Source organism: Rothia mucilaginosa, from assembly GCF_901875305.1.
Classification (GTDB): Bacteria; Actinomycetota; Actinomycetes; order Actinomycetales; family Micrococcaceae; genus Rothia.
This window is the reverse complement of sequence record NZ_CABFLY010000006.1, coordinates 57,672-173,014: the sequence shown is the minus strand read 5'-3', so window position 1 is coordinate 173,014 and position 115,343 is coordinate 57,672. Positions and strand designations below refer to the sequence as shown.

Here is a 115,343-nt window from a genome sequence, read left to right as displayed (position 1 = left end):
AACAGGCTAAGCACGAGTCCAACAAAGCGCTCATCGAGGCGTTGGAGCGGCGTATCAACGACTTGGAGGTTCATCTGCGAGATGAGACCGGAGCGCGCCGTGCACTGGAGAAGGAAGTGCGTCAGAGGGAGGAGGCCGCGCATGCGACGGCCGACCGGGCGCGCATGGTCATGAGCGTCGCGGTGGCGCATATTAACCGCCTGAATGGGCATATTGTGTCTGGGTCGCCTCCTCCTCCTCCTCCGTTACCTACCGAGGTTGCGGATTGGGTTTCTGCGGAGTTGTGGACATCAAAGCTGCGGCCAGACGCCACTGAAAACAAGTGAAAATTAGGTGAGGACGGGGAGACCTATCAGATTGGTCGCCCCGCCCTTTATTGAAGGAGGTAATGATGAAATATGTTGTCGACGTTGTAGAGACTGCTACATCTGCACCTGAATCTCAGCCGCCGGTGCCTGCCGTGGCTACTCACCGCACTGTGAACGTGGTGGATGCTGGCGCAGACCCGACCGGCGCCACAGACTCTACCGCGGCGATTAACGGCGCGATTCGCCGTGTGCATGAGGCTGGTGGCGGCACCGTGCATCTGCCTGCTGGTGCGTACCGCGTGTCCGCGCCGTTCATTGAGCTGCTGGGCGGCGTGCACCTGCAGGGTGCTGGTCGTGAGTCGACTGTGATTTTCGCAGACACTGGGGCTGGTTCGGAGCAGAAGACGGCGATTATTCATGCTGGCACCTGGCTCACCCCGCGTATCGGCAAGGACAATCTGTTGATGGGTGTCTCGGATTTGTGGATCAAGAGCTCCCATCCTCGCCCGTCGCACGTTTCGTCGGCGACTCCGCGCCCTGGTCAGGATGGCATGCACCCGAATATCGGCGGCATCCTCTTGCATACCGAGCTGGGGGATAACCCGGCAGAGCCTGACGCCGCTCACCGTATCGAGAATGTCCTCATCTGGGACGTCGCTTTCGGCGTAGCAGTCCTCGGCCTGGATGACCAGGGATGCCAGCTGCGAAATATCCGTGTCCGCCGAACTCTGGGTGCTGGCGTGGTGATTGGCAAGTCGCCGGAGCACATCACCTCTGTGACGGCTGGTCGCCGTGAAATTGGTGCGGCGGACAATATCCTCGACGCTGTCGACGTATCAGGGGCCAACATCGCCGGCGGCACGTCGGCAGGCTTCGAGGTTTACGCGACTAATACCACGCTGATTGGCTGCAAGGCCTGGTATAACCGCCGCTCCATCGGTGGTGTGGAGGGTAAGACCGGGAGTATCTGGGACACCTCTAATATGCACCGTTTCACTGCCGCCGGCGCTGGCTTCTTCGTCCGTGGTGGCCGCAACATGCTCGCCTCGTGCACTGCTCAGGAGAATGGCGGCCATGGCGTGGTTCTCGTCGGCCATTCCTCGCAGGTCACCGGGTGCCGCAGTGCTTCCAGCTCCTGGCACGACTGCGTAGATGGTGAGGCTAAGCCTTCCGAGGCTGCGGACTTCTTCGTTACGAATTGGGCGCACCACCTCATCCTGAGCTCGAACATTGCGCAGGCGGAGTACAAGGGCAAAACGCCCCGCTACGGCTTCGCAATCGAGAAGTGGGCTCACGACATCAGCGGCACCTCAAACATGACCGTCGACATCCCCACCCCTCACCGCGCCACCGACATGGGCGTGGCTGTGAAGCTGGAAATCAATACTGACACTATCGGAAAGTAGGGAAACATGCTCCTCCTCGAGCCCGACAGCAAGCTCGTGACCGAACTGGCTCCGAGCCCCAACCACGATGACGGATATTACACCCGCAAGAGTCCCTGGGTCGTCCTCCATACTATGGAAACTCCCGAGAATTCTACCGTCGCCCGTAACATCGCGACCGGCTGGTTCTCCCGCACCGAGGCTCAGACCTCCGCACACTACGTCGTCGGCGACACTGAAATCTTCCAGTGCGTGAACGAGGGCGATTATGCCTGGGCCGCTATGCCCACTGGCAACGCCCACGGCATCCACATCGAGATGGCCGGCCGCGCCTCACAGAGCCGCAACGAGTGGTTCGACGACTACTCGCGATCCCTGCTGGAGCTGGTCGCCGCCCTCACCGCAGACATCTGCGCACGCCACGGCATCCCTGTACGCATCCTCACCGACGCACAGCTCGCCGCTGGCGAGAAGGGTATCACCTCTCACGCCGCAATCAGTCGCGTCTTCCGAGAATCTGACCACACGGACCCCGGCTACGGCTTCCCCTACGACTACTTCATCGAACGAGTCCAGGCCCACCGTAACGGCACCGCCAACATCGCTAACGGCGCGCCGCCGGCACCGGCCCCGCAGCAGGCAGCCCCCGCACAGCCGGCAGGCCCCACCCCGCTCCCGAACGGCGTCTGGTACAACGCCCGCGGTTGGTTCACTGCTGACCGACGGTTGGAGGTATCTGCTGACACCGAGGTAGATTCGGTGGCGTTGGGATACTACACCGCTGGCAGCGGCTTCAACTTCGACGGGTATGTCGCGAACAACGGCTACGTGTGGTTGTCCTACGTTTCATGGGGTGGCGCTCGTCGATATGTTGCTGTTGGCCCTAACGACGGCCGCGAGGACACCACCTGGGGCACCGGATTCTAATAACCAAAAGGAGAAAATAAAATTATGACCGCACAGAAGCTCGCATCCCTCCGCGCAGCAATCTACGGCGTCGCCGCCACCATTGGCGCAATCTTCGTCACCAACGGCATCATCACCGGCGAACAGCTCGCAACCTACCTGCCGCTCATCCCCGCCGTATTCGCACTTGTAGTGGCTATCCTGAACGTCCGCCCGCACGCAGAGCCTATCGACATCGACGCACTCGCTAACGCTGTAGTCACGCAGGCAGTGAGTATCATGCCTGCGCCTGCTGCACCGGCTAACCCGAACGGCGACCACTACGACCCGACGGCTAGCGAGCAGCTCAGCAAGTATCTGCTCGACAAGCCCTCTGCACCCGCCGCACCGGAAAAGTAGACTAGCTGATAAGCCCCTTCAGTACCTGAGAAATCAGGTGCTGAAGGGGCTTATTTTTTGTGCCCTCGTACCTCTGTAATAGGAGGACATAATGAGGACACAATCAACCGATATTAGGGGTGTTCGCCTGGTGTAGCCTGGGGCGTATTCCCCAGAAAATCAAGGCGACACAGCCGCCTACGGTCGGTTAATGTGAACCCTTAGAAGTCCCAGTCCTCATCCTCGGTGTTCACGGCCTTACCAATCACGTAGGAAGAGCCGGAACCCGAGAAGAAGTCGTGGTTCTCGTCAGCATTCGGAGACAGCGCCGAGAGGATAGCCGGCGAAACGTTGGTCACGGTAGCCGGGAACATTGCCTCGTAGCCCAGGTTCATCAGAGCCTTGTTGGCGTTGTAGTGCAGGAACTTCTTCACGTCCTCGCTCCAGCCCACACCGTCATACAGGGAGTGGGTGTACGCGATTTCGTTCTCGTACAGTTCGTACAGCAGGTTGAAGGTGTACTCCTTCAGCTCTGCCTGGCGCTCCGGGGTCTCCTTGGCCAGGCCGCGCTGGAACTTGTAGCCGATGTAGTAGCCATGCACAGCCTCGTCACGAATAATCAGACGAATCAGGTCAGCGGTGTTGGTCAGCTTCGCGTGCGAGGACCAGTACATGGGCAGGTAGAAGCCCGAGTAGAACAGGAAGGACTCCAGCAGGGTCGAAGCGACCTTCTTCTTCAACGGGTCGTCACCGGTGTAGTAAGCCAAAATAATCTTGGCCTTCTTCTGCAAGTGTTCGTTCTCAGAAGCCCAGCGGAACGCCTCGTCAATCTCCTTGGTAGAGGCGAGGGTCGAGAAGATCGAGGAGTACGACTTCGCGTGCACGGACTCCATGAACGCGATGTTGGTGTACACGGCCTCCTCGTGTGCAGTCACCGCATCGGGCAGCAGGGAGACGGCGCCGACGGTGCCCTGGATGGTGTCCAGCAGGGTCAGGCCGGTGAAGACGCGCATGGTCAGCTGCTTTTCTTCGGCGGTCAGGGTCTTCCAGGAGGGCACGTCGTTGCTCAGCGGCACCTTCTCCGGCAGCCAGAAGTTACCGGTCAGACGGTCCCAAACCTCGAGGTCCTTCTCGTCCTCAATACGGTTCCAGTTGATAGCTTCGACCACGTGGTCGACGAGCTTCACCTTTTCGCTCATTAGTATTTCTCCGATTCTTAGGGGCGGTCACGGCGCACACGTACCCGTGCTACCGCGCAGGCGGTTTGCGTGTTTACCGTAACCGCCCCTTCCAGTCTTTAGTTATAGTGTGCCAGCTCAAGCTGAATGCATCACAGCATTCGGGCCTAGAGCATGCAGGATACGCAGCCTTCAACCTCGGTACCCTCAAGAGCCATCTGACGCAGACGGATGTAGTAGATGGTCTTGATGCCCTTACGCCATGCATAAATCTGGGCACGGTTAATATCGCGGGTGGTGGCGGTATCACGGAAGAAGAGGGTCAGCGACAGGCCCTGGTCCACGTGCTGGGTTGCCACGGCGTAGGTGTCGATGATCTTCTCGTAACCAATTTCGTAGGAGTCCTGGTAGTACTCCAGGTTGTCGTTGGTCATGTACGGTGCCGGGTAGTAGACGCGGCCGAGCTTGCCTTCCTTGCGGATCTCAATCTTCGAGGCAATCGGGTGAATCGAAGAGGTCGAACCGTTGATGTAGGAAATCGAGCCGGTCGGCGGAACAGCCTGCAGGTTCTGGTTGTACATGCCGTGCTGTGCGACGTCCGCTGCCAGCTGGATCCACTCCTCGCGGGTGGGGATGTGGTGCTTGGCGAACAGCTCGCGGGTGCGCTCGGTCTGCGGCGCCCATTCCTTCTCGATGTACTTGGCAAAGAACTCACCGGATGCGTACTTCGAGTTCTCGAAGCCCTCGAAACGCTCACCGCGCTCCTTAGCGAGCAACATGGAGGTGCGGATTGCGTGATAGGCCACGGTGTAGAAGTACATGTTGGTGAAGTCCAGCGCCTCTTCGGAGCCGTAGAAGACGTGCTCGCGTGCCAGGTAGCCGTGCAGGTTCATCTGGCCCAGGCCCACGGCGTGGCTCATCTTGTTGCCACGCTCGATGGACGGCACGGAGCGGATGTCGGACTGGTCCGAGACGGAGGTCAGCGCACGGATTGCGGTCTCCACGGTCTTACCGAAGTCGTCGCCGTCCATGGTGAGGGCGATGTTCAGCGAACCGAGGTTGCAGGAGATGTCCTTACCGACGGTCTCGTAGCCGAGGTCGGCATGGTAGGTGGAGGCCTCAGAAACCTGCAGAATCTCGGAGCAGAGGTTCGACATGATGACCTTACCGGCGATGGGGTTCGCGCGGTTGACGGTGTCCTCGAACATCACGTACGGGTAGCCAGACTCGAACTGAATCTCCGCGATGGTCTGGAAGAACTCACGAGCGTTAATCTTGGTCTTGGTGATGCGTGCATCATCGACCATCTCGTAGTACTTCTCGGTGACGTTAATGTCAGAGAAGGGCACGCCGTAGATGCGTTCCACATCGTACGGGGAGAAGAGGTACATGTCCTCGTTCTTCTTGGCCAGCTCGAAGGTGATATCAGGGATGACGACGCCCAGGGAGAGGGTCTTGATGCGGATTTTCTCGTCGGCGTTCTCACGCTTGGTGTCCAGGAAGGCGTAGATGTCGGGGTGGTGCGCGTGCAGATACACGGCACCGGCACCCTGACGTGCGCCGAGCTGGTTTGCGTAGGAGAAGGCGTCCTCCAGCAGCTTCATGACGGGGATAACGCCCGAAGACTGGTTCTCAATCTTCTTGATGGGCGCACCGGATTCGCGCAGGTTGGTCAGGGCGAATGCCACGCCGCCGCCGCGCTTGGAGAGCTGCAGGGCCGAGTTGATGGAGCGGCCGATGGACTCCATGTTGTCTTCCATGCGCAGCAGGAAGCAGGAGACCAGCTCGCCACGCTGCTTCTTGCCCGCGTTGAGGAAAGTCGGGGTAGCCGGCTGGAAGCGGCCCGAGATGATCTCATCCACAATTTCCTCGGCCAGCTTCTCGTTACCTTCTGCCAGTAGCAGTGCCACCATGCAGACGCGGTCCTCGAAACGCTCCAGGTAGCGCTGACCGTCGAAGGTCTTGAGCGCGTAGGAGGTGTAGAACTTGAAGGCACCCAGGAAGGTAGGGAAGCGGAACTTCACGGCGTAGGCACGCTTGAACAGGTTCTTGATGAACTGGAAGTTGTACTTCTCGAAGAGTTCCGGCTCGTAGTACTGGTTCTCGATTAGGTACTCAATCTTCTCTTCCAGGTCGTGGAAGAACACGGTGTTGTTGTTGACGTGCTGCAGGAAGTACTGACGTGCTGCCTGGCGGTCGGCGTCGAACTGAATCTTGCCGTTCTCATCGTAGAGGTTCAGCAGAGCGTTCAGCTCGTGGTAGCTCATCCCCCGGAACTTCTCGGGTACGGTGTTGCCGGTGTGGCTCGCACCGAGAGTTTCTAGTGCTGAGGGCAGTTTTGCGTCCAAAATGCTTCCAATCCTTCGTTGACTTTTTCTACATCTGCTTCGGTACCCATGAGCTCAAACTTGAAGAGCACGGGCACATTGCACTTCTTCGCGACGATATCTGCCGCGATACCGAAGAGCGGGCCAAAGTTAGTGTTGCCGGATCCAATCACACCGAGCATGTTCGCGCGGTTCTGATCCACGTTCAGGAACTTTACCACCTGCGGGGGAACATTGCCTGCGCCTTCGGGCTTGCCATAGGTGGGGACGATCAGCACGAAGGGCTCATCGAGCACCAGGGTGTCTTCGCCGGTGCGCAGGGGCAGGCGGAGACGGCGAGCATGAAGCTTCTCCACGAACTTGTGGGTGTTGCCAGAGATGGAGGAGAAATACACGACGAGCGGCGCGGATGCGTCCGTCAGGACCTCGGTCGCTCGACCCTCAGAGGAATTACGCGCATCCATAAGAATCTTGCGGATTTCTGCGTGTTCATCTGCGGGGTTGGGCGTGAGGACGGTACTCAACGTGAGCTCCTTACTTCGTATGTGCCGATATGGCTGTGTGACGCCGATTCCGTTGATGGGGGTTTCGGCTGGATTTACGCTTCCAGGGCGTTGATCTTATCGGGGCGGAAACCGGACCAGTGCTCCTCGCCTGCAATGACGACGGGTGCCTGCAGGTAGCCGAGGGACTTAACCATTTCAAGGGCCTGAGCGTCTTCGGTGATATCAACCTTGATGTAGCTGATACCCTTCGCGTCGAGGGCGCGGTAGGTCATGTTGCACTGAACGCACTGGGGCTTGGTGTACACGGTCACTACCATGAGAGTGCCTCTTACTTTCTCCCGCTCAGGCGGGTGTATCTTGTGAATGCTTCTGGCGTGTTTTCCTAGAGGCTCCACCGTCGTACCTCTACTCTGCCGGGGCGGTACAGCCCGTCGTGCAGGGGCTTGATAACTGCCTCGCGGTTCTTCGGGGCGGGCCCCTGAGGGGCCTCAGCGGTGGAACCGAGTATTAATACTACATCTAGTGCCAATAGATTTCTGCACCACAAGATGATGTGGTGTGGGGGTCGTGTTTCGTTCGATAAACCCACAGTTGAACCCACTTCATGGGGTGCTTCGACAGCTTATCCACATCCACCCCTGGGCGGAATCCGCCGGATTTTCGGGGGCCTCGCGGGGTTATCCACAGGTGGGGTTTAAGTGGGGCGCTATTTTGAACGCCCCTCCCCACTCGTTTCTTAAGGTGCTTTTAACCTCTATGGCATTTTAAGACATCGGAGGCCGTATTCCTCGGGCTTGATTTAAGGGAAGGTTTCATACTCGCCCATCATGACGCGGAACGACAGGGCTTTAAAGACGAACAGGTTTTCTTAATAGGGGCTAAACCTGAGGGCTGACCGCGGTGAAGGTGTGTGATTAAAGCTGTACAAAAGATTTTTAACTCTCCAGGAGCCGCCGGTGTGTCGTTGGTTTAAGTTGGTTAATCCTTAAACACCCCACAATCTAACGGATAAACCGGAATCTACAGGACGAATTTGGGGCACTCTCACCGCAACCTCACACACCACACACCACGAAGACTACAAAGGCCGACCACCCGCACTGGGGGTGGTCGGCCTTCAACGGCATCTATCCATATATGGGGTACACAGGGGCGCAGAAGCGCCTCGGTGAGAACGTCTAGAAGTCAATTAGCCCCAGATGACGTAGCTTCTTGCTGAGCGTCACGCCATCTGTAGCCTCAATCCACAGGGGCGAGCGCATCATCTGCTCGGCGCGGTGGTCGCTCCACACGCGACCCGAGGAGAGCACGGACTCCCCCACCGTCAGGTTGCGAATCACGATGGCCGCCACGTTGTCCGGGTAGCGTACCGCGAAGCCGTTGTAGATGTACGGGTCGCGTTGCCCGTCGTCACCAACCAGAATCCACTTCATCTGCGGGAACTCTTCAACCAGGCGCTGCAGGGAATCCACTTTATGCTTGGTGCCGGACCGGAACCAGCGGTCGGGGGTCGGCCCCCAGTCGGTGAGGAGGAATGTGCCGCGCGGGTAGCCGTTACGGCTCAGGAATCGGCGCAGGGTCGGGGTGATGTTCCACGCGCCGGTAGACAGGTACATGAACGGTGCGCTCGGCTCGCTACGGCGAATACGGTCGGTCATGACGGCCATTCCGGGGGTTGGGATGCGCGCGTGTTCGTCAAGCACGAAGGAGTTCCAGGCGGCCACTAGGGGACGCGGCAGCATGGTCACCATCACGGTGTCGTCGACATCCATGATGACGCCCAGTTTCTGCGACTCCGGCACGATATAAACGCTGGTAGCTACGGCACGCGACCCGGGCACGTACATGATGACCTCATGCATGCCGGGTTCCAGGTCAATGGTGAGCTTCACGTCGAGCACGCCGCCGCGGTCGGTGTACGCCTCGTACTTGGTGCCGCCGATAACGATGGTGACCGGTGCATCCGACATGGCGATTGCGGTGAAGGCGCGCCAGCCTCGCATGGGGTTGGCGGTGTCTTGGGTACCTTCAACAACCTGGAGGAGCCGTTCAAGATCGACTGTGTTGTAGAGGGCTCGGGCAATGATACGCACCCAGCCCGGGTTCCCTTCGGAGGCAACTCGCCCGTACCCTTCGCTGGGGACGAGAATCGGTTCGCGGCCGGCGGCGATAGCGCGCTTTTCACGCCATCGGTGCAGGCGGTCGGCTACGCGGTAACCGATGTTAACCGCCTCGTCAGCGGCGTCATTGACTAGGTTGCGCAATTCGTTATCCCCTCAGACTCTTACCCCACTAGTGTAACTGAGCCTGTCCTCCGGCGCGCTGAGCCTAGCGTACCGATACCTTTAAATACGCGGGTGAGGACGGGCTGTCACTGTGATATGCGCATTATTTGGGGTGGCGGGGCCGTTCAAGTTCTTCCGGAACCCGTGCGGGCGTTATCCTGGAAGATATGATCCACTCACAGCCTAACCGCCGACTTTTTGTGCTCGGCACCGCTATGCTTCCGCTCATCGCAGCCTGCTCGAAGAAGTCGGGCAACGACTACGACAGCACGAGCGGCAACTTTACTCCCTACCAGGCCGGTAGCGAGAGCCCCACCGCTACTCCTCGGCCTGCCGCCACGAATTCACCGACCCAGTCCGTCACCGGCAACCCGATTGATAAGCCGCGTGAGTGGCCGGGCGTAGGTAACGCTCTTATGGGTGAAGGAAAGTATATTGCGTGGACGGTTGATGATGGCGCCAGCCCCGAGGCGATTCGCGGCTACGCTGAGTTCTCTAAGCGCACGAATACGCGTCTGACTTTCTTTATTAACGCCTCGTACGTGGGTTTTAAGGATAATGTTGACGCGCTCCGCCCGCTGGTTCAGAGCGGTCAGATTCAGATTGCGAACCACACGTACAACCACGCCGACCTGACTACCCTGGATGCCGATGGTGTGAAGGCTGAGTTGCAGCGCAACGAGGACGAGATTATGAGTATCTTCGGTGTCTCGTCGAAGCCGTACTTTCGCCCGCCGTATGGCCGTTACAACGAGGCCGTGCTGAAGGCTGCCGGTGAGATTGGTTTTACCCGCCCGGTCATGTGGAACGGCACGACCGGCGACGAGGCAAAGACTAGCGCCCGTGTGATTTACATGCGTTCGCTACGCTACATGCTTCCGCAACAGATTATTCTGGGCCACCTGAACTATGAGACGATCGTTCCGATTCTGGATAAGCTCAAGGGTCTGTTGGATGAGCGCGGTTTGACCCCGGTTACGATTCATGACTACTACGGTGACGCTTCGGAGGAGGAGATTAAGGCTGCGGCCCCCAGCCCGACTGCAACCCCCGAGCCGAGTGAGACTCCTTCTGCGGATGCAACGAGCGCGGCTCCCACACCGACCCCTACTCCCACGCCGACTCCTCGGTACGAGGATGAGGTAGCCGCTACCAAGGCCCCCTCGCAGCCGGCCGCTACCACGCGCGCATCCCAGCCGGCTCAGCCGCAGCCTGCGGCCACGCGTCCGGCCGCTACTTCGGCCCCTGCCGCGGCCAACCGCTAGGCCGATTCTGGTCGGGTTGGGTCGCGAGATACGCTCGACTTTCAGGCTGTGACATGCGCGAAGCCCTCTCTCTCCCCGAGCGGGAGGGAGGGGGCTTCGCCGTGCCCGGCTTTGCCGATTCTCTCTCCCCCGATTCGATGAACGACGGAGCTCGCCGAACAGCGGGCGGGTCGTGCAGGAATAAACGGGGCGGTCGGTACGTTGGGTGAGCGTAGAGTGGCGGCGACTGCCGCATCCGAACGAGAGAGGAATAGATAGATGCGTATTGATATTTGGTCCGATATTGTGTGCCCCTTCTGCTACGTGGGCAAGCGTAACCTGGAGCTGGCGCTCGCCGAGTTTGAGCACCGTGACGAGGTTGAGGTGGTGTGGCATAGTTTTGAGCTGGACCCGTCGGCTACGGAGAATCCTGCCGTTTCGCTGCCCGAGCTGATTGCCGGTAAGTATCAGATGTCGCTGGAGCAGGCGATTGCGAGCCAGGAGTCGTTGGCGGAGCGCGCCCGCGAGGTGGGTTTGGATTTCAACTGGCGGCAGGCGCGGTACGGTAACACGTTTGATGCGCACCGCGTGATTCACTATGCGGCGGAGCAGGGTTTGGCTTCGGCGGCGCAGGAAGCGTTTAAGAAGGCGTACTTTACGCAGGGCCGTTCGGTGCAGGATCACGAGTCGATTCTGGATATTGCTTCTGAGATTGGCCTGGATACTGCCGAGGTTGAGGCCGTGTTGAAGAGTGACCGTTACGCGGCGGATGTGCGTGCTGATGAGCAGTTGGCGCGCCAGCTGGGTATTACCGGTGTGCCGTTCTTCTTGATTGAGTCGAAGTGGGCGGTGAGCGGTGCCCAGCCCGCGAAGATGCTGGTGCAGGCGCTGCGTCAGGTGTGGGAGGAGACTCACCGCGTTGAGTTTTTGAACCCGCTGGCGGGCATTTCGGGTGAGGCTGCGGGTGCCAATGCTGCGGAGGCGGGCCCGTCCTGCGATGTGAACGGCAACTGCTCCTAGAACTGCTGAGAGGTGCGCGGCGGGGGGCTACTCCCCTAGTTCCCCCATCTAGTGCAGACACCCTAATAGAGCGAAGCCCCCTTGTGCCGGTCCTTGCGTGAACCGGGCGCGAGGGGGCTTTGGCGTGCCAGATTGGCGTTTCTTCCCTTGTCGGAACGTTTGAGGGGCTCAATATTGTCTGCGGGTGGGATTGTTTTCCTTTACACTGGAGTGTGTGTTCTACGGTGAACACGCTTATCCACTCACTTTTCAAGGAATATTGTGTTGAAAATTCACGCCGCAACCGCTGGTGTTCTTGCGGGTGCTCTGCTGCTGACTGGTTGCTCTTCGTCTGTTCGCGTTCCGAAGTCTGTGCCGTCTGCGTCTTCGTCGGCTTCTGCTTCGGTTAGCCCCTCGGTTTCAGCTACTCCTAGTTCTTCTCCGAGTGCGTCTGCGACTCCTTCGGAGTCTCCTACCCCGACGGAGACTCCATCGCCGATTCCTCCGGCTGAGGCTCCCACCCAGGCGCCGGCTACTGAGGCACCTTCTGTTGCTGCACCGGCTGCTCCGGTTTCTGAGGCGCCCGCGCAGCAGGCCCCGGCTCAGGAAGCTCCTGCGCAGCAGGCTCCGGTAGCTACGGAGGCGCCCGCGCAGGCTCCGGCGGCTGAGGCTCCTGCTCAGCAACAGGCTCCGGCTCAGCCTGTTCAGCAGGCTCCGGCGCAGTCGAGTGTTTATTACGAAACATGCGCTGATGCTCGTGCGGCTGGTGCGGCGCCCCTGCATCGTGGCGAGCCGGGTTACCGCCCTGGTCTAGATAAAGACGGTGACGGCGTGGCGTGCGAGCCGAAGAAGAAGCACTAAGCTTCTACCCCCAGGTATAGCGAAGCCCCCTCGTACTATTTCTAGTACGAGGGGGCTTCGCCGTGCCCGGAAGGCTCACGTCAGTTGGCGTGAACTCAACCGGGGCTGGGACAAGTAAGCTTAGCCGGTCGGCACTACGGCGACCTAACCGTAATAGTCGCGAATCGTAACAGTCGTGAGCCCCATACGGTCCATCAGGCCCCTAATCTCATCCATCACCGAAATCACCCCGGGGTAATTCAGGTGACCAATAATGATGCGCTGCGCATCCACGTACTCCTTCGCAAAACGAAGCACCTCCTGCGAGGGAATATTCGAAGAATCAGCCAAGGAGCCATACCACAGCACCGGGCGAGTGAAACCGCACGAGGCCGCAGCCGCCAGCACGCGCGCATCATAATACCCGTACGGAGGGCGGAAATACGGCTTCGACGACACCCCAAAAAGCCGCTGAATCTCCTCGTCGTTGCGCGTCAGCTCCCGAACGATCTGCTCATCGCTGAGTTTGGTCAGCGCGGCGTGACTATACGTGTGGTTCGCAATCTGCAACTGCCCGCTCTTCACCAGCGGAAGCAACAGCTCGCGGTGCTGCTCAAAAGAGGGGTACTGGCCATTAATAAAGAACGTGAGGCGCGTGCCGGTGCGGCGAGCAAACTCGGCATACGCGCGCACCACATCAGGGTTGGCGCCGTCATCAACCGTCCAGGCGACATACTTGCCCTCACCAACAAGCCCCGTCTGCGGCCCATCCCAGGGGCGAGGCGTCGGCACAGGGTTACCGGGAGCCTGCGTGCTACCAGAACTCGGCGCGGCGGAAGGAGTAGCGCTCGCGGAACCACTCGGCGCGACAGAAGCAGAGGCATTGGGGCTACCGGAAGCGGTAGGGCTACCCGTCGCGCCTGCGTTGACACCGGTCGTCGAAGAGCAGGAGGTGAGAGCAAGACCCAGAGAGCCCAAGCCCAAGGCGCCCAAGCTGAGGAGTACGCCGCGGCGGGAGGCCACGGAATGATAAATCATGGTGTTTCTATGATCCCGATGCGCCTCGAACGACATCGGGTTTTGAGCGGTGTTCATACTCTCAGTGTAAAATAGCAACCCCTCCGAGCATCTAACAAGTCAAAAGATTACGTCAAAACACTTCAGTGAAGAAGCCACCCATATCTCATACATCAACTTTTTTCCTGAAGCCCCCACTCCACCACAAAGCCCCCTATACGCCTCAGCGCAAGGGGGCTTCACAACACAACTCAGGTGACCGCGGCACAGCACACAGGCCACGCGACAGCTAGCGAGGCTGGTAGGTGCGAGCACGCTCCGCACGCGCACGGCGCACCTCAGCATCCCGAAGAACCGGAACCAGAAGACGCACCAGCTGCTTAATTCCGCGCATCACCAGCTCAATCCACAACGCCGCAGACAGCACGCCCGCAGCACGCGGGTGACGGCGACGCACCCACCTCAACGACAGCAACGAAAACACAAAATACGCCGGGTACAGGAGAGCCTCACGAAAACGGAGAGCCTGCCGAACAACGGGATTCTGAGAAAGCTTCTTCATACCACCAGTATATCCAGCCAAACGGCACAGCCACACCGAGGCACCGGCTACGCCCCGGACTCACCCACCAGCTCAGCCGAAGGATTAGCCGATGCACCACCCGCAGGCAAAGACACCACAGAACTACCCGCCGGCTCCATCACAGCGCCCTCCCCCACCAGCTGAGAAGGAGCGGACCCCTCGGGACCCGACAGAATCGTCACGTTCATGCGGCGTAGCGCATCCGTATCAGTAATCGTGTCATCGTTATCAATCAGGTACACCCGGTAGCCGTCAGCAGTCAGGCGGCGCATCAGCTCCAAGAGCATATTCTGCGCCACCTCATCCACCGCGTACACGCGCGTCACATCCAGCGCGACCTTCGAACCCTCCATCGGGGCGTCCACAATCTCGCGAATCACGCGCTCCACACCCGCGAAGCGAATGCGGCCCTGCAGCTGAATCAGGCGCATGGCCTCGGGGCCGGAACCAATCTGGTAGTCCGCGCGCAAGGCCGAGCGCGCCACCGTCGGCACGTTCATCACGTGCATGCCCATGTCTTCAGAGAACTTCTCGAAGAGCTCCACACCGCGCACGCTATTACCGTGCCCGTCCAGGCGCGGAGAAAACGTCGCCACACCCAACTGGCCCGGAACCGCACCGATAATGCCGCCGCCCACGCCGCTCTTCGCCGGAACACCCACCTGGGTCGCCCAGTCACCCGCGGAGTTGTACATGCCGCACGTGAACATGACGCTCAACACCTGACGCACCACACCCTTCGGAACCACCTGCTCCCCCGTCACCGGGTGCACACCGTAGTTCGCGAGAGTCGCAGCCATCAGAGCCAAGTCCTTCACCGTAACCATGAGCGAGCACTGGCGCGTGTACCCCTGCACCGACACCTCCGGATCACCCGTCAAGATGCCGTGGCCGCGCAGCATGTGCGCAATAGCGTAGTTGCGGTGCGCGTGCTCCAACTCAGACTCGTACACGCGCTCATTCACCGACAGCCGACGGCCCGCAAAAGCCGACAGGCCCGAAATAACGCGCTCCATACGCTCACCCTGCGTAGCCCCCGGAGGACCCACCAGCGAGTGAGTGGTAATCGCACCAGCGTTAATCATCGGGTTCAACGGCTTACCCGAGCCGTCCTCCAGCGACAGCTCATTGAAGGGCTCGCCCGAGGGCTCAACGCCAACCTTCGCCAGCACGTCATCAAAACCGCGATCAGCCAGAGCCAACGCATACACGAAAGGCTTAGAAATCGACTGAATCGTGAACTCCACGTCGCTATCACCCGCAACGTACTGCTCACCATCAACCATCACGATGGACGTAGCCAGGCGATCCGGATTAACAGCCGCCAGCTCGGGAATATAGTTCGCCAGCTCCCCAGAAGTATCGGAGGCGACCGCCGCCAAGGAGTCAACAAGATACGTGGCGATAGGTGAATGCATGGTCTCCTCCGTGATGCTGATTCAGTGTTCGGGGCACGTTCCCGGATGCATCAGAGAACCCGGACATACCCCACCTACGAGTGTATCTTTTGCCGCCAAAAGCTACCAACTACCGCCCCCAATGACAGCCGAGTGGACAGCCCAGCACGGTACAGATCAAAACACGGAGCTACGCACAACAACAAGCACAAACCCGGTGCCGGGAACGTACCCCCCCCCCGGCTAGGGGTGGCGAACCGACTGCGGCTCCTGACCACCCAGCTCAGCGGTCTCCAACTGGAAGGTCGAATGCTCCACCGACACCTCAAAATGGTGAGCCACGCACGAACGGATACGGTCCAAAATCGCCACCGCAGAACCGTCCCGGAAACAAGAATCTGCCACCACCACGTGCGCGGTCACCACCGGCAGGCCCGTCGCCACCATCGAGGCGTGCACATCGTGCACCTCCACCACGCCGTCAACACTCAAGATATGCTCGCGCATCGCATCCAAGTCCAGCCCATCCGGGGTGAACTCCATGAGCACCGCCGTCGTCTGCTTCATCAAACGTACCGCACGCGGCACAATCAGTGCCGCAATAAACAGACCGGCCAAAGCATCCGCCCGATAGAAACCGGTCAACCAAATCACCACAGCCGCCACAATCACGCCCAGCGAACCCAGGGCATCATTGAGCACCTCCAGGAATGCGGCACGCATATTGAAGTTCGCATTTCGGCCCGAAGCCAGCACCACAATGCCAACAACATTCGCCACCAAACCGACCACACCAAAAACCAGCAACTCAGCACCAGGCACCTCAGGAGCCGCAAACAGACGATGCACGCCCTCCACCGCAGCATAAATACCCACCGCTAGCAGGAGCACCGACTGCCCCAGAGCCGCCAGCACCTCAATACGGCGGAAACCCCACGTATGGCGCGAGGTCGCCGGACGCGTCATGAGCGAAGCCGCGGTGAGCGCCACCAGCAGACCGGAGGCATCCGTAATAGCGTGCGCCGTATCCGTCAGCAGGGCCAAGCTACCCGTCACCAGCGAGCCAACCGCCTGCGCCAACACAATAATGACCGCCAGGCTAAAGGCAACCAGAAGACGCGGACGCATCGAAGCGGCATCCTCCGGACTCGGAACGTGCGAATGATTGTGATGATGACCGTCGTGGTGAGCGTGTGCGTACTCTCCCATGAACCTCTCCTTGAGATGTGGCTGGTGTGAGATGACCAGCGTGGGAAGACCGGCATAAGCCGGCAGGCGACGCAAACAACTGAGAGTCCGTCGCCTCCAGAACGAAACCACGATGCAAAAAGTCTAGAGATAGCAAAATCGCCCGATTCATACGAAACGGGCGATTGGCACCTCAACCGAGGTTTCCGTGGAGATAAGGGGACTCGAACCCCTGACCCCCTGCATGCCATGCAGGTGCGCTACCAGCTGCGCCATATCCCCATATTCTGTTACGTTCCTCAAGGGGGCAACATGAATATATTACACACTCCTCAGAGGGCGATGCAAATCAAGAACAGCTCAAATTCAAAAAAATTCAAAAATTTCAGGAGCCCCAAACTGCCCCACCCACGGCACATAAAACACCGCAAATACAATGAGGCGAACACAGCGAGGGGTGAGCCCACGCCCCGCATGTGCACCACATGCAAGGCACCGAACCCACCCTTCACGCAAACGCTACGGAGGCGCAACTCAGAGCGTCACGCCCCACGGTGCAGTCCGAAAATCTAAACCTCGTCCTGCGCCGGGATGATGCGTGCGGCCTCCTCCTCGGACTCAGCCTCGATGTCGAAGGGAGCCTCGTTCTCCACACCCAGCTCGATGCGCGGGGCCTGGGCCCACAGGCGATCCAGGGCGTAGAACTCGCGGTCCTCCTCATGCTGAACGTGAACCACAATATCGCCGAAGTCCAGCAGAATCCAACGACCCGAGGAACGACCCTCACGGCGTACAGGCTTCAGACCAGCCTGCTCACGCAGGGCGTCCTCAACCTCGTCAGCCACGGCGTTCACCAGGCGCTCATTATGAGCCGAAACCACCAGGAAACCGTCAATCAGACCCATGGCGTCGGCAGCATCCACAGCGAACAGGTTCGTTCCCTGCTTCTCCTCCGCCGCACGGGCGGCAATGCGCAGAGCCTCAACCGAGGACTGTGCAGCAGTCATGTTTTCCTTTCTTGCCGGTCATTCCCACCGGCAGCACCCCGCGGGGCGTATTCTCACGGCCTACTTCGGGCCAAAAATCATAATCAAGCCAACAACAACCAGGGCCAGCAACAGAACAATCCACAGCCAGGCCAGAGAAGTCTTCTGAGCCGGCTTCAGCACCTCATGCTCCGACTGGTTCTCGGCAACCTTCTCAGCGAAAGACTTTTCAGATTCCTTCTTCTGAGCGCTACTATCCGCACGCTCCACCGAAGCCACCGGGGCGCTCTTAGACTTGGCAGACTCATCCGCCGCGAGCTCAGCCAGCGCCACCGAATCCTCAGGATCCTGGCGGTCCACCATGCGCTGCAGCAACTCCTCCACCTCATCCGGGCTCAGAGCCACGGTCGGATCGCCATCCACCGAATCCACGGTGTCACCAGAAACCGAGCCGTCCAGAACGCTCAAGTCAAGGCCCTGCGCGTTCACAGCGCTCACACGGGTGGGCAAGTTGGAGGATGCACCCTCATCCTTCTGCACCTCGGAAGCCTCGGACTCCTGAGCATCCTGAGACTCGGAAGATTCCTCATCCTCAACCGCTACAGAAGCGTAGTCGACAACACGCTCGTCAACCTTCGGCTCGTCGCGCACGAGGTACTCGTGCATCTTCGGCTCAGGCTCCTCCTCCTTGACCACGGTAATCACCGGGATCGAAGAGGTCAGCGGGCTATCCACCGCCGAGGGATTAGTGGCATCCACACGGTTCTTTGCAATCTCCTCGGGACGCAGAATACGCAAGCTACTGGTCAGAGGAGCCGGCTCATGCAGCTTCTCCTCATCATTCGCCTCAGTCTCAATCTTGCCCTGGGCCGCCAACGCCGCAAAACGACGCTGAACCGCCAGAACCTGCGGATCAATCGCGCCAGCATTCACCACGGAACCCATATTATCTACAGGCTTCGGGTTCTCCCCGCGGCGGTGCGCACGCAGGTACTCGGCAACTTCCTCACGGTAACGGGCGAGACGGCGCGGACCCATCACCTTGGTCGGCGGCGGCACCTCAATGCCGTCTTCAGTCACGTACGTCTCGTAGAGGTACGCTTCGTCCTCGCTATAGGGCTTCGAACCCGCAGCTTCACTCATGTGTTCCCCCATTATTCGTCGATTCGGGTGACTGCTCCGCCTCATCCTTCACACGAGGCAGACCGTCACGGTAGGCCGTCAAAGCGTCCTTCTTATACAGCCCATACTTCGCAATATACTGCACCACACCATCGGGTACCAGGTACCAGATGGGAGCATCCTCAGCCGCACGACGGCGAATATCGGTCGAAGAAATCGCCATCGCAGGAATCTTCAGCGTCGTAATATGACGCCCCTCCGCAAGAGGAGGATCCAGCGTATGATCGGGGCGGGTCACTCCCACGAACGTCGCAAGATCCCACAGCTTATGGGCATTGCGCCAGGTCATAATCTGGCTGATGGCGTCCGCCCCGGTAATGAAGAACAGGTCAGCATCGGGGCGCAGGCTACGCAGCTCGTTAAGCGTATCAAAGGTGTACGTGGCGCCGCCACGGTCAATATCAATACGGCTCACCGTAAAACGCGGGTTCGACGCCGTCGCAATCACCGTCATCAGATAGCGATGCTCGGCATCACTCACGTGCCGCTCCCCCACCTTCTGCCAGGGCTGACCGGTCGGAACAAAAACAACCTCATCCAAATCAAACACCGCGGCAACCTCACTGGCCGCCACCAGGTGCCCGTGATGAATCGGGTCAAACGTTCCACCCATCACGCCCAAACGCACCCGTCCAGGAACGCGAGGGGGAATTGACTCGAAACTCGGAGCATCGAAATCAAACTGAATAGGCTGATCACTCACAGAAGCCGTCCTTGCTGGGGACAGAGACCGCACCGGAAAACAACGCGCCCACCGGTGAGGATACGGGTAAATACACGGATGCGCGCACCAGCCGACAGACCAACTCGGGACGCCGGATGCACGTGCATACACCCATCTATGCTACCGTCTCGATGCTAAAAACAACGAAATGACGGGGGTGAGCTAAGCCGCGGGTGGAACACCCGAGACCTGACTCACCCCCACCATCACAATGTGGACTGTGCCTTAGTCCTCGTCCTCGATGCTGAGCATGTCGATGCTCTCGTCGACCTTGCCTTCCTTGAGCTTCTTGCGGTACTCCACAGACTCGGTCCAGACGCCAGCCACGCGCTCGGACTCCAGCTCGGCACGAGCCGCAGCCTTCGCATCCATGCGTTCCTTGTACTCCACACGCTTCTGAGCGCGGGTCGGGCGGATAATCTCCTCCAGGCGAGCGTCGGTACCGCGCGGCGAAGAGAGCAACTCGGCGCCGCCAACCATAGTCGGCTCCCAGTCGAAAATCACAGAGTTGTCGCTCTCGCCAATCACCACGGCGTCGCCCGCGCGGGCACCGGCCTTAAACAGCTCGTCCTCAACACCCAGGCGGGCCAGACGGTCCGCCAGGTAGCCGACCGCCTCGTCATTGTTGAAGTCGGTCTGCTGGATCCAACGCTCAGGCTTCTCACCAATCACGCGGAACAGCGGCTCCAGGTTGCGCTCCTCGCGACGAATCACGAACTCCTGCTTCTTCTTATTGCGGAAGCCCTTCGGGCGAATCACGGGGGTCTCGACGGTCACACGCGCAGCCTCCTTCTCAGCGGCAGCGCGGGCGGCACGGTCCTCCTCCACGAGCTTTGCCATCGCGAAGATGAGAGGCTTCAAACCCTCATGCGAGGCAGTCGAAATCTCGAAGACCTTAAAGCCCATCTCCTCGAACTCGGGGCGCACAAACTCGGCCAGCTCACGAGCCTCAGGCACGTCAATTTTGTTCAACACCACAATCTGCGGACGCTCGTGCAACGGCACGGTCACGCCCGCGGTCGGGTCGACCTCGTAGTTCTGCAGCTCGCCGCGAATCACCTCGAAGTCGCTAATCGGGTCACGGCCGGGTTCCAGAGTCGCGCAGTCAATCACATGCACGAGCGCCGAGGAGCGCTCCACGTGACGCAGGAAGCGGTGGCCCAGGCCACGCCCCTCCGAGGCGCCCTCAATCAGACCCGGCACGTCGGCCACCGTGTAGCGCACATCGCCCGCCTGAACCACGCCCAGGTTCGGGATTAGGGTCGTAAACGGGTAATCCGCAATCTTCGGGCGTGCCGCGGAGATAGCGGCAATCAACGAGGACTTACCCGCCGAGGGGTAACCCACCAAGGCCACATCCGCGATGGACTTAAGCTCCAGCACAATATCGGCCTCTTCACCGGGGGTGCCCAACAGCGCGAAGCCGGGGGCCTTACGCTTCGTCGAAGCCAACGCGGCGTTACCCAGTCCGCCCATACCGCCGCGCGCGGCGATGTACTCGTCACCAACGTGCAACAGGTCGGCCAGCACATTGCCCTCGCGGTCCTTCACCACGGTGCCCTGCGGCACGGTCAGAACCAAGTCCTCACCGTTGAAGCCGTGGTGCATGTCGCCACGACCAATATCGCCATTCGGGGCGTGCTGGTGCGGGCTGTGATGGTACTCCAGCAGGGTCGTGGTCTGGTTATCAACGCGCAGAACCACCGCGCCACCGTTACCACCGTTACCACCGTTCGGGCCGCCCAGCGGCTTAAACTTCTCACGTCGCACGGAGACGCAGCCGTTGCCTCCGCGACCGCCGGAAACATGCAAGACCACGCGGTCCACGAATTCCGCCACGGGTTCTCCTATCTTGGAAAGTCTTCTCTTCGCCGACGCCTCAACGCCCAATGGGCGGATGCGTCAACAGGCGCAGCCGGGTTGGGGCGCGCCTCCTCGCGAGGACCAGCGCACGGCGTGCGGGTCACTCGCAGAACGGGAGTTATAGCGAGAGGGGGTAGACTCGCGCCTACCCCCTCTGCCCTAGCGGTGAGTATTACTCAGCTGCAGCCAGGATGTTAACGACCTTGCGGCCCTTGCGGGTACCGAACTCGACGGTGCCTGCTGCCAGAGCGAACAGGGTGTCGTCGCCACCGCGGCCAACGTTCAGGCCGGGGTGGAAGTGGGTGCCGCGCTGACGAACGATAATCTCGCCTGCGTTGACGGACTGGCCGCCGTAGCGCTTAACACCGAGGTACTGGGGGTTCGAGTCACGACCGTTACGGGTGGAGCTTGCGCCCTTCTTGTGTGCCATTCTGTATTCCTACCTTAGGGTTGAATTCCGGTTCGCTTCGATTACGCGTTGATAGCGGTAATCTTGACGGTGGTCAGCTCAGCGCGGAAGCCCTGACGCTTCTTGTAACCGGTCTTGTTCTTGTACTTCTGAATAACGATCTTCGGACCGCGCAGGTCCTCGACCTTCTCAGCAACAACCTTGGCGGAAGCCAGGGACTTTGCGTCAGCGGTGACCTTGTCACCGTCGACGAGCAGCAGCACGGGCAGCTCGATGGTGCTGCCGGGCTCGCCTGCAACACGGTCAAGGGTAACGAGGTCGCCGACGGAAACCTTCTCCTGGCGGCCGCCAGCGCGTACAATCGCGTATGCCACTATGGGACTCACTTTTCTCGACAACTTGCTTCTTGGATCTCACTCGAATGAGCAGCCTGCGCTTTCATTACTGTGCGCCCTCCCCGCCGGTCGGATAACCGCGAAAGGAGGAACGGCCCGTGCGTTCCGACGGGATTGCCCGCCGGAGCCACCACGCGAGGCTCACCGGTGGTGTCTCTCTCCCGCACGTTCCAACCTCAGCCGAATACTCGACCGAGCCAAAGACGATGCGGGTGGGAGCGGTGTCTCCCGCTGGCCCTGCGTCGATAGGGCTTCACTGAGATAAACACCAGTCCTTAAGAATACGGCATGAAGGACGGGCCGCGCAATAGAGCTACCTCACCGAAATATGCGGATGCGGCGTGATGTTCCTCAACCACACCCCGGTGCGCTCCCCCAGCATGTTCCCGGCAGACTCCCCACGTACCCTCCCCCGATGCGCTTTCCCCCGGCAGGCAGACCGGCGGACGCAAAATGGCGATGGCTAAACGGAAAAGGCCCCGGCGGCGTGGATTCCTCCACCCCGTCGGGGCCTTTTCATTATCTGCTACTACGCGCGAACCGCAGGGCTAATCGTCCTTACCCAGGCGCTTGATGTCGGCAGCAGCCACACCGATGCCAAGCATCGTCGGAGCCGAAGCCTCCTCGATGGCCGGGGCCACATCCGCCACGGAAGCGGAAGCCACCACAGAACCGTGAGCGCTCTCGGCAGTATCGACGGTCACGACCTTCGAACCCACGCCGGCGCTCGAAGCGGCACGGCGGGTGCGGCGCTTGCGCGGGGCCGGAGCAGACGGCGCAACCGATGCGGGCTGGGCCGGCTTCTGCTCCGCCTTCTCCTGCTTCGGTTCAGCAGGCTCAACCGAAGGAGCACCAATCACACCGGTCACGGCCGGGCGGGTGCCCTGCTCACGCTGACCGTTCTGATCAGCCGACTCGGCGGCGCGGCGTGCACGGCGACGCGACGCGCGGGGAGTCTCGCGGACATCCTCAATACGAAGGTCCTCACGCTCAGCACGCTTCGACTCGGAACGTTCGGTGTGCTCCGCACGCTCGGAACGGCGCTTGGAGGAACGCTCCTCACGACCCGGGCGAGAAGATTCACCCTCAGGACGGGCGATACGGCCAGCCTTCTGCGAGGCACGAGCCTTCGCCTCACCCGCACGAATCGCCTCAAAACGATCCGAAGAACGGCTAAAGCGCGGGTCGAGCTCGGGATCAACATGGTGATCCATCACGCCGGAATCCGAACCCTCCACCGCTGCAATCGCGGTATCGTCCAACTCATGACGCTTCTCGGAGCGGTTCTGACGAGAACGACCCGAACGGGAGTTCTTCTCCTCACGCTGAGGCTTTTCCTCGCTCTTCTCCTGGGCGGCCGCTTCCTCTTCCACACGGTCGAAAGCGCTAGCCAGCTGCTCCAGGGAGAAGCCACCCTGCTCACCTGCCCATTGGCCATCGGTTACCTCAGAGACCTTCTGCTCGCGTTCAGCAACCTCGGCGTGAGCCTGCTCGCTCGCCTCTGCGATACCCTGAATCTCCTGCTCCAGCGAGAGCTCAGCGGTCTCGGCGCGGCGCGAACGCTTGCGGCGCTTACGCTTCTTGCGGGTCGAGGTGGTCTCCTCCGAGCCCTCCTCGTTCTGGACAGAAGCTGCGGCCACGGCGGCCATCGCATTGCGACGCTCGGCCTTCTTCGACTCCAGCGCGTCCTGCTTCTGCTGGTCACGCGAATCCTCACGGGAGGCCGAACGGGCACGCTTACGCTCGTTACGGTCGTGGCGATGAATGAAGTCGGAGGCGCCACCACTACGGCCACTCAGCGGCTGATCGTGAACAATCAGACCGCGGCCAGCGCAATGCTCGCAAGGCTCCGAGAAGACCTCAAGCAGGCCGGTGCCCAGGCGCTTGCGGGTCATCTGAACCAGACCCAGCGAAGTCACCTCGGTCACCTGATGCTTGGTGCGGTCGCGGCCCAGGCACTCAATCAGTCGGCGCAACACCAGGTCACGGTTCGACTCGAGCACCATGTCGATGAAGTCAATCACGATGATGCCGCCGATATCGCGCAGACGCAGCTGACGCACAATCTCCTCAGCCGCCTCCAGGTTGTTCTTGGTGACGGTCTCTTCAAGGTTGCCGCCGCTACCGGTGAACTTACCGGTGTTCACGTCCACCACGGTCATGGCCTCGGTGCGGTCAATCACGAGCGAGCCACCCGAGGGCAGGTAGACCTTGCGGTCCAGAGCCTTAGCCAACTGCTCGTTAATGCGGTAGTGATCGAAAAGGTCCTCCTCGCCGTCCCACTTCTGCAAGCGCGAAACCAGGTCGGGTGCCACGTAGGTCACGTAGGCTTCGATGGAATCCCAGGCATCCTGACCCTGAACGATCATCGCGGTGAAGTCCTCGTTGAAGACGTCACGCACGGTCTTAATCATCAGGTCAGGCTCCTGATAGAGCATCTCCGGAGCCAGCACCTTGCGGGAGTTAGCCTTCTCCTGAATCTCTTCCCACTGCGCGCGCAGACGGTTAATGTCGTGGGTCAGCTCCTCCTCGGAGGCACCCTCAGCCGCGGTGCGCACAATCACGCCGGCACCCTCGGGCAGCTTGTCCTTCAGAATCTTCTTCAGACGCGCACGCTCGGTGTCGGGCAACTTGCGAGAAATACCGGTCATTGAACCGCCCGGCACGTACACCAGGAAGCGGCCCGGCAGAGAAACCTGGCTGGTCAGACGGGCACCCTTGTGGCCAATCGGGTCCTTGGTGACCTGCACCAGCACCGAATCGCCCGGCTTCAGAGCATTCTCAATCTTGCGGGGCACGCCGTCCAAACCGGTGACGTCCCAGTTAACCTCGCCCGCGTAAAGCACAGCGTTACGGCCACGTCCAATATCGACGAAGGCAGCCTCCATAGACGGTAGGACGTTCTGCACCTTACCCAGGTACACGTTACCAATCAGGGAATCCTGCTGAGTCTTCGACACGAAGTGCTCAGCCAGCACGCCATCTTCGAGCACACCAATCTGAATACGGCTATCCTTCTGACGGACCACCATCTGACGGTCCACGGACTCGCGGCGCGCCAGGAATTCAGCCTCGGTCACGATGTGACGGCGGCGACCCAGGGAACGGGATTCGCGGCGACGCACACGCTTAGCTTCCAGACGGGTCGAGCCACGCACGCCGGTCACGGTATCGGATGCGTGAGAGTCAGCCAGGCGCGGTGCGCGCACCTTGGTGACGGTCTCAACATCGTCTTCGACACCGCCTTCAATCTCGATGTCCTCGGTACCGCGGCGACGGCGACGGCGACGGTGACTGGTCACCTCAGCCTCTGCGGCTGCCTCCTCGCGACGGCGCTCCATGCGGTCCTTGCGCTTCTGCTCTTCAGCGGCGGCGCGGCGAGCTTCACGCTCGAGCTTGGCTGCCACTGCGAGCTCACTCAGCTCCTCGGGCTCGGGGGCCACGAACAGCGGCATTGCGCCCATGGGGGTGCGCGAGCGAAGCTCCTGCAGCTTCTCACGCTGCAGGTCGCTCAGGGTCTTAACGGGCTCGGCGGGTGCCTCCTCGTCGGCTACCTCTTCAACAACGGAAACCTCAGCTTCGAGTACCTCAGCCACGCCGTCGGTTGCCGCGGGCGCTGCATCAGCGGAGCCGGTCTCAGCATTCTCAGCCTGCTTCTCGGCGGCTTGCTCTGCCTCGACCTGAATCTCGGCTTCCGCGGCGGCCTCGCCCTCGACGAATTCGGCTTCGGCAGCCTCTTCTGTGGCTTCTTCGGCCTTCTCTGCCGCGGTCACCTTCTCAACCTTGGCGATCTCCTCGACCTTAGCGGTCTTCTCGACGGTCTCGACCTTACCCACCTTCTCGACCTTAGCGACCTCTTCAACCTTCGCCATGCGCTCCTGGGCGGCGGGAGCCTCCACAGCCTCAACAGACTGCTTCTCGACAGCCGCAAACAAGCTGTTCAGGGTCGAAGCAACCTCAGACTCAGGCACCGCAGGAGCGGCGGTCTTCGGCGCGGGGGCATGCTTAGCCTTAGCGTTACGCAGATTGGTCAGGCCCGTGGCGATAGCTTCATCTAGGGGAAGCTCGGGAGCCTTCTCCTTCTTCGGACGTCCCGGGCGGCGACGCTCAGCGGGAGCAGCCTGAGACTCGGAGCTCTGGCGAACATTCTTACGCAGAGTTTCACGGGTTTCTGCGGAGGCGTTCTTCTCCTCCGCGAGGGCGTTCAGCGCCTCAAAAACCCCAAGTTCGACGTTCTTCTCGTCAGACATTAATCTTCTTTCGTCATACCCCGCTCCGCATCGCGAGGATTTTTGACAGCGCGCATACAGCGCAAAGCCTAGTTGCCGTCACCGTGGCTCAAGCCTCTCCCTGCGAGCGCGCATACGTGGGGCGCAACCCGGGCGCTATCTCTTTCAGCGCCGTCATTCGTGGGGGCGAGCGGGCGGAACGCAACGCGTACCGCAACGGTCACAGCCACCCCGCAATCGAGCACGGCCACGCCCTCCCTGGGCGCCCTGCCGGTCTTCGGGATTCTTCGCCGTCGCGGTCCGGTCCGCGCGGTGCGACAGTCATGCTCCGCGGCTTACGGCCGGTGCTCTACGGGTACTCTCCCTCGATGCGATGGTGGGGATCTTCTGCGCGTGCGGGGCGCACAAGACACCGCCCTTCATTATACCCGTACACAACCCCCTCGAAGCTACCCGGGATGCGGGGGAAACCCACATACGGCCAAGCGCAAGAAAGCCGGACGGCGCCCGTGCACCATCCGGCTTTCGTTCAAAAATTTGGGCGAGACCCCGCACGATACGGAACGTCCATCCGGCGAATCTCCCGCGAGAAACCCGCAAGAATCGTCAAAGAAATAGAGGCTAGTCCAAGCCCAGCTCAGCGTCACGAGCCTCACGCGCCTGCTGCGCCAGCTTCGGATCGGTCGGAAGGTACTCCGGACCCGAACCGGTCGCAAACGGCACCCCCAAAATAAAAACGAAGGGAGAAAGAATCAGCAGGATAACCCACAGCAGAGAAAAATGACCGGCGGTCAGCAGCAGAAGGGCAATCAGGAAAATTACGGCGGCGCCACCCATCGTGGCCATTCCGGCAGTCTTCACGGTTCTCCTCAGTGAGCAAAGGAACGTACCCGTCCATTATACGCACGCAAAGTGACACACGCGGCGTTCCCACCCTCGCCGTAACTGCACCGCTACCGCATCACTCAACTGAGGGCCGCAGAGTACAGAAAAGCCCCGGCAGCCGTGCTACCGGGGCGTTCCCCACGTATTCCCTTCAGATATCGTTCGCAAGCCGGAAGGGTTACTGCATCATGCCCATAATAACGTCGAAGAAACGAATCACGATGATGCCAAAAATCAGAATCAGCCACAGACCAATCGCGAACCACGACCAGGCACGGGCACTTTCACGAACCGACGGCGAGGCAGGAATAACACCCGCTGAGATGTTGTGCACCGTGGTCTTCACGAAAAGGGTAATGGTCATAACCCACACAATCATGCAGAACAGGCAGAGAGCGTTGATGTGGAAAGTCGTCTCAAACCACAGCCACATGATGAAGGCCGTCGCGGCGCCCAAGCCGATGTTCAGGCAGATCCAGAACCACTTCTTAAACTGCGCCCCAGCCAGAATTGCCGCGCCAATCGTCACCACGATAGAGAAGCCAACCAAACCAATAAAGGGATTCGGGAAGCCGAAGGCCTCTGCCTGCGGGGTGCGCATCACCGTACCACAACTCAGCAGGCCGTTGATGTCACAGACCGTGGTGTGGCCGGCGTCAACATAAATCTGCAGGCGTTCATACACCAGGGTCGCAGCGGAGGCCAACGCGATGAGGCCGGCACAAATCAGCCACCAACCCAGCCGGCGGTCCATGGAGGTCGTCGTTCCCTCCGCGCCCTCCAGCCCGCCGATGCGTTCGTTCTCGGCCTGGGGCGGTTCGATAGTACTCGATGCGGCGGTACCCATACGACTCCTTATAGATAGTGTTTCACGGTGGTACTTTCTCGGTAGCACCGTCTGATGCTCTGTGATACTGGGGATGCAACAACCTTCAATTCGGCAGCTCCTCACGTAATTGAGCCAACCGCCGGAGGCGCACCTCCCCTCGTGCAGTAGCGGGTACGTACCGGCGCGACACAGACAGCACCCCGGAAGCGGTACCCCATTTATCCTAGCCTCTCACACTGCCAAATAGCACACCGCCAGCTCCTATATTTTATTTATGACGCGTCATTTTACGTAGATAAGCGCACATTTGGAGCGTTCCCGAAAGACAAAAACCCTCGGAAGATGCCCCACCATTTAGCGGTGGGCGCAACCTCCCGAGGGCCAATCTGGAGTAGGTGCGTGGCGGCTACGATAACGCGCACAACCAGCGCATCAACTGTGCATGAGGGCAGTTTAAATCAGCGGATGACGGTACGACTCATCAAAGAACAGCTGCTCCAACGCCACCGTGCGGCTAAAGAACTCGCGGGCAGTCTGCGCATCCGCCGGGCCCACACGATCCAGTTCACGGCGCAGGAAATCTACCAGTTCATGGAACTCCGGGTAATCATGCAGGCTAATCCACTCGTGGTGCACAAAAGATTCGGGACGCTTGGCGGGAGCTTTCGACGCCCAGTCCAGGTACAGGCCCTCACACACCACCAACACCGACAAAATACCGGCGTAGCTGCCGCTGGACGCCGCGTCCAGGAAGAGACGCTTAAACCCGGTGGTTGCCTGCGTATCAGGCACGGAATCACACTGCTGCTCCGTCACCCCCAAAGCCTCAAAACTACGCAAGAAGTAGGTGTTCTCATCACCGGCAATTTCCCCAGCAAACTGCGCCAAACGCAGGCGACCCGAGAGAGTGTCAGCATTGGCGATAGCACCACCAATCAGGGCGAGGAACGTATCCAAGAAACGGTAATCCTGCACCAGGTACCCCGCCATAACCTGCGGGGCAATCGAGCCGTCAAAAAGCTCAGTCACAAAACGGTGATTCGTGGCAGAAAGCCAGGTGTCAATGTTCTCCTGGCGTAGCGTTTCAGTGAACGAATCAGTGCCGGTCAAATCAGTGAAGGGCGCGGACATAAGGTTACCTTTCGCTCTGTGGCATACCGTCACTGGTATGCGTATGTATGCGGATTTGTTGGCGCGGCCTCAGACGTGAGGGCCGCTACTGTCGCGAATATATCACCCCGGCCGATACGCTCGCCCCGATTTGCCCTTACCCACCCGGCAAATATTCGTTCTTTTCGTTTTTTGGGTGAGTGGGGGCTCTTGAGCTTTGGGCGTGACGCCACTCCGTTTCTCCCAATTACAAAACGCCCAATTACAAAACAAGCCACAAAAACGGTATACAAAAGCGGGGCACCACTCCCCCAGCCAGCCATACCAGCCAGAGGCGGCGCCCCGCCTTCTCGTCAATAACCTCGTAGGTGTTACTCCGAGTCGTCCTCGGACTCCTCGTCACCGAAGAAGTCCTCGGTGTACGAGTCACCCAGCGGCAGACCCAGCGAATCTTCCAACGAAGAACCCGTCGCAGACTCGCCACCCAGCTCAGCCATGATGTCGTCCAGCAGCTCATCCGGCTCAGCAGAGGCAGCCGCAGCCGCCGCGGCAGCCAGAGTCGAAGCCGACGCCGCACCCGCAGAACCCGCATAAGCACCCTCGGCGCCCAGCTCATCCGGCAATTCCTCAACCTCAGCGCCGGGGGTCTTCGCCTCCGCATGTGCAGCCAGCAGGGTACGAGCCTCACCGATTACGGTAATCGAACCGGTAATCAGCACACCCGCCGACTCCTGCTCGAAGAGAGCGTTCTCCATGGCGGTGGCAATTGCCTCATCCAGGTGCTCAAACACCTCGATCGAGTCCTCGTCAATGCCCGCGTCCAGGGCCAGCTCGTGCAGACGCTCCGGCGCAATCGCACGCGGCGAATCCGAGGCCGACAGGTACAGGCGGAACGTGCCGTCCGAAGCGTCCACGTACTCTTCGCGCATGGTCTCGAACATGCCCAGGGCGTCCTTCTCCCCCAGAATGCCAACCACGGCGTGCAGGTGCGAAAGCTTGAACGCCTCAGTCAGCGCGGTCGCAGAAGCACGCACGCCGTGGGGGTTGTGGCCCGCATCCAGGATGGTCAGTGGCTCGGTACGCACCACCTCCAGGCGGCCAGGCGAGCGCACCATCTCAAACGCAGTACGCACCACATCCTCAGGCAGCTGACGCTGGCCGCCGAAGAAGGCCTCCACGGCGGCAAGAGCCACGGCGGCGTTCTGCGCCTGGTGCGCGCCGTGCAGGGACAGCGGCACGTCCGGGTACTCGCCGGCCAGGCCGCGCAGGGTCAGCAGCTGGCCGCCGACCGCGAGCTCGCGGGAGACCACGCCGAACTCGACGCCCTCGAAGGCAAAGGATGCGTCCTTCTCACGGGCGGAGGCGAGTAGCACGTCGGCAGCCTCGGGCTCCTGAACGGCCGAGACGAGGAAACCACCGGGCTTGATGATGCCGGACTTTTCGGTCGCAATCTCGGCTAGGGTTTCGCCGAGCATATCGGTGTGGTCCAGACCGATCGGGGTGACCACGGAAACCACACCGTCAGCAACGTTCGTGGAGTCCCAGGTGCCGCCGATGCCGACCTCGAGCACCACCACGTCCACCGGCTCGTCCGCAAAAATCGCGAAGGCGAGCACGGTAATGGACTCGAAGAAGGTCAGGGCGGGCTCGCCGCGGGAGGTCATCTCGGCGTCCACGATCTGCAGGTAGGGGGCGATTTCGTCCCAGATGCGCACGAAGGTGGCGTCCGGCACGGGTGCACCGTTGATGCAGATACGTTCGGTGACGCTTTCGAGGTGCGGGCTGGTAAAGCGGCCCACGCGCAGGTCATGTCCGAGCAGCAGCGCCTCAATCATGCGGGCGGTGCTGGTCTTGCCGTTCGTGCCGGTGATGTGAATCACCGGGGCGGCGCGGTGCACATCGCCGAGGATTTCGACGGCGCGGGCCACGGCGTCCAGGCGCGGTGCCATCTTGTTCTCGGGCGCGCGCGCCAGCAGTTCACCGTAGACCCGCTCCACGCCCTCGGGGTCGGGAATTGCGGGGTAATTCTTCTCGCTCATTGTTCTCCTCACTGGGATAGCCGGTCGGTGCCGGCGGGGGCCCACCGTGCGGCAGGGTAACCGCGTGGCGGGATAGACGACGGGCCGCCCCGCCCGTGAAGGGGGCGGGACGGCCGTACGGTTCAGGCGTGTTAGGCCTTAGCCACGCTGATGGACAGCTCGGGGCCCTCGGTCAGCTGCAGGGACACGGCGAGGGTTTCGCCGGTCACCAGTGCCTCGTTGGCGCGCAGAGCTGCCAGGGTTTCCTCGGGTGCCTCGATGCTCAGGTTGATGCGGTCCGCCACGTTCAGGTCGGCGTCCTTACGTGCCTGCTGAATAGCGCGGATGGTGTCGCGGGCGATACCCTCGGCCACCAGCTCGTCGGTCAGCTCAATGTTGAGGACCAGGAAGCCGCCGGGTAGAACGGCCGCGGCAGTGTGCTCGGCACCCTCAGCGTCGGTGTCAACCACGGTCACCAGCTCGTACTCGCCCTCTTCCAGGGCCAGGCCGCCGTCCAGAGCCTTCACGCCGACCAGGACGGTACCGTCCTCGGTCACGGTCCAGTCACCGGACTTGGAAGCCTTAATGGCCACCTGCACCTGCTTGCCCAGGCGCGGGCCTGCCGCACGTGCGTTGACCTTCAGCTGCTGGGAGATGCCGTAGTCAGCCGGGTCGACGGTGTCGGCGCTGACCAGGGTCACCTGGCGCAGGTTCAGCTCGTCCTCGACGATGGTCGCGAAGTACTCCGCGCCCTTCTCGCCGAAAGCGGTGCCCAGGGCTGCGAATTGCTCGGGTGCAATCGCCACGGTCATCTTCTGCAGCGGCTGGCGCACGCGGATCTTCTTCTCCTTGCGCAGTGCCGAACCGGCGGAGCAGACCTCACGCACGGTCTGCATGAGAGCCAGCAGGTCGGACTCGTCAGCGAAAGCGGATGCCTCGGGCCAGTCAGCCAGGTGCACGGAGCGTTCACCGGTGAGACCGCGGTAGATTTCCTCGCTGCTGAGCGGCAGCAGGGATGCAGCGACCTTCGACACGGTCACCAGTGCGGTGTAGAGGGTGTCGAATGCGTCGGTGTCTTCATTGAAGAAGCGCTCGCGGGAACGGCGCACGTACCAGTTGGTCAGCGCGTCGGCGTACTGGCGCAGGTATTCGCAGGCGTTCCAGATGTCGTAGGAGTCCATCGCATCGGTGACCTGCTCGATCATTTCGCGGGTCTTGCCGAGGATGAAGCGGTCCATCACGTGCTGCGAGTCGTACTTGAGCTTGGCGCTGTAGCCTTCGCCGTTGTTGGCGGCGTTGGCGTACAGGGCGAAGAAGTGGTAGACGTTCCACAGCGGCAGCATGACCTGGCGAACGCCCTCGCGGATGCCCTGCTCGGTCACGATCAGGTTGCCGCCGCGCAGAATCGGCGAGGACATCAGGAACCAGCGCATTGCATCGGAGCCGTCACGGTCGAGGACCTCGGAGACGTCCGGGTAGTTGCGCAGGGACTTGGACATCTTCTGACCGTCCGAGCCAAGCACGATACCGTGGCTGATGACGTTCTTGAACGCGGGGCGGTCGAAGAGCGCGGTGGCCAGCACGTGCAGCACGTAGAACCAGCCGCGGGTCTGGCCGATGTACTCGACGATAAAGTCCGCCGGGTAGTGGTTTTCGAACCATTCCTGGTTCTCGAAGGGGTAGTGCACCTGTGCGTAGGGCATGGAACCGGAGTCGAACCAGACGTCGAGCACGTCTTCCACGCGGCGCATGGTGGACTTGCCGGTCGGGTCGTCCGGGTTCGGGCGGGTCAGCTCGTCGATGTACGGGCGGTGCAGGTCGGGTTCGCCGTTCTTGTTCAGGGGCAGGCGGCCGAAGTCTGCCTTGAGCTCTTCGAGGGAGCCGTACACGTCGATGCGCGGGTAGTTCGGGTCGTCCGAAACCCACACGGGGATCGGGGAGCCCCAGAAGCGGTTACGGGAGATGGACCAGTCGCGTGCGTTCTCAACCCACTTGCCGAACTGGCCGTACTTCACGTTCTCCGGAATCCAGTTGATCTGCTTGTTCAGTTCGTACATGCGGTCCTTGAAGTCGGTGACCTTCACGTACCAGGAGGTGATTGCACGGTAGATGAGCGGGGTGCGGCAGCGCCAGCAGTGCGGGTAGGAGTGCACGTAGGACTTCTCGCGAATCAGCGCGTCGTCTGCCTTGAGGGCGTTGATGATGGTGCGGTTCGCGTCGAATGCCTGCACGCCTGCAATCTCAGCCAGGGCGGTGGAGCCGGATGCGGTGGGCTCGGTGAAGAGCTGCAGGAACTTTGCGCCTTCGTCGAGGGAGAGGATCACGGGGATTCCGTAGCCTTCACAGACCTTCTGGTCGTCTTCACCGTAGGCGGGTGCCTGGTGGACGATACCGGTACCGTCGGTGGTGGAGACGTAGTCTGCGACCAGGATCTGCCAGGAGGTTTCGGTGCCCCACTTTTCAGCGTCTGCGAAGTAGTCCCACAGCGGGGTGTAGCGCACGTGCTCGAGCTGAGAGCCGGTGTAGCGTGCGGTGACGGCTGCGGCGGCGTCCTCGGCGGGGTTGTCGCCTTCGTAGCCGAGGTCCTTGGCGTAGGAGCCGAGCAGGTCGGTGGCGAGCAGGAAGGAGCGGCCCGCGAACTTGCCTGCGCCGGGTACGACGGAGTATTCAATCTCGGGTCCGACGGCGAGCGCCTGGTTGGTGGGCAGGGTCCAGGGGGTGGTGGTCCAGGCGATTGCCTCGACGCCCTCGAGCTCTGCGGCGACCTTCTCGTCGGCACCGAGCGCGGTGTCTGCAGTGAGGCGGAATGCGACGGTGACGGTCTGGTCCTGGCGGTCCTTGTACACGTCGTCATCCATGCGTAGCTCGTGGTTGGAGAGGGGGGTCTCGTCCTTCCAGCAGTAGGGCAGCACGCGGAAGCCCTGGTAGGTCAGGCCCTTCTCGTAGAGGCGCTTGAACGCCCAGATGACGGACTCCATGTACTCGACGTTCAGGGTCTTGTAGTCGTTTTCGAAGTCGACCCAGCGTGCCTGGCGGGTGACGTACTTTTCCCACTCGTTGGTGTACTTGAGCACGGAGGCGCGGGCGGCATCGTTGAAGTTGTCGATGCCCATTTCGAGGATTTCGCGCTTGTCGGTCATGCCGAGCTGCTTCATGGCCTCGAGTTCTGCGGGCAGGCCGTGGGTGTCCCAGCCGAAGCGGCGCTCAACCTTGTGGCCGCGCTGGGTCTGGTAGCGGGCAACGAGGTCCTTGGCGTAGCCGGTGAGCAGGTGGCCATAGTGGGGCAGGCCGTTGGCAAAGGGAGGGCCGTCGTAGAAAACGAACTCATTCTCGCCGTTTTTGCCGGCGGGGCGGTTCGCGATGGATGCGGCGAAGGTGCCGTCCTTCTTCCAGTAGTCGAGGACCGCTTCTTCGAGTGCGGGGAACTTGGGCGATGCGGTGACGCCGCTTCCTGCGGCTTCGAAGGCACTCGCCTTGGGGTATACGTTAGACATTGGGTGCGCCCTTATCTGTTGTTCTCGCCGTTGAGATGACGGGCGCAGTACGCGGGTGCGTGCACTCGTCGCTTCTCAGCCGGTGAGGGTTGACATGACGGGTGCAAGGACGCCAAGGCATCGCTGACCTGCCGGCGGGGCCGGAGTTTCAGGATGCGGCGCGGTACCACCTTGCTTACTGAGTTAACCAGCTCAACGCACCGAACCCTTCCGGGGCTACGTGGCCTCGCGTGTCCGCGATGCCTAGCCACCGGAAGAGCGGCGCGTTGGGCGGGTATCAGTCGCTTATTACAGCTATATCGGGCTTAACCGTCCGGTTCTACTGGGACTACATCTCTTCCGCTAAGACGCCCTCGCCGCAGCGATTGGCGGGCGCCCGCAGGTGCGGTCTGTTCTTCCGAATTGCTCGCCGGTGATGGCCGGGTCGTTGCAAACACTAATAGTTTATGTGGCTTTTAGCCCCGAATGCAACCTCGATTGGTGTGGGTTTGAACGCCTCCGCTCCCCTGCAGTCCCCGTAAGGTGCAAGGAATGAACGGGGCACTCTTCCGCGAGTTTTCGAGCCCCAGAAGCCTTTAAGAGACACTCGCAAGTCACGCACTCGGGCGTGTCATCCAATGTATGTTTTTACATCGTTGCAGTGTGGTTTTAAGTTGGTTTTGAATTTAGGTGTTGAATTTTTAAAAGCACCTTTCGGGCAACCACAAGATATTGGGCTGAGGCGGAGGTGTGTCCACTAGATATTCACTCCGTAAATTTTTTCACCCCTCTACCTTTGGTGTGGGAACTAATTTTTTGCCCCATCGAGCGGTGTATAGCGAGTGAATAGAGTGCATATTCAGGGATTACAGAATGGTTTCCCCACCTGGCTGCCCCACCTTCTTTACTCTTTCGCTGGGATTCCAAATCCCTTTGGAAGGAGAGTTGTATGCACCCAATCCCCCGTTCTGTCGCACAGAAAATTAGCTATATTTCAATAATTCGACGCCTCAAACATGATGCAATTCACATTATCTGACACCGTTCACGGGTGCCCACCAAGCCTAACCACCCCTAAGTATCGTGATGCAACCCCAGCTTCACATGTTGATGATTGCGATCTGGGTTTAGTAATCTCTCAGGAACTACTAAGGTTCATTTCTATGCATTTTGAATCAATTGACATAGAATAGAGAACATAACGCATCAAAAATGATTCTAAGGTTTCTACCGCTAGGAAACCGTCGAAGCTGACAGTTCCCTGGCCAGCAGAAACCGGTCTAGCGCAAAACTTGACCAGTGCAAGCTGGAACGAACGAATCCTACGGTTTCATCTTTGGTTCATGCGGGTGCTCTGCCTCGGTGGCAGAGCGCATCGAGGCGCCTTCCGGTTTGCCCTCCGATGACGCAACCGGGTTTATTCCCGCACGCGAACCTCACCTATGACGAATACAACCACGCACCCGTACTCGGGTGCCCCGAGCTCATCTCGGGATAAATTCAAGGAGTTCCCCGATGTTCCCCCTGACTCGCTCTTCGAGCACTCGTTCCGCCATCGTTAGCTCTTCGGCCCTTCGCCCGCTGACTCGCCGTACTCTCCTACTGGGCGGTGCCGCCTCTCTGCTGGCGGGCTGCGCCTCCGATATTCACCCGTTGAGCGAAGAGGCAAAAGCTAAGGTAGGCGCCCCCACCGCTACCCCCACCACGAGCGCGGCTTCTTCCGCTTCACCTTCTGCATCTAGTTCGGCATCTGCTTCAGCAAGCGCTAAGAGCAGTTCTTCCAGCGCTGCACGTGTGCCCGTATCTGAGGATGCGCTCGTTGAAGGCTGGCGCGAATACCCCGGTCCGCTAAAGTTGACCGGCGAGTACACGGGTGAGTACCAGCCCGCAACGGCTTCTTCCCCGGCGAAGAACGTACCCAAACCCCTTAAGACCGTTCCGCACCGCGAGGACTCGACCTTCCAGGGAGCCTACGAGACGTTGCGCGCCTACTACAGCGCCCAGATCACCGCGCTCAAGGATGGTCGCTACGCAGATCAGGCGATTGAGCTGACCTACCCGGCAGATAAGAGCGCTATCGACGAGGTCAAGGCAGTCAAGGAACTGTACGAGATGAACGGCTGGTACATGGACTTTACCTGTAGCATTTCCATGCAGAATACGGAGCCTAGAACCGCGCTGAGGAACGGTGACGGCTACGTAGAAATCATGATGGACGCCAAATATTCTGCCACCGCCATCCATCAGCCGGATGGCACCGAGCGCAAAATACCGGCAATTACTCAGGTATCCATACCGCACGTGATGCTCTACACCGAGGGTAAGTGGTGGCGAATCAGCAACGACTATCTGAACGAACGTTTGAATGGCGGCAAGGGCTCTTCGAGTTCCGATGGTTCCAGCAGCCCTAGCAGGTCTTCATCTTCGGGCCGTAGCTCCACTCGGGTCTAATTTCGTATGGGTCTGAAGCCGTTCCGTTCCAGAAGTCTGGCATCTAACGTAGCCCCACCTGATACATCCCATGGTCACTAACCCAAAGTCGTGATGGTACACTCCCCTGTACCTCACTGACTTTGGGTTATTGCGCCTTAAAGATAACGTTCAGGGTTTTTTGACGAACCTTTCAAATGGGCCACCTATAGTCATACCCGGATACTCCCCCGCGTTCCTCACGCCAGCCGCGTGATTTTTTGGGAGAATGAGCATCCGGGTACATCTGTACCACACACACCATACGACAGGGCCCTACACGATCGGTGCACACTTGAAGCTCCGCGAAGTACGGGCCGAATAATACATCAGGAGGCCACGATGTCTTTCCTCAATCACGCACCCAGCCGACGCAATATCCTTCTGGGTGGTATTGGCCTTGCCGCTCTCGCCCTAGCCGGATGCGCCAAGGACGTCCGTCCGCTCGCTAATGGGTCTACCTCTCCCGCCAGCTCACCTAGTGGTTCCCCCAGCAACTCCCCTAGTCCTTCCGCTAGTGCCTCTACCTCGGCTTCTTCCAGTGCCTCTGCTTCGGGTAGCGTCCGGATTATCCCCGAGGAGGAGTACCTCAAGGGTAGTGACAAGTACCTGGGCCCTCTGAAGTACGAGTACAAAGACCTGCCGGATAAGTACGTCGAGGCCACCGATACTTCCCCCGCAAAGAACGTCCCCACCCCGATTATCGATCAGACGGCTCGGCGCACCAATACCCTTGAGGGCGCATACAAGACTCTATGCGCCTACCAGAGTTCTTACGTCTACCTCATGCGTACCGGCAAGATTGAGTACGCCATCAACCTCATGAATAAGGACGATACCAAGCTCAGCGTCGAGCTTCTCAACGTCCACAACCTGTATTCCAAGGGCGGTTGGGTCAAGGGTTACGAGAACAAGATGAGTATTCTCTCGGAGTACAAGGTGCGCGCTTACGCCTCAACTGAGCTCAGTGCTGTGTCTTTCCCCTGTGAGGACTGGGCGAGCGAATTCACCACCTATCAGGGCGGTTCAAGCCAGGTTCAGAAGGCAAGCACCATTCAGGTTCCTGTGATTCTGGTCTTTGACCAGGGCAAGTGGAACGTGACCAGTTCAGACTTCTTCAAGTCTGAATACAGTGAACGCTTCAAGAAGATTTTCCGTGGTTCCGGTAGCTCTTCTTCAGACTCCTCCGGCGGCTCGTATTCAGGTACGGGAGTCTAAAGCCACGCAGACCATTCTCGTCTCCACGCTACGAAAGGCGGGGCGGGTATCAGCTCACGTTGATACCCGCCCCGCCTTTCGTTTATACCTTTCGTCTGCGTTCGTGGCGATTGTGCCGCTACCAATTGCCCAGCCAATTGCGCCGAATGAGCGGGAATCCACATTAAGACCATGCCCGGAGCCAGCCAACCCCATGTAGGCGTTCCAAACATGACAAGAGCCCCGCATCCTTGGCAACTAGGAAAACCAAGGATACGGAGCTATGTCTTGATACCTCATGTTCCTCCCCACGGCAGGCATCGCGCCGAGGGTGTCAACGGGGCATGAACACAGTAGGACGTTACGAGGTGGAACGCTCGCGCAGACGCTCGTGAACCTCGCTCACGAAGCGGTTCTGATCGTCGCGGGCGTAGTACACGACCTCGCCAATCACGGTGATAGCGGGCGACTTCACCTGAGCGCAATCGGTCTTCGCATTCTCCAGAGTCGTCACGGTAACCCGCTCATTCTCAGAGAATCCGTTCTCGATGGTCGCCAACGGCACCTCGCCCTCAATCCCACGAGAGAGCAGAGAGGCTACCGTATCGGGCAGGGTACGCACCCCCATCAGCAGCACCACGGTGCCGGAGGCCCGCAGAGTGGCTTCGACCGCAGCCAGGTCATTTTCGGAGAGACCCGAGTGACCGGATACCACAGTGAAAATCGAGGACACACGGCGTAGGGTCACCGGGATACCGGCGCGTCCAGGAACGGCGATAGCACTGGTGATGCCGGGGATAACCTCGGCCTCCAGGCCTGCCGCGATGCACGCATCCAGCTCTTCAGCGCCGCGACCGTACACGTACGGATCGCCGCCCTTCAGACGCACCACGGTCTTACCCGAAAGCGCGTAGTCAATCATGAGCTGCTGAATACGAGACTGCGGAACAGCATGCTTACCGGGCACCTTGCCCACATCGACGATGAGGGCGTTCGGGGCGTACTCGCCGTACTCCTGTGGGGCGAGGTGGTCCAGCAGGACCACATCTGCCGCGCCGAGGGCACGCACCGCGCGCAAGGTCAACAGGTCAACGGCACCGGGGCCACCACCGACAATGTAGACCTTGCCGGGGTGCTCGGCGCGTTCACCGGGCAGGGCGATACCGCGCTCGGTCACGCTGTCATCCAGGCTATGACCGGGCGCTCCGCCCGCGAGCACCTCGTCAACCGTGGCGAACTCGCGGGGCGGGAACGGCGGAATCTTCGGGCCCATACTAGGCTGCCGGAACCGGGTTGAGGTCATTGGGCTTACCCACGGGAATCTTGGTGCCGGTCACCAGGACGGTGTTAGATTCGCCAGCCTTGACGGCTGCAACCTCTTCGGGGGTTGCGGGGCGAATCTGCTCGCGCTCCAGCACGAACAGGTGCGATGCTTCGTCACTACCGTGCTCTTCGTTAATGAAGGCGCGGAAGCGGCGCAGACGACGCTCATCCTTCAGGGTTGCGGCCCACTCGTCCTCGTAGGAATCGATGTGACGCTGCATGTCGCGTTCGAGGTCCTCGCACACACCCAGGGAGTCCTCAATGAGGACGGACTGCAGGTGTGCCAGACCGTCACCGTGTTCCTCGTCCAGGTCCTCAAGCCAGCGAGCGGTACGCTGCAGCTTGTCTGCGGTACGGATATAGTACATCAGGTAGCGGTCGATGTAGCGCACGACGTCCTCGCTGGAGGCGTCCTTGACGAAGAGGCGGCCGTGGGCGGGGGTTGCGCCACCGTTACCACCCAGGTACAGGTTCCAGCCGTTGCTGGTTGCAATCAGACCGACGTCCTTGCCCTGAGCCTCAGCACACTCGCGGTTACAACCGGAGACACCGAACTTGAACTTGTGCGGGGAACGCAGACCGCGGTAGCGGTTCTCCAGGTGGATTGCCATGCCAACGGAGTCCTGAACACCGTAGCGGCACCAGCTCGAGCCCAGGCAGGATTTCACGTTACGCAGGGACTTACCGTAAGCCTGACCGGACTCGAAACCAGCGTCGACCAGGCGCTCCCAGATGTAGGGCAGCTGCTCGAGGCGGGCACCGTACATACCGATACGCTGTGCACCGGTGATCTTGGTGTACAGGCCGAATTCCTCAGCGACCTCTGCGATGACGGCCAGCTTCTTGGCGGGAATCTCACCGGCGGGAATACGCGGAACGACGGAGTAGGTACCGTCCTTCTGCATGTTAGCCAGTGCACGGTCATTGGTCTCCTGCAGACCACCGCGGCCGGAATCCAGCACGTAGGAGTTACGGAAGGAGGAGAGAATCGATGCAACGGTCGGCTTACAGATAGCGCAACCGTCACCACCGTGACCGAAGCGAGCAATCACGGAGTCGAAGTCGTCCAGGTTGGTCAGACGCACGGCCTCGGCCAGCTCTGCACGGGAGAAGTCGAAGTGCTCACACAGGGCCTTGGAGACGGTCAGGCCCATCTTCTTCATCTGCTGCTCGAGGGTCTTCTGCAGCATGGGAACGCAGGAACCACACTGGGTACCAGCGGTGGTGCAAGCCTTCAGGGATGCCACGTCGTGGTTGCCGTCAACGATGGCCTCACGCACGGTACCGAAGCTAATGTTGTTGCAGGAACACAGGATTGCGTCGTCGGGCAGTTCGGTGTCGGGGATACCGTCGCCGCCACCGGCTGCGGTCAGGTAAACGTTCGGCTCGGCGGGCAGTTCGCGACCCAGCAGAGGCTTCAGGGAGTCGAAGGGAGCGGTGTCACCAACGAACACACCACCCAGCAGGGTCTTAGCGTCGCCGCTGGTCACAATCTTCTGGTACATGCCGCGAGCGGGATCAGCGAACAGGACCTCAAGGCAACCCTCGGTGGTACCGCGACGGTCACCGAAACCAGCCACCTGAACACCGGAGAACTTCAGCTTGGTGGCGATGTCGAATTCCTCGACCTTTGCTTCTTCGTTGTCGTTGAGCAGGTTGGCTGCCACGGCGTCGGCCATAGCGTTAGCCGGTGCGACCAGACCCCAGGTGCGGCCCAGCACGCAGGCAACCTCACCGATAGCCCAAATGTGCTCGTCGGAGGTGTGGCAGGCGTCGTTGACGACAATACCGCCGCGCTCGCCCAAGTGCATGTCGGCGGTGCGGGCCAGTTCGTCATTGGGGCGAATACCGGCGCCGAAGACCACCATGTCGGCGGGCAGGGTGTGGATGTTAGCATCCTCGGAGGGAGAGTCGGCGATGGAGACGGAGACGACGTTACCGTCGGCGTCCTTGTTGATGCCGGAGATGAACACGCCGGTCTCGATGTTGATGCCGGTTGCCTTAATCTGGGCGTTCACAGCGTAACCGCCGCCCTGGTCCACCTCAACGGAGAGCAGCCAGGGAGCCACATCCAGGATGGTTGGTTCTGCGCCGAGCTCCTTCAGGCCCTCAGCGGCCTCAAGGCCGAGCAGACCGCCACCGACAACGATACCGCGGGGTGCGCGGCCGAGGGTGGACTGCAGGCGGTTCACCTCGGAAACCATGTTCTTCACGTCGTCGACGGTGCGGAAGACGTGTGCTGCATCCGAGTTAAGAATGGGGATACGAACCGCGCGAGAACCGGTTGCAAAAATCAGAACGTCGTAGGGGTACTCGTTGCCCTCAGTGTCGGTCACCACGCGGCGGTTACGGTCCAGCTTCTCTGCGTGGCAGTTGTTGACCAGGTTGATGTTCTCAGCGTTCCACAGCTCGGGGTCGCCGAGGGTCAGGTCCTTTTCGGGATCCTTGAAGAGCTGCTCAATGGCAACGCGGTCGTAAGGGGTGTAGGGTTCATCGTTCAGCACGGTAATGGTGTCTGCGGCACGACCGGCTGCTTCAGCACCCTCGTGGTATGCACGAACAAAACGCCATGCGGCGGGGCCTGCACCGACAACGAGAATGTTGCGGGGGGTGTTCGACATGAATTTTCCTTTCCTAGTTTGCGATGCAATAGCTCATGTATCTTCACCGCGAACGGCGATTGTGTACCTGAAATTCGTCTCGTAACTTATTTGCGACGTATGCGCCGCAACACGAAAATCCCGGATTTACCAAGATAAGAGGGTCGTACCGACGGAATACAAGGTCCCGTGAAACCTCTTATCTTTCGCAATCCCTGAAAATTACGAAACATTTTTGTGTGGGATTATGTTGTTTTCTTCAGGTGCTCAAAAACGATTCCGAGCCACGACTTTCATCGTACATGGTAGCATCCGGTGCGGATGGCCAAAATCAGCATTTTGTGAGAAAAAATTCTGAAAAACTTCCGCGAAATAACAGGCTAGATAAGGGTATATATACCTTCACCCCTGTCGGATTTAGGTAAGGCTAATCTATAAAATTTGCGGTCTCGTTTAGGGTGGGAATAACCTTTAGCTTTCCAGCGTGCCCCATTTCCCAATGTGGGTTTCATAGGGTAAACTCCAAACAAAGAACACGCGAATCGCAATTGCACCCAAACCGTAATTGCGTTCGCCCCGCGCGACACACACCGTTTCGAAAGGAAAAACCCCATGGCCGATAACTGGGTCCGCATCTGCGCCGAATCCGATCTTGAAGAAAACTGGGGCGAAGTCGCCCTGGTAGACGACCACCAGTACGCCATCTACAAGACCAAGCACGGCATCTTCGCCAGCGATCACCTCGACCCCCACAGCCAGGCACTCGTTCTGGCCCGCGGTATTATCGGCGAAAAGAACGGTCACTCCACCATCACCTCCCCCCTCTACAAGGAGGTCTACGACCTGACCAACGGTGAATGCCTGTCGGACTCTTCCTACTCGCTCAACGTATACCCCGTTGAGGTTCGTGACGGCGACGTCTACCTGCTGGCTAACTAAGCCAGACGGCTCGTAGCCAATCCAAATAACGAAGGGCCCCCGCCTCCTTTGAGGAAGCGGGGGCCCTTCGTGCAGTAACAAACCCGAGGGAGTCCTTAGGCGGCGAGCGCCTCGTCCATACGATCAACGAAGCACTCGGCAACCACCCTGGCGGAGGCAGAATCCTGCGCATTCACCAACGGCGCAGCGACCTTCACTGACTGGCCGGTTGACTCTGCATCACGGCGCATCTTCGAGGCGAAGAACCCCTCTGCCAGCAGGTAGGTGGCGGCAAACTCCGGTTGATGCTCCGCCACAACCTCGTGGAACTTCGGATCAATGGATGCAATAAAACCGTGCTGGACAGGAGTTTCTAGAGCTTCAGAGAGCAGCTCGGCGGCACGCTCCATATCGGCGCGACCATCGGCCCGGGAAGAGCCGGCTGCGCCCTGCACCACGACGGAGCCGTTCTCAGGGGCCCAGTCGGCCTCTTCAAGACGGGTTCGAGCCAATCGAGCCAATCGATGATCAGGGCCGAGGGAATCAGCAATCACGATACGCTCAATACCACTTTCACGGGCTGCGCGGCGCAAATCCACCTGGGTATGGAATCCGGTAGAGAGTAGAATCGGGACGATAACGCAGGGTTCATCCTTAGGCAGAGCCGCCGCAGCGTCATCCACGCTGGGAGACTCAACATCAACATACGCCTCGTGCACACGGTATTCCACCCCGTCAGTACGCTGATCCAACAAAGAGCGCACCTGCTCGCGAATCAGAGCGATGGCTTCACGACCGGCAACGGAGTCGGTACCGTGAGAGGTAGCAAGAACATTCAAAACAGTCATGTTTCCATTGTAAAAACTCCCGAAACGAAATGCCGGGCCAACGCGGAGTCAAGAAACACAAAACCCCGCTCCCCCACTCGGACCAAGTGGGAAAGCGGGGTAAGGCAAGGTTGAACTCCGAGAAGCAAAACTCCTGAGGCAACACCACCGGTGGAGGCGCTGGCACCCAAGGTGCCGACGTTCAGCAAACCCTACTTCTCCTCCACCTTCAACGTGTGGAAACCTTTATTTACGGCGCAACGAATGGACCCAGGTCATACCCAAGGACCCCAGAACCAAGCCGCCACCGAGCGTCAACAGTACAGCCAGAGCAGGTGAAGAGACCGTCATGCCGTGAGCGAGATCAGCTTCGGAGGCCTTCACTCCGTCGCGACCCTTCTGCTCAGAACGTACCTGCGAAGGGGAATCGTCCAGAGTCGAGGACCGGCGCATCTGGGCAGTAGAATCGGTGTCGGAGGAGGAGTCCGGGCGATTAGCTGTCTGGCCATCCTGCGCATTGCGCGTGCGGTACCCCAGCTCCGATGAAGAAGACGCAACAGGGCGTGCCGTGGCGGCCGTTCCCTCTTTGACGGAGAGGGTGGGGTCTTTCTGGGCCCCCGCCAGAGCAGTTGCAGACCGCACGCTCCGAACCTTCGCCCCGTTCTCCTGACCTGCCACGTTTACGGTACTTTCGCCACCGCTCAAGCCCGCTGAAGGCTCCGCAGAAGGAACATTAGCCGCCACGGAAGGTGAAGAGCTCGCCAGAGTATCGGTAGAGGTATCGGTGCTTTCAGCCGGGGCATTTCCGGTGGCGTTACTTGCTAGAGAAACAGTGAAACGCACCGTGCACACCTGCACATCTCCGCCGCCGGCCGCATCCATTGCCACAACCAGGTAGGTGCGGCCGGTCTGCAGGGAGGCCCCGGGTACACCCAGCACCGCCTCAAAGCTCCCGGAGGAGAGGTCTGAAGGGCTCACGCGCACAATAGCTAGAGCATCACCGACCGTATTCCCATCGCCATCAAGTTCCATGAGCATCAGGTCATATCCGGTGTCATTCGTCGCAAAGTTCTTACCGCGCACGGTGATGGGTTTAATCGAATCGCTCGAATTCACCTGGGAGTTCTGAACCGTCAGGCGCGGACCGTTTCGACGGTTTTGGCCGTGCACATCGGTACCTACCTTCTCGGAGCTAATCTGCTGCATATGATTCAGGTCCTTCTGCCTAGCGGGAGGCTGAGTCACCACCGGGTGAGGAGTGGAGGCCTCCACAGAAGGGACATGCGTAGGGCTAGGTTGCGGCGAGGGAGACTCAGAGGTGCCTGCCTTCTGCTCACCCGGTGTAGAATCTGCCGTCTCCGTAGGGCTCTTCGACGATGCGCCATCACCGTGGGGCGAGGTAATCCCCGGCTGGGCATGACTGCGAAGATTCGCGGGAGCCTCCACCAAAGTATCGTGCTCGCGCATCAGAAAATCTACGTGCGTAATACCGTAGGTAGCATCCGTCAGAGTGATGACGTAGAACGTACCCTCAGCAGGCACATCAACCAGAAGCGCCACCTCTCCGGGAGAGCCGCCTTCGGTCAAAGACACAGAACGGTGGGTGCACTTATCCGTCGAGGTGCACAGCGCAACGTCTGCCAGCATACTCTCGGCAGACAGCTCCTCAGGAAGACCCGACCAAATCAGCAGGGCGGTACCCTTCTCATGATGAATAGTCAGAGTGATATCGCCGTCATTCGGGTCATCGAGGTCAACATTCGTTTCCCCATCACGACGTTGCATCAGGGGATCATCCAAATCGCCAACTCCAGCGATATCATGCAGAGAAGGCGTAGGGTCGGCAACAGTATCGACGGCCATGGAGGGGGCAAGTACCCCACCCTGAAGTCCCGCTGCAAGAGTCGCAACGGCAACTACACGGCGTTTCATAGATAATGTGCTCATGCGGTATGTCTTTTCGTGGTATCTAACGAGGTGCTCCCACGCTCGAATAGTCATTCAACCTCTCGCAGGGTAAACGGTGGAATCCCGCGCGGGGTGCCTGCTCAGTCGCGCTCAGTACGCTATACAACTTTGCGAGCTGTTATGCCAGGGCGTGGATAAGTCCGCGTCTATATATCGGTTCTCTCAACCCTACCATGAACCCCAAGGTTTATTCACCCAAGGGTATTTTGTTTTCCCCCCCCCGATGTCTTGACGTCAGGGGAGCCCCCTAATCCCTCCAGGTTTACCGGCGGAATACACGGTGCAGGGAGAAAGTGTTCCTTCGAATAGCCATCCACGCGGCACCGGTCACCAGGCCCAGCCCCACCAAACCTGCAGCCCAGAAGGTCACCCTATAGTCGGATGCATCCTCCGTAGCCTGCTCCGAAGAGGATATAGCTTTTACGCCTTCCTGCTGACCCGAAGCTGATCCGGAACGTATCTGAGAGGTAGAGGCATTAATCTCCGCCGAACGAGAGTTAATCTCAGTCTGACGAGTAGGGGTTTGCTCCTTAGCCCCATCTACCGGAGTCACAGGCTGTTTTGCAGACGCGGATCCGCTCCTTACAGCATCGCCCTCTTCCCCATTTATCGCGGTGGCGCTGGCTCCCGATGCGTATGCAGAAGTCAGGGGTGACTGCCCTGCAGAAGTATTAGTCTGGGGAGCTATAGTGCGCACCTGGGCCAACGCCTGAAGCCCCTGCTGGCGGCGTTCGGCGCGCATCTGGCTCTCACGGGTCGCGGCAGATTCGGCTCCATGAGAACGGGATGCATTCGAGCCCTCGTCGGTTGCTACGGAGGACGTGCCCGAGGAAGCACTCGCGGAGTTGTCACTCTTCGCGGTAGCAGCATCCAACTTATCACCACCGACTGCAGGAGAATTCGAGGTATCCTGTGCAGCTCCGGCGCTCACCTTGAACCGAACCGACGCCACAGCAGTGTCGTTATCCTGCTCATCAACGTACACCAGGTACGCGGTATAGACAGAACCAGTCTTGAGAAGCGACCCTGGAACGCCAACAGCTACCTCAAGCTTGCCTCCAATGAGGTGATCAGCCCCCACATGGGTGTACGAGACAGCGTCACCTCGAGGGTTGCCCTGCATATCGGTCTCAAGAACCATCAAATCGTACCCGTTTTCTCGAGCGGGCAGGTTCTTACCGACGATGGTCACGGGCTTCGTTTCCGCATCAGAACGTAGCTCGGCGTAACGAACGTTCAGCGTCGGAACGCTCATATTCGCGGTATCTCGGGATGCAGTGGTGCCTCCCGGTACCTCACGCACAACCTGGGTTTCACGTCCCGTGCTATCTGCCGTTTTCGGGCTACGCGAAGCCGAGGGCTGAGGGTGACGGGCTTCTTCGCGTGCCTTCGTCAGGACCTTTAGCGTCTCGTCGTCAAGAAGAGTGCCCGATACGCTGCCGCCCGTATTGTCATCCTCTGCTGGAACAGTATGAGGGATAAACACACCGGAGTTAACTTTGAACTCTCCGTAGCCTGCATCGAAGCTATCCATATCAAGAACGGCGATGGAGTAGTAACCTTCCGTCGGAGTGGTTGGCAGGGTGAAAGCGAGAAGGGTCGAGTCGTCCTGAGCTTTCTCCACGCTTAGATCCTGAGGAATGTACGTCAGAATGTCTCCGGAAACCTCGCCGGAGGTGGTGTAATACTGAACCGCCACAAGATAGCGATTCGAGCTACCGGTGTACTTCTCCCCGTAGAGAGGCCGCAGGTTGAGAGTCACCCGATTCTGCTCTACAGAATGAATAAGTACCTCGAGGGTGTCGAGTTCAATATCAAAATCTTGTGAGGGGCATTTCTGAGGATTCTCAGAATTGAGAATAGTAATAATACACTGTTGATCGGCAGGAAAACCGGTTCCCTCAACTGCAGAAGCATTGGGCACCGCAAATACACCCGTAGTCGCCAAGACAGCAAACGACAGGACGCGGAAAGTTCGAGGTCGTTGAGTGATCATCATAGTGCCATTTCAATCGAAGCGGACACACAATATATTCATGAGGGACGGCTCACCACAAGCCCTTTCCCTCGCAATATCGCGTGTGCCGATACATCGGTTACATCTCAGCCTAACACGAGTACTAAGATTTTGGACTCATTACATTTGTGTGCTTATTGTCAGCCGGTATATGCACCCTGGCGTAAAACACCATATAGCTACCCGCCGAAACATCATTATCGATAAATATGGATATTGAGAAGGAGAGTCACACACTCCACAAACAATTATTTCAACCTTAATAAAAGTCCAAGTGTACGACATATACTGTCCAATTCAAGCAGCTGCATCAGAGTCTTTGCAGTATTTTAATGCGTAAATACTCGCTCTTTGCCTGCGTAGAATCCCTGCATATCAAGCAGCTAAACCGCCAGCAGACTGTACAAGATTTAATAAAATCTATCCCACAATGCGACGCGCATCTCATCCAGCGTAAAGATGCCCCGCGGCCAGCGATACTGCGCATCACTTCCACGGGGCACCTCCCGGAGGTGGGCTCCACTCCCCTGACGCGTTACGCGCTCACATCCACCGTTTCGGTCGCTTCCGCCTCAATAGAAGCCTCCATTCGGCGGCGGTACTGATTCACCATCACGGCACTACCGACGAAAACCACCGAACCAGCCAAAGCAATTCCCAGCGGCACGGTCCCCTCCGGCAGAGGTGCATCTTCCGAAGCGCTTGCTTCCAAACTCTGAGAGTCGGAGCCACCACGAGCTTTCGTACCCCGCGTATAGAACCCATCGGAGCCCAAACGATAACCCTCTCGCACGGCAGGGCTAGCAACACTCTCAGTGCTACCCCCCGACGTCTGATACCCCATCAGGTTCACAACGGTACGCCCCCCAATAAAAGCAGCATATCCAGACATGACCGGGGTGACATTCGGACCGGTGACAAAGTTACTTGAGACCGCATGAGCCTGCGGAATTGCCCGTTCTGCCAAGCTACGAGCCAGAACAGCACGATTCAGAACACCTTCTGCCGAAGGGATGGGAGGGACAACGTCCCCAACAACCCCTCGAGCCGGCAAGGAATCAGCCACAGAAGGTGAGGCATCACTCGACGAGGAGGAATAGTCCGGCAGCTGCTCGCTCGAAGAATAAGCTAGTGTGGGCTTAGGCTGATTATTAGAATCCGCACTGGCATCCGCCGAACCTGCGCGCTGAATAATGCTCACACTAAAGGCGGAGGTAGCCATGAGCTTCAGCTCATCAGGAGATTCTCCACCCACTGCCACCACCCGGTAACGCTTACCGCCAATAAGCGACGTTCCAGGAACCTTCAAATCAGCCGAGAACGCACCATCCTTAACCTGCTCAGGACTCACATGGGTAGTAGCCAGGGGCGCACCCACAGCTCCCCCATCGGCAGGCATTTCAAAGACCATAACGTCATACCCAAGAGAGCTCTCCCCCACGTTCTTGACGCTCGTGCGAATCGTCTGAAGGTCGCTTGAACCTCGTAGCTCCGCGGTAGAAATCTCCAGAGTCGCTTCGCGAGTCTCCGCTGGAATCTGATTTGAAGAACGGTCATACACCAGGATGCGGTCACCCTTAGGCTTCGGGGCGGCAGAAGCATCAGCGGTAGGCTCAGGATCACGAGATTCCTCCGCACCGCCAGGCTTCTCAGAAGCAACAGCTGAGGGAGTCGGCGATACACTCTCCGAAGTGGCAGGAACCGGTGCAGGGGCCGGAGCAGCCGTGGGCTGCGGACGGTCCTCTTGCACATCCTTCGAAGGCACAGGATCCACCACAGGATGAGGTACAGGGCTTACCGGGTTGATAGGCGCACGCTGCACACCCGGAGTGTCGGGAAAGAAAAGGTTCTGACGCGAAACAACAAGACCCTCAACGCTCTCGCCATACTCGGGATCCAGCTCAACAAAAGAGGAGTCACCCGTCAGAAGATCGGTGACCTCCACCATGTACACCTGTTCAATGTTCAGGCGCTGGTGAATACTTACATCAAGATAACCGTCGTCATTCTTTGACACAGTCAACTGCGATGAGGGGACCACCATCGAGGCAATCTCCAAGCCATCCACAGTGACCGCCACCAAACGCATCTGCACATGATCGAGAGACTTCACGCCACCCAGATTAATCAGGATGTAGTCCTCGCTCTGGCCTATCAAATCCATGATGAAAACATCAACGTTCGCATCGCGGGACGCAGGCTGATTCACGGCAGAAGTTGCGCCATGAGGCTGTGCATGGGCAGCCGGCACAAAAGAAGCGGGAGCCAAGGTTGCAGGGGCCAGCGTACCTCCCAGCCCGAAGGCTGCAGATGCTACGAGAGCCGCGCCGCGAGCAGTTCGCTGCGTGGTAAACATGGTCACCTTTTCGTGAGTGAGTAAATGACAGGTTACGCATAATCCCCTGCACTCAGAAGTTCGGAAGTGAGAGCAGGAAGGCGGCCTCTCGTATCGGTGACCATGTGCGTTTCAGAACGCGTTCCCCCGTAGTGAGGGGGTATCGAGAGTGGCAGTACCGCCAGCTAATGCACTCTAAATTATAGGTATAACCTTATGAAAAGTTAAAGGCGAATGGGCGCCTCTTTCACGAGAAAGAAACGCCCACTCGCCTCATCTGATGTTATGGCTTGTGAGGGGGTATTTGCCACCCTCCTACGAACGGGAAGTGAGTCGCACATCACGGTGACCGCGGCGAGTCAAAAATACCCCAGCCGCCAGAGAAAGCGATCCCACCGCGCTAATCACCAGCATGCCGGAGGCACCCGTTGCAGCCAACTGCTCACGCTCACCCTTCTGAGTGAGGCCCGTCGCCTTCTGAGACTTCTGCCCAGCACGCTCGGCTACATGAGTAGCAACCGAAGCAGGTGCAGAGGAAGCCGACTCAGCCGATGCAGGAGCCTCAGACGCAGAAGCCACAGGAGCAGGTTCCTTCGACTCTGCAGCCGATGCCGGAGCACTCTGAGAGGGAGTCACTGAAGGCTTCTTATCCGCGGGCTTCTCAGTAGCTGGCGCTTCTACCCGCTCAGCAGACAGAGAGTCGGACGGATGCGAGGCATCCACGCCATCACGTTCCACAGTGAAGCCACCGGTGACGATCTGCACGGTTCCGCGGGAATCCTCGTAGATTGCGCTCACGCGGTAAGTCGTACCCGGCTTCAGGGCGCTACCAGGTACCCGAAGATGCGCTGAGAACGAGCCATCCTCCACACGAGCATCCCCGGAGGCAACAGCGTCACCAACAGTTCGACCGTCAGAACCCAGAGCGTACACCTGCAGCGCAACGGAACCGGATCCCTCAAACCCTTCACCAGTGAAAGTGAGCGTCTTCTCCATGTCATTCTCGGGGACGGCAGTCTCTTCCACCCGCAGGCGAGCACCCGCAGCTACAGACGAATGATTTGTCGAATCGACTGCTTCCTGCTCCCCCGGGCGACCCGTCGAGGCATCACGCACTCGATCAAACTGAGTGTTACGCGGCAAATCGTAATGGCGTCGAGGGTCGGTTTCCGGAAGTACGGGGTCCTGCTTATCAGCGGGGACGGCGGCGGGCTCGGCGGTTGCAGTTTCAGCAACGTTCCAGCCGTTAGTAAAAGGAATCTCAATGCTCTGAACAGCTAGGCCCCGGGAAGCCGAAGGGGCAATCTCAACGTTCAGCACGTAACGCACATCAGGGTGAACGTCCTGCAAAACGGCCAGACGCGCACCGGGCACCTCAATACCATCCAGGAGCGTGCCATTGACAACATCAGCCCGCGCCGGCGAAGCAGCCAGCACGTGACGATTACCCTGCTCATCGATGGCATAAATCGAGGTCATAATCTCGAAGGCCTGCGCATCACCCAGGCCTGTGGCCTTGTAGACAATCAGGTTCTGCTCCTGCGGAATTTCCAGCTGACCCGAAAGGATTTGGGCCTTGAGCGGCTCATCCTGAGTGTCTGCAGGCTGCACTTCCAGGGGCACCCAGGAATTGTACGAGGTATCTTCAACCGAGTAGCCGAGATCAGGGTTGACGACAGCGGTCGCCACCACGTACTGCTGGTTGGGATCAAGGGTTCCCGCAGGCAGGGTGAGCTGGGTGCTAAAGCTACCCTCGTGTACGTCGGAAGCAGGAACGAGGGTCATGGTCACCGCACGGGCACGACTCAGAGCGGCCAGGGGGTACTTACGGTACTCGCTGACATACACGGCAATACCGTGCTTCTCAACATCCTCACCCAGAAAACCATTGCCGCTGACAGTGATGCTCTGAGAACGCGCGGGGTTGATGGCAGAACCCTGCTCAATCTGCACCGAGGGGTGCACATCACGGTCGGAACGCTGGGCGCGGCTCTGTTGAATGCTAGAGGAGGAAAGGTCGCCGGCGTTGTGCACAGGAATCGCAGCCTGGGCCGCACCGGTGCCGGCAGTTAGAACGGAGGCCGCAATGGCGGCCGTTGCTCGGGTCTTTGAGTGAGCGGGATCGGGCATGAAACACACCTTTTCTGTGAGTGTGAACGATACCCTTTGCGCGACAACAATGCCTCAATCCCCAGAGGGAAGATATACGGTTGATTCCTTCGCAGGATTGGTAGCCTTGCGAGAGGGGTCTCCTCGGCACGGGCGATGAGGCACTGAGAGGTGAAACTCTCAATCTCCATCTGAGGTGGAAGTCTGCGCGAGGGGAATCGCTCTATTTATCGGTAGTTCCACACTACCAATAGAAAAAGGCTCTCGGTGCCCAAGACGCTTTACGAACCAACTATTTTTTTATGCAATAAGACACAAAATAGGTTTTCCACCTGAATCTTCTCCACCAACCACCCACAAAACACATCGACTAGGCAAAATGTTTCAAGTATCCCTTCAGGGTGAGGGTTTGAAGTGAGCGTAGGCATGCAAGTATCGCGGTGACATATGTGCACATTTATGCACATATAGTTATTTTCTTCCAGGTGTAAGGTTTTACACTTGCGATTACCACATTCAGCAGAGCGCCACCCCATCTAACGCCTACGCTGTTCCAAACACACAGAAACGTCCCCGCGATTTCTCCGGACTATTTCAATCCCGGGAAACCGCGAGGACGCTTCATAAGACGCTACGCGAACAGAGAAACCCTAGAGGCTACGACGACGCAGGAGCATCAGCGCAGCACCGGCAATCAGGGCTGCAGCACCAACACCAGCAATACCTGCGACACCTTCAGCACCAGTGTGAGCCAACTGCGACCTCGAAGAGCTATCCGAAGTGCTACGGCCAGCGACATCGCGAGCACTCACGGTGTGGCCTTCTTGAGAAGAAGCGGTCACCGGGGTGTTACCAACCTTGGCCTTGGGAGCCTGCGAGGAGGGAACGCGAGTCTCGGTCACGGTCACGGAACCGTCCTCGCTCATTTCCGCGGTGAAGACGCTGGTGGTGCCGTCGCCGTTATCGCGAACGGTAGTGTTATCGTCGTTACTTGCGGCGGGCACCGTGGGAGCGGGGTGGTCCACATCGCTCACAGAGGCGGTGGTGACAGCAACCTGGTGCACCAGGCCGTTCGGGTCGCTGGTGGCCACAAGCGCGTACACGTAGCCAGGCAGCAGACGATCGGCGCGCACAGAAAGCTTCGCAGTGAAGGTGCCCTCCATAATCTCGGATGCGGGCACATCCTGAACAGCCAGAGCCTCACCGGTGATATTACCGTCGGCATCCAGACGGTAAATGGCCACCTGTACGCCGTGGGAAGCAGATTCGTGGGTAAAGCCCGCACCATTGACGGTCACCACGTTGTACTCATCGTTCGGGTCCAGGCTTGCACTCTCGGTCGTGAGGGTTGCGTTCTGAGGCTCGGGAACTGCCGGGGTTTCCGGAGCAGGGGTCTCGTCAGCCTTGGGGGTTTCTGCCTTGGGAGTCTCGGGGGTCGGAGTCTCCGGGGCTGGGGTCTCGTCGGCCTTGGGGGTTTCCGGAGCAGGGGTCTCGTCAGCTTTGGGGGTTTCCGGGGCGGGAGTCTCGTCAGCCTTGGGAGTCTGAGAACGCGGAGTGGTAGTCTCAGTCACCTTGAAGGAGGAAAGAGCCACCAGCTTCTCGGCAGGCTGACCCTGGGGGTTGCTGACAGCTACTAGAGCGTAGGATGCGCCAGCAGGAAGCTGAGCTGCAGGGACATTGAAGGAGGCATTGAACGCGCCATCCTTAATCTGGTTGGCATCGACGGTGATGGTTGCAATCGGGTCACCGGTGACCTGCTGATTAGCATCCAAAGCGTAGATGCTCACGTTGACAGAGACGCCAACCTTGGCCCCCTGGAAACCGGAGGCGCGAACCGTAATGGTGTTGATAGCGGCGTTTGCGGGGAAGTCAGCTTCCTCAATCTCGATAGCGGGATCGGCCTGCTCAGTCTTGGGTGCCTCGGTCTTGGGAGCCTCGGTGGCATTCGGGGCCGGGGTCTCGGTCTTGGGAGCCTCGGTCTTGGGAGCCTCGGTGGCATTCGGGGCCGGGGTCTCAGTCTTGGGAGCTTCTGCCTTCGGGGCTTCAGTCTTGGGAGCCTCAGCCTTAGGAGCCTCGGTGGCATTCGGGGCCGGGCTCTCAGTCTTGGGGTCTGCCTTCGGGGCTTCAGTCTTGGGAGCTTCTGCCTTCGGGGCCGGGGTCTCAGTCTTGGGAGCTTCTGCCTTCGGGGCTTCAGTCTTGGGTGCCTCGGTGGCATTCGGGGCCGGGGCCTCAGTCTTGGGAGCCTCAGCCTTAGGAGCCTCGGTGGCATTCGGGGCCGGGGTCTCAGTCTTGGGAGCCTCAGCCTTAGGAGCCTCGGTAGCAGCCGGAGTCTGGGCGGCCGCCTCCACGTTCACCTCACCATTGGGGTGCTGCGCGACGGCAACAGCCGGACCGTTCTGATCTGCGGGAGCCTCAGCCGCAAAAGTAGCCGGAATTGCGACAACGGAGCCAGCAGTAAAGGCTGCCGCTGCTGCAATCTTATAGACGCGACGGGTAGTCTTCGACATTATTCCTCGATCTCTAAATTATCGGTGGTGAACCCCGGGAACACGCCTCCCTTATCGAAGGCCATCGGGTGTTCAACATGGGTGTGATGCTAAAAGGCTAACATTCACCCCTGTTCTTCCCGGCGCCCTATCGCCTTCCCTCTTCAAGTGTTACCAAATCGTTATAAAACATTCCGAATAAGGAGGTGAAATACATACCAATTCGCTCATTTCAGCTCTCCATGTCATGATGTGACATTTCTTGAACTTATCTTTTGCTGGCATTTAACAAATCTACGCATTATTCCATGAGGAAAAACCTCACAACTACCCACGAAAGCCCCGCCTCAGGGAAATGGGGGCACACCCATCCCTGAAACGGGGCCAACACACGAATTATCCGCACAACCTAACGATGAAGATTCGCACGAAGGGTCTACCACCCCAACACGCAACTACCCCTCGGTACGAATCACCTTGAACTGGCTAGCCTGAGCCACCGGACGCAAGGTGACGCGATCCAGATTGACGTGGTGCGGTACGTTGAGCGCAAAGGTTACGGTCTGCGCAACATCCTCGGCGGTGAGCGGGTTCGGCACGCCCTCATACACGCGGTCAGCAGCCTCCTGCGAGCCCAGACGGTTCAGAGAGAACTCTTCGGTGTGCACCATGCCGGGACAGATCTCGATGACACGCACGTTATGTTCCGCCTCCTCCAGGCGTAGCGCCTCAGTCAGGCCACGAGCACCAAACTTTGCGGCGTTATACCCAGCACCACCCTCATAGCCATGCTCGGCCGCAGTAGAAGTCAGATTCAGAATCGTGCCGTGACCACTCTGACGCAGTGCCTCACTGAAAGCACGAACCGTGTTCAAGATTCCCAGCACGTTCATGCGGTACATTTGCAGGTAGTCCTCAGGTTTGCCTTCAGAGACAGGATCCAGGCCGATAGCTCCCCCAGCAATATTGACCAGGGCGTCAATAGTCCCCTGCTCACCCAGAATCTGCTCAGCAGCAAACGCAACGGCAGTCTCATTAGTGACATCGCAGGTAACCGGATGCGCACCAGTCTCTTCCTGCAGAGTGTAGAGGAGATTGGTACGGCGAGCCAGAGCATACACCGTCCATCCGGTAGCAACCAGTTGGTGCACGGTCGCACGACCAATTCCGCTGGATGCCCCGGTCACCACGGCTACCTTACCGTCCCCAGCCCAGGATCGAAACGGAGACGGGGGAACGTAAGTGTTCTTAGTCATATCTATCCTCATAAATAACGATGCCCGGCCGTGTTCTGTAACAAAACACACCGGGCATACATTTCTGATTTTTCAGTTTTCATGGCTCGGAAAAGCCTGGGCAGCCCGATTACTTGCGGCGACGAGGAAGACCCCAACGGCTACGGCCACCATCGCGGTAACCAAGGCGGTGCTCAAAGTACACGGGCGAGCTACTACCGGTCTTCACAGTATCCGGCGGAACCGTACCCTCACGTGCAGACATGAGGTAGAGAATCGCGGCGCCCGGAACAAAAGCGATAATGGGAAGAACGAAGCGCATACGCGCCTCCCCATAGCCACTGCGCATGCTGAGGTGCCCGATACATGCCACCACCAGTACCACATGAATCAGCAGAACGGCGGTCTCAAAAGCGCCCAAACCAAAGAAACTAAACGTACTCATCAATGCCTCCTCAGGATTGGTACTATTTCAGTCTACGCCCCCGAATGATGCCTGCAAAAGGTCCGGTCACGTGTTGAAATGATCCACAGAACACACCGATCTTCAGGTACGAACGACCCATTCCAATAGCTCGCCCCCCCCTCCATGATTCCCCATCCCCCGCTACCAAAAACCGCCGTGAAATCTCAACGCCACCGCATCGCCGATCTCCGAACCCGCCGCAAAGAATTGCAACGGCGAGCCGCCGCGCACCGAGTCACCAGCGGGACTCCCTACCCCGTCGAAGTACACCTGCTCCTGGGACAAACCTACCTGGACCCCGCCTCCTGGGATGCACTCATCCACTCCCGTGGGCCCGCCGCCACCCTGCGCCGTGCCCGTTTCACCCCACGATACGCCAGGCTTCTACGCCGCCTCGAAGAAGCCATCACCCACTACGAACGCCCCTGACAAGCCCTCGAAGCACCCCGCGAATGGCCATCGAGGCCGTGACCCGGTACATCCTCAGCGCACAGCCAGCATTAAAAGCTGAGAGAATGCCGTGAATATGAGAAAATAGCCCTTATGGCTGAAAACATTTTGGGCTCAGACTCGCCCGTACAGATTAACGTTCCCGACCGCCCCGCCCTCGAAGGCCTCGAAGAGAAGCTCTCGCAGCGCTGGGCCGATGAGAAGACCTACGCATTCGACGAGAACACCACTCGCGAACAGGTCTACTCCATTGACACCCCGCCGCCGACCGCATCCGGCTCCCTGCACGTGGGTCACATGTTCTCCTACACCCAGACCGACGTCATTGCACGCTACCAGCGCATGACCGGCAAGAACGTGTTCTACCCCCTCGGCTGGGATGACAACGGCCTACCCACCGAACGCCGCGTTCAGAACTACTACGGCGTTCTCTGCGACCCTTCCGTAGCAGACAACGACTCCTTCCGTGACCTCATCACCTGGAAGGCCGACGGCACCCCCAAGCCTGACCGCAGCCAGGCGAAGTGGCCGCGCATCTCCCGCAACAACTTCATCGAACTCTGCGAAGAGCTCGCGGTTGAGGATGAAAAGGTCTTCGAGAACCTCTTCACCACCCTCGGCCTGTCCGTCGACTGGTCGCGCACCTACCGCACCATCGACGCACACTCCCGCAAGGTTTCGCAGCTGGCCTTCCTGAAGGACCTGGAAGCAGGCAACGCCTACATGGCAGAGGCCCCCACTATGTGGGACGTCACCTTCCGCACCGCGGTCGCCCAGGCTGAGCTGGAAGACAAGGAACGCCCCGGTGCGTACCACCGCATTAGCTTCCACCGCCCCAACGGCGAAAAGGTCTGGATTGAGACCACCCGCCCCGAGCTACTGCCCTCCTGTGTGGCTCTCGTGGCGCACCCCGACGACGAGCGCTACCAGTCGCTCTTCGGCACCACCGTCACCTCCCCGCTGTTCGGCGTTGAGGTCGAAATCAAGGCGCACCCGCTGGCACAGCCCGACAAGGGCGCCGGCATCGCCATGATCTGCACCTTCGGTGACACCACCGACGTCACCTGGTGGCGCGAGCTGCAGCTGGACACCCGCGCGCTCATCGGTCGCGACGGCCGCTTCTCCCGCGAGGTTCCCGAGTGGATTACCTCCGCCGAGGGCCGCGAGCGCTACGAGCGCATGGCCGGCACCACCGTCTTCACCGCACAGAAGACCGTCGTCGAAATGCTGGTTGAGTCCGGCGAAATGGACGGCGACCCCAAGCCGATTACCCACCCGGTGAAGTTCTACGAAAAGGGTGACAAGCCCCTCGAGATCGTCGCGTCGCGCCAGTGGTACATTCGCAACGGTGGCCGCGATGCCGACCGTCGCGAGAAGCTCATCGAGCGTGGCCGCGAAATCAACTGGCATCCCTCCTTCATGCGTAGCCGCTACGAGAACTGGGTTGAGGGCCTGAACGGCGACTGGCTGATTTCTCGCCAGCGTTTCTTCGGCGTTCCCTTCCCCGTCTGGTACCCGCTGGATGCAGAGGGCGAGCCCGACTACAAGAACCCGATTCTGCCCGCCGAGGACATGCTCCCGGTGGATCCCGCCTCGCAGACCGCACCCGGCTACACCGAGGAACAGCGCGGCGTGGCCGGCGGCTTCATCGCAGACCCGGACGTTCTGGACACCTGGGCCACCTCCTCCCTGACCCCGCAGATTGCAACCGGCTGGGGCGTAAACCCGGACCTGCACGCAAAGACCTTCCCCATGGATCTGCGCCCGCAGGGTCACGACATCATCCGTACCTGGCTGTTCTCCACCGCCGTGCGCTCCGAGACCCTGGCCTCCTCCGTGCCGTGGTACAACACCGCGCTCTCCGGCTGGATTCTCGACCCGGACCGCAAGAAGATGTCCAAGTCCAAGGGCAATGTCGTGGTCCCGAACGAGGTTCTGGAGAAGTACGGTTCGGATGCTGTGCGCTACTGGGCAGCTTCTGCTCGCCTGGGTGCCGACACCGCCTACGACGAAGGCCAGATGAAGATTGGCCGCCGCCTGGCAATCAAGCTGCTGAACGCATCCAAGTTTGTGCTGAACCTGGGCGCAACCGAGAAGTCCGTCATCACTTCTCAGGCTCAGGGTCGCGTGCTCATCAACGCCCTGGACCGCTCCCTGCTGGCCCGCCTGGCATACCTGATTGAAGAGGCAACCACCGCCTTCGAGAAGTACGAGTACGCTCGTGCCCTGCAGATTTGCGAGAGCTTCTTCTGGTCCTTCACCGACGACTTCGTGGAGCTCGTCAAGGACCGCGCCTACGGTGCCCGAGGCGAGGAGGAGCAGGCTTCGGTTCTGGCCGCCCTGGCCACCACCCTGGATGCCCTGCTCCGCCTGTTCGCTCCCTTCCTGCCCTTCGTGACCGAAGAGATTTGGTCCTGGTGGCGTGCAGGTAGCGTGCACCGCGCCGAGTGGCCGCAGGCACTACCCATCTTGGAGGGCACCCTGTTGGCTGAGTACTCCGCTCAGAACCCGACCGCTGGCATTTCGGCTCAGTGGGTCCTGGCGGACGCTGACCCGACTCAGATTGAGTCACTCAAGCAGATCCTGCCGGATGTTGCTGAGGCCCTGGGCGGCCTGCGCAAGGCAAAGAGCGACGCGAAGGTCAAGCAGCGCACCGAGGTTGAGTCCGCTACCATTGCGGCTCCGCAGGCTCAGCTGGACCGTGTCGAGGCTGGCCTGGGCGATCTGAAGGCCGCTGGCAACGCCCGCGAGCTGGCCCTGGTGGCGTCCGAGGGTGAGCTCGAGGTTCGCGACGTGGTGCTCGTGGTGGAAGAAGCCGCCGAGTAAGCGACGCATCCGTGATTCGTCATCACTCGTTGCGTAGCCGATGGCCGCGCCGGCAGTGAATAATTCGAGGCGGGACGGTACCGAGATTTCGGTATCGTCCCGCCTCGCGTCTCTGCACTTCGCGTGCTTCCGGCTGGAGTCGTGGAGGGCCGTGGGCCTTTATGATGTCTTTTTCTTCATTCCAAAGAAAGAAATTTTGTAATCTTTTTCATACTCAAATCTGATTCTCGGCAAATACTCACACCGTGACCTTCTACAACTCGCGCATCTCAGCCACATTTCCTGAATCCCCTGGACTTGGGGATTCATCTCTCCCAAGAACATTTTTCACCTTTTGCCATGTGGGATTATGACCGCCTCCTTGCAGATTATTGCTTTTACATGCACATTTTTTAGGGTTCCCCGCCGCTAATCAACCTTATAAGATTGACGGACACTTTTTGTATGATGGTTTGTGAGGGTTCCCCTCACTTCACTTTCACTTCACTTCAGCGAGCGCACGCCACCGGTACGAATCATTACTCCGACCAGCCACACCCCCTACCCGTCGTCGGGGTGCGAAGTCGCATCCCGACCCTACCCGCGCGCCGTAGTCGGCGCGTACGACCGCTCATGATTCCACGTTCACCCCATTCAGCATCGGAGCACCCGCTCTCCCCCGCGAGGCAGAGCTCTCCTCCCCCGGTAACAGCTGACCCATCCTCAGCCGACACCCCGACCCCGAGCCAGGATCAGCTCCAACACTACCTCTCAGTCCTCGGAGAATACATTCGCCATGCGCGCGAATACGCCCAGGCGCTCCATGACTCCTACGCCGATGAGGTCTACGCGCTCTGGCACGAACACATCACCTACTCCGCTGCCACAGACGAGACCAGCATCGCCTCCGGCACGTTGAGTGCAGTCGAGCTCGAGGAACTGACCCGTAAGTGGGTGCGCCTCATGCGTGAAGGCCGAGACATGCTACACCATGAGACAACTATCGCCGCGGACCGTGCCGCCGCGCAGGACGGCTTCCCCCTCGACTAAATCTCTGTTCTCTCCCGGAATAAGACCTCTCCCGGAAAAGACCCACGAGCTATCCTCGCCCGTGGGTCTTCTGTCACCGAATCTTCCGTGTGACGAGCTTTTGGTATAGTTTTCTGGCACCAATTTCAGCGCATAGAAAGGGCGTGCATGTCCCACCCAAAACGCATCCTACGTCCCACGCGTAGTGATGTTGCGCCGCCGGTCACCTCACTGCCCGTCTACCGCGGCGATATCGACACGCGCGGTGAAACACAGGACCTTGTCCCGCGCAGCTTCTGGGTCGATTTCTGGGATACTCTCTTTTTCATCTTTGCCGGTGTAGCCTCCGTCGTGCTGACCATCATGATTCTGCTGAACACGGTCGGCCATTCCTGGTGGGGCGTTCCCATCGCGTTGGTCTTCTGGGCGGTCACCGCATACCTGACCCTGCCGCGGTTCCATTCCATCATGACCCGCATCTACGTTCCCGACTACTTCATCGGGCGCACCCGCACCCCGGACGGCTTACTCGGCGACCCGGTCAATATCGCCCTGATTGGCGCAGAGGAGCAGATTCACCAGGTCATGCAGGACGCCGGCTGGACCCGCGCAGATGAGGTCACCCTCGTCTCCTCCTGGAAGATTATTCTCTCCACCATGACCCGTCGCTCCTACGCGGAGGCGCCGGTCTCCCCGCTCAAAATTTTCGGCAGGACGCAGGCCTTCGCCTACCAGCAGGAGGTAAACGGCAACCCCGAGAAGCGTCACCATGTACGTTTCTGGAAGACCCCGGATGGCTGGCTACTGCCGGGTGGTCATCGGGTGGACTGGTTGGCTGCCGGTACCTACGACTCGGGTGTGGGGTTCAGCTTCTTCACCCTGCAGGTCACTCACCGCATCGACGCCGAAACCGACTTCGAGCGAGACTACATCGTGGAGTCCATTCAGTACGCTCACCCGGAAACCCGCGTTGAGATTCTGCACGACTACTCCTCGGGCTACCACGCTCGTAACGGCGGCGGCGATGCGATTCGAACCGACGGCGCGCTACCGGTTGTGATTCTCAACAACGAGGGGGTGGAAGCTACCGAGCAGGAGGACATTCACCTCTCCAGTGCCCACGACCTGGCCTACCGCATGCCGCTGAGCCTGCTGGTCGGTTCGGGTATGCTCATCGCCGTGACCCTTGCCGATATTGTCAACAGCGTTCTTTTGGCGCTCAGCCGCCCGGCTCTGCGAGCCAAGCTCCTCGAGGAAGGATCTGGTAGCGATATTGAGCTACTGAGCCTGTTCGATCAAGTGGATAGTGCTGTGCTTCTGACCATTACCGGCGCGGTGCTGGTGGGCTTCGTAGCCGTCTATTCTGCGGTCCATCTCTTCCTGCTGTGGAGCACCCTTCGAGGCTCTTCCAAGGCTCGCCGCTTGGCTCTGTTGCTGACGGCTTTGAACTTCGCGGCGATTACCGGCGGCGTGTTGTGGGGGCACCAGTCCCTGCCGCTGTCCACGATTTTCTTCCAGCTGGGCGTGGCGGTGTTCGCGATGCTGGCATTCACCTCGGATGCGGCGGTCCAGTACACCGCGACCCGCACCTTCCACATGCGCGATACGAAGATTGTGCAGCGTGCGACGCATCCAAAGGTTTTGGAGCGCAGAGTCCAGCGTAAAGTGCAGAAAGTACAGCAGACGCAGAAAGCACGTAAAACGGCTTCTGCGGGCCGCCCTCACCATCGCTAGCTGAAGGCTCTACACGCTTTGGGAAGCACAGTACCGCCCGGTCATTCAACGACCGGGCGGTACTTTTATGTTCTGTAGCCGAAGAGCTCTACGGAGCCTCGGCGCGGGGATGTTTAGGCTTCGCCGTCCTCACCGTGGAAAATCGGGCCCACGGTGCGGGGGCGCTTCAGCTCAAAGAAGCCGGGGTAGGAAGCAAGCGCCAGGGCACCGTCGAAGAGCTTACCCGCCTCTTCACCGGCAGGGCTCGGGGAGATCACCGGGCCGAAGAATGCGGTGCCGTTAATGGAGATCAGCGGAACGCCGATGTCCGTGCCGCCCACGGTCTCCAGAGCGAGGTCCAGGGAGGCGCGCATCTGCTCGTCGTACTTGTCGGTAAAGGCAACGTCCGCCAGATCTGCGGGCAGGCTAACCTCCTCCAACGCCTTGACGATGGCGTCGCGGTAGGAATCAGCCTTGTTGCCGTTGTGGTGAATCTGCTCGCCCAGAGCGTCATAGAGGGGCTTGATGACCTCGTTACCGTGCAACTCACGCACAGCGGTGATAAGGCGGGTAGGTGCCCAGGACCGGTCCATCATCGCCTGGTAGTCGGCGGGCAGGTCACGACCCTGGTTGTGCATGGACAGCGAGAAGGGACGCCAAGTCACCTCAATATCGCGGACCTTCTGCACCTCACCAACCCAGCGGGAGGTAATCCAGCACCAGGGGCAAATCGGGTCGAACCAGAAATCAACCTGTGCGGGTGCGTTCTCAGCCATGAGTGTTCCTCTCGTATACGAATGCGCCAGCCGCCCGTGCGGCCCGGCGCCTATGTTCACCTGTGGTATCTGCACTAGCCAGGCCCACGGTTCCTACACCCGGTACCTGCTAGCGAGCCGCCACCCCGTACAACCGAGGTGGCGGCTCCTTTATTCCCTAGCCTCTTCAGCTAGAAGTATTCGGTTAGGCCACCTTACGGCTGGCCTTCGCAGCCTTCAGGGAGGCGGTCTTCGCATCCCTCTTCGTGGTGCGAGTGGTCTCGGTTCCCGGGTCGGGAGCCTGCAGCACATAGCGAGGCTCCGTGCCGTTGAGCACGGTGTCCTCACCGATGACGATGGACGTTACGTCAGTGCGGTCCGGAATCTCAAACATCACCGGTTGCAGGATCTGTTCCATCATGGAACGCAGACCGCGGGCGCCAATCTTGCGTTCGGAGGCAAGGCGGGCGATAGCGGCCACGGCCGCATCGTCAATAATCAGATCCACGCCATCCAGCGCGAAGAGGTGACGGTACTGCTTGAGCAGTGCGTTCTTCGGCTCGGTCAGCACTCGAGCCAGTTCCTCCTCGTTGAGCTCGCTCAGGGTCGAGATGACCGGCAGGCGGCCAATCAGCTCGGGGATGATGCCGTAGTGGACCAGGTCCTCGGGCATAATCTGCTCGAGAGGGTCCCTCACCGTACCGCCCAGGTCGGCACCGAAACCGATGCCGCCGGCACCCACGCGGGCCGCGATGCGGTCGTCAATATTGTCGAAGGCACCAGCCACGATGAAGAGAATATTTGAGGTATCAATCTCAATATTCGCGTGGGCCGGATGCTTGCGTCCGCCCTCCGGCGGTACGGTCGCCACAGTACCCTCAATAATCTTCAGCAGCGCCTGCTGCACGCCCTCACCGGATACATCGCGGGTAATGGAGAGGTTCTCCCCACCCTTGCGGGCAATCTTGTCGATTTCGTCAATGTAGATGATGCCACGCTGAGCCTTCGCAATATCGCCGTCGGCGGCATTGATGAGGCGCAGCAGAATGTTTTCCACGTCGTCACCCACATAACCGGCTTCGGTGAGGGTGGTTGCGTCAACCAGGGCGAAGGGCACATCCAGCTTCTTCGCCAGGGTGGAGGCCAGGTAGGTCTTACCGCAACCGGTCGGGCCGAGCATCAGGATATTCGACTTGCCCAGCTCAACCTGTTCCCCCGCCGTCGCAGAGAGCGTGCGGGAGGTCAGTACCGGGTTGTCCAGGTCGTGAATACGCTTGTAGTGGTTGTATACCGCCACCGCCAGAGTACGCTTCGCGGCGTCCTGACCAATCACGTAATCGTTGAGGTAACTGTAAATCTCACGCGGGGTGGCCAGCTGTTTAGGAGATGCGGCAGCCGGAGCGTTTGCTTTCAGACGTTCATCAGCCAGAATTTCTTCGCAGAGATCCACACATTCATCGCAGATGGAGACATTCGGGCCGAGCACAATCTTGAACACCTGCGCGCGCGTCTTCTTGCAGAAGGAGCACCGCATGCTGGCGCTGGGCTGCTCGGGGGGCAAGGTAATATCTGTTGCCACGAGAATCCCCTTTCAATCGTGTGGTCGTCTCTCGGTGCGGCGCGCGGAGGGGCCGGGCGCTCTTCACGGTGAGGTGAGAGATGATCTCTACCCCTCTAGGCTACCGGAGTTCACCCCGGAACTCAGAATTACGACCTTCGAAGAAGATAGTCGATACCCATATGACGAACCGGGTTAAATATGACGTCGGCACGTCCTTTCACCAGCCCTATTTCGAGGGGTATTGGTGGCCTCGAGGAGCCGCTCGACAGCTTACAAGACACCCACTGTGTTACGTCGCAGATCCTGCCACAATACGCTGCCCAAAGATAAGGGACGGAACGGCTCCCGAGCCCTACGCCTACACGGCGTATAGGGTGTCGGATACCGTTCCGTCCCCTCCCACGGCGGTCACCGTTTCCTCACTCGGTCATCGCTCGGCGAGCCACCAAGCGAGGTAGCGGCTTAGGTGTGGGAAATAGCGGTATTGATCGCAGGCTTACGCAGCTTACGAGACTCCAGGACCTTATCGACCAGGCCGTACTCCAGGGCAGCAGCCGCAGTCAGAATGTTGTCACGCTCGATGGAGCGGTCAACCTCTTCGTAGGTCTTGCCCGAGTGCAGGGCCAGGGTCTGGGCGGTCCACTCACGCATACGCATAACCTCGTTCGCGTGAATCTCAATGTCGGAGGCCTGACCACCCTGCTGACCGCTCAGGGCGGGCTGGTGAATCAGCACGCGAGCGTTCGGCAGCGCCAGACGCTTGCCGGGGGTACCGGCAGCCAGCAGAACCGCCGCAGCCGAAGCCGCCTGGCCCAGGCACACGGTCTGGATCTCGGGGCGGATGAACTGCATGGTGTCGTAGATGGCGGTCATCGCGGTGAAGGAGCCGCCGGGCGAGTTGATGTACAGGGTGATGTCACGCTCGGGGTCCTGTGCCTCCAGCACCAGCAGCTGAGCCATGATATCGTCAGCGGATGCGTCGTCCACCTGGGTGCCCAGGAAGATGATGCGGTCCTCGAACAGCTTGGCGTAGGGGTCCTGACGCTTGTAGCCGTAGGGGGTGCGCTCCTCGAAGCTGGGGAGCACGTAACGGTTGCTCGGCATAGCCGGCGCCGAGGTGGTGATATCGTTCGGCAGGTAGTTCATGTGCATCTCCCTTATGCGTTCTTCGGCTCGGGCAGCTTACCGGCGGTGGTGGCAATGTGATCGAAGAAGCCGTATTCCAGGCCCTCCTGTGCGTTGAACCAGTTGTCGCGGTCGTTGTCCTTCAGGATGGTTTCCAGGCTCTTACCGGTGCGCTCCGCGGTAATCTCTGCCAGGCGCTTCTTCATATCCAGAATCAGCTCGGCCTGGGTTCGAATATCGGATGCGGTACCGCCGATGCCGCCGAGGGGCTGGTGCATCAGGATGCGGGCGTTCGGGGTGGCGTAACGCTTGCCGATGGTGCCCGCGGTGAGCAGGAACTGGCCCATGGATGCCGCCATGCCGGTCACCACGGTCACCACGTCGTTCGGGATGAGCTGCATGGTGTCGTAGATGGCCATACCGGCGGTCACGGAGCCACCGGGCGAGTTGATGTACAGGTAAATGTCCGCCTCGGGGTCCTCTGCGGAGAGCAGCAGCATCTGCGAGCAGATGAGGTTAGCGTTCGAGTCGCGCACCTCGGAGCCGAGCCAGATGATGCGCTCCTTCAGGAGGCTGTTGTACACGTAATCTTCCTGGGCGCCAACGATGGGGGTTGCCATCGACGGCGAGGGCGCCACGCCGGCAGCCTGGGAGGCGCCGATGGGCAGAGGCATGTAGCTGGACATTCTTCCTCTTCTTCTCTTAGGGGCTTCGCGGCATCGTTGCGCACACGGCGCGCTGAAGCGCACGCGAAAAGTTTCGTTGCTACTACCTTACCGATAGTTGCCCTTCCCCCGCTCCTTCGCGCGTTGCCCGTTCGCCAGGGGGTGAAGCTCACTTTACCCGGGCGACAGCCGGCCTATCCCTGGGCGGTGCGCGGGTAGCCCATGATTTCGCGATGGGCACAGAAACGCCTCGGCGGGCACCCACCAAAACCAGTGAATACCCGCCGAGGCGATACGACATGCGCGCCAACGCGTCCGCCCTCGAAGATTACCCCGCGAGCGCCACGCGCCAGCTATACGTGGGAGGGATTAGGCGGCTGCCTCTTCACCCTGGCCCAGGAACTTGGACAGGTCAACGGTGTTGCCCTTGGAGTCCTTGACCACTGCGGTCTTCAGAACCTCAGCGAGAGCCTTGGAGCGGCGAACCTCGCCGACCAGTGCGCCAGCCTGGCCGGAGCCGTCCAGCATCTGTGCGAACTGGTTCGGGTCCATGCCGTACTGGGAGCTCATGGTGATGATGTAGTTGATCATCTCAGCCTGGTCAACGGTCACTTCCAGGGCGTCGGCGAGGGCATCCAGAACCATCTCGTTCTTGAAGGCGGTCTCGGTGTTCTCGCGAACCTCGGCGCGGTGCTCCTCGGTGTCGTGGCCTGCTTCAGCGTTGGGGTTGTTGAAGTGCTGCTCCAGCTGATCCTCGATGACCTTCTCGGGAACGGGGACCTCAACCAGCTCAACGAGCTTGGTCAGGACCTTGTCGCGTGCCTGGACGCCCTGCTCGGCAACCTTGGCCTCGGCAACCTGCTTCTTGATGTCTTCCTTCAGCTCTTCGATGGTGTCGAACTCGGAAGCCAGCTGTGCGAACTCGTCGTCAGCTGCGGGCAGCTCGCGCTCCTTAACAGCGGTCAGCTTGACCTTGATGACGGCCTCTTCGCCAGCTTGGTCGCCGCCGGAGAGCTTGGTCTCGAAGGTTGCGTCCTCGCCAGCGGACAGGCCGGTCAGGGCCTCGTCGATACCCTCAAGCATGGTGCCGGAACCAATCTGGTAGGACAGGTCGTTAGCTGCGTCCACCTGCTCGCCGTCGATCTCTGCGGCGATGTCGATGGTCACGAAGTCCTTGTCGGCGGCGGGGCGCTCGACGGTCTTCAGGGTGCCGAAGCGCTCGCGCAGAGCGTCCAGTGCCTGAACCTCGTCCTCGGGGGTCACCTCGACCTCGTCCACCTCAACCTCGAGGCCCTCGTACTTGGGCAGCTCGATTTCGGGGCGGACGGTCACGGTGATGGTCAGCTTAACCTCAGCTTCGCGGTCCTCAGTGGTGGGCTGGGACTGAACGTCCAGCTCGGGCTGTGCCAGGGGGGAGAGGTCGTTCTCGCCCAGCGCCTGTGCGTAGTAGTCGTTCAGGGCGTCGTTCAGGGATGCCTCAACGATGTAGTCGAAGCCCGCGCGCTGCTCGATGAGCTGCTTGGGCAGCTTGCCCTTGCGGAAGCCGGGAACGCTAATCTGGCCAGCCAGGTTCTTGTAGGTGCGGTCCAGGTAGGGCTTGAATTCTACGAAGGGAACCTCGACCTCAATCTTTGCGAGGGTCGGGTTGAGCTTCTCGACGGCGGTCTTCACGTCCGTGATCTCCTCATATCGTTCGGTGCGGCACGAGTCGTGTGTGCCGCGGTTGCTTACTGGAAAGAGCGCCACGACACGATACGATGTCGCGGCGCTCGTTTCACGTCGGGGCGACAGGATTCGAACCTGCGATCTCCTGCTCCCAAAGCAGGCGCGTTAGCCAAGCTACGCCACGCCCCGTGAAACCGACCGCGTTATGCGCCGAAGCGGTTTAACACAGTCAATGCCCTAGTTTACCTGTTTTCCCGCTAAATGCCCAACAGAACGGCGGATGCGGGCGCGGGTTTCGCCGTAAACGATTACCGAGGGTGCGGAAAGGATTTGTAGAGGGGATGACGGGCTGGAGCGTGCAGATTCCGAGCGTGCGAGGAAACAAATCCGCATGCGTAAGCGATTCCAGGAGACTAGTTATCGAGGGGATGACGGGCTGGAGGGCGAAAATCCCGAGCGCGCGAGGGAATGTATTTTCGCCCGGAAGCGATTCCCGGCAACCTAGAGCGAGATTTGTGGAGGGGATGACGAGCTGGAGCGTGCGGATTCCGAGCGCGCGAGGAAACAAATCCGCATGCGTAAGCGATTCCCGGCATCCCCGAGCACAAAAAATCCCCCCGACAACGTCGGAGGGATTTGTGCGAGGGGATGACGGGAATCGAACCCGCGTAATCAGTTTGGAAGACTGAGGCTTTACCATTAAGCTACATCCCCGCATGGAACCCGTTTATGATATCGGGGTTCTTTCCAGACTGTCAAATGGTGTGTAGCCTCAGGGATGTTGCGCCAGGGTTATACCTGGCAGCCGGGGCACCAGTAGAGCTTGCGTCCGGCGATTTCTTCCATGCGGATGGTGGTGCCGCATCGCGGGCACGCCTCGCCTTGGTGCTTGTATACGTAGTTTGCGTGGTCGGGCCAGGCCTCAGTCTCTGGAATACCGGGGCGGTCTTCGGGCTCGGTGGTGATAATGCGGCCCACGCGCACGCCGATGACCAGCAGGTGCTTGTTGTCTTCCCAGAGGCGCTTGAGCTCGTCGTCGCTCAGGCTCTTGCCGGGGCGTAGCGGGTCAATCTTCTGGCGGTACAGCGATTCGGCGCGGAAGATATTGCCCACGCCCGAGATGGCCGCCTGGTCCATGAGAATCACGCCAATGGGGCGGGAGCTTTTGCGTGCCGCGCGGTAGAAGCGTTCGGGGTCGGCATCCGGGTTGAGCGGGTCGGGGCCGAGCTTGGAGCGGACGGTGCGTACCTCCTCCGGCGTTAGGGTGCGGCAGATGGTGGGTCCGACCAGGTCGGCCCAGCCGTGCTCCGAAACGATACGGCAGCGCACCGTGGCTTTCGGCTCGGGCGGGCCAGCGTAGGACTGCTCCTCCCCCGCCGCGTATTCTTTCTCTCCAATCTTGCGGGGCGCGCCGATGCTCGAGGCGCCTGTGAACGTCTCGTCGCCCCCGAAGGTCCAGTTGCCGTAGATGCCCAGGTGCACGTTCAGGGTCAGGTCGTTTTCGAAGGTGACGAACAGGTGCTTACCGTGCGCGTAGGCGCCGGTGATGGTGTGCCCGTCCAGCAGGGCTGCCCCGTCGGTGAAGCGCCCCTGCGGGGAGGAAACCTGCACGCGTTCGCCGGTGAACACGTCGCTCATCTGGCGGGCGATGCGGTGGATGGAATGTCCTTCGGGCACGGGTTCTCCTCGAAAACTTGTCGGCTAGAAATAGTGTGGATGATATGGAGTGCAGAGACGACCGAGGCGCATAGCCTGCACTATGCGCCTCAGATGTTAAAGCTTAGGCAGCGTCAATCTGCTTGCCGGCAATGTCGCCGGTCTGCTCGTACTCAGCCAGCTGGCCGATACGGCGTGCGTGACGCTCCTCGTTGGTCCAGGGGGTAGCCAGGAAGATCTTGATGATTTCCAGTGCTTCTTCCTTGCTGTGCTGGCGGCCGCCCACAGCAACGACCTGTGCGTTGTTGTGCTCGCGGGCCAGGGCCGCGGTGTCGTGGTTCCAGGCCAGGGCCGCGCGGATGCCCTCAACCTTGTTGGCGGCCATCTGCTCGCCGTTACCGCTACCGCCCAGCACGATGCCAAGGGAATCCAAGCCAGCTTCACGGTCGCGCTTCACGCCCAGGGCGGCGTTAATGCAGAACGAGGGGTAGTCATCCAGCGGGTCGTACTCGGCGGGGCCGTGGTCAATCATCTCGTAGCCCTCGGCGGTGAGGGATTCGATCAGGTAGTGGCTCAGTTCGAGGCCAGCGTGGTCGGTCGCGATGTGTACGCGCATGGTGCTCTCCTGGTGTGGTGTTATGTGCGGCTCGGGGCGGCTATGGCCGGGCCGAGGCACGCCTCGCATCCTCGGTAGGGATGTTTTCCCCCCGATTCGGTTCGGGGTTTCTCTTAGTTTGTACCTACTAACTGTAGCGAATTCGCGCGGGTTCGGGTAATGGGGAGCCCCGCCCGCCCCGCCCACATACGGTAAACTGTGGGATATGGCACTTTGCGGTGTCCCGATGTGTAGCGCCCGCGAGAAACACCACCCGCAGCGCTCAAACGCACCCCCGGCAAGCCCCCGACAGCATTGAGCGAGTCCACCGGCACCTGCGGATGCGCACACCCGGGCACCGCGTCGGCGTGTCAGGACGGCACGCCGCGCCACCGTCCGCCGTGTCACTTCTATGGAGAGGGAATCCAATGCCCGGCCTAAACCTAACCCGCGATGAGGCGATTGAGCGCGCATCCATTATCAAGCGCGTTCACTCTTACCATATCTTCCTCGACCTGCGCACCGATCAGGATGTCTTCACCTCGAACGTTGAAATCCGCTTCGACGCACAGGAAGGTGCCTCCACCTTTATCGACGCCATCACCTCCTCGGTCAAGTCCATTAACCTTAACGGCGAAGAGCTCAGCACCGACCTGGCTGACGGCGAGCGCATCCAGCTGCCGAACCTGGCCGCTGAGAACGTTCTGAAGATCGAAGCCGAGATGTTCTACACCAACACCGGTGAGGGTCTGCACCGTTTCGTGGACCCCGCCGACGGCGAGATTTACCTGTACTCCCAGTTTGAGGTGCCGGACTCCCGCCGCGTGTTCCCCGTCTTCGAACAGCCCGACCTGAAGGCCACCTTCGAGTTTGAGGTGCGCGTACCCTCGCACTGGGTGGTTGTGTCGAACCAGCCCGAGGTGAAGGTCGAGGACAAGGAGTGCGGTTGCGGCCGTGCGAAGACCTGGTTCTTCAAGCCGACCCCGCGCATGTCTTCGTACATCACCGCTATTGTGGCCGGCCCCTACGAGAAGGTCACCAGCGAACTGACCAACTCTGAGGGTCGCGTGATTCCGCTGGGCGTGTACGCCCGCAAGTCCCTCATGCCCTTCGTTGATGCTGAGGACATGTTTGAGCTGACCCGCCAGGGCTTCGAGTTCTACGAGGAGCAGTTCAAGACCCCCTACCCCTTCGAGAAGTACGATCAGCTGTTCGTGCCCGAGTTCAACGCCGGCGCAATGGAGAACGCGGGCTGCGTGACCTACCTGGAGACTTACGTCTTCCGTTCCAAGGTTGCGGAGGCCCTGCGCGAGCGCCGCGCCATCACCGTTCTGCACGAGCTGGCTCACATGTGGTTCGGCGACCTGGTCACCATGAAGTGGTGGAATGATCTGTGGCTGAACGAGTCCTTCGCGGAGTTTATGTCTACCCTGGCCGCAGCGGAGAACACCCGCTACGCCAAGGAGGCGTGGGCCACCTTCGCTGCGTCGGAGAAGACCTGGGCGTACCGTCAGGACCAGCTGTCCTCGACCCACCCGATTGTGGCTGAGATTCGCGACCTTGCCGATGTTCAGGTGAACTTCGACGGCATCACCTACGCAAAGGGCGCCTCGGTGCTGCGTCAGATGGTGGCTTGGGTTGGTCAGGAGAACTTCATGGCCGCTCTGAAGGTGTACTTCGACAAGCACAGCTGGGGCAACACCGTGCTGGACGACCTGCTGGTGGAGCTGGAGCGCACCTCCGGCCGTGACGTGCGCGCCTGGAGCGCTAAGTGGCTTGAGACCGCTGGCGTGAACACCCTCGCCGTTGAGGTGGAGAATGACGAGGCGGGCAACATTTCTTCGCTGGGTATCCGCCAGTCCTACGCTGAGGGCTTCGAAACCCTGCGCCCGCACCGTGCCGTGATTGGTTTCTACAACCTGGTGGACGGCAAGCTGACCCGCACCGACCGCATCGAGCTGGACATCGACGGTGAGCTGACCGTGGTCGAGGAGGCCATCGGCAAGAAGCGCCCCGACCTGCTGCTGCTCAACGATGAGGACCTGGCCTACGCCAAGATTCGCCTGGATGAGCGTTCCATCGAGACCGCCATCAAGCACCTGGGTGACATTGATTCCTCCGTGGCTCGCGGCGTGGTCTGGGGCTCGCTCTGGGACACCGTACGTGACGCTCAGATGCCGGCCCGCAAGTACGTTGACCTGGTGCTGAACAACATCGGCAAGGAAACCAACTCCACCGCCCTGCGCACCCAGATTAACAACCTGTCGGCTACCCTGCACTCCTTCGTGGCTCCCGAGGCTCGCGAGGAGACCCGCCACCGTGCCGCTGACCGCCTCTGGGAGCTGGCATGCGTCGCAGAGCCCGATTCGGACGCTCAGCTGCAGCTGCTGCAGGCGTTCATCAACCAGACCCGCACCGAGGACCAGTACGACAACGTGCAGCGTCTCTTCAAGGGCGAGCTGACCCTCGAGGGCCTGGAGATTGATGCTGACCTGCGCTGGAACCTGGTGTGCCGCCTGGCCACCGGTGGCCGTTTCTCCGCCGAGCAGATCGCTGCGGAGCTGGAGAACGACAACACCGCAAACGGTCAGCAGTACGCAATTCAGGCTTATGCTTCTATTCCGACTGCGGAGGCTAAGGCTGAGTACTGGAACAAGATTATGGTCACTGGCGAGCTGTCGAACATGATTCAGCGTTACGCCATTGCCGGTTTCAAGTCCGGCAAGCCCGAGCTGATTGCCCAGTACCACGAGCCGTACTTCGAGCAGATTGAGGGCATCTGGCGTTCGCGTTCGCACGAGATTTCGATGCAGATCATCGGTGGCATGTACCCGAGTGAGCCGACTGCTGAGTTGCTCGAGCGCACCGAAGCCTACCTGGCTTCTCTGCCTGAGGATGCTGCCGCTCTGTACCGTCAGATTGCTGAGGCACGCGATGGCGTGGCTCGTGCGCTGAAGGTTCAGGCTGCCGATATCTAGTATCGATAGCTTAGGTATCATTCCGTCGGCGTGACGTTGGCGCAAGTGGCTCACTCGAGTCGCTCGAAACGTGCCGCGCTCAAGGCCCCCTCTCACCCCCTCTCCCCAGGCATCAAGCACCCGCGCGGTGCCGGGGCGGAGGGGGTGTTTCCGTATCCGAGAGAGTATCGGCTCCCTGCACATGAGCGGGGAAACGGAGAGCTTTTAGATCCGGGACCGAGGTGAGCAAATTACCGGCACTATGGTGCATATTTTTCGGTGTTTTTGAATAAACCCCTCAGAAAAGCTCTCCACTTGGGGTTGAGCCTACCGTACACTGTAGATATGTCTTCTACCCGGCCCCATCTCAAACGCGTCACCACGGTAGGCGCCGTCCTCGGCGTCTTCGCTTTGGGCTCCCTCGGCCTCTACGCCGCCGAGGGCTCCAGCACCCCCGACGCGTCCGCGGCCACCGCCCACGCACTCCACCCGGACTCCTCGGCCCTCGCCTCGACGGGCCCGGCGGCCAGCCCCTCCGAGAGCCCCTCGGCGGAACCCACCCCCGAAACCGTGGCGCAGCAGATGGACCGGGTCGCGCAGGAGGCCTTCGGCGCGGAAGGCGCGCACCCGGTGGGTGAGACGCAGAAGCCCTTTACCGCTTCCCCGGATGCCGCCGACGTCACGGTGCAGCAGTACCAGGGCGGTGTGGTCATGCACACCACCGCTCACGGCGCGGTTGCTATGCACTCCGGCGTCTACTCGCACTGGTGGAAGCAGCGCGAGTACAGCGATTTTGCTGGCCTCGAGGGGCTACCGACCGGCTGGCGCTCCGAGAACGGAATCATCTACACAACCTTCGAGAAAGCCGAACTCTACTGGGACACCGCCATGAACGTGCCCCGAAGCACCGCGGTACTGGGCACGCAAGACGCCCTCGTCATCGGCGACTCACAGGTTCTGCCGACCTCGTGGGTTGGTCTGGGCCTTTCCGAAGCGGGCTTCACCTCCCACATGTTCCGGTGCGGCGGCGTTGGCTTCGTGGCCTCCCGCCCCGGCACCTGCCCCTCCTACTACCAGGGCGTGATGGAAAGCGTCTGGGCCCTGCCCGGCGGCACCCCCGGCGTGATTTACCTGGATGCCTCCGGCAACGACATGTACGTCAACGAGGACGAGATGAAGGCAACGGAACAGACGCAGGACCGTCAGACGCGGGTCATCCAGCAGCTGCAACGCATGTACCCCTCCTCGAAGATTGTGCTCGGCGGCGTGGTGTCGATGAGCGAGTCCGCCGCGCCCGATCCGCAGAAAGCTCACAAGCGTCACACGGCCAACGAGGCGGCCAAGGTCGTGGCCCAGCATACCGGCGTGCTCTTCATGGACACCTCGGACTGGCTGACCCTGTACCTGGCCGAGGGCGATATGGCCGACGGCCTGCACTTAAAGGACGAAACGCAGTACAAGATGGCGGCCCCTTTCGCCGCGCGGATGCGCGAGTTGCTGGCCTCCTAACCCCGTATCTTCTTTTGCATAGCGCGAGGCGCCGGAAAGAGAGATTCTTTCCGGCGCCTCGCGCTACGGGCAATCATTGGGGGGGTCATGCAGAGCTCGTCAGCCACCCTCCGGTGCACCCCGGTTGCGTCCGGGGGCCTATAAACCGGGGAGGTTTACGCGGCTAGGCCCTGGTCCTTCTGCGCCTCAGCCCGTTTGTGGGCGCGCACACCATCGGCCAGGCGGCGCTGCTGGCGCTCGCGGGCGGCCTGCTTCTCGCGCTGTTCGGCGGCCCAGGCGACGGGGTCAATGCCAATGGGCTCGTAATGCCACTCGCCCACGTAGTCGCGAATCGAGGCCACCCAGGTCACGGGGATGCCTCGGCGCAGGTATACCTCGTGCTCGTTATCTTCAAAGGCGTGGATGATGCGGTAGCCGTCTGCCTCCAGGGAATCCAGGATGGAGTTCTTCCAGGCGACGGTGCCGGACTGATCGCGGCCGGGCTTGGCAATCACATACTTGGGGTCAATGTCGGCGCGGGCAATGAACTCGTTCAGTTCCTTCATGTAGGTGCCGTCGCGGCCGGTAATCACGGCAATCTGCGCGCCGGTCTGTTCCGCCATATCGCGTACGCTATCGGCCACCTCAACGTTCACGGTGGCGTGGCGAATGGCCTTGAAAAAGCGGCGGTAGCTGGTGAAGAAACCGCTTAGATACTTGTCCATCTGGTCTCGGTTGCTGGCAAGGGTGCCGTCGATATCGACTGCAATCAGGTCCATGAGGGGTCTCACTTTCAATCCGCGCGGGAAGGATGCGCCCGGTGACGGCGCGGCGGAAGGATTCCCGTGCGGTGTGGCTGGTTTATCGGTGCGTTCACCACACCCCGGTGCGGGTGTAGCCTTCCTAGGTTACCTCTTTCCGTAAAGTTTTGTCTCGTCAGCGGCCGTATATTAAGCCCTACGAATCGTTCCTAAGATGCATTTCACCCCCTTGCGAACCGGGGCCCGCAGGGGGGTGAGAGATAGATGCGGGCGCTACGGGTCTGAATACGGCAAACGTGCGCCCTAGGGCTGGGAACTAGAGCAGGGAACCGGAGCCGCGGCGCACCAGCACCATACCGGCCGGCGCCACGATGCGCAGCCACTCGTCCGAGCCCACGCGGGCGGCGAAGACCGGCAGTTCACCGGTAAAGCCCTCGGGAATGAAACCATACACGCGCAGGGCGAAGGCGGCACCGGTGGGCACCTGCACGCCATCAAAGGCGGGCAGGTACTCCAGCACCATGGGCGAGGACCAAATGCGCGAGCGCACCGTCGTCAGAACTGCAGCTCCCGGGTTCTCGGGCAGGGCGCGGTCTACGGCCTCCAGGCCCTCGGCGGTGGCGCGGGCGAACTCCTCGACCGGCACGGTGCCGACCTCGGACCAGCCGCGCACGGGGGTGGCCTTACCAGTCCAGCCGGCATTGACCGTCACCGGAGGCATGTACAGCACAAGCTCGGGGTTCTGCTGTTCGGCTTGCTTCTGCAGCCGAGCCAGGCGTTCCTGCAGGGCCTGGGCCTGAACCGTCATGTCCAGGGTTGATTCGGCGGCGAGGTGCAGGGCGCGCATCCCCATGATGACGGGTGCGTTCGAGGAGGCATCCTCGGGCTCCAGGGAGCAGGCGAAGACAGCCAGCACGCGGCCGCGGGCGGTCAGGCGAATTGCCGCATCCGGGTTGACCGCCAGGGCGCGGGAGATATAGGTGGCCAGGTCCTTCACTACGGCGGCGCCGTGTGTGCCTCCGGGCAGAATCAGGTAGGGTTCCTCCACACCTTCGTGGGGGTTGTACTTGAGCTCGATGGGTGCGCGGGTGCCATCTTCTGCGGCGGGTGTCGGATTCTTCTCGGACGGGGTGCTCATCGTAGCTCCTTGGGTTATTCTCTATCTCTTCACCGAGACGCATCGGATGCAGGCCGCGCGCGTCTCAGAGTGTGCCTTCCCACTCTACGCCACCTTCGGCCCCTCTGAAAACGTGGGAAAATGAAAGCATGACTAAGCCCACTGTGACTCAGAACCTCATGAGGATGCTGGACCTCTCCCCCGTCGAGGCGACCCCCGCCTCCTTCGGTAGCGATGAGGTGCTCAGCGGCGTCACCCTCACCCGTGAGCAGCCTCGCACCTTTGGTGGTCAGGTGCTCGCCCAATCGATTATTGCCGCCGACCGTACGGTTGAGGGGAAGGCCCTGCACTCCATCCACGCGTACTTTCTGCGACCCGGCGATATTGAGCGCGAGCTGTTCTTCACCACGCAGCGCCTGAACGATAGCCGTTCCTTCTCGACCCGCCGCGTGCAGGTGTTTCAGGATGAGGCGCCCATGTTCTCGGCCATTATGTCTTTCCAGGCCGAGAGCCGCGGCCCCGAGCACACCGCGGTGACCATGCCGGAGGTCCCGGAGCCCGAGTCACTGCCGAAGGTCAGCGACTACCTGGGCGAGCTGCCGCATCCGATTGCGCAGGCGGTGGCCTGGGAACGCCCGATTGATATGCGCCATGTGGATGCGCCCCTGTACACTCAGCCGGATTCCTCTTCGACACAGCCGCGCGCCTGCGTGTGGTTCAAGACCTTTGACCGCCTGGTGCACGCTGATGGTTCCGAGGCTTCGGATGCAGAGCACCGCGCCGCGATTGCCTACGCTTCGGACTACCTGCCCCTGGAGCCCGCCCTGCGCCGTCACGGCAAGTTCTGGCTGGAACCGGGGCTGAAGAGTGCCTCGCTGGATCACGCGATGTGGTTCCACCGCCCGGCCCGCGCCGATGAGTGGCTGCTGTACGTACTGAATTCCCCGAGTGCCCAGGGTGGCCGCATGCTCTCGCAGGGTTCAATTTTTAATCGTTCGGGCGAGCTGGTGGCGACCGTAGCGCAGGAAATGATGTTCCGCCTGCCGGAATACCGATAAAACACAGTACCGCTATAGCCTCGGCATAAGCGTCAAAGCATACAGAAAGACCGTGTGAAGTGGTTACCTCACACGGTCTTTCTATGTTCTAGATATTGCCTGGAAGCTCTTAGCGAGCTTCGACGTCAATCACACCGTCCGGGGAAATGTGCACAGTGCGCTTGGTGCGGCGGGATACAAAGAAGTCACCCACAAACACCAGACCGGTCACCAGAAGTGCCAAGGCAGCCATCCATACCGCCGCCACGCCGAAGAACATGGGCAGATAAATCATCGCCATAGCAAACACAACGACGCCAATAGCAGAGAACAGCATGTGGCGAGATGCACCGGGAATGACAGCCTTCAGCAACAGTGCGGCATAAATACGGGCGCCGCCCCAAATCAGCAGGCAGGCTCCCATGAAAATCGACAGAATCGTGGTACCGTCCGTCGAGTTCAGCAGAACCAATCCACACGCGAGCATACCCAACGCACCAACGAGCTCCCATACATTACGACCAGACTTGGGAGCGCCGAAGTAGCGGACCAGCTCAAACACACCGGCGAGCAGAATCACGACGGCAAAGGTTGAGCCAAGAATAGCCAGCGGCACCTCGGGGTTCGAGAACAGGTATAGAGAGATGACCACCAGCAGCACTCCGGTAATGAGGGACATCCAGTTATATTTTGAAAGCATGACATCCAATCCTTCGTATCAAACATATGAGTTGTACATGCCCATTAAACCCCATCTGTGAACCGCACCATAATCTGCTGAACATCAAAGGACAACCTATATCTACCGGCGAACAGCGGACGGTTCACTCGCCCGCATCCCAGCAAGCAGGCACACAGACAGATACAGCGACGGGCACAGCGAAGCCCCATCTCCCCGTGCTTCAACAGCTTGAGGAGGCGGGGCTCACCACCGAATCAAACCCTATCGGGTCAGCTTACGGTGCACCACGCGGTGCGGCTTAGCGGCCTCGGGGCCGAGGCGCTCCACCTTGTTCTTCTCATAGGACTCGAAGTTACCCTCGAACCAGTACCACTGGTCCGGGTTCTCATCGGTGCCCTCCCACGCCAGGATGTGGGTTGCCACGCGGTCCAGGAACCAACGGTCGTGAGAGACGACCACTGCACAGCCGGGGAATTCCAGCAGCGCATTTTCCAGGGATGCGAGGGTCTCAACGTCCAGGTCATTGGTGGGCTCGTCGAGTAGCAGCAGGTTACCGCCCTGCTTGAGGGTCAGCGCCAGGTTCAGACGGTTACGCTCACCACCGGAGAGCACACCCGCCTTCTTCTGCTGGTCCGGGCCCTTGAAGCCGAACGCGGAAACGTACGCACGCGAAGGCATCTCAACGTTGCCGACCTGAATGTAGTCCAGGCCGTCAGAGACGACCTCCCAGAGGGTCTTCTCCGGGTCGATGTTCGCGCGGTTCTGGTCAACGTACGAAATCTTCACGGTCTCGCCCACCTTCAGGGTGCCGCCGTCGAGGGGCTCCAGGCCCACGATGGTCTTGAACAGGGTGGACTTACCCACACCGTTAGGACCAATCACACCCACGATGCCGTTACGGGGCAGGGAGAAGGACAGACCGTTAATCAGGGAGCGGCCGTCGAAGCCCTTCTGCAGGTTCTCAGCCTCGATAACCACGTTACCCAGGCGGGGTCCCGGCGGAATCTGAATCTCTTCGAAGTCGAGCTTGCGGGTCTTCTCAGCCTCCGCAGCCATCTCCTCGTAGCGAGCCAGACGGGCCTTCGACTTAGCCTGGCGGCCCTTCGAGTTCGAACGAACCCAGTCCAGTTCCTCGCTCAGGCGCTTGGCAAGCTTGGCGTCCTTCTTGCCCTGAACTTCGAGGCGGGAGCGCTTCTTCTCCAGGTAGGTGGAGTAGTTACCCTCATAGGGGTAGAGGTTGCCGCGGTCAACCTCGGCAATCCACTCGGCCACGTGGTCGAGGAAGTAACGGTCGTGGGTCACGGCGATGACCGCACCCTCGTAGGACTGCAGGTGCTGCTCCAGCCAGAGCACGGACTCTGCATCCAGGTGGTTGGTGGGCTCGTCGAGCAGCAGCAAGTCAGGCTTCTGCAGCAGTAGCTTGCACAGTGCCACGCGGCGGCGCTCACCACCGGAGAGGTGGGTGACGGGCATGTCGGCGGGCGGGCAACGCAGCGCCTCCATAGCCTGCTCCAGCTGGGAGTCCAGGTCCCACGCGTTGGCGGCGTCAATAGCCTCCTGCAGCTGACCCATTTCCTCCATGAGGGCGTCGAAGTCAGCATCGGGCTCAGCCATGAGGGCGGAAATCTCGTTGAAGCGGTCGAGCTTGGCCTTAATCTCGCCCACGCCCTCCTCAACGTTGCCCAGAACGGTCTTCTCTTCGTTCAGCGGCGGCTCCTGCAGCAGGATGCCCACGGTGTAGCCGGGGGTCAGGCGTGCCTCGCCGTTGGAAGGCTGGTCGAGGCCAGCCATAATCTTCAGGATGGTCGATTTACCCGCGCCGTTCGGGCCGACCATACCGATCTTGGCGCCGGGGAAGAACGACATCGTCACGTCGTTAAGGATGACCTTGTCGCCCACAGTCTTGCGGGCCTTGATCATCTGATAAATAAATTCAGCCATAGTTACCTATTCTAGCGTGGATTCGGCTGAGGGTACGAGAGTTTTAGGTTCCATGCTATGCGAAGTACCACGCGGGCACTAGACTCAAAGCTATGAGCACAAACCCCTCCCCCAAAATTCTGACACCCGAGGACCTGGAACGCACCGTTGACCGCCTCGCGCTCGCCATGCCACTGGCCACGAGCGATCAGCCGTTCGGCCCCGAACACACGGTGTACCGAATCGGCGGCAAGATATTCGCCATGTACACGGAGGGCATCGGCTACCCCATCGTGAACCTGAAGACCGACCCCGAGGAGTCCGAGGTGCTGAGGCGCATCTACCCGAGCATCATTCCGGCCTGGCACATGAACAAGCGGCACTGGATTTCCGTGGGTGCGGGTGAGGGCATAACCGAGCGGGTGCTAGAAGAGCTGGTGGAGGATGCGTACCTGCGCGTCATGTACTCGCTACCAAAGGGCAAGCGGCCCATCGAGTTCCGCGAGCGCCCCGTACCTCAGAAGCACTGGGAGCCGGACGCGCTGGTCGGGTAAAGCGGGGGTTTAAAAAGCGGAACGGGTGGGCATCCAATCCGGACCATTGGATGCTCACCCGTAAGCATCGGTACTTTTACCCGCGCGACGGAGGGCCATCAACCACGATGAACGCTCGAACCACCAAGCTACCATCCCATAAGTGCGGGGTGCCCATACCATGCACCACTGATTAACACCGGGATGAATGAGGCTCTCAGACCGGGCATCCTATGCAGAGGATGCACCCGAGTGATGACGACATCTATCCCCGAGATAAAACTCAGCTGAATCATGCAGTTCAGCCAAGAAGGGATTACACGCTTCACCCGCACTACCGGTACAGGAGAAGTCTGTTCTCGGGATAATCATAACCTTTTTGCATTAAAGTGTCATATTTTGATTGAAGATTCACCGAATCTTTCATTGAACGTATATCAACTCGGTTGATTTTCCTAGGGTACACGTTGATTATTCCCGCAATCAAGCCCTGACCTGGGCTTTTATCGCAATAAGCACCTCTGTACCCCGGGTATTGACAGCCCGCAAATACCCACCACCCGGGCGCACTCCGTGCTATCGAACTAGGATGCAGAACCAGCCTTGGGGGTCGAAACCTCAGACGATGCGGGCTCCGGAGCCGCAGCCTCGGCGATGCGTTTCTGCTGCTTTGCCTTCTTCTGAGCCGCCTTCGCCGGGTTCGCAAAATGCACCCCGCGCTCAGCCAAGAAGCGGCGATCCTTCTTATCCCACTGCTCCACCGGGTACGCCTCCAACAGATCGGGGCGGCGCTCCAGAGTGCGCTCAATCTGACGGTCACGACGCCAACGCGCAATCGCGCCGTGATTACCCGACAGCAGCACCTCCGGAACCTCACGGTCACGCCACACGGCGGGCTTCGTGTACACCGGATACTCCAGCAGACCACCCGTATGCGACTCCTCCTCCAGAGAGGCGGGGTTGCCCATCGCACCGGGAATCAATCGGGTAATAGCCTCAATCATCGCCATGACCGCGACCTCACCGCCGTAGAGCACGTAGTCGCCCAGGGACACGGGCATTACGCGGAAGCTCTCCTGCGCCCAGTCCATCACACGCTCGTCAATGCCCTCGTAGCGTGCCGGGGCAAAGACAATGTGCTTCTCCTCCGCCAGCTCATAGGCCATTGCCTGGTCGAAAACGGCACCCGCCGGGGACGGGACAATCAGCAGCGGGCGGGTATCGGCGGGGGTATCGGCGGCGGGCTCGGTACCCTCAGACTTGGCGCCCTCAGCAGCATCTTCGGTAGCGTTCAACGGGGAGGAGGCTAGCACCTCATCCAGCGCCAGGCCCCACGGCTCCGGCTTCATGACCATGCCCGCGCCACCGCCGTACGGGGTGTCATCCACCGTGCGGTGACGGTCAAAGGTGTACTCACGCAAATCATGCAGGTGCAGGTCCACCAGGCCCTTCTCACGCGCCTTACCCAGCAGGGACAGCTTCAGCGGCTCCAGGTACTCGGGGAAAATCGTGACCACATCGTAGCGCACGGACTACTCCCCCGCCTGCTCGGTCGACTGCTCAGCATCCTCGACCAGGTCAATCAAACCCGCCGGAGGGGTCAGCAACACGAAGCCGGGCTCCTCCTCGGTGGAGGGAACCACCTCGGGCACGATCTCCTCCACGAAGGGAATCATGATCTCCTCGCCCGCGCCGGAGGCAAGACGCGACGAACGAGCCAGCTTAATGAGCAGCAGATCCTGAACCGGCATGGTCTGCAGGCCGGTCACCTTACCCAGCGGCTTACCCACAGCCGGGTTGTCCACGGGGCTCTCGCCTTCGGGTACGTCAGCGAGCAGGTACACGGGCAGGTTCACGAGCTCCTGCTCGTAGAAGCCCTCCTCCTCGCCGTCGTCCTCGGGAACCTCGTAGACCAGGCGGGTGCCGCGCAGCTCCTCCGCCTGGTTGCGGGTGGTCACCTCGTCAAAGCGGACCACCAGAATCTTCTTGTTCCAGCGGGCGCCGGCGACCGTCAGCTCACCGGTAGGGGCCACCGAAGCAGCAGCCGAACCGGGGACAAAGTTCTCAATGCCGAGCACCTCACCGCGGGCGAAACGCTCCTGCGGGGCATCGGTGAAAAGCTGAACCGTCACCTCGCCGCGAATACCGTGCGGCTTACCGATACGAGCCACCACAACCTGCATAATTTTCCTCCGCTGGGTACAAGCCAAATATACGCCGCGCGTCTGCACGGCTCCCCCTATTCTACCGGGCACCATGAGCGGACGCATTCACCACCCAGCCCACCAATCGGAGCAGACATCCGGGTACACGAACGCCCCCGCCTCCGGAAACCCGGAAACGGGGGCGCTTCAAACGTTACGAGCTAGCGTCGCTTCTTGTCGGTGTCGATAATGTCGATACGCATCGGCTCGCCATCAGAAATAGCGTCCATCACCAGACGGATGCTCTTGGCGGTACGACCGGACCTGCCGATAACTCGGCCCAGGTCATCCGGATGCACGCGAACCTCAAGGGTCTCGCGGTGACGCTGAGTGCGCAGGCGCACCTTCACGTCCTCCGGACGATCGACAATCCCTCGAACCAGGTGTTCGAGTGCGTCAGCCAACATGATTACTCAGCTGCTTCCTCAGCCTCAGCCTCGGGAGCTGCTTCCTCAGCAGCCTCTTCAGCCTTCTCAGCCTTGGGGGTGATAGCCTCGGGCAGAATCACGGAACCCTTCTCGGGAACAACAAACTCAGCCTTAGCCTCAACGGGCAGAACCTTGGACTCTGCCTTCTCGCCCTTGAATGCAGCCCAGTCGCCCGAGAGCTTCAGCAGAGCCAGAACCTGCTCGGTCGGCTGTGCGCCGACAGAGAGCCAGTACTGAGCACGCTCAGAGTTGATCTCGATACGCGAGGGGTGCTCGGTCGGGTGGTAAATACCAATCTCCTCGATGGTCTTACCGTCGCGCTTGACGCGCGAATCAGCGACCACAACGCGGTAACGAGGATCGCGGATCTTACCCATACGCTTGAGACGAATCTTAACAGCCACTGTAGTGGTTACTCCTGTTTCATAATTTGGTGCGAGGCACGCGGTTCAGCACCCGTGGGGCGGGCCATTCACGGCGCCTCTATGGACACAACGGCGTGCGAAGAGAGGGGTCGCACGTCGCCGGGTACTCAGCTAGGGTATCAGAGCCCAAGATTTTAAGCTAGCGACCGTGCACATTTAATTGCGGTTAATCGCCGCGGGCCCCTCCGCCGCCTGCAAAGGGTCAGCGGAGAGGCCGGCAAAACCCCGCTAGTCTAGATTGCTCATCTCCAGGGTCTCGCCCGTCTCCAGGGCCCGGTAGCACTCGCGCAGGCGGTGCACCATCGAGGGTCGTACGTAGCCCTCCAGGTTCTCCGGGGCCACCCACTCGTAGGTCACCAGTTCGGCGTCCTGCAGGGTAATCTTCGTATCCGCCGCAATCACGCCACCGTCGTACATGTAGTAGGTGGAGTCACCCCACACACCCAGGGCCAGGCCGTGGAAAATCAGCAGCACGCGGCCCAGCTTCAAATCAAGGCCCAGCTCCTCCACGATTTCGCGCTCACACCCGGGCTTGGGCGCCTCGCCGGCCTCCACGGTGCCGCCGGGCAGAATCCACCCATCCTTATAGTTCGGCTTGACCAGCAACATCTCACCGCGCTCATTACGAATCAGCGCGCCGGCCGCCAGGCGACGCGTGGGCAGGGTCGCGATAAAAGCCTTCAGCTCCTCATCGCTCAGGTAGGTATCCCTCATCGTATCTCTCCTTAACGTTCTTTCGGCGCGCGCACGCGACGCACCATATTCCAGACTCGCTCGCGCAGGCTCGGGTTCGGGCTCGATTCTTCCTCGGGCTCTTCCGCGGCGCGGTAGTTGCCCTCTCGCAGCTCGTCAATCAGGGTGCGCTTGGCGGGGTGGTGTTCCCGCCCGCTCTCACCCGGATGCACAACCTCCGCGGGGGTCGCGGCGGGTCGGCCAGATTCCTCATGGGCGTGCTTCTTCATCTGCGTCTGCTCAAAAGAATGCAGAACCATCGGAATTAAAGCCGACTCGACCGTAGCATTCAGGGCAAAAAGTGCAGCAACAACCGAGAACTTGCGGCTCGCCTTACCCTGCGCACGACGACGGCGCGCCACATTCGCCAGGGTCAGGGCGATAGCGCTCTGAGCGGTCACATCTGCCCCCAGGGCAAGCCCCACGCGGCGAGTCTTCGCGCGAATCTGCTCCGGGGTCAGGCGCTTGCGGCGCGAACGCGGAGCAGGGGTCTGAACAGAGGAATTCTGGTGTGCGGCATCTTGCGCGTCCGGCGCAGGCTCATCGCTCGCCGCAGCATCATGCTGGAGTGCAAGCGCAGCCAACCCCTCGGGAGTCTGCTGACTTACCGTAGCTTCGTGCGACGCAGTACCCTGCTCCTCATTCGGCGCGGAGTCAGCCTCATGCAGGGTGCTGTCAAGAGATAGATAGCCGTCTTCAGTCTCCACAAAGGAATCCGGCGCAGACCCCTCCGGCGAACCCATGTGGGTGTACTCGTAGGGAATGTGCGCGTTATTGATGGCGTCCATCCACTCGGCAAGGGTCACGCGGCGACCGGTCGCCACCAGCTGATAGCTACGCTCCAGAGGTGAGGTATAGCCGTCCGGATAGGGCTCAATCTCCTCGTCATCTTCAGCGCCCTTAACCTCGGAGGAGGCGTTGCCGGCGGAATCGGGCTCGGTGGCCTCAGCCTCGGGGTTGGTGTCTTCCACGGGGAGGGACACCTCTACCGCCTCAGAAGACGCGGCTTCAGAGGATTCACCAGCTGATTCAGCCTCGACAGGCTCAGCCAGCTGCGAGAAGCCCTCATCCTCAGAACCGAAGATACGAGCCGTGCTAATCGACGCCACATCAAAACCAACGGTCGGCACCAGCGCCAATTCAGTGGGCACATCCAGCAACTGCAGGACCGATTCCAACGCCAAGGTATTGCTCGTATCGCGAAGGTACGCGTTCAGACGACGGCCAGCCGTAGAATCAGCCTCAACACCAAACATCGCCATCACATTAGTGATGCTCTGCGCACACTCTTCCTCATCGGACCCCAAAATCTTCGATCCGGCAAGCTCCGGGGCCGTACCGGGAAGACCCGCAAGTAGGTCCTCCAGCAGGCCGTCGTAGCTGGTCAGCTCCTCCAGGCTCAAGGCACGAGTCAGACGCTTGGGCACGCGCTGCCAGCGGAACTCCTCCACAACGTTCTCGTAGGGTTCGCCGAAAGCCTCCAGGTACCATTCCTCATCCGAGTAGGGCTCCTGGGCGGGCTCCTCGTAAACCACCAGGTGTTGCTGATTCACGTTGCCCTCAGCAATCAATGCATTACAGCGCAACAGCCCCAGCAGGGCTGTGAGGTCCACTGGGTCGGCCGAAATGAGGGTCCATTCTCCTGCCGGAGCAGCCACCACCTGTTGGGTACCGGCCGGAAGGTAGGCCAGAAGAAGGCCTGTAATCATGTCGATGGGCAGGTCGACGAGCATGGCGGCATCGCCGTCCACATAGAATTCCAACTCACCCTGGCCGTCAGATAGTTCCTCCCATTCGGTCGCCTCGCCCTCCATGGCGGCACCGGTGACCGGGAGTTTCTCAACCAGCTGAGCCACGTAATCCTCAATGGGGGCGCCCAGGCTCAGCGTGCCGTCTGCCGCCTCCAGAACGTTCAGGTACCCCTCGGGGTCCACCGCGCAGAGCACGTGGAGCTGTACCTGAGTCTCACCCAGCTCGTAGGCGATGAGCTCAGAGTCGCCTGCCGTAGCCTCGATGAGAGCGGCAATCAGCTCCTCATCGGTGGTGGAACGCGCCATGATGCGGCGGCGCTGAATCTTTTCCTCCAGCTCCAGGTTCCGGTCGGCAGATTCCTTGCCCCGCGGCTCGGTTTCGCTATCCTCGCCCTTCGGATGCTCGGGGTTCACAGATTCGTCCGGATTGGAGGGGGCGGGAGCACTATCCCACAGGCCCGAAAGCTTGTCGACGGTCCACTCCTCGTTCTCGAGGTCAACGGCGATGCGGTCCACCCGGGTGCGATCCTCCCGAGGGTCCGCGGCGGAGTTCCGATCGATTCCGCGCATACTGCGAGCCTCGCGGATAAGCCGCAACAGAGTCGCGGTCACATCGTCGACGGCCGGATCGTCGCTCTCGCTGGAGTACACCAGATCGCCGGTGACGTCGGCAGAGTTCTCGCCGTAATCCAGGGCAAGACGCACCCAGAGGGGGACGTACCCGGGGAGCCCGGGCAGATGCTCGTCTCGGCCCTCAAACGAGGGCTCGGGCGCCGAGCCAGGGTCCGAAGCCGTCCCATCCGAGGCGGCCTCACCCACGGTATCGCGATCCGGGGCATCTTCGGGCAGGGAGTTATCGCCCGGCAGGTCACCACTTCGTACCTCGCCGGGCAGGGCTTCATCAGGCTGAACTTCACCGCACTGGGTTTCGCCACGCTGAGTCTCGCTGGGGCGCGGGTTTTCGCGCTCCCCGTTCTGCTCGTTCTGAGTCATTGTCCCTCCCTTCGGCCCCCTCATCGGGCGCCATATCGGTACGGGTGCGCACCGTCAAGTCGATGCGCACCCGTACCACCCCTTACGGGGTTGCGTCTGCTCCTACTGCAGGAACTTCTCGAAGCCCTTCGGCAGGTTCATGCTGGACAGATCCATCTGCTGGTCCTGTGCCTGCTGGCCGAAGGCAGCACCGGCGCGAGCCTGCTGCGCCTTAGCTGCTGCCGCCTCCTGCGCCGCACGCTTCTGCGGGTTGCCGGAGCGGGCCTTCTTCTTCTTATTGTTCTTCGCGTTCTTACGAGCGCCACCCGCTGCAGCCGCCATACCGGGCATCTGCATACCGCCGGGCATGCCGGGCATCTTGCCCGAAGCGAGCTTCTTCATCATCTTCTGAGCCTGAGCGAAACGCTCCATCAGCTGGTTCACCTCAGACACGGTCACACCGGCACCCTTAGCGATACGGGCACGGCGAGAACCGTTAATGATGCGCGGAGCCACACGCTCGTGCGGGGTCATAGAGCGAACAATCGCCTCCACACGGTCAATCTCGCGCTCATCAAAAGCCTCAAGCTGCTGACGCATCTGAGCCGCACCGGGCATCATCATGAGCAGCTTCTTCATGGAACCAAGCTTACGAATCTGCTGCATCTGAGCCAGGAAGTCCTCAAAAGTGAAGTCTTCCTGATCGATGAACTTCTTCGCCATACGGTCAGCTTCAGCCTTATCCCACTGAGCTTCAGCCTGCTCAATCAGAGTCAGGATGTCACCCATATCCAGGATGCGGCTTGCCATGCGGTCCGGGTGGAACTGTTCAAAGTCAGTGACGTTCTCACCGGTGGAGGCGAACATAATCGGTTTGCCGGTCACCGAAGCCACCGACAGCGCCGCACCACCGCGGGCGTCACCATCCAGCTTGGACAGGACCACACCGGTGAAGTCCACGCCCTCGTTGAAGGCGTTAGCGGTGTTCACGGCGTCCTGGCCGATCATCGCATCGATGACGAATAGAACTTCGTTCGGCTCGATAGCATCGCGGATATCGCGTGCCTGCTGCATGAGCTCGGCATCAACGCCCAGACGACCCGCGGTATCAACAATCACCACGTCGTGCAGCTTGGCGCGCGCCTCAGCCACGCCGTCGCGTGCCACCTGCACGGGGTCGCCGGTGGGCACGTCAAATTCGCTGGTCACACCGGGGTGCGGCGCATACACGGGCACGCCCGCACGCTCGCCGACGACCTTCAGCTGGGTCACCGCGTTGGGGCGCTGCAGGTCAGAGGCAATCAGCATGGGGGTGTGACCCTGGCCCTTCAGCCAGTAGGCCAGCTTGCCGGCCAGGGTGGTCTTACCGGCACCCTGCAGACCCGCGAGCATGATGATGGTCGGGCCGCTCTTGGCCATGTTGATGCGACGGGTAGAACCACCCAGGATGCTCACTAGCTCGTCGTTCACAATCTTGACGATCTGCTGGGAGGGGTTGAGTGCCTCGGATACCTCCGCACCAAGGGCGCGTTCCTTCACGTGGGCGACAAACTCGCGGACCACGGGCACCGCGACGTCGGCGTCGAGCAGGGCGCGACGGATTTCGCGGACGGTTGCATCAATGTCTGCCTCGGAGAGGCGGCCCTTGCCGCGCAGGTTCTTAAAGGTTGCCGTCAAGCGGTCGGAGAGAGAATTGAACACGATCCGTGATCACTTTCTTAACGTTGAGGTGGCCCCCACCGCGGGGGCGTGCGGGGATGGTTAGTCAGTCTTTAAGGATACAGGATATGCGCATTCTCCCCCGCTTCTACCTGTGGATAATGCGCGAGGTTCACCGCGAGCACAGCAAGGAAGCACCGGCAAACACGTCGGATGCTTTCCGTCCTCCCATGCGTTACTCAACGTTCAGAGCTACCTGCAGCAGATGCCGGACAGCGTTCCATCCTTCCCCTCCCCCGCCAATGATTAGATTTTCTAGAGCACCTGGGTTAGAATCTTAGAGATGTCGCATTCCGCATGCGACGCGCCCGAGTGGCGGAATTGGCAGACGCGCCTGACTCAAAATCAGGTTCTTCGGAGTGTGGGTTCGAGTCCCACCTCGGGCACCGAACTAAGCGGTGGAAAGGCTTCAAGCTTTTCCACCGCTTTTCTGTGTCCGCTTCTACCCTCACACGCAGACCGGATGAGGCAACTACAGAGACAAAGAACCGCCGCCCGACCGTGAAAGTTCACGACCGGGCGGCGGTTCCATATAACGAGCAGTATCTTCCGGGAGCTACCCCGGATTACCTCTCAGAGAGCGTTAGCGGCTTAGCGCTTGACCTCGTTCTCCTCGTAAGGACGCAGATCCTCACGCTCGCCGTCGGCACCGGAGACGCGGTGCACCTGAACCATGTTGGTGGTACCTGCGCGACCTGCGGGAGCACCGGCAACAACGACGACCAGGTCGCCAGCTTCTGCCAGGCCGTTCTTGAGCAGGTACTCGTCCACGAAGGTGAAGATAGCTTCCTGATCAGTAATCATCTCAACCTGCTCAGCTTCAACACCCCACAGCATGGACAGGAAGGAACGAACCTTCGAGCTGGTGGTGAATGCAACCACGGGGGTCTCGGGACGCAGACGTGCCAGACGACGTGCGGAGTCACCGGACTGGGTGAAGGTCACGATGAGCTTTGCATCCAGCTGGTCGGCGATGTTCACTGCCGCACGGGTAATTGCGCCACCGCGGGTGCGAGGCTTGCGGTCCAGCTCGGGCACGCGGTACATGCCACCCTTTTCGGTGTCCTTGACGATTGCTGCCATAGCCTGCAGGGTCAGAATCGGGTACTTACCGACCGAGGTCTCACCCGAAAGCATCACTGCGTCTGCACCGTCGAGGATTGCGTTAGCGCAGTCAGAGACCTCTGCACGGGTAGGAACGGGGTTATCGGTCATGGACTCGAGCACCTGAGTTGCCACGATGACGGGCTTTGCCCAGCGGCGTGCCATGTCGATAGCCTTCTTCTGGACAAGGGGAACCTCAGAGAAGGGCAATTCAACACCGAGGTCACCACGAGCAACCATGATGCCGTCGAACTTGTCGATGATGTCCTGCAGGTTGTCCACTGCCTGGGGCTTCTCAATCTTGGCGATGACGGGTACGCGAATACCCTCTTCTTCCATGATCTTGTGGACGGGCTCAACGTCCGCACCGGTACGAACGAAGGAAAGTGCAATGATGTCTGCACCCATCTTCAGCGCGAAGCGCAGGTCGTTTGCGTCCTTCTCGGTCAGTGCGGGCAGGGAGACCGCTGCGCCGGGCAGGTTAATGCCCTTGTTGTTGGAGATGGGGCCGCCAACGACCACGCGGGTACGAACGCGGGTTTCGGTCACCTCAATTGCCTCGAGGCGAATCTTACCGTCGTCGAGGAGAAGCTTGTCACCGGGCTTCACGTCGCCGGGCAGGCCCTTGTAGGTGGTGCCACAGATTTCTGCGGTACCTTTAACGTCTTCGGAAGTGATGGTGAAGTCTGCACCGGGCTCAAGGTATTCCTTGCCGTTTGCGAAACGCTCGAGGCGAATCTTGGGGCCCTGCAGGTCGGCGAGGATAGCAACGTCCTTGCCAAGCTTTGCAGACTCCTCGCGGATGGTGTTGTAGCGTGCCTGGTGCTCGGCGTGGTCACCGTGGCTCATGTTCAGACGGGCGACGTTCAGGCCAGCCTTGATTGCCTCGGAGATCTTCTCGGGGGATTCGATTGCCGGACCGATGGTTGCAACGATTTTTGCGCGCCTCATGTACCTAACCTTTGTGTGTTGTTTCGCGCACCCTTTAGGGGGAAACGCCGGTTTTTCAGGGAAGATCATTACTAATCTCCCACTCATTCCCACGCTTTCCAACAGATTGGAACATGCCGAAGGCGTGGGATTCTTCCTCAATTATAGGGGTTTTACAGCCTCTTGGGTATGTCTATTCCAGTCTTTCTGTTCGGGAAATCAGTGTTTCGCCTCGCACCTAAAATCCCCCTATCGCTCTCATTGACATCCGTTCCGCACAAAGTCGCGGCATACGTTATTTAAGGTACTTTCCACCCAGAGAAGATAAGTGTTGTAATAATTGGTCACACCCATTAACCTTCGGGCGTGTTTAGAGGGCAGGGTCCCCTCTCGCGGTCACCTATGAGAAAATGAACAAGGCTTCCACAGCTAGGCGATTTCACATTTTCGCGCGCCTAGCATATATTGGAAGCAATAATTAGTATTTGAAATGCGAAATATATCTGGAAGGTACACAGATGACTACTCGCGTGCTGATTATCTTCGGCTCCACCTACGGCTACACCGAACAGTATGCCACCTGGCTGGCAGAAGATTTGCGTGCACTCCCGCAGGCCCCCGAGGTTGAAACTGTCCCCGCCGCCAAGGTAACCCCCGAGCAGGCAGAGGCATTCGATGCCTTCGTGATTGCAGGTAGCGACTATGGTGGATTCCTCAATGGCGCCCCGGCCCTTCGCAAGAAGATTCTGCCGGTTATCGCCCCGAAGAAGAACCGCACCGCGTTCTTCACCGTATCCTTCACTGGCGAGTACTCGAAGAAGCTACTGGACAAGGCTGTAGCCAAGAGCTACACCCCCGAGCTGACCGAGGGTCGTCCCGTCTACCACCTGCGTGGCGGCATCGATTTCGATAAGATTTCGCTGGCTCACAAGACCGCCCTCAAGGGTCCGGTGCGCGCATGGCTCATGGCTAACCCGCACCCCAACGAGGGCATCAAGCAGATGCTCGAATGCTACAAGACCGGCAAGGCAGAATACACCGACCGCGAGACCCTCAAGCCTCTGGTCGAGGACATTGCCAAATTCCTCTAGGACTGGGCTATCTAGGACTGGGCTAGCATAGCAACCCCAGGGAATCGCTGAGCTTTCGTGTATACCTCGCCCCAACGCACCGGGCCTCCCGTTCAACGGTTGAGACGGATGCGTTCGGGTGCGGAATGCGCGATTCAAAACGTGCCGAACGGCACCACACAGTGATCGATGGTTTCATCTCTCCTGCATCGATCATGAAACTCCGGGTACCGGTGCGAGGCCGCGCCAAAAACAAGTACCCGGAAACTGAGGGGTGGGTCTTTGTGTGTGCGGCCCACCCCTTCTTTCATGCCCTCTTGCCACCCCCACACTTCCCCTCCACCGTATAGCCCTAAATAAAAGTACACAGGTGAGAAAAGGCCGTCCAAAAACCCCAAAAACATTGCGTTTCACGCCGCTCGTGCCGTACCCTGTTACCTGTGCCCGTCGGCGCCTGCCACTCCATCACCGGCCCGCTACCCCTGTAGTGGCGCATCTTCTTCCGGTGGCAAGAATCCAACCACAAATCCATGAGGGACTACTGTGCCCTCAACGGATTGTCGCGCCCGAATGCGGTCACCATTTCACTCACATCACCGGCAACCGCACACGTACGCCCGTTGCAGAACGACCCGTTCGCTCCGCACCGACCCGTTCCACCGCGTGCCGGGATCACACCTATTCACATTCACCTCAAACACAGGCATAACACATGAAGAAACTTCAGACTGCCGGGCGCTCCGCGGCAGCCCGCTCCCTTATGGCATCAGCCGGCGCCCTCTCGCTCCTAGTCTCCTCCCTGGCCACTGTTCCTGCGGCCTTTGCAGCCCCCGAGGCTTCCACAAACCCCACGGCTACCGCATCTGCCTCCACCGGCGCACAGGCCGTCGATGCGAACACCCCGTACGAGGACCTCACCTACGCACCCGCCCCGGATCCCGCGCAGGTCGAACGCAACAACCCCGCCATGGGCGCCGGCGAGCGCGAACGCCTGGGCACCGCCAACGCCCGCACCGGCGCAACCTCAGCCCCCGCCTCCGCGGCCACCCTGAGCGGACTCTCCGCGGGTAGCTCCTCAGCGCAGGCACTGGCTCCTGGCCGCTCCGCCTGGACCCCCAGCGGCGGCACCCTCGGCATGGATGTCTCCTCGTACCAGCAGAACGTGGACTGGGCAAGCGCCTGGGCGGCAGGTTCCCGATTCGCCTACGTGAAGGCCACCGAAGGTGCGTACTACACCAACCCCTACTTCGGGCAGCAGTACAGCGGCTCAGCCTCCGTCGGTATGGTGCGCGGCGCCTACCACTTCGCCAACCCCCGCACTTCCTCCGGCGCCGATCAGGCCCGCTACTTTGTACAAAACGGCGGCGGCTGGACCAGCGACGGGCAGACCCTGCCCGGCCTGCTGGACGTCGAGTTCAACCCCTACCCCGCCTACGGCAACACCTGCTATAACATGACCCCGGCACAGCTGACCGCCTGGATCCGCGACTTCGTGGACACCTACCGCGCCCTGACCGGCCGCGCGCCCATGGTGTACACCGCAACCTCTTGGTGGTCCCAGTGCGTGAGCTCCCAGGAATTCGGTTCCCTGCCGCTGCACCTGGCCAGCTACTCCACCGTCGTGGGTCGTATTCCTGCAGGCTGGAACGGCTACGACATCTGGCAGTTCACCGACTCGGGCCCGTTCGTGGGTGACTCCAACTTCTTCCCCGGTAGCTTCGAAGACCTGAAGGTTTTGGCGAAGAATCCGAAGGCAGAACACCGCAACTGGGCCAAGGAGCACAACCAGCCCACTCTGGACCCGAATGTGGTTGTCACCCCGACCGGCTCAATCGACATCCGCACCGGCATCGGCGCGGCATGGAACCGTAACCGCGACTTCTACGGTAACCCCCTGGGGGCGGAATACAACCTCGGCAACGGCGTATACGCCCAGAAGTTCAGCAACCGCAAAACCATCTACTGGACGAACGCAAACGGGGCGCACTGGGTAGTGACCGACGGCGGTCTGGACTACAAGTTCCGTTCCAACGTGGCCCGCTACCGCGGCCTGGCCACCAATGAAGAGGCACGCTTCCAGACCGTGGCGGTCTCCTTCGCCAACGGTGAGGGTGCCTACTGGACCGAGAGCACCGGAACCCACGCCCTCAACGAGCGCGGCAGCATCTACTGGGCATGGCGTAACTCCGGGGCCCAGGGTGCACCCACCACGGATGAAGAGAACCTGGGTGGCGGCATCGTCAAGCAGGAATTCTCGGGTCGCCGCACCTTCATCTGGAGCGAAAAGACCGGCACCCACCGTCTGAATACCGGCGGGGCGTTCTACTACCGCTTCCTGGAAAACCACGACGCCTGGGGATCCCCTGTGACCGATGAGACCGCCAACTCCACGGGCGCTCAGGTGCGCTTTGCCTCCGGCAAGATGCTGCTCTGGTCGAACGCATACGGTACCTACGAGACCAACGGTAACGGCGCAATCTACAACCATTGGGCACGCAACACGGCCCGTTACGGTGCTGCACGCGGCAATGAGTCCTACGCAAACGGCGTGTACTACATGGACTTTGAGCGCGGCACCATTCGCTGGACCGCTCGGCGCGGCATCTACTAGGCCTACGACCTAGCAGAACAGCACAAAATATAGAGATTGAGGGGCACCTTCTACCAAAGAAGGTGCCCCTCACCGTTTCCGCTCTAAGGATGCGAACTCTCCATCTCCTATCTCGCACAGGATCAGAGGGCTCGGCGCTGCCGCGAGCGGGGTGGGTTACCGAGTGAGTAGAGAAACCCGGCTATGTTACCCGTGCCGGCAGGTAAGTCTGTGTCACGCCGCCACCGTGCAGGTGGGGCGAGTCATCTCAAGAGGCGGGCCTCGGATTAGTGTGGCGAACGCAATCCCCCTTGACTACGCCCGTGGGGCCCACACTAATCACTATGAGGCCTAGTCTCAGGAGGCGTCTAGAGGGGGCAACCTAACCGGACGTAGGACTCATGGCGAATAACGGCACGGTACGAAGATGCTGAAATTCACCCGGGATGCGATGCTCCGAGGAAGGAGCCGATATCTAGGAGGGCGGTTCCTTCATGCGTCGTATCCCTCTTCTAAGGGTAGGTCGGAGGAGGGGCTCTCGCCTATCATTTCGGCAAATATTACGACTCAACTATCGGTTGAAAGTTTATCTACCTGTAATACATTTTGAATTCTTTAGATGTCAAATAATGCATCTTTTATCGATAATTTGCTAGGATTTTTGAGATAATCATCGATTATTTCAAAATAATTTTATGAATATATTACGTTTAGGTGTGTCGCACTCTCAGCGGGCATACCAGATTTCTCCACGCTCAAACACCCGCTCCGGGAACCCTCACCACAAGCCACAAGGAGTCCAGGGCACAACGTAAGCTAGGGCGCACCCCGTGCCGTATGCACCACGAGAAAGTACCCCTACTCCCCCGCTACACGGGATGCGCCCTAGACGCTTCATCACCCGGTCAGCCGCGGCTCACACCGCGAGCGCCGGGCACCGCCTCCTTATAGGCTTGCGAAATCCAGCACCATGCGGCCGGTAATCGTGCCTGCGGCCATCTCCTTGAAGACCTCCGGCGCCTCGTCCACGGCACGCAGCTTCACGACGGGAACCACAATGCCGTCGGCACCAAACTGGAAGGCCTCCGCCAAATCCTGGCGGGTACCCACGAGCGAACCCACCACGCGGATACCGTCCAGAATAATCTTCACGATGGACAGCTCCATCATCTCAGACGGCAGACCAACAGCCACCACGGAACCACCCGCGCGCACCGACTCCACCGCCTGGTTGAAAGCAACCTTCGACACAGCAGTCACCACGGCTGCGTGTGCACCACCATTGGTCAGCTCGCGAATACGAGCCGGAACGTCCTGCACCTCACGGCCGTTGATGACGTAATCAGCGCCGGTCTCACGGGCCAAAGCCAGCTTGTCATCGTTGATGTCCACGGCGATGACCTTAGCGCCGAAAACCTTCTTCGCGTACTGCACCGCCAGGTTACCCAGACCGCCAGCACCGTAAGCAACCAGCCACTGACCCGGGCGAACCAGCGACTCCTTAATCGCCTTGTAAGTGGTCACGCCCGCGCAGGTAATCGAGCTGGCCTGCGCCGGATCCAGACCCTCAGGCACCTTGACCGCGTAGTCGGCGGGCACCAGAGTGTACTCGCTCATGCCGCCGTCGACAGTGTAGCCGGCGTTCTTGACCGAACGGCACAGGGTCTCGCGACCCGAGGTGCAGTACTCACAGTGGCCGCAGCCTTCAAAGAACCAGGCCACCGACACCCGGTCGCCCACCTTCAGGGACTCGACGCCCTCGCCGACCTCAACGACCACGCCGATACCCTCGTGACCGAGGATGCGGCCGGGAACCTCACCAAAGTCACCCGAAGCAACGTGCAGGTCAGTGTGGCACACGCCCGAATACTCAATCTTGACCAGGGCCTGACCGTACCCGACGTTGGGAACCGGGACCTCACGAACCTCAACCGAGCCATCCGAATGCTCGGGAACAACAACTGCCTTCATCGTCTTCTGGGTGCTCATGGCATCTCCTTCGGGGAATACCGCGCCCACACTGTCTTAGCGCGGTATCGGTGGGTTATGACACTTCCACCGTAAAATAGCTCTCCTCTTCTGTGAAGGATGCAGCCCGAATGTGACGTAGCGTATCCATGAACATGCCTCGCCGCAAAGAATGGGAGAGCCCACTCCCCCGCGTTAGGGTTCCGAACGACTAATGCGTCAGAACGCATAAGGTACTTATGCCGCTATGACAAACCAAAACAGAAAATGAGAACGTCTCCCAACCAGAGCTGATTGAGAGGCGTTCAGAAAAGATTTAAATATTAAGTTTGGTGCGCATACCACCCTAAAGACAAACCACGCTCCGCAAGCTTATTAGCCCACAAGATTAGAATCCCCGACGCAGGACGGGGCGGGTCGGTGCGCTGAGGATATTCAGGATTTGAATAACCAAACCTCCGACGCAGGACGGGGCGGGGCCCAACACAGAGCCAAGCACTGGGCCAGGCTGACTCACACGCGGGCTCAAAGACAGAAAACCGCCGGAGGGGGTACTCCCCCATCCGGCGGTTTTCATCATTAACGATTGGCTACCGAAAACATCAGCTGGACGCGGCGTCCTCCGACTTCTCGGCCTTTTCGGTACCCTCGGCCTTTTCGGTACCCTCCGACTTCTCGTCGGAGTCCGCGGAGCCGTCCGAGTCCTCGGCGACGTTCGCGGCCTTCTTCTCCGAACGCTTCGGGGCGACCTCCACGGGGCCGGGCTCAACACCCGCGGAAGCCTTAGCCGCCGCGCGACGACCGGCCACCACAAAACCAGTAGCACCCAGCAGAACCAAAATCAGAGCCGTCCACACGTGAATACGAACACCCCAGAGCATCTCCGACGTATCAATACGCAAGAACACCTCAATGAAGAGGCGACCCACACCGTAGTAGAACACGTACAGCCACAGGGTCTGACCCAGCTTCAGTACGCCCTTACGGCCCAGCCACAGCAACAGCGCCACACCCAGCAGGTTCCACAGCGACTCGTACAGGAACGTCGGATGGAACAGCGTGCCGGCCGGATACTGCGAGGGGAAATTACCGCTCGAGGTGCTAATCTCCAGGCCCCACGGCAGGGTCGTCGGCTTGCCGAACAGCTCCTGGTTGAACCAGTTACCCCAGCGGCCAAAGGCCTGAGCCAGCAGGATGCCGGGCGCCACCGCATCCGCGAAGGCCGCGAAGTTCATGCCGTAGCGGCGGCAACCGTACCAGGCACCCAGCGCACCCACCGACACGGCACCCATAATGCCGATGCCGCCCTCCCAAATCTTCAGGAAGGCCCACGGATCGGCGGCGTTCGGACCGAAATAGCTACCCGGGTCGGTAATCAGCACGTGGTAGGCGCGGGCACCCACAATACCGGCCGGAATGGCCCACATCGCCACGTCAAAAACACGCTCCGGAGTGCCACCCGCCGCCTTCCAGCGGCGAGAACCCAGCCACAAGCACACCGCCATACCCGTCAGAATGCACAGGGCATAGAAATGCACACGGAACGGGCCCAGTTGCAGGTACGAAACGCTCGGGGAAGGAATCGATAGCGCCGGCAGGGTCGCGGCCGAAAGCAAGGCCGACATTAAGCCTCACCCCCTGCCAGCTCGCGGGTCAGGCGGGCCACCGCATCCACGCCACCGGAGGCCAGGGCCTTCACCAGCGCGGTACCGACAATCACGCCGTCCGCGTACTCGCCAATCTCCTCCACGTGAGCGCGAGTCGACACGCCCAGGCCCACACAGGCGCGCTGCGCACCGGCGGCCTTGATGTCCGCCACCAGAGTGCGGGCCGCCTCCGACACGGAGGCGCGGGCACCGGTCACACCCATAACCGACACCGCGTACACGAAACCGCTCGAAGCCTTCGCGATGGTCTTCAGACGCTCCGGCGACGAAGACAACGAAGCCAAGAAAATACGATCCAGACCGTACTCGGTGGAAGCGGCAAACCAAGCCGACGCCTCATCGGGCACCAGATCGGGGGTAATCATGCCCGCGCCACCGGCGGCTGCCAGGTCACGTGCGAAGCGCTTCACGCCGTAGGCCAGCACCGGGTTCCAATAGGTCATGACCACGATCACCGCATCGGTGGCCTCGGTGATACGACGGACCGCCTCAAAGAGCTGGGAAAGCTTGAAACCGTTCTGCAGGGCCTGGCCGGTCGCCTTCTGAATCACCGGGCCGTCCATCACCGGATCGGAGTAGGGGACGCCCAGCTCGATGATGTCCGCGCCGTTGTTGCCCAGGGCAATCGCCGCGTCGATGGACTCCTCCAGGGTGGGGAAACCCACCGGCAGGTAGCCGATCAGGGCCGCGCGACCCTCGGCCTCGCACTGCGCGAGGCGAGCGGCCAGGGGCGAATCGGGGTTAGCGGGAGGGAAGGTACCGTCCACCACCTCGTAAGGGGCGGCGTGAGGAATGAAGTCCTGGTAGCTCATTACTTAGCCTCGCTCTCGGTCTGTGCGTTCTTTTCAGCGGAGGCGGCGGCCTCCTTGTTGCCGGTCATCAGGGTCGAGGACGGGATAGCCTTACCCAGGCCGAACCACTTCTGAGCGGTCTCCATGTCCTTATCGCCGCGGCCCGACAGGCACACAATCATGGTCTTCTCGCGGGCGGCCTCCGGGTCCTCAGCGGCCCAGCGCTGGCACACACGCAGCGCGCCAGCCAGGGCGTGCGAAGACTCAATCGCCGGGATGATGCCCTCGGTGCGGCAGAGCAGGCTCAGCGCATCCATGGCCTCGGTATCGGTCACCGGCTCATAGGTCACGCGGCCGATATCGGAGAGGTACGAGTGCTCCGGGCCCACACCCGGGTAGTCCAGACCCGCCGAAATCGAGTGGGACTCAATGGTCTGGCCGTCCTCGTCCTGCATCAGGTAGGTCATCGCACCGTGCAGCATGCCCGGGCGACCCAGAGTGATGGTCGCCGCGTGACGGCCGGTCTCCACGCCGTCTCCGCCAGCCTCAAAACCGTAAATCTCAACCGAAGAATCGTCCAAGAACGCGTGGAACAGGCCAATCGCGTTCGAGCCGCCACCCACGCAGGCGGCCAAGCCGTCGGGCAGGCGGCCGGTCTCAGCCAGAATCTGCTCGCGCGCCTCCGAACCAATAGCGTCATGGAAGAAACGCACCATCGCCGGGAACGGGTGCGCACCCGCCGCAGTACCCAGCAGGTAGTGAGTGTTCTCGACGTTCGCAACCCAATCGCGCAGCGCCTCGTTAATGGCGTCCTTCAGGGTGCGGGACCCATTCTGAACCGCAATCACCTTCGCGCCCAGCAGCTGCATGCGGGCAACGTTCAGGGCCTGACGCTCGGTGTCCTCCTCACCCATGTACACCACGCACTCCATGCCGAACAGGGCTGCGGCGGTCGCGGTGGCCACACCGTGCTGACCTGCACCGGTCTCAGCAATCAGGCGGGTCTTACCCATGCGCTTGGCCAACAGAGCCTGGCCCAGCACGTTGTTGATCTTGTGGCTACCGGTGTGATTCAGGTCCTCGCGCTTGAGGAAGACGCGGGCACCGGCGTGCTCCGAGAACTTCGGAACCTCGGTCAGTAGCGACGGACGGTTCGAGTACTCGGCGGAGAGGCGCTTGAACTCGGCCAAGAATTCGGGGTCGTTCTTCGCCTCGTTGAAGGTGGTTTCCAGCTCATCCATGGCGGCAATCAGCGACTCGGGCATCCACCGCCCGCCGTACTCACCAAAGTAGGGGCCGGGGGCATTCTTCAACGACTTACCGTTGAGGAAAGCATCTGCCAGGTTTTCGCTCATCACTATTCCTTCCCTGGATGGTTGATGCCGGATGCGCGAATCTCGCGGGCCCGCGGGTGCGGGGCGGCGCATCGGGCCTGAACGGGGTGAGCCCGACCGGTGACGACGGGTTTTCCCGCACCGTTTAAGAAATGGGCGGGAAAAATCCGAAAGGCTTAAAGAAAGCGTGCCGACGGGTATTCACCCATAATTTTCAATAGTACCCCGGCGCGCCTGCCCGAACACCGCCGAGGGGCGTGATAAAGCCCCAAGCGGGTCCATTCTGAGGAATTCCTAAAGCAACTCGCGTAGTTCTTCCATATCCTGAGACAGCACGGCGGAAACGCCCTCGCGCATCGACACCCCGTACAGGGTCTGCGCGATCTGCATCGTGCGCTTCTGGTGCGTCACCACAATCAGCTGCGAGCGTTCCCCCAGCTCGCCCAGCACCTGCAGTAGGCGCGAGAGGTTGCGGTCGTCCAGGGCAGCCTCCACCTCGTCAAGGGCGTAGAAGGGCGAGGGACGCGACATGTAGATTGCGATCAGCAGGGCCAGCGAGGCCAGCGAGCGCTCACCGCCCGAGAGCAGGGAAAGGCGCTTGACCTTCTTACCTGCCGGACGGGCGTGAATCTCCACGCCGGCATTCAGCGGGTCGGCCGGGTCGTCGAGCTCCAGGTGGCCCTCACCTCCGGGGAAGAGCGTCGCGAAGATGCGGCGATAGTGGGTGTTAATATCCTCCAGCGCGGCGGTGAAGACCTCGGCGATGTGGGAGCTCACCTCGTCCATGACCGTGTTGAGGTCGCGGCGGGTCGCCTTCAGGTCGTCAATCTGCTGGTTCAGGTAGGCGTGGCGCTCGGAAAGCGCCTCGTACTCCTCAAGAGCCAGCGGGTTGATGGCGCCCAGGGCTGCGAGCTCGGCGCGGGTCGCCTCCAGGCGGGCGCGCACGACGGAGGTGGGGACCGTACGTTCGGAGGGTTCGTCCTCGGGATTTTCCGCGCTATCGGCGTTTTCTACATTCTTCGCGGCGCTTTCGGTATTTTCGATTGCGTCATTTTCCGCGGCATTTTCGGGCGCCCCCGCGAGGCTTTCGATATTTTCGGAGACGTCCACGGGCAGCTGTTCGGAATAGTCCTCCCCCAGCCGCTCCAGGCTCACACCCGTCTGCAGGCGCACCCGCTCGGCCAGAGCCTGCAGACGCTCCTGCACGCGGGCCGCCTCGGTCTGGGCGCGGGCCAGCAGGGTCAGGGCCGCGGCGTGGCTCGACTGCAGGTCGCGCACCTCCTCATCGGCGGCAAGGGCACTCTCGCGGGTCTTCTCCAGCTCGGCGCTCAGCTCGCGCAGCTGCCCCTCGCGTTCGCTTACCTCGGCGGAGAGCACCTCGAGCAGTCGGCGGGCACGGCGCTCCACCGTGGCGGCGGGGGCTTGCTCCCCCGTGCCGGCCAGGTACTCGTCCTCGCGGGTGCGGGCGGCGCGGTAGGCGGACTCCGCCTCGCTCACGGCACGCTCGGCGGCGGCCAGGCGCTCGACGTGGCGGGCGCGCTCGTTCTGAACGTTCAGCGCGGATTCCTTCAGGGACTCGGCCTCGGCGCGGGCGCGGGCGTGTTCGGCGGCGGCCACGCCGGCTGCCTTGGCGGCCTCTCGCTCGTCTTCGACCGCTGCCTCCGAGGCGGCGCGGGCGCGGGTCACGGCGGCTTCGGCATCGTCCAAGGAGGCGCGGGTGAGGGCCACGGCGCGCTCGGCCTCACGGTGGGCGGCAGCCAGTTCCAGGGCGCTCACGCCCTCGGCCGGGTAGAGCAGGCTGTAGCGGGTGTACTCGACTCCACGCGCATCAAAGACGCGCCAAAAAACGTCCCGACCGGCGGTTTCACCATCGGAGGTCTCGGGGTCTTTGGAGCCCTCGGGGGTTTCGGGGTGCGAGGGATTTTCGGCGGTCAGCAAGCGCAGGGCGGCCTCGGCCGCCTCGGGGCTCGGGGCGAAGAGGGTTCCGGCCAGGCGCTCGCGCAGGGCGGCGCCCACACGTGCCAGAGCGTGCTCATCGATGCCGCTCAGCGCGGCGGCCTCTTCGCTCAGGGGTTCGACGACCTCGAGGGCCACGCGCACGCCCAGCTCGGCCAGGCGCTCCGCGTGAAGCTCGGGAAGAGAAACAGTGGGGGTCTGCTCGAGCGAGGGGGCCTCACCGCGCAGGTGGGAACGGTCGGGGGCAGCGGAGGACTCGGTGAGCGCGGCCGTGGCCAGGGCGCTCAGGGCGCAGGCCGCCGCGCGGGCGTACTCGGGGTCAATCTGCACTGCGTTAAGCACGCGCAGGGCACCCTCAGCGGACGCCCCGGAGCCCGCCGGTGCGGCGTGCTCCAGCAGCTCGCCGGTCTCGGGGTCGAAGTCGCCCTCATCCGAAGCGGCAAGACTCGACTCAGCCGAGCTCGAGTCTGCGGAATCCCCGGGCGCGGGGCTCTCGGCTACGGTACCTCCGGCGGGGTCCTCCCCCAGACTCTGCCCCAGCGCCTCACGCAGGGTCGCGGCACGCTCGGAGGCCGCCGCGTAGGCGCGGGTCGCCTCCACGGCCTCGGCGCGGGCCGCATCCAGTTGCTCCTGCGCGCGAGCCCGGCGGTGCGCCGCCTCCCCCGTGCTCCGCTCGCAGCGCTCCACGGCCTCGACGGCACGCTCCACCCGGTCGAGCGCCTCCGCGTAGCGCTCCTCAAAGCCGGCGTACTGCTCGGTGGTGCGCTCGGACTCCTCGCGGCGCTCTTCTAAAGCCTCCAGGACGCGTTCGTATCCAGCGCGGGCGGCGGCGGTCGCCTCCGTCAGCTCCACGCGGTAGGTGCGCACGCGCTCAGCGGCGATGGACTGCACGGTGCGCACGCGCGCGGCGGACTCGCGCAGGGAAGACACCGCGGCCTGAGCTGCCGTCACCTCTGCGGTGAGCCGAAGCTGCCCCTCGCGATGTGCCTCGGCCGCCTCGCGGGCCGCCCGCAGCTGCTCGCTCAAGCCCTCGGCGCGGCGGATACCCTGCGCCTCGGCGGTGGCGGCCTGCTCCTGTTCGGCACGCAGAACGCCCAGCTGACGGGCCAAAAGCACCGACTCCAGCTGGCGGATGCGCCCCTGCAGCTGCCGCGCGGTCGCGGCGGACTCGGCCTGGTCGCTTAGCGGCTGAAGCTGCGAATCCAGCTCGCTCGCCAGGTCGCTCAGGCGCGTCAGGTTAGAGGCCACCGACTCCAGCTTGCGGCTGGTCTTCTCCTGGCGGCGGCGGTACTTCACCACGCCGGCCGCCTGCTCAATCATGTCGCGGCGCTGCTGCGAGGTTGCGTGCAGGACCGCATCCAACTGGCCCTGGCCCACGAGCACGTGCATGTCCTGGCCCAGGCCGGCCTCCGAAAGCAGATCCTGAATATCGGCCAGGCGCGCCGGGGAACCGTTAATCTCGTACTCGCTGCCGCCAGAACGGAACATGGTGCGCGAAATCTGCACCCGATCAGCGGGAATGCTGAGGGTGCCGTCCGAATTGTCGAAGGTCAGCGTCACCTTGGCGCGGCCCAGGGGGGCACGCTGGGCGCCGTCGCCCGAACCAGCCTCGCCCGAGCCCGCAAAGATAACGTCCTTCATGCTGCCGCCGCGCAGGCTCTTGGCGCCCTGCTCGCCCATGACCCAGGCGAGCGCATCCAGCACATTGGATTTGCCGGAGCCGTTCGGGCCCACCACGGCGTTAATACCGGGGGCGAACTCGAAGGTCGTGGCCGAGGCGAAAGACTTGAACCCGCGCAGGGTCAGCGACATCAGGTGCACAAGGGGCCTTTCTGCAGAAGAAGGTGCCGGAATCGGGGCGCCGCCGCGGTGAAGCCCGCAGGGTCAAATCTGCAGGTCGAGCCTTTCCGGTGTACGGGCGGCATCCCTCTAGTGTACGCGGTGCGAGACCCACCCGGGGCTTACGCGCGCGGTGAACGGAGCCGCCCAGAACAGGAAATAGGTGGGGGTCTCCTCCGGGCCATGCGGTACATTGGAAGGAAGCATATAACATCTGCGGGGAAGCAGCACGCCTCCCCGCTTTTATGTATGCACCCACTGACTTCTACCTCAAAGGCCCACATTGTTGAATGCATCCGCCGCTAAGGTCGGCACCAACTCAGACATTCGCCACTCCAACGCTGCGCTGCTCTCCATCGCCCACGAGCTGCCTCCGGAAGTCGTCACGAGCGACTACTTCGATGAGCAGCTGGCCCAAACCTATAAGCGTCTGCGCATGCCGAAGGGTCTGCTGGAGCGTCTTGCCGGCATTAGCACTCGCCGCGGCTGGGCCGAGGGCCAGACCTTCGAGGACGGCGTTGTTGCCGCCGCCGAAAAGGCTATCGAACAGGCGGGTATTGACCGTAACCAGATTGGCCTGCTGATTAACGCTTCGGTGACTCGCGATAACTTTGAGCCCGCCGTTTCGGTAGGTGTGCACGACCGTCTGAATTTGCCGCGTCACGCCCTGAACTTCGATATTACGAACGCCTGCCTGGGCTTTGTGAACGCGATGACTGTCGCCTCCACCATGATTGATGCGGGCGCTATCGACTACGCCCTCATCGTGGCCGGCGAGGATCCCTCCCCGTGGCACCGTACCGCGGTGCGCATCCTGAATAACCCCGATTCGACCCGCGAGGATGTGCTGGCTCAGTTCGCAACCCTGACCCTCGGTTCGGGTGCGGCCGCGGCCGTGATTGGTCGCGCCGACCGTCACCCGGAGGGTCACCGCATCATCGGTTCTGTGTCTCGCGCAGGCACCGAACACCGCAACCTGTGCATCGGCGGCGAGGCCGATCAGGGCATGAACACTGATGCTGAGGGCCTGCTTAAGCACGGCCTGGAGCTGGTGGCACAGGCCTGGGAGCAGGCGCATCAGGACGGCTGGGAGTGGAACGACATGACCTCCTACGTGACTCACCAGATTTCGAACGCCCACACGAACGCCATTATTGAGGCAGTCGGCATTAAGCGTGAGCGTATCCCCATGACTTTCCCGAAGTGGGGCAATGTGGCTGCGGCGGCTCTGCCGATGACTCTCGCCGAGTGCGCCCCGACCTACAAGGAAGGCGACCGTATTCTGTGCATGGGTGTGGGTTCTGGCCTGAACACTGCCCTGCTTGAGATTCAGTGGTAGCCCGTTAGCCGGCAGCCCGTTAGCTTTTGCGGTAGACATTCACCGATTCGATCCGGAAGGATTCCCAGCATGCGCCATTTGAACTTCCCTAAGACCCAGCCGCCGTATAACCCGGAGGAATGGGCGGGCGTGAACCCGCGCTACTCCCACCTTCTGGAGGTGCCCACCACCGCCCCCATTGAGCTGCGGGCGCAACAGGCTGGCGCGCGCCGCTGGCACTACCTGGATAACCTTCCGGTGCTGGTCGAGCAGGGTTTGGAGCCGATTGGCACGATTCTGTGCGTGCACGGTAACCCGACCTGGTCGTACCTGTGGCGTACCGTGCTGGATGCGGGCGTGAACGAGCGCGCGCCGTGGCGTGTGGTGGCGGTTGATCAGATTGATATGGGTTATTCGGAGCGCACCCACCTGGATTTGGAGGGTGAGCGCCGCACCCTGACCGACCGTATCGCTGACCTGGGAGACTTCACGAAGGCGCTCGGTCTGGATGAGACCGATAAGCCGGTCGTGACTCTCGCCCATGACTGGGGTGGCTTGGTGTCCTTTGGTTGGGCGCTGGAGCATCGTGAGATCCTTTCAGGCGTGATGCTGACGAACACTGCGGTCTATCATGACGGCATTGAGAATATCCCGGCCGCCCTGCGCCTGGCGTTGGGTGTGCATCAGTGGGGTACCCACGATTCGACCGCGTTTATTGATGTGACCCTGGGTCTGGCTCAGAATGAGGGCCGCCTGCCCGCGCCGGGTTCTGCCGGTGCCGGGGCGATTGATGGCGCCCTGCCGCAGCCGGTGGGCAAGCAGCCTAAGCGCCTGTACCCGAGCCCGCTGAACGAGGCGATTTACCGCACCTACCGCGCCCCCTACGCCCACCCGGCCTGGCGCGAGGGCGTGCGCAACTTTGTGGGCGACATTCCGACCGGCACCGACGTGCCCTCTTACGCGCCCATGCAGCGCATCGCCGAGCAGATTCGCAACCTGGATGTGCCCGCGTTCTTCCAGTGGGGCACGAAGGACCCGGTGTTCCAGCGCCGCTACCTTTTCGATTTGATGGAGCGCATGCCGCAGGCGAAGGTGCACCGCTACGAGAAGGCCTCGCACCTGGTGGCCGAGGATTACGATATCGCCGCGCCGATTATGTCCTGGCTCGCACAGACCTTCGGAACCCGCGGCGAGGACGGTTCCCTGGTTCCGGCGCGCAACACTGAGGCGGAACATCGTGCCGCCCGTGCACACCGCCACGGGCTGATGCAGGGTAGTGAAACGTTCCGCCCCATGCTTGCGGCCCTCACCGAACGCGCCCATGACGCCTCCACCGCCGTGGTGGACATGGACCCCAAGGGTGACGGAACCTCCGTGTCCGTGACCCTGACCTGGGCCGAGCTGAACCAGCAGGTCAACGCCACCGCGACCCGCCTGCACGCCCTGGGTGTGCGCCCGGGCGACCGTGTGAACCTGATGGTGCCTCCGGGTGCCCGCCTGACCACCCTGATTTACGCCTGTATGAAGCTGGGCGCGGTCATTGTGGTGGCTGATACCGGCCTGGGTCTGCCGGGCCTGACTCGCGCGTTGAAGGGCGCTAACCCGAGCTTCCTCATCGGTATTCCCGCCGCGCTGACCGCCGCCCGCACCCTGCTGTGGCCGGGCAAGCGTATCTCTGTGGAGCCGTTGGGTTCGGTGCAGGAGAAGCTATTGGGCGTTGCCGGTTCGGTGTTTACCGCGCCCGCCGCCGATGATACTCCGGGTGCGCCGGTGCCCACTCCGACCGTGGTGGAGTTCCCCTCCCCCGTGCCGGATGCTGATGCGGCGGTGCTGTACACCTCCGGTTCGACCGGCCCGGCGAAGGGCGTGGTGTACACGCAGCGTCAGCTGGCGGGTATGCGCGATGCCATTGCGAACACGTACGGTTTTGCGCCCGGTAGCGGTCTGGTGGCTGGCTTCGCGCCGTTTGCGCTGTTGGGCCCGGCGCTGGGTGCTACCAGCGTGACCCCGACGATGGATGTGACCCGTCCGAAGACCCTGACGGCCTCCGCCCTGGCCTCCGCCGCGGCGGCTATTGATGCGTCGGTCGTGTTCGCTTCCCCCGCCGCTCTGGTGAATGTGGTGGCGACCGCCGACGAGCTGAACGCTGAGCAACGTGCGGCGTTGGCTAAGGTTCAGACGGTTCTGAGCGCTGGTGCGCCGATTCCCGTGCCCCTACTGGAGGCGCTCTCCGCCCTGGTGCCGAACGCCTCCCTGCACACCCCGTACGGCATGACCGAGGGTCTGCCGGTGACCGATGTGTCCTTCGAGATGATTCGCCAGGCGATTGCTGAGGGCACCCCGAATGCGGCCGGTGAGGTACTTGACCCGTTCGCCCGTGACGGCGTGTGCGTTGGTTTTGCGGTGTACGGCGCGGCGGTGGCTATTGCCCCGCTGCTGCAGGATGGTTCGGTGGCGGTTGAGCTGACCCATGAGCCGGGTGTGACCGGTGAGATTCTGGTGTCGGCGCCGCATGTGAAGGACCGCTACGACACCCTATGGGTGACTGAGGAGCAGTCTATTAGTACTCCGGGTTGGCATCATACCGGTGACGTCGGACACCTGGATGCTTCGGGTCGCTTGTGGGTTGAGGGTCGTCTCGCCCACGTGCTGCTGACTTCGCAGGGCGTGTTGACCCCGGTTGCGGCTGAGCAGTCCGCCGAGTCGCTGCCCGAGGTGCGCCGCGCTGCCCTGGTTGCGGTGGGTCCCGCCGGTACTGCCGCCCCGGTGCTGGTCATTGAGGCTTCCGCAAATACTGCCGCGTTGGAGGCGCGCCAGTCGGCATCCGCGTTCAAGCGTGCTCTGCTCAATCGCGTGCCCGGCGCTCACCGCTTCCCCGTTGCAGAAGGTGTGGCGCCCTTCGAGCTGTCGCAGCTGGTGCGTCAGAAGGTTGCCGAGGATACCGGCGTGGAGCTTGCCGCGGTGCTGGTGGTGCACGAGCATCCGACCGATATTCGCCATAATTCGAAGATTGACCGCCCCGCCCTGGGTGAGTGGGCGGCTAAGGTCCTCGCGGGGGCGTAAGCGCCTGCCGGATCCCTAAGTCTAAGGAGTATGATGTCCCCTCATTCTTCGCGTGAGTCCTCTTCCCACGAGCCTGCATCCAACCTGTCTGCGCCCCGCCTATCGACTGCGCATGCGGTGACTTCCCCGACGGCTCGGTTCCGCAAGCCTGCGCAGCCGCTGACGGCACGCTACAGCGACCCTGCCCCGCGCTCCCTGCGCGCCGTCGAGGAGTCGGACTTCGCGCCGCGCATTGGCGAACGAATCCTCTTCACGGGTGCCTCGGGCCTGCTGGGTCGTGAGAGTGTGCTGGCGTTGTTGCGTGCCGGTTATGATGTGCGCGTTTTTCAGCGCGGCGACTCGGGCATCGCGGCTCTGCTGCCCGATTCGATTCGCCCCCGTTTTGAGCAGGTACGCGGCGACATCAGGCACGAAAAGGTCGTCGACGAAGCCATGACCGGCGTGGACGGCGTGGTGCACGCCGCCGCGAAGGTTTCGGTCAGCGGCGAGTGGGCCGATTACGAGCGCATCAATATTGGCGGAACCCGCGTCATGCTGCAGGCCGCGGTGAACCATTCGGTGCGTACCTTCCTGTACATTTCTTCGCCCTCGGTGGCTCATGCCGGTGCGGCGATTGTGGGTGACGGTGCCGGCGAAGCTTCCCCGGAGCACGCGCGCGGTAACTATGCGCGTTCAAAGGCTGCCGCCGAGCTGCTGGTCCTGGAGGCGAACGGCACGCTCCTGCCCGACGGCGGGGTTATGCACACCGGCGCGTTGCGCCCGCACCTAATGTGGGGCCCAGGCGATACGCAGCTGGTGGAGCGCATCCTGGAGCGTTCCGCTGCGGGTCGCTTGCCGTTGCTTTCGGGCGGTACGGGCCTGATTGACACGCTCTACATTGATAACGCCGCGGATGCGCTGGTGCGCGGTTATCAGCGCCTCGACGCTTTTGCGGGCAAGGCACTGGTGGTGACGAACGGCCAGCCGCGCACTATCGCCGAGTTGCTGGGTGGTTTCTGTGAGGCGGTGGGCGTTCCGGCCCCGCGTTTCTCGGTTCCGGCGAAGGTTGCGGCCCTGGCCGGTCGCGTGATTGAGCGCGTGTGGGAGCGCCTGCCGAAGAACGTGACCGCCGGCGATGAGCCGCCTATGACGGAGTTCCTGGCCGAACAGCTCTCGACCGCGCACTGGTTCGATCAGCGCCGCACCCGTGAGCTGCTGCAGTGGGAGCCTTCCGTGTCGATTGAGGAGGGCTACGAGCGCCTGGGCTTGTTCTACGGGGACAGGTACAGCCGCTAAGCTGCTTCTTTTCGGGTTGGCTCCCCGCCCTTTTCCTAACCCAAGGTTTAAACGAATGACGGCGTAGCTACATCCCCCGTGTGGGAGGAACGTAGCTACGCCGTCATTTGTGTATCTGGCGTGATGCTTTACGGAGCCTTTATCTAGCCCGCGCTTTTACCTAGCCCGCGCCTATGCCTATCGAGAGCGCGGCGCCCGCTGGCAGTGCGGGCAACGATAGGACGAACGGTTCTGGAACGGCTCTCGCACGATGAGGGAGGTGCGGCCCGCCTCCGCGCAACGGTGGCAGGGCTCCCCGGCACGCCCGTAGGCGTTTAGCGAGCGCTCAAAGTAGCCGGACTCGCCCAGCACATTCACGTACAGGGCGTCGAAGCTTGTACCGCCAGCCGCCAGGGACTCGCGCAACACCTGCGTGACCGCCTCCAGCAGGTCGCGGGTCTGCGCGACGCTCAGGGTGCGTGCCGGCTTCGCGTAGTGCAACCGCGCACGCCACAGCGCCTCGTCGGCGTAGATATTGCCCACGCCCGAAATGACCGACTGATCCAGCAGTACCTTCTTAATACCGCTGGAGGTGCGCAGGAACTTGCGGCGCACCGCCGCGGGGTCGAAGAACTCATCCAGCGGGTCGCGGGCGATGTGCTTGACCGCCTGCGGCACGAGGAAACGCTCAGGTACGGCACTTCCATCAGAGGCTACTTCACCCGCCGCCGCGGGGACGTCCGGCACGAGCGAGCTGAGGAACATGCCGCCAAAGATACGCTGGTCCACGAAGAGTAGCCGCTGCCCAGCGCCCGACGCGCTACAGGTAGCTCCCACCGGTCCCAGTTCTAGCGCCACGCGCAGGTGTCGCGGCTCCACCTCAAATGCCGCGCGAGCCTCCGAATCGTTGCCAGAATCTTCACTCGGCTCGTCGCGCACGAGCAGCTGACCGCTCATGCCCAGGTGCACCACGAGCGCCTCCTCAGCAAGCGTGCCGTCCGGCTCGCTCAGGGTCAGCCACAGGTACTTGCCGCGCCGGTAGGCACCGCGCAGCGCCCTGCCGGTGAGCGCCGCCTCGAAGTGGGCGGGACCTGGCAGGTGCCTGCGCAGCGAACGGGCATCGACCACGCGCACCGCCCGCACGGGGCGGCCCACAGAGTGTTCGGCAATGCCTTCGCGAACGGTTTCTACCTCGGGCAGTTCGGGCACGACTCTCTCCCTTCAACAGTCCGCGGATGAGGATACGGGCCTAGACCAGCACGCGGTAGGCCTGCTCCGCGGCCAGGCGCTCCGCTTCCTTCTTGCTAGGGCCCACCCCGGTGCCCGTCTTCTGGTTCGCCACGATTGCGACCGCGGTGTACACGCGCGCGTGGTCGGGGCCTTCACCGGTGACCTCATAGCTGACCTCTCCCCAGCCGCGGGCGGTGGCGAGGTTCAGCAGGTCGGTCTTCCAATCGCGCCCAGAGTTCAGCACCTTCTCATCATCGAGCAGCGGAGCAATCAGGCGCAGAACCAGCTCGCGAGCCGCCTCACGACCGCATTGCAGGTAGGTCAGGCCGAAGATTGCCTCCATCGTGTCCGCCAGGATCGAATCCTTATCCGCGCCACCGGTGTGCAGCTCACCCTTACCAAGCCGGATGTGACGGCCCAGGTCCAGGTCACGAGCCACCTTCGCCAGCGCCACGGTGGATACCACCACGTGGTGCAGCTTCACGAGCTCACCCTCGGGCAGCTCGGGGTAGCGGCGGTACACCTCCTCGGCGATGGCCAGGGAGAGCACGGAGTCGCCCAGGAACTCCAGGCGCTCGTTATGCTCCACTCCGGGGTTCTCGAAGGCGTAGGAGCGGTGGGTTAGGGATAGCAAAAACGTCTCGGCGTCGATATCGACCCCGAGACGTTTACGCAACTCCCTAGTATCAACACTAGGAAATTCAGTCATAAGGATTCACCGCTCTTAGGCGTCTGCAACCTTACGGCCCTTGTACTCCAGGAACAGGGCGTTGCCTGCAGCGTCGGTTACAACCTTTGCCTGGTGGGGCAGGCTGTAGGTCACGCGACCGTTCTCGACGGTCTTAACCAGCTGGGGCACGGATGCCTTCCACTGGGAACGGCGTGCGCGGGTGTTAGCGCGGGACATCTTGCGCTTGGGAACAGCCACAGCTATCTCACAATCTCTAGTAACAACAATTTAGTTTTCGGTATCTGCGCCAAGCAGGCCCTGCAGGGCCGACCAGCGCGGATCCAACACCTCGTGATGATGCCCGGGGTCATCCTCCAGGCGCGCACCGCAATCGGCGCACAGACCCTGGCAGGTGTCCCTACAAACAGGCTGGAACGGCAGTTGAAGGATTACTGCGTCCCGCAGAGCCGGTTCAAGGTCGATCGAATCATCCTCAACGGCGTACTGCTCATCTACTTCATCTTCGGGGCCGCCAGCCGGGGCCTTCTCAAAGACGAAAAGCTCTTGAATATTGGCCGACATCTCGTAATCAATCGGATCCAAGCAGAGGCTACACTCGCCGTGTACATCCACGACAACGGAACCGGTAACTAGGATACCATCAACAACAGACTCCATACGAATATCGAGGTCAATATCCGAACCCTCTTCCACGCCGATGAGCGCGTTGCCCAGATCGGCCGGTGCAGGCACGACCTCGGTGTGGGTTTCCATGGTGCCGGGGCGGTGAATCAGGTTAGTAACCGATACCACCAGCGGCGATGCGTCTGCACGTGAAATGGCGTTTCTCCTTACGAAATATATAAACCAAAGTCCCATTTTAGGGGTCATTCGCGCCGTTAATCAAGATTATGCACCCTTTAAATCTTGTTAAGTGGCGCTCACCTCTTAAATATCCCCTTAAGGAGGCGCCGCGCGGCATTGAATCGGCCGGTCGGGGCCACCCCAGAGATAGTTAAGCGCCCGGTCGGCGGTGCGGGTTGCCTGGTTAACGGTAGTTTGCCTTGTCGGTGGGTATGTCGGGCGCGTCGGGCGCGTCGGGTGAGTGCACCCCAGGTGTGCGCCCGGGTTGATGAGGCGTTTTCTAGGCGTTTTTCAATGCGCGGGCGACCGCCTCCGGCACGAAGGGAGTCACGTCACCACCCAGCGACGCCACCTCACGAATAATCGTGGACGACACCGCACCGTAGCGGTCCTCACCCGCTAAGAACACCGTCTCAACCTGCGCCAGGTGGCGGTTCATACTCGCCATCGGAGCCTCATAACTATAGTCCGTCGCCGAACGCAGACCCTTCACCAGCACCTTCGCGCCACGCTCCTCCGCGTACTCGGCAAGCAGCACGCCCGGCGGAATCGGCTCCACACCCACACCCTCAACGCCGAGCTCCTGCAGGGACTCACGCACCAGCTCCACGCGCTCCTCCAGGGAGAAACGGTACTTCTTGGAGCTATTGTGCGCCACGCCCACAATCACCTCGTCAAAGAGCTGAGCGGCGCGGGCAATAATTTCCAAATGGCCGTAGTGCACGGGGTCAAAAGATCCGGGGCAGAGGGCAATCATGGCGGTCCCTTCACGAATAAATATCAGAGGTTGGAATGACTAGATGCGGCTAGGAGGTTAGAGGCAGTCGAGCGCGCGGGGGATGCGCGAGCGCAGGCTTAGGGCGGCGAGATTTGGTGTGAGATTAGGCGGCAATCTTAAGCAGCGCGCTCTTCAGTGCCTTCACCGGACTCGTCGCCCGTCTGTTCCTCCACCTCGTCAGGCTCCACGTAGTAGAGCACCGTCTCGCCGTGCTGACGGGTCGAAAAACAGTACAGGCCCTCGCCCCACACCGGCTCGGGGTCGCGCGAAGAACGTTCCACCACGACCACGGCGCCCGGTGCAAGCTTGGGGGTCAGCGCCCGCATGAGCTCGCACACCTGCTCGTTCGGCACGGCGTAGGGCGGGTCAATAAACACCAGATCCCACGGACCGGAAGCGGACTGCACGTAGGTCAGCGCCTGAGACTGCTGCACGCGCGCCGCAGAACCGGTAGCGTTACGGCCCATTGCCTTCTGCACCGCCTCGACGTTGCGACGAATCACCGCAACCGCCTTCGGGTACGTATCCAGCAGAGTCACCGAGGCGGCACCGCGAGAAAGCGCCTCGCACCCCAGCGCACCCGAACCACCGAAAGCGTCCAGCACGCGGGCGCCACGAATAATGTCGTAGCTCTCCAGCTTGGAGAAGAGGGATTCCTTCACCCGGTCGGTGGTGGGGCGAGTATTATCCCCCGGCACCGAGGCCAGGCGCACGCCTCCGGCGGCACCGGCAATAATGCGGCTCATAGGGTCTCTCCTCTAAAAGTAGTTAACTAGCGTAGCGGCGGTGTAGTGCAGTTACGGTTTGGGCGGGCAGGGAGTTCTCCCCCGTTGGGCGCTTATCCCCTGCCGAGGAACGCCTCACGGTCAGCATCCAGGGCACGGTCAATCGTACGTGCCAAAGACGGATGCTTAGCCAGCGTCGGGTCTTTCTCCACCACCGAGCGGGCATCCTCACGGGCACGCTCAATAATGTCGGCATCGGCGAGCGCCCGCAAGAACCGCAGGGTGCTCTTCGAGCCCGATTGTGCAGCACCCAGAATATCACCCTCACGGCGCTGGGCCAGGTCGATGCGGGAAAGCTCAAAGCCGTCCGTGGTGGAAGCGACCGCATCCAGACGCTCGCGGGACACGCCACCTTCCTCCTGGCGGGTCACCAGCAGGCAGGTGCCCGCGTAGCCGCCACGACCCACACGACCGCGCAGCTGGTGCAAGCCCGAGATACCGAAACGGTCCGCGTCCATGATGATCATGAGCGTGGCGTTCGGGACATTCACGCCCACCTCGATGACGGTGGTGCTGATGAGCAGGTCAATTTCACCGCGCTCGAAAGCGGTCATGACGGCGGTCTTCTCCGCCGGATCCATGCGGCCGTGCAGGGTTCCGATGCGCACCCCGACAAGGGCGTCCTCCGCGCTCAGATAGGCGTGCATGGAGGCCACGGAGGTCAGCTGAACCTTGCCGTCACTGCTGGCGCTACCGCCCTGACCGAAATAGCCCTGGGCAGAGTTGCCCACACCGGTTCCTGCACCGTTGAGGCTGGATGCGCCAAAGAACGCGGCGCCCTCCTCCAGGCTGT

The 115,343-nt window shown here is 60.9% G+C and carries 85 protein-coding genes and 4 tRNA genes (2 of these 89 cut by a window edge); 24 read left to right on the top strand and 65 right to left on the bottom strand.

Annotated elements, in window-relative coordinates; genetic code table 11:
• The 4 genes from JX292_RS07975 to JX292_RS07960 form a co-directional block, all read left to right on the top strand.
• A protein-coding gene (locus JX292_RS07975; RefSeq protein WP_204863251.1) for a hypothetical protein crosses the window boundary here: on the top strand, positions 1–326 show its 3' portion. Its footprint begins 100 nt before the window's first position; the window shows 326 of its 426 coding nt (coding positions 101–426); its start codon lies beyond the left edge, outside the window; its stop codon occupies positions 324–326.
• Positions 327–388: 62 nt separating this feature from the next.
• On the top strand, positions 389–1,714 hold the full coding sequence (locus JX292_RS07970) for a right-handed parallel beta-helix repeat-containing protein (protein WP_204863250.1): 1,326 nt from the start codon (positions 389–391) through the stop codon (positions 1,712–1,714).
• Positions 1,715–1,720: 6 nt separating this feature from the next.
• Complete coding sequence (locus JX292_RS07965) at positions 1,721–2,620, top strand: N-acetylmuramoyl-L-alanine amidase (RefSeq protein ID WP_204863248.1); 900 nt, start codon at positions 1,721–1,723, stop codon at positions 2,618–2,620.
• A 24-nt stretch (positions 2,621–2,644) separates the two neighbouring features.
• Positions 2,645–2,998 carry a hypothetical protein gene (locus JX292_RS07960; protein WP_204863246.1) on the top strand — a complete coding sequence of 118 codons (354 nt, stop codon included), beginning with the start codon at positions 2,645–2,647 and terminating at the stop codon, positions 2,996–2,998.
• A gap of 200 nt (positions 2,999–3,198) precedes the next feature.
• Here the strand turns inward: JX292_RS07960 and nrdF are convergent, their stop codons facing one another.
• The 5 genes from nrdF to JX292_RS07935 all read right to left on the bottom strand — a co-directional run bounded on the left by nrdF (position 3,199) and on the right by JX292_RS07935 (position 9,252).
• Positions 3,199–4,176, bottom strand: a complete 978-nt coding sequence (gene nrdF / locus JX292_RS07955; RefSeq protein ID WP_204863244.1) for a class 1b ribonucleoside-diphosphate reductase subunit beta — start codon at positions 4,174–4,176, stop codon at positions 3,199–3,201.
• A 146-nt stretch (positions 4,177–4,322) separates the two neighbouring features.
• On the bottom strand, positions 4,323–6,503 hold the full coding sequence (gene nrdE, locus JX292_RS07950; RefSeq protein WP_204863243.1) for a class 1b ribonucleoside-diphosphate reductase subunit alpha: 2,181 nt from the start codon (positions 6,501–6,503) through the stop codon (positions 4,323–4,325).
• On the bottom strand, positions 6,476–7,006 hold the full coding sequence (nrdI, locus tag JX292_RS07945) for a class Ib ribonucleoside-diphosphate reductase assembly flavoprotein NrdI (protein ID WP_204863242.1): 531 nt from the start codon (positions 7,004–7,006) through the stop codon (positions 6,476–6,478). The genes nrdE and nrdI overlap by 28 nt, the downstream gene beginning before the upstream one ends.
• A gap of 74 nt (positions 7,007–7,080) precedes the next feature.
• Positions 7,081–7,305 (bottom strand): glutaredoxin-like protein NrdH, encoded by a 225-nt coding sequence (gene nrdH, locus JX292_RS07940; RefSeq protein WP_204863241.1) that lies wholly within the window; start codon positions 7,303–7,305, stop codon positions 7,081–7,083.
• 861 nt (positions 7,306–8,166) lie between these two features.
• Complete coding sequence (locus tag JX292_RS07935; protein ID WP_204863240.1) at positions 8,167–9,252, bottom strand: App1 family protein; 1,086 nt, start codon at positions 9,250–9,252, stop codon at positions 8,167–8,169.
• Between the two features lie 188 nt (positions 9,253–9,440).
• Here JX292_RS07935 and JX292_RS09100 point away from each other — a divergent pair, with 188 nt between their 5' ends.
• From JX292_RS09100 to JX292_RS07920, 3 genes are all read left to right on the top strand, one after another.
• Positions 9,441–10,538: a polysaccharide deacetylase family protein gene (locus JX292_RS09100; RefSeq protein ID WP_204863239.1), complete on the top strand. Its 1,098-nt coding sequence runs from the start codon at positions 9,441–9,443 to the stop codon at positions 10,536–10,538.
• 258 nt (positions 10,539–10,796) lie between these two features.
• Positions 10,797–11,537: a DsbA family oxidoreductase gene (locus tag JX292_RS07925; protein ID WP_204863238.1), complete on the top strand. Its 741-nt coding sequence runs from the start codon at positions 10,797–10,799 to the stop codon at positions 11,535–11,537.
• Between the two features lie 261 nt (positions 11,538–11,798).
• The gene (locus JX292_RS07920) at positions 11,799–12,377 is read left to right on the top strand and encodes an excalibur calcium-binding domain-containing protein (RefSeq protein ID WP_204863237.1); all 579 of its coding nucleotides are present in this window, start codon (positions 11,799–11,801) and stop codon (positions 12,375–12,377) included.
• Positions 12,378–12,521: 144 nt separating this feature from the next.
• On the opposite strand, the gene JX292_RS07915 is transcribed toward JX292_RS07920, so the two are convergent.
• From JX292_RS07915 to ileS, 17 genes are all read right to left on the bottom strand, one after another.
• Positions 12,522–13,394, bottom strand: a complete 873-nt coding sequence (locus tag JX292_RS07915; RefSeq protein WP_204863236.1) for a polysaccharide deacetylase family protein — start codon at positions 13,392–13,394, stop codon at positions 12,522–12,524.
• Positions 13,395–13,662: 268 nt separating this feature from the next.
• Positions 13,663–13,935 (bottom strand): hypothetical protein, encoded by a 273-nt coding sequence (locus JX292_RS07910; protein ID WP_204863234.1) that lies wholly within the window; start codon positions 13,933–13,935, stop codon positions 13,663–13,665.
• Between the two features lie 47 nt (positions 13,936–13,982).
• A complete protein-coding gene (locus tag JX292_RS07905; protein WP_239653699.1) occupies positions 13,983–15,374 on the bottom strand; it encodes a glutaminase in 1,392 nt (463 codons plus the stop codon).
• A 222-nt stretch (positions 15,375–15,596) separates the two neighbouring features.
• Positions 15,597–16,562 carry a cation diffusion facilitator family transporter gene (locus JX292_RS07900; RefSeq protein ID WP_204863232.1) on the bottom strand — a complete coding sequence of 322 codons (966 nt, stop codon included), beginning with the start codon at positions 16,560–16,562 and terminating at the stop codon, positions 15,597–15,599.
• A 188-nt stretch (positions 16,563–16,750) separates the two neighbouring features.
• Positions 16,751–16,823, bottom strand: a tRNA-Ala gene (locus JX292_RS07895).
• A 287-nt stretch (positions 16,824–17,110) separates the two neighbouring features.
• The gene (gene rsfS, locus JX292_RS07890) at positions 17,111–17,548 is read right to left on the bottom strand and encodes a ribosome silencing factor (protein ID WP_204863229.1); all 438 of its coding nucleotides are present in this window, start codon (positions 17,546–17,548) and stop codon (positions 17,111–17,113) included.
• Positions 17,549–17,608: 60 nt separating this feature from the next.
• Positions 17,609–18,670: a sulfite reductase subunit alpha gene (locus tag JX292_RS07885; protein ID WP_204863227.1), complete on the bottom strand. Its 1,062-nt coding sequence runs from the start codon at positions 18,668–18,670 to the stop codon at positions 17,609–17,611.
• Entirely contained in the window at positions 18,663–19,412 is a 750-nt protein-coding gene (nadD, locus tag JX292_RS07880; protein WP_204863225.1) for a nicotinate-nucleotide adenylyltransferase, read from the bottom strand. The genes JX292_RS07885 and nadD overlap by 8 nt, the downstream gene beginning before the upstream one ends.
• A gap of 246 nt (positions 19,413–19,658) precedes the next feature.
• Entirely contained in the window at positions 19,659–21,272 is a 1,614-nt protein-coding gene (gene obgE / locus JX292_RS07875; RefSeq protein ID WP_204863223.1) for a GTPase ObgE, read from the bottom strand.
• 196 nt (positions 21,273–21,468) lie between these two features.
• Positions 21,469–21,726 carry a 50S ribosomal protein L27 gene (rpmA, locus tag JX292_RS07870; RefSeq protein ID WP_049332527.1) on the bottom strand — a complete coding sequence of 86 codons (258 nt, stop codon included), beginning with the start codon at positions 21,724–21,726 and terminating at the stop codon, positions 21,469–21,471.
• Between the two features lie 41 nt (positions 21,727–21,767).
• A complete protein-coding gene (gene rplU, locus JX292_RS07865; protein WP_005505764.1) occupies positions 21,768–22,079 on the bottom strand; it encodes a 50S ribosomal protein L21 in 312 nt (103 codons plus the stop codon).
• Positions 22,080–22,648: 569 nt separating this feature from the next.
• Positions 22,649–26,350, bottom strand: coding sequence for an Rne/Rng family ribonuclease (locus JX292_RS07860; protein ID WP_204863221.1), 3,702 nt, complete (start codon positions 26,348–26,350; stop codon positions 22,649–22,651).
• Positions 26,351–26,950: 600 nt separating this feature from the next.
• Positions 26,951–27,190 carry a nucleoside-diphosphate sugar epimerase gene (locus tag JX292_RS07855; RefSeq protein WP_204863220.1) on the bottom strand — a complete coding sequence of 80 codons (240 nt, stop codon included), beginning with the start codon at positions 27,188–27,190 and terminating at the stop codon, positions 26,951–26,953.
• 202 nt (positions 27,191–27,392) lie between these two features.
• Positions 27,393–28,061, bottom strand: a complete 669-nt coding sequence (locus JX292_RS07850) for a vitamin K epoxide reductase family protein (protein ID WP_204863218.1) — start codon at positions 28,059–28,061, stop codon at positions 27,393–27,395.
• 435 nt (positions 28,062–28,496) lie between these two features.
• Entirely contained in the window at positions 28,497–29,174 is a 678-nt protein-coding gene (locus JX292_RS07845) for a TenA family protein (protein ID WP_204863216.1), read from the bottom strand.
• A gap of 350 nt (positions 29,175–29,524) precedes the next feature.
• On the bottom strand, positions 29,525–31,192 hold the full coding sequence (locus JX292_RS07840) for a bifunctional folylpolyglutamate synthase/dihydrofolate synthase (protein ID WP_204863214.1): 1,668 nt from the start codon (positions 31,190–31,192) through the stop codon (positions 29,525–29,527).
• A gap of 131 nt (positions 31,193–31,323) precedes the next feature.
• Complete coding sequence (gene ileS / locus JX292_RS07835; RefSeq protein ID WP_204863212.1) at positions 31,324–34,665, bottom strand: isoleucine--tRNA ligase; 3,342 nt, start codon at positions 34,663–34,665, stop codon at positions 31,324–31,326.
• Between the two features lie 1,494 nt (positions 34,666–36,159).
• Here ileS and JX292_RS07830 point away from each other — a divergent pair.
• Positions 36,160–37,095 carry a DUF6318 family protein gene (locus JX292_RS07830; protein WP_204863210.1) on the top strand — a complete coding sequence of 312 codons (936 nt, stop codon included), beginning with the start codon at positions 36,160–36,162 and terminating at the stop codon, positions 37,093–37,095.
• Positions 37,096–37,455: 360 nt separating this feature from the next.
• A complete protein-coding gene (locus tag JX292_RS07825) occupies positions 37,456–38,331 on the top strand; it encodes a DUF6318 family protein (RefSeq protein WP_204863208.1) in 876 nt (291 codons plus the stop codon).
• Between the two features lie 340 nt (positions 38,332–38,671).
• Here the strand turns inward: JX292_RS07825 and cobA are convergent, their stop codons facing one another.
• Together cobA and nirB are read right to left on the bottom strand one after the other, a co-directional pair.
• Positions 38,672–39,613, bottom strand: coding sequence for a uroporphyrinogen-III C-methyltransferase (gene cobA, locus JX292_RS07820; RefSeq protein WP_239653698.1), 942 nt, complete (start codon positions 39,611–39,613; stop codon positions 38,672–38,674).
• Positions 39,585–42,254: a nitrite reductase large subunit NirB gene (gene nirB, locus JX292_RS07815; protein ID WP_204863206.1), complete on the bottom strand. Its 2,670-nt coding sequence runs from the start codon at positions 42,252–42,254 to the stop codon at positions 39,585–39,587. Before nirB ends, cobA begins: the two co-directional genes overlap by 29 nt.
• Before the next feature lie 591 nt (positions 42,255–42,845).
• Here nirB and nirD point away from each other — a divergent pair.
• Positions 42,846–43,172: a nitrite reductase small subunit NirD gene (gene nirD / locus JX292_RS07810; RefSeq protein WP_204863204.1), complete on the top strand. Its 327-nt coding sequence runs from the start codon at positions 42,846–42,848 to the stop codon at positions 43,170–43,172.
• 95 nt (positions 43,173–43,267) lie between these two features.
• Here the strand turns inward: nirD and JX292_RS07805 are convergent, their stop codons facing one another.
• From JX292_RS07805 to JX292_RS07770, 8 genes are all read right to left on the bottom strand, one after another.
• Positions 43,268–43,999 carry a sirohydrochlorin chelatase gene (locus tag JX292_RS07805; RefSeq protein WP_204863203.1) on the bottom strand — a complete coding sequence of 244 codons (732 nt, stop codon included), beginning with the start codon at positions 43,997–43,999 and terminating at the stop codon, positions 43,268–43,270.
• A gap of 225 nt (positions 44,000–44,224) precedes the next feature.
• On the bottom strand, positions 44,225–45,925 hold the full coding sequence (locus tag JX292_RS07800) for a hypothetical protein (protein ID WP_204863201.1): 1,701 nt from the start codon (positions 45,923–45,925) through the stop codon (positions 44,225–44,227).
• Between the two features lie 283 nt (positions 45,926–46,208).
• Positions 46,209–47,708: a hypothetical protein gene (locus JX292_RS07795; RefSeq protein ID WP_204863198.1), complete on the bottom strand. Its 1,500-nt coding sequence runs from the start codon at positions 47,706–47,708 to the stop codon at positions 46,209–46,211.
• A 790-nt stretch (positions 47,709–48,498) separates the two neighbouring features.
• Positions 48,499–50,319: a propanediol dehydratase gene (locus tag JX292_RS07790; protein ID WP_204863197.1), complete on the bottom strand. Its 1,821-nt coding sequence runs from the start codon at positions 50,317–50,319 to the stop codon at positions 48,499–48,501.
• Positions 50,320–50,613: 294 nt separating this feature from the next.
• Positions 50,614–52,428 carry an adhesin gene (locus tag JX292_RS07785; protein WP_204863195.1) on the bottom strand — a complete coding sequence of 605 codons (1,815 nt, stop codon included), beginning with the start codon at positions 52,426–52,428 and terminating at the stop codon, positions 50,614–50,616.
• Between the two features lie 629 nt (positions 52,429–53,057).
• The gene (locus JX292_RS09095) at positions 53,058–54,914 is read right to left on the bottom strand and encodes an LPXTG cell wall anchor domain-containing protein (RefSeq protein WP_204863194.1); all 1,857 of its coding nucleotides are present in this window, start codon (positions 54,912–54,914) and stop codon (positions 53,058–53,060) included.
• A 434-nt stretch (positions 54,915–55,348) separates the two neighbouring features.
• Positions 55,349–56,149 carry an SDR family oxidoreductase gene (locus JX292_RS07775; protein ID WP_204863193.1) on the bottom strand — a complete coding sequence of 267 codons (801 nt, stop codon included), beginning with the start codon at positions 56,147–56,149 and terminating at the stop codon, positions 55,349–55,351.
• 109 nt (positions 56,150–56,258) lie between these two features.
• A complete protein-coding gene (locus JX292_RS07770) occupies positions 56,259–56,573 on the bottom strand; it encodes a penicillin-binding protein (RefSeq protein ID WP_204863192.1) in 315 nt (104 codons plus the stop codon).
• A 177-nt stretch (positions 56,574–56,750) separates the two neighbouring features.
• Here JX292_RS07770 and JX292_RS07765 point away from each other — a divergent pair, with 177 nt between their 5' ends.
• The 4 genes from JX292_RS07765 to JX292_RS07750 all read left to right on the top strand — a co-directional run bounded on the left by JX292_RS07765 (position 56,751) and on the right by JX292_RS07750 (position 62,612).
• Positions 56,751–57,023 (top strand): hypothetical protein, encoded by a 273-nt coding sequence (locus JX292_RS07765; protein WP_204863191.1) that lies wholly within the window; start codon positions 56,751–56,753, stop codon positions 57,021–57,023.
• 114 nt (positions 57,024–57,137) lie between these two features.
• Positions 57,138–59,870: a valine--tRNA ligase gene (gene valS / locus JX292_RS07760; protein WP_204863190.1), complete on the top strand. Its 2,733-nt coding sequence runs from the start codon at positions 57,138–57,140 to the stop codon at positions 59,868–59,870.
• A 612-nt stretch (positions 59,871–60,482) separates the two neighbouring features.
• Complete coding sequence (locus tag JX292_RS07755) at positions 60,483–60,899, top strand: hypothetical protein (protein ID WP_204863189.1); 417 nt, start codon at positions 60,483–60,485, stop codon at positions 60,897–60,899.
• 147 nt (positions 60,900–61,046) lie between these two features.
• Positions 61,047–62,612, top strand: coding sequence for an LssY C-terminal domain-containing protein (locus JX292_RS07750; protein WP_204863188.1), 1,566 nt, complete (start codon positions 61,047–61,049; stop codon positions 62,610–62,612).
• 113 nt (positions 62,613–62,725) lie between these two features.
• On the opposite strand, the gene JX292_RS07745 is transcribed toward JX292_RS07750, so the two are convergent.
• The 9 genes from JX292_RS07745 to JX292_RS07705 all read right to left on the bottom strand — a co-directional run bounded on the left by JX292_RS07745 (position 62,726) and on the right by JX292_RS07705 (position 70,634).
• Positions 62,726–63,367: a DsbA family oxidoreductase gene (locus JX292_RS07745; protein WP_204863186.1), complete on the bottom strand. Its 642-nt coding sequence runs from the start codon at positions 63,365–63,367 to the stop codon at positions 62,726–62,728.
• Positions 63,368–63,551: 184 nt separating this feature from the next.
• A complete protein-coding gene (gene clpX, locus JX292_RS07740) occupies positions 63,552–64,925 on the bottom strand; it encodes an ATP-dependent Clp protease ATP-binding subunit ClpX (protein ID WP_204863185.1) in 1,374 nt (457 codons plus the stop codon).
• 444 nt (positions 64,926–65,369) lie between these two features.
• Complete coding sequence (locus JX292_RS07735) at positions 65,370–66,059, bottom strand: ATP-dependent Clp protease proteolytic subunit (RefSeq protein ID WP_430538716.1); 690 nt, start codon at positions 66,057–66,059, stop codon at positions 65,370–65,372.
• A 5-nt stretch (positions 66,060–66,064) separates the two neighbouring features.
• Complete coding sequence (locus JX292_RS07730; protein WP_275586154.1) at positions 66,065–66,718, bottom strand: ATP-dependent Clp protease proteolytic subunit; 654 nt, start codon at positions 66,716–66,718, stop codon at positions 66,065–66,067.
• Between the two features lie 348 nt (positions 66,719–67,066).
• Entirely contained in the window at positions 67,067–68,368 is a 1,302-nt protein-coding gene (tig, locus tag JX292_RS07725; protein ID WP_204863183.1) for a trigger factor, read from the bottom strand.
• A gap of 108 nt (positions 68,369–68,476) precedes the next feature.
• Positions 68,477–68,551: transfer RNA gene (locus tag JX292_RS07720), tRNA-Pro, on the bottom strand.
• A 454-nt stretch (positions 68,552–69,005) separates the two neighbouring features.
• Positions 69,006–69,076, bottom strand: a tRNA-Gly gene (locus JX292_RS07715).
• Between the two features lie 78 nt (positions 69,077–69,154).
• Positions 69,155–70,039, bottom strand: a complete 885-nt coding sequence (locus JX292_RS07710; protein ID WP_204863182.1) for an Fpg/Nei family DNA glycosylase — start codon at positions 70,037–70,039, stop codon at positions 69,155–69,157.
• A gap of 103 nt (positions 70,040–70,142) precedes the next feature.
• Complete coding sequence (locus JX292_RS07705) at positions 70,143–70,634, bottom strand: ribose-5-phosphate isomerase (RefSeq protein ID WP_204863181.1); 492 nt, start codon at positions 70,632–70,634, stop codon at positions 70,143–70,145.
• A gap of 407 nt (positions 70,635–71,041) precedes the next feature.
• Here JX292_RS07705 and pepN point away from each other — a divergent pair, with 407 nt between their 5' ends.
• Both pepN and JX292_RS07695 read left to right on the top strand, forming a co-directional pair.
• Positions 71,042–73,591 carry an aminopeptidase N gene (gene pepN, locus JX292_RS07700; protein ID WP_204863180.1) on the top strand — a complete coding sequence of 850 codons (2,550 nt, stop codon included), beginning with the start codon at positions 71,042–71,044 and terminating at the stop codon, positions 73,589–73,591.
• A gap of 324 nt (positions 73,592–73,915) precedes the next feature.
• A complete protein-coding gene (locus JX292_RS07695; protein WP_239653697.1) occupies positions 73,916–75,079 on the top strand; it encodes an SGNH/GDSL hydrolase family protein in 1,164 nt (387 codons plus the stop codon).
• A gap of 155 nt (positions 75,080–75,234) precedes the next feature.
• Here the strand turns inward: JX292_RS07695 and JX292_RS07690 are convergent, their stop codons facing one another.
• Together JX292_RS07690 and JX292_RS07685 are read right to left on the bottom strand one after the other, a co-directional pair.
• The gene (locus tag JX292_RS07690) at positions 75,235–75,837 is read right to left on the bottom strand and encodes a peptidase (RefSeq protein ID WP_204863179.1); all 603 of its coding nucleotides are present in this window, start codon (positions 75,835–75,837) and stop codon (positions 75,235–75,237) included.
• A gap of 298 nt (positions 75,838–76,135) precedes the next feature.
• Positions 76,136–76,957 (bottom strand): transcriptional regulator, encoded by an 822-nt coding sequence (locus JX292_RS07685; protein WP_204863178.1) that lies wholly within the window; start codon positions 76,955–76,957, stop codon positions 76,136–76,138.
• A 128-nt stretch (positions 76,958–77,085) separates the two neighbouring features.
• Between JX292_RS07685 and JX292_RS07680 the strand changes: the two genes are divergently transcribed.
• Positions 77,086–77,994: an acyl-CoA thioesterase gene (locus tag JX292_RS07680; RefSeq protein WP_204863176.1), complete on the top strand. Its 909-nt coding sequence runs from the start codon at positions 77,086–77,088 to the stop codon at positions 77,992–77,994.
• A gap of 109 nt (positions 77,995–78,103) precedes the next feature.
• Here JX292_RS07680 and JX292_RS07675 read toward each other — a convergent pair whose 3' ends face one another.
• Both JX292_RS07675 and ettA read right to left on the bottom strand, forming a co-directional pair.
• The gene (locus JX292_RS07675; RefSeq protein ID WP_204863174.1) at positions 78,104–78,673 is read right to left on the bottom strand and encodes an HdeD family acid-resistance protein; all 570 of its coding nucleotides are present in this window, start codon (positions 78,671–78,673) and stop codon (positions 78,104–78,106) included.
• 243 nt (positions 78,674–78,916) lie between these two features.
• The gene (ettA, locus tag JX292_RS07670) at positions 78,917–80,596 is read right to left on the bottom strand and encodes an energy-dependent translational throttle protein EttA (RefSeq protein ID WP_204863173.1); all 1,680 of its coding nucleotides are present in this window, start codon (positions 80,594–80,596) and stop codon (positions 78,917–78,919) included.
• Between the two features lie 92 nt (positions 80,597–80,688).
• On the opposite strand from ettA, the gene JX292_RS07665 reads away from it, so the two are divergent.
• Positions 80,689–81,129 carry an MmcQ/YjbR family DNA-binding protein gene (locus tag JX292_RS07665; RefSeq protein WP_204863172.1) on the top strand — a complete coding sequence of 147 codons (441 nt, stop codon included), beginning with the start codon at positions 80,689–80,691 and terminating at the stop codon, positions 81,127–81,129.
• A 563-nt stretch (positions 81,130–81,692) separates the two neighbouring features.
• Here JX292_RS07665 and trmD read toward each other — a convergent pair.
• The 7 genes from trmD to ffh all read right to left on the bottom strand — a co-directional run bounded on the left by trmD (position 81,693) and on the right by ffh (position 89,321).
• Entirely contained in the window at positions 81,693–82,637 is a 945-nt protein-coding gene (trmD, locus tag JX292_RS07660; RefSeq protein ID WP_239653696.1) for a tRNA (guanosine(37)-N1)-methyltransferase TrmD, read from the bottom strand.
• Between the two features lie 3 nt (positions 82,638–82,640).
• Positions 82,641–83,291, bottom strand: coding sequence for a ribosome maturation factor RimM (rimM, locus tag JX292_RS07655; RefSeq protein ID WP_204863171.1), 651 nt, complete (start codon positions 83,289–83,291; stop codon positions 82,641–82,643).
• A 182-nt stretch (positions 83,292–83,473) separates the two neighbouring features.
• Positions 83,474–83,719 (bottom strand): RNA-binding protein, encoded by a 246-nt coding sequence (locus JX292_RS07650; RefSeq protein ID WP_005505691.1) that lies wholly within the window; start codon positions 83,717–83,719, stop codon positions 83,474–83,476.
• Positions 83,720–83,721: 2 nt separating this feature from the next.
• Complete coding sequence (gene rpsP / locus JX292_RS07645; RefSeq protein WP_049358453.1) at positions 83,722–84,144, bottom strand: 30S ribosomal protein S16; 423 nt, start codon at positions 84,142–84,144, stop codon at positions 83,722–83,724.
• Between the two features lie 249 nt (positions 84,145–84,393).
• The gene (locus JX292_RS07640; RefSeq protein WP_049343813.1) at positions 84,394–84,879 is read right to left on the bottom strand and encodes an NUDIX domain-containing protein; all 486 of its coding nucleotides are present in this window, start codon (positions 84,877–84,879) and stop codon (positions 84,394–84,396) included.
• Between the two features lie 11 nt (positions 84,880–84,890).
• A complete protein-coding gene (locus JX292_RS07635) occupies positions 84,891–87,641 on the bottom strand; it encodes a hypothetical protein (RefSeq protein ID WP_204863170.1) in 2,751 nt (916 codons plus the stop codon).
• A 102-nt stretch (positions 87,642–87,743) separates the two neighbouring features.
• Positions 87,744–89,321: a signal recognition particle protein gene (gene ffh, locus JX292_RS07630; protein ID WP_204863169.1), complete on the bottom strand. Its 1,578-nt coding sequence runs from the start codon at positions 89,319–89,321 to the stop codon at positions 87,744–87,746.
• Between the two features lie 324 nt (positions 89,322–89,645).
• On the opposite strand from ffh, the gene JX292_RS07625 reads away from it, so the two are divergent.
• Positions 89,646–89,725 (top strand) — tRNA-Leu (locus JX292_RS07625).
• 205 nt (positions 89,726–89,930) lie between these two features.
• Here the strand turns inward: JX292_RS07625 and pyk are convergent.
• Complete coding sequence (gene pyk, locus JX292_RS07620; protein WP_204863168.1) at positions 89,931–91,394, bottom strand: pyruvate kinase; 1,464 nt, start codon at positions 91,392–91,394, stop codon at positions 89,931–89,933.
• A gap of 497 nt (positions 91,395–91,891) precedes the next feature.
• Between pyk and JX292_RS07615 the strand changes: the two genes are divergently transcribed.
• Positions 91,892–92,464, top strand: coding sequence for a flavodoxin domain-containing protein (locus JX292_RS07615; protein ID WP_204863166.1), 573 nt, complete (start codon positions 91,892–91,894; stop codon positions 92,462–92,464).
• Positions 92,465–93,155: 691 nt separating this feature from the next.
• Positions 93,156–95,054 (top strand): lysozyme, encoded by a 1,899-nt coding sequence (locus JX292_RS07610; RefSeq protein WP_204863165.1) that lies wholly within the window; start codon positions 93,156–93,158, stop codon positions 95,052–95,054.
• A 924-nt stretch (positions 95,055–95,978) separates the two neighbouring features.
• Here JX292_RS07610 and adhP read toward each other — a convergent pair.
• The 5 genes from adhP to JX292_RS07585 all read right to left on the bottom strand — a co-directional run bounded on the left by adhP (position 95,979) and on the right by JX292_RS07585 (position 104,570).
• Positions 95,979–97,022 (bottom strand): alcohol dehydrogenase AdhP, encoded by a 1,044-nt coding sequence (gene adhP, locus JX292_RS07605; protein ID WP_275586153.1) that lies wholly within the window; start codon positions 97,020–97,022, stop codon positions 95,979–95,981.
• A 581-nt stretch (positions 97,023–97,603) separates the two neighbouring features.
• Positions 97,604–98,626, bottom strand: coding sequence for a prolipoprotein diacylglyceryl transferase (lgt, locus tag JX292_RS07600; RefSeq protein ID WP_204863163.1), 1,023 nt, complete (start codon positions 98,624–98,626; stop codon positions 97,604–97,606).
• Positions 98,626–99,480 (bottom strand): tryptophan synthase subunit alpha, encoded by an 855-nt coding sequence (gene trpA, locus JX292_RS07595; RefSeq protein WP_204863162.1) that lies wholly within the window; start codon positions 99,478–99,480, stop codon positions 98,626–98,628. Before trpA ends, lgt begins: the two co-directional genes overlap by 1 nt.
• Positions 99,480–100,814, bottom strand: a complete 1,335-nt coding sequence (gene trpB / locus JX292_RS07590; RefSeq protein WP_204863161.1) for a tryptophan synthase subunit beta — start codon at positions 100,812–100,814, stop codon at positions 99,480–99,482. Before trpB ends, trpA begins: the two co-directional genes overlap by 1 nt.
• A gap of 273 nt (positions 100,815–101,087) precedes the next feature.
• Positions 101,088–104,570: a chromosome segregation SMC family protein gene (locus tag JX292_RS07585; protein ID WP_430538715.1), complete on the bottom strand. Its 3,483-nt coding sequence runs from the start codon at positions 104,568–104,570 to the stop codon at positions 101,088–101,090.
• Between the two features lie 301 nt (positions 104,571–104,871).
• On the opposite strand from JX292_RS07585, the gene JX292_RS07580 reads away from it, so the two are divergent.
• The 3 genes from JX292_RS07580 (at position 104,872) to JX292_RS07570 (ending at position 110,244) form a co-directional block, all read left to right on the top strand.
• Positions 104,872–105,927 (top strand): 3-oxoacyl-ACP synthase III, encoded by a 1,056-nt coding sequence (locus JX292_RS07580; protein ID WP_204863160.1) that lies wholly within the window; start codon positions 104,872–104,874, stop codon positions 105,925–105,927.
• 69 nt (positions 105,928–105,996) lie between these two features.
• Positions 105,997–108,969: an alpha/beta fold hydrolase gene (locus JX292_RS07575; RefSeq protein ID WP_204863159.1), complete on the top strand. Its 2,973-nt coding sequence runs from the start codon at positions 105,997–105,999 to the stop codon at positions 108,967–108,969.
• Positions 108,970–109,002: 33 nt separating this feature from the next.
• Positions 109,003–110,244 carry an NAD-dependent epimerase/dehydratase family protein gene (locus tag JX292_RS07570; protein ID WP_204863274.1) on the top strand — a complete coding sequence of 414 codons (1,242 nt, stop codon included), beginning with the start codon at positions 109,003–109,005 and terminating at the stop codon, positions 110,242–110,244.
• Positions 110,245–110,421: 177 nt separating this feature from the next.
• Here JX292_RS07570 and mutM read toward each other — a convergent pair whose 3' ends face one another.
• From mutM to JX292_RS07535, 7 genes are all read right to left on the bottom strand, one after another.
• Positions 110,422–111,432, bottom strand: coding sequence for a bifunctional DNA-formamidopyrimidine glycosylase/DNA-(apurinic or apyrimidinic site) lyase (gene mutM / locus JX292_RS07565; protein ID WP_204863158.1), 1,011 nt, complete (start codon positions 111,430–111,432; stop codon positions 110,422–110,424).
• A gap of 40 nt (positions 111,433–111,472) precedes the next feature.
• A complete protein-coding gene (gene rnc, locus JX292_RS07560; RefSeq protein ID WP_204863157.1) occupies positions 111,473–112,162 on the bottom strand; it encodes a ribonuclease III in 690 nt (229 codons plus the stop codon).
• A gap of 15 nt (positions 112,163–112,177) precedes the next feature.
• Positions 112,178–112,381, bottom strand: coding sequence for a 50S ribosomal protein L32 (gene rpmF, locus JX292_RS07555; RefSeq protein WP_005505656.1), 204 nt, complete (start codon positions 112,379–112,381; stop codon positions 112,178–112,180).
• 30 nt (positions 112,382–112,411) lie between these two features.
• Positions 112,412–113,002 (bottom strand): YceD family protein, encoded by a 591-nt coding sequence (locus JX292_RS07550; protein ID WP_239653695.1) that lies wholly within the window; start codon positions 113,000–113,002, stop codon positions 112,412–112,414.
• Positions 113,003–113,267: 265 nt separating this feature from the next.
• Positions 113,268–113,744 carry a pantetheine-phosphate adenylyltransferase gene (gene coaD / locus JX292_RS07545; protein WP_204863155.1) on the bottom strand — a complete coding sequence of 159 codons (477 nt, stop codon included), beginning with the start codon at positions 113,742–113,744 and terminating at the stop codon, positions 113,268–113,270.
• A gap of 137 nt (positions 113,745–113,881) precedes the next feature.
• Complete coding sequence (rsmD, locus tag JX292_RS07540; protein WP_204863153.1) at positions 113,882–114,511, bottom strand: 16S rRNA (guanine(966)-N(2))-methyltransferase RsmD; 630 nt, start codon at positions 114,509–114,511, stop codon at positions 113,882–113,884.
• 92 nt (positions 114,512–114,603) lie between these two features.
• Positions 114,604–115,343 carry the 3' end of an ATP-dependent DNA helicase RecG gene (locus tag JX292_RS07535; RefSeq protein ID WP_204863151.1) on the bottom strand. Its footprint extends 2,764 nt past the window's final position, so 740 of the gene's 3,504 nt are visible here — the last part of the coding sequence; its start codon lies beyond the right edge, outside the window; it ends in the stop codon at positions 114,604–114,606.

Coding starts and splice junctions, on each gene's coding strand:
- rimM (WP_204863171.1), bottom strand. CDS start 83,291: ATGCAGGTTGTGGTGGCTCGTATCGGTAAGCCGCACGGTATTCGCGGC.
- JX292_RS07785 (WP_204863195.1), bottom strand. CDS start 52,428: ATGCCCGATCCCGCTCACTCAAAGACCCGAGCAACGGCCGCCATTGCG.
- JX292_RS07615 (WP_204863166.1), top strand. CDS start 91,892: ATGACTACTCGCGTGCTGATTATCTTCGGCTCCACCTACGGCTACACC.
- JX292_RS07575 (WP_204863159.1), top strand. CDS start 105,997: ATGCGCCATTTGAACTTCCCTAAGACCCAGCCGCCGTATAACCCGGAG.
- JX292_RS07750 (WP_204863188.1), top strand. CDS start 61,047: ATGTCCCACCCAAAACGCATCCTACGTCCCACGCGTAGTGATGTTGCG.
- cobA (WP_239653698.1), bottom strand. CDS start 39,613: ATGACCTCAACCCGGTTCCGGCAGCCTAGTATGGGCCCGAAGATTCCG.
- rnc (WP_204863157.1), bottom strand. CDS start 112,162: ATGACTGAATTTCCTAGTGTTGATACTAGGGAGTTGCGTAAACGTCTC.
- JX292_RS09095 (WP_204863194.1), bottom strand. CDS start 54,914: ATGTCGAAGACTACCCGTCGCGTCTATAAGATTGCAGCAGCGGCAGCC.
- nrdF (WP_204863244.1), bottom strand. CDS start 4,176: ATGAGCGAAAAGGTGAAGCTCGTCGACCACGTGGTCGAAGCTATCAAC.
- trpB (WP_204863161.1), bottom strand. CDS start 100,814: ATGAGCGAAAACCTGGCAGATGCTTTCCTCAACGGTAAGTCGTTGAAG.
- JX292_RS07550 (WP_239653695.1), bottom strand. CDS start 113,002: ATGGGACTTTGGTTTATATATTTCGTAAGGAGAAACGCCATTTCACGT.
- JX292_RS07635 (WP_204863170.1), bottom strand. CDS start 87,641: ATGACTCAGAACGAGCAGAACGGGGAGCGCGAAAACCCGCGCCCCAGC.
- JX292_RS07790 (WP_204863197.1), bottom strand. CDS start 50,319: ATGTTTACCACGCAGCGAACTGCTCGCGGCGCGGCTCTCGTAGCATCT.
- coaD (WP_204863155.1), bottom strand. CDS start 113,744: ATGATTGCCCTCTGCCCCGGATCTTTTGACCCCGTGCACTACGGCCAT.
- JX292_RS07850 (WP_204863218.1), bottom strand. CDS start 28,061: ATGGGTACCGCCGCATCGAGTACTATCGAACCGCCCCAGGCCGAGAAC.
- JX292_RS07960 (WP_204863246.1), top strand. CDS start 2,645: ATGACCGCACAGAAGCTCGCATCCCTCCGCGCAGCAATCTACGGCGTC.
- JX292_RS07970 (WP_204863250.1), top strand. CDS start 389: ATGATGAAATATGTTGTCGACGTTGTAGAGACTGCTACATCTGCACCT.
- JX292_RS07695 (WP_239653697.1), top strand. CDS start 73,916: ATGTCTTCTACCCGGCCCCATCTCAAACGCGTCACCACGGTAGGCGCC.
- adhP (WP_275586153.1), bottom strand. CDS start 97,022: ATGAGCACCCAGAAGACGATGAAGGCAGTTGTTGTTCCCGAGCATTCG.
- rsfS (WP_204863229.1), bottom strand. CDS start 17,548: ATGACTGCTGCACAGTCCTCGGTTGAGGCTCTGCGCATTGCCGCCCGT.
- pyk (WP_204863168.1), bottom strand. CDS start 91,394: ATGAGGCGCGCAAAAATCGTTGCAACCATCGGTCCGGCAATCGAATCC.
- JX292_RS07690 (WP_204863179.1), bottom strand. CDS start 75,837: ATGGACCTGATTGCAGTCGATATCGACGGCACCCTTGCCAGCAACCGA.
- JX292_RS07680 (WP_204863176.1), top strand. CDS start 77,086: ATGACTAAGCCCACTGTGACTCAGAACCTCATGAGGATGCTGGACCTC.
- valS (WP_204863190.1), top strand. CDS start 57,138: ATGGCTGAAAACATTTTGGGCTCAGACTCGCCCGTACAGATTAACGTT.
- JX292_RS07805 (WP_204863203.1), bottom strand. CDS start 43,999: ATGACTGTTTTGAATGTTCTTGCTACCTCTCACGGTACCGACTCCGTT.
- JX292_RS07925 (WP_204863238.1), top strand. CDS start 10,797: ATGCGTATTGATATTTGGTCCGATATTGTGTGCCCCTTCTGCTACGTG.
- JX292_RS07840 (WP_204863214.1), bottom strand. CDS start 31,192: ATGAGCGAGAAGAATTACCCCGCAATTCCCGACCCCGAGGGCGTGGAG.
- rsmD (WP_204863153.1), bottom strand. CDS start 114,511: ATGAGCCGCATTATTGCCGGTGCCGCCGGAGGCGTGCGCCTGGCCTCG.
- JX292_RS07685 (WP_204863178.1), bottom strand. CDS start 76,957: ATGAGCACCCCGTCCGAGAAGAATCCGACACCCGCCGCAGAAGATGGC.
- JX292_RS07800 (WP_204863201.1), bottom strand. CDS start 45,925: ATGAGCACATTATCTATGAAACGCCGTGTAGTTGCCGTTGCGACTCTT.
- nirD (WP_204863204.1), top strand. CDS start 42,846: ATGGCCGATAACTGGGTCCGCATCTGCGCCGAATCCGATCTTGAAGAA.
- JX292_RS07640 (WP_049343813.1), bottom strand. CDS start 84,879: ATGAGGGATACCTACCTGAGCGATGAGGAGCTGAAGGCTTTTATCGCG.
- JX292_RS07915 (WP_204863236.1), bottom strand. CDS start 13,394: ATGATTTATCATTCCGTGGCCTCCCGCCGCGGCGTACTCCTCAGCTTG.
- rpmA (WP_049332527.1), bottom strand. CDS start 21,726: ATGGCACACAAGAAGGGCGCAAGCTCCACCCGTAACGGTCGTGACTCG.
- JX292_RS07675 (WP_204863174.1), bottom strand. CDS start 78,673: ATGCTTTCAAAATATAACTGGATGTCCCTCATTACCGGAGTGCTGCTG.
- JX292_RS07665 (WP_204863172.1), top strand. CDS start 80,689: ATGAGCACAAACCCCTCCCCCAAAATTCTGACACCCGAGGACCTGGAA.
- JX292_RS07730 (WP_275586154.1), bottom strand. CDS start 66,718: ATGTCCAGCTACATGCCTCTGCCCATCGGCGCCTCCCAGGCTGCCGGC.
- lgt (WP_204863163.1), bottom strand. CDS start 98,626: ATGTCGGCCTTGCTTTCGGCCGCGACCCTGCCGGCGCTATCGATTCCT.
- JX292_RS07705 (WP_204863181.1), bottom strand. CDS start 70,634: ATGCGCGTACACATCGCGACCGACCACGCTGGCCTCGAACTGAGCCAC.
- JX292_RS07860 (WP_204863221.1), bottom strand. CDS start 26,350: ATGTCTGACGAGAAGAACGTCGAACTTGGGGTTTTTGAGGCGCTGAAC.
- JX292_RS07755 (WP_204863189.1), top strand. CDS start 60,483: ATGATTCCACGTTCACCCCATTCAGCATCGGAGCACCCGCTCTCCCCC.
- ileS (WP_204863212.1), bottom strand. CDS start 34,665: ATGTCTAACGTATACCCCAAGGCGAGTGCCTTCGAAGCCGCAGGAAGC.
- JX292_RS07900 (WP_204863232.1), bottom strand. CDS start 16,562: ATGGGAGAGTACGCACACGCTCACCACGACGGTCATCATCACAATCAT.
- pepN (WP_204863180.1), top strand. CDS start 71,042: ATGCCCGGCCTAAACCTAACCCGCGATGAGGCGATTGAGCGCGCATCC.
- JX292_RS07610 (WP_204863165.1), top strand. CDS start 93,156: ATGAAGAAACTTCAGACTGCCGGGCGCTCCGCGGCAGCCCGCTCCCTT.
- JX292_RS07905 (WP_239653699.1), bottom strand. CDS start 15,374: ATGCATTCACCTATCGCCACGTATCTTGTTGACTCCTTGGCGGCGGTC.
- JX292_RS07830 (WP_204863210.1), top strand. CDS start 36,160: ATGTTCCCCCTGACTCGCTCTTCGAGCACTCGTTCCGCCATCGTTAGC.
- nirB (WP_204863206.1), bottom strand. CDS start 42,254: ATGTCGAACACCCCCCGCAACATTCTCGTTGTCGGTGCAGGCCCCGCC.
- JX292_RS09100 (WP_204863239.1), top strand. CDS start 9,441: ATGATCCACTCACAGCCTAACCGCCGACTTTTTGTGCTCGGCACCGCT.
- JX292_RS07885 (WP_204863227.1), bottom strand. CDS start 18,670: ATGAGTGAAGCTGCGGGTTCGAAGCCCTATAGCGAGGACGAAGCGTAC.
- JX292_RS07570 (WP_204863274.1), top strand. CDS start 109,003: ATGTCCCCTCATTCTTCGCGTGAGTCCTCTTCCCACGAGCCTGCATCC.
- JX292_RS07770 (WP_204863192.1), bottom strand. CDS start 56,573: ATGAGTACGTTTAGTTTCTTTGGTTTGGGCGCTTTTGAGACCGCCGTT.
- JX292_RS07965 (WP_204863248.1), top strand. CDS start 1,721: ATGCTCCTCCTCGAGCCCGACAGCAAGCTCGTGACCGAACTGGCTCCG.
- JX292_RS07845 (WP_204863216.1), bottom strand. CDS start 29,174: ATGTCCGCGCCCTTCACTGATTTGACCGGCACTGATTCGTTCACTGAA.
- ettA (WP_204863173.1), bottom strand. CDS start 80,596: ATGGCTGAATTTATTTATCAGATGATCAAGGCCCGCAAGACTGTGGGC.
- JX292_RS07825 (WP_204863208.1), top strand. CDS start 37,456: ATGTCTTTCCTCAATCACGCACCCAGCCGACGCAATATCCTTCTGGGT.
- JX292_RS07910 (WP_204863234.1), bottom strand. CDS start 13,935: ATGAAGAAGCTTTCTCAGAATCCCGTTGTTCGGCAGGCTCTCCGTTTT.
- JX292_RS07745 (WP_204863186.1), bottom strand. CDS start 63,367: ATGGCTGAGAACGCACCCGCACAGGTTGATTTCTGGTTCGACCCGATT.
- JX292_RS07775 (WP_204863193.1), bottom strand. CDS start 56,149: ATGACTAAGAACACTTACGTTCCCCCGTCTCCGTTTCGATCCTGGGCT.
- nrdH (WP_204863241.1), bottom strand. CDS start 7,305: ATGGTAGTGACCGTGTACACCAAGCCCCAGTGCGTTCAGTGCAACATG.
- JX292_RS07650 (WP_005505691.1), bottom strand. CDS start 83,719: ATGTTGGCTGACGCACTCGAACACCTGGTTCGAGGGATTGTCGATCGT.
- JX292_RS07735 (WP_430538716.1), bottom strand. CDS start 66,059: ATGCACATGAACTACCTGCCGAACGATATCACCACCTCGGCGCCGGCT.
- trpA (WP_204863162.1), bottom strand. CDS start 99,480: ATGAGCTACCAGGACTTCATTCCTCACGCCGCCCCTTACGAGGTGGTG.